The sequence below is a fragment of the Vibrio amylolyticus genome, assembly GCF_023145695.1.
Classification (GTDB): domain Bacteria; phylum Pseudomonadota; class Gammaproteobacteria; order Enterobacterales; family Vibrionaceae; genus Vibrio; species Vibrio amylolyticus.
This window is the reverse complement of record NZ_JAJHVV010000005.1, coordinates 57,672-173,014: the sequence shown is the minus strand read 5'-3', so window position 1 is coordinate 173,014 and position 115,343 is coordinate 57,672. Positions and strand designations below refer to the sequence as shown.

Below are 115,343 nucleotides of genomic sequence, written 5' to 3'. Positions count from 1 at the left end.
TCGACCCTTTTCTTCAATTAACAGTTCTACTGTTCTATCGACACTCCAGGGCTGTTTATAAGGACGCTCAGAAGTAAGCGCATCAAATACATCAGCAACAGCCCCAATTCTCGCGACCAAAGGAATCTGTTCCCCAATTAGTCCTTGTGGGTACCCTGAACCATCCCACTTTTCATGATGGGACTGTGCTACTTGTGCGGCCATTTTCAACAGCTTTGAACCCGAGGTGTCACCCAATATATCAACGCCAATATCAACATGAGTCTTCATCACCTCCCATTCTTCTGCATCTAATTTCCCAGGCTTAAGTAATACCGCATCAGGAATCCCAATTTTACCAATATCATGCATGGGCGCAGCTTCCCTTAGCACGTCTGAATCCTCAAGGGACATACCACATGCCAGTGCCAAAACATGACAATAATGGCTCATTCTTAGTACATGCATTCCCGTTTCGTTATCTTTATATTCCGCGGCCCTACCCAAGCGTTTAACCATTTCAATCTTACTGTGATTTATTTCGCTAGTTTGCTCTTTAACTTTTAAATAAAGCGCTTGTTTTTGGTTGTACAACGCAAGTTGGGTCTGCACTCTCTGCATCGCGACGGCTGGTGTGATTGGCTTAGTAATGTAATCAACAGCACCTAAAGATAGCCCTTTAATTTCATCTTCTGGTGATATTTTTGCAGTGACAAATATAATCGGGATATGAGCGGTATTAGGTTGTGACTTAAGGATTTCACAAACTTGATAACCATCGAGCTCAGGCATCATTATGTCGAGCAATATGAGATTAGGCTGCGGTACCATCTGAGCAAGTTTGATCGCTATTTTTCCACTCTTAGCCGCTTTTACCTGATAATCGGTTTTAAAAAGCCCAGTTAGAACGTCCAAATTCTCAGCCGTATCATCGACAATCAACAACGTCGCTCTTTCTGTCATTTGCTTTCCTCACGCTCAATAACTTTATGAAATTATGAATAATTCTAAGAAAGTGTAGAAGTGAAAGCATTTTTTAGCGAATCGATGATTAGGCCTCTTTACAAACCTGTTAGCCGTGTCATAGTTTGAAACATTATCTCGAATACCGCTATGGGTGCCGTTCAAATGACTAAGATAAATCAATCGACAAACTCGGCAATTTCTCTGGTTCGACGTGAAGATGTCGAGTTTTTTATATCTCTATTTAGAGAGTTCGATGACGACTACTACCCGTTTTTGAGACAGGCCCAAATACCCAATGATATATTAGATCCCAAAGCCTCTTATAAATACCTTCCAGAAACAACACTAAAGAACCTGATCCTAGTGCTAGGTAGCCGATTATCTACTTCTGACTTTGGACACCTAATCGCAACAAGTTGTAGCCTAAATTACGTCCCTAAGTTTATCTCACAGCTTACGTGTGAAGGCTCACTAAAAGAGGTGCTTGAAGAGTTCTCACTCATATTAAAAACCGCCTCTTCTGATGCAAATGTTTACCCAGTTAATGCGGGAGGAAAGTGGTGGCTAATTAGAGATAAAAATAATTCTGATGAACTATGGTTTAAATATGGTGAAATGTTCGCGATTACCTTTCTTTGCGAACTACTCAAAGTACTAACGAAAGGCGCATGGAAACCAATAGAAATTGGTATACAAACCGACCGAGATGATGAATTTTCTCTATTGCCAGAGCTTGCTCAAACGCAATTCTATTGTTGTCGTCCAACTACAGCGCTCCACATTCCTGATGAGATAATGGCAATGCCTATTACATTCGCGCGCGCCTCAAATTTTGATAACCCTCCGCCAATCCCATCTTGCGATACATTTTTGGACTCTTTTAAGTTAGCTATGATCCCCTATATTTCGATGGGCAAACTTCCTATCAAGATTGCTTCTGAGATCTTGAACATGAATGTTAGAACGATACAAAGAAGGTTTAGCGATCAGGGGTCTACGTACAGCGAAGTCATTGAGTCTATGGTCTTAACGCAGATTCTAGATCTTTTAAAATGTGATCAATTACCCATAACCGATATTGCGAGTAAAATGGGGTATTCCGACTCTGCTCACTTTACTCGAGCCTTTAAACGCTTAATGCATATGACGCCAAGAGAATATAAGAAAAAGCTTAAAAATAAGACTCTCTAAGTCACCGTCACTTTCAATACCGCCTGTCACCTAATGGCAATTATCACGCATTGATTAATGCGAATATTCCTACTAAGTTATTGAATGTTAATCTTTCGTTATTTTTTGTTTTTTTGCACAACAGTATCGGAAGTAAACTTCGTAACAAGAATTTCAATCAGGAATGTTACGCGATGTAGTTAATCTACGCGCATGGATAACCTTAAAGGTGCTTCAATGAAACATAAAACTCTTAAGCTGTCAGCTATTGCTGCTTCTTGCACACTAGCATTTTCTGTAAACGCAGCCTCTACCCTATTTACTAATGTCGATATCTTTAATGGTACCGAAGATAAGCTATACGAAGACCACCACGTCCTAGTAGTTGATAACAAAATTGCAAAGATTTCCAAAGAAGCCATCGACAGTGGTGATGCGACAGTTATTAATGGTCAAGGTATGACATTAATGCCAGGGTTGATCGAAGGGCACGGTCACTTACAAATGAATGGTTCATCTTTACCAGATATTGAAAATAACCGTAACTGGGAAGAACTAGCTGTTCGTTCAGCGGCTAGAGCAGAATCTGCATTAATGTCGGGCTTTACTACTTGGCGTGATGCTGGTGGCATGGGCGCAGGTCTAAAGAAAACCATTGATAGCGGAGAGCTAAAAGGCCCAAGGATCTACCCATCTGGCGCATTTATCGGCCCTACTGGTTCACACGCCGATTTTCGTAACTTCACAACGCCAAACGAAACTTTCAATGGACCTCAATCAGCTGGTGGACGCCTAGGCATGAGTTGTACTGCCGATAGTATTGGCGATATTAAAACATGTGCACGTCAAAACTACATGCAAGGCGCAACCCAGATTAAGTTGATGTCTAGTGGTGGTGTCGCTTCTTCATTTGACCCATGGCAACTCAATGCGTATTCACTCGAAGAGCTCAAAGCAGCGGTTGAAGTTGCGGATGCTTACGGTTCGTATGCTATGTCACACGCCTACAGTAAAGTCTCTTTATTGCGAAACGTCGAAGCTGGTGTAAAAACTCTTGAGCATGCGTTTATGTTTGATAAAGACGTAGCAAAAGCGATGAAGAAAAACGGCACATATATGACAACGAATATGACTGCCTTCTCTCCTTACTTGGGTGAAATCGAAGCGATTAACTCTAATCCGGCTTCAGCTCGCAAAGCAAAAACAGCCCAAGCGGCTTTTAGTGACTACATCGACAACGTTAATGAGTACAAACCAAAACTTGGTTTTCATGTTGACTGTGTTGGTGGTGTAGCGGCTTGTGAGCAACAGGCGGATCATTCCATATTCTTAAGTGGTAAGTTCTTTGGGAATTTCTACACGTTAATTTCAATGACCTCAGTAAATGGTGAGATTGTTAAACTATCGGGGGAAACCTTAGACCCATATTTTGAAGGATCTTTGGGGGTCATCGAGGTAGGTGCATACGCTGATATCTTACTTGTTGAAGGTAACCCTCTTGAGGACTTGTCCGTCATTGGTGCAAATGAGAAATGGTTCGATGCTCCTGCGCGTGATGGTATTGAAACGATGAAGCTCATCATGAAAAACGGCAAGATTTACAAAAATACTCTGTAATCAATAACGCCAATCAAAGTAGTAAAGGTAGCCTTACGAGGCTACCTTAATGAGGGTTCATCATGAAAAAATTGTTCATTCTCCTGTCTGTATTTTCGTTCTCTGTAATGGCCGATATACAAGAAGTCACATGGCAGACCTTGAAACCGTCTGTTTCAGAAGAAACTATTCAATTACCAGAGATCACGGAGGATCAAAAACAATTACTCGCATCAGTCTTACACCTTCAATTTCAGGTTGATGACCAGTCTAAAATTGAATTAAAAAAAGCAGTGCGAGCCTTAGAAAGTCAGGGAATTAATGTAGACAAGACGCTTAAAGCTCGTGAAGACTACATGGCTTTAGAAAAACAAAAAGCAGAATCTCTAAACACCGAAATTACAGGCAACAATGTAAGAATGCCTGGTTTTGTTGTTCCAATAGAATTTAATGGTATCAAGGCAGTCGAGTTTTTATTAGTACCCTATGCAGGGGCTTGCATCCATCTCCCTCCCCCGCCTGCCAATCAAATTGTTAGACTCTCTTATCCTGAAGGGTTTGAGATTGAAAATATCCAATATCCAGTTTGGGTTGAAGGCGTTATTCAAGCCGATATACAAACTGATGAAGTGTACCTAGTCGACGGTAAAACACAGCTGACGATGGGTTACTCAATGAATGGGACTAAAATAGAGCGTTATTACGAACAATAAATAACACCTTATATTTTCACTGACTAATGACTATTTTTAACCCTTTGCTCTTAACCGATATTCGAAGGGTTAAAATATATACTGGACTACTATGAACAAGATGACACATTCTCATTTGCTAACGTTATTAATAGCAAATTCTTTAATCACACTCCCTGCATTTTCAGGTGCGAATTTTGAAAGCGCAGATTCTGTAGAAAATACCATTGCAGAAAACACTCGTCCAAAACAGAGTTGGAGAGAATCTCTCACATCCGACGGATTTACTTTTGGCGCAGACTACTTTGCATTGGGAGTTAGTTCACCTAATGGATTAGGTGGAGAAAGTGTAGATGCCTCATCCGGTGTCGCCCGTATTTACGGATCGTGGAGCTTAGTAGGTAAAGACACCAAGAATACGGGTAGCTTAGTGTGGAAAATTGAACATAGACACTCTTATACCGATACGGCACCTAAAGAGTTTGCATGGCTTGGCAATGACCAAATCGGATACGTAGGAATGATCGCTCCAGCCTATAGTGATCAAGGTTTCCGCGTTACTGATTTAAACTGGAAACAAAGATTTAACGACGGCCGAGGTACCGTTAGTATTGGCTGGCAAGACGTCACTAACTATGTTGATACATACGCACTAGCAAGCCCTTGGGCCGGTTTTACCAACCTAGCCTTTAGTACCGGAGCAGGCGTGATGGGCCTGCCAGACGATGGTATCTTGGCTTTATCTGCTGGACATATGATTGGTGAAAACTTCTATGTGGTCGGTGGTATTGCAGATGCTAAAGGTAAATCCGACGACATCTTTAACGGCTTCGATACGTTATTCAATGACACTACACTATTTACGACATTGGAACTCGGTTGGACGGCTTCTCAAGAGCAAATCTACACCGACAATTTCCATGTTACTTTTTGGCATATGGACGAAGGTTCACGACACAGCTTGTCATCGAGGGTATTAAAGGACGGTACGGTAATTGGCGGCGAATCAGGTCAAGGTGTTAACTTCTCATGGAGCAAGTTTGTGACACCACAAATCATGCCATTCGTTCGTGGTGGCGTTTCTGAAGGTGATGTCGCCATCTACGATAAGTCGATCAGTGCTGGTTTCGGATACTTCGGTTTAGGCTCTCCTACAAATAACCTTGGCTTCGCGGTTAACTGGTCGGAAACCAATAGCGATACACTTCAGACATATATGGGCGCAGAAAAGAACCAAGCCACGCTAGAGCTTTATTACAACATGCAGCTAACCGAATATTTACAGATAACCCCAGACATTCAATATATTAAAGATCCAGCCCTCTCAACAGAAAGTAGCGCATGGGTATTTGGTGTACGAGCTAGAGTGTTTATTTAAAACGACAACGATTATCACTTACTACTATTGTTAAAGCGCCTCTTCGTTCAGTTAAAAAGCGCTTTTTCATCTCATCAGTTAATTAGTTTTCATCACTTGGTAGTTTGAATGGCGCAACATGGTAATTATTTATGATGGTGATCTTTTAAAATACCTTCATCAAACATTACCGAGGAAGCCATCATGATCTATAACCAATTTAAACACTCAGACACCTACCAATGCCTAGCCGTCGCCAGCCAACTCTGTATCGTCATCATCAAAATAATCTTCAAACTTGCTAAATCAACATTATTATCAATGAGTTGGCTAATTTTAAAAACCTATCAATATGTTGCAAAATAGACACGCTTTTCGCTAATAAATACTCCCCTTATCACCGACTCGAGTTAATCATCACACTTACTACTAAATAACCGCCTTGAAGGTTCGCCTGCTCTGCCATTTCCATTAGGTAATGGTGGAAAGTGATATTGCACCCTGCTATTCCACTCATTTCAAATGACTTATAAAACCAATCCAGTCACTCAAACGGCTCAGGAATCGGTGACAGCGCCGAATAATTAGCTATTTTCCTGAGATTATGACGGGTAAAAAACCATGGGGATACGGAGTAGAAGCGAATTGCTCCATTAAAAAGGATGAGAAAACCAAACCTGACTTCATGATTGGTTCTAATATATCACCCGTTGTTAACAAGGTCTTGGCGGGCTTGTTTTTATCATGAACAGCTACGCTGCCTACTTAAATTCCTTACTGTAACGCCTTACTTTTCATAAAGGTTTTTTGCATATAAATACACATAAAAGGATTTATTACATAGAAGAGGTGAATGGTTTTGTATTGCAGTGGCGCATAATGGTAAGTCTAAGATTCTACGAAAGGACATAATAGCGTCATCAAAACAAACACACGAACTCAACAAACTCTGGAACTCATTATGAAAAACATCGTAACTAAAACAATTGGTCTTACTCTTATAGCTACTGCATTAACTGGTTGTGTTGGTAGTAACGCAGTAACAGAAAAGGTAGTTACCTTTAACGTAGAAGTCGTTGATAACCGTTATGCTCGAGCTGGCGTCAACTTATTACTTGCTCCTGTCTATGGTGTAACAACAGCGGTCGATTACGTAGTATTTAACTCATTAGAGTTCTGGACTGGTAAAAACCCGTTAAACGGTAAACCACACTTATTTGATACGAAAGTAGATACGCAATTTAAGATTAACGATGAGCTAGACCCATCATTAACGGATGCTCCAATCGCGCCTATCTCAAACAACAGAACCATTGAGTCTGGTGTGCTTAAAAGTGTTGATGAAAATACTATCCAGATGGATATTACTTACAACAATGGTGACACAGGCGTATTAACCGGTGTTCGTAATGGTGAAGACGTCAGTTACTTTATTGACGGACAACTCGTTTCTCAAACTACGATGGGTCAACTAGAAGCATTACAAGCTGAAAAAGCGTAGTTATTTTAACGCTTGATAATTGAATAAAGGCTCTTATGGTGCCTTTATTCTATCTAGTGCTTAGAAACCCTTCCTAAACTGGTACTTCAATCCCGTAGATTCAAGTACATAATATAGTTCTTTTTGATTATTCTTCGTCACTCCTTTCATACCACCTGTCTTTAAATAACTGACATATCCCTAAGCAAACATTTATCCCTTAAATATCATTAAGGTTTCCTGGTTTGATTTAGTCGACTGCTAACTAAAGTAGCGACCATAATGGCTAAGTAAAAGCTGCCTAATATCGACTCAATAAACACAAAAAATCGTGGAATCGGGAGTGCAGGTGAAATATCACCATAGCCGACAGTCGTTAGCGTAATAAAACTAAAATAGATAACTTCAAACAAATTATCGAGCCATGGCTTTTGCTCAATGCCATTAAACGCACTAGGAAATAGCTCTATCAGAATGAGATAGATAATTGACCAACTCACACCAACCAGAAGATAAACGCAAATTGAACCGACTATCTGGTTCTTGCTTACATACTCATTAAGCATCACCTGCTTGAGCGCATCAAACGTGTGAGACAACAGAAAGAAAAGCAGAGCGAAAAGCGTCACTAACGACAAGTCATACTCTTCTAAAAACGTAAAGCTTCCAGAAATAGCGGCAACACTAAGTAATACACCATACCAACTACGATAAATCGTCTTATCTCTCTGAACTCCGACAATCGATACCGCTAAACAAATGATGATGAGAGCCAAAATCATCTTTTGGCCCTCTGCGAACAATTGCTGCATAAAAGCACTAACGAAGAGTAAACCTAACAGCGCGAACAGCAAAAAAAAGAAGTTGTCATCCTTTGACACTTTCTTCATGCCTAACCCTCTTCTTTTGCTTCGCTATCTAACCAGGCCACGAACAATTGGTATGTTACACTCAATACTACAGCCCCAACGAATAGCCCTACAATACCCGACATCGCCATACCACCTAGTGCCCCAAGTAATATCACGAGCATTGGAATATTAGTACCTCGACTCAATAGGATCGGTTTTAATATCGCATCACTGCCACTCACCAGAATACACCAAATTAGGAATAGTACTGCGGTAGTGGTGGTATCCACTGAAAAAACATAAATAATCAAAGGGAGTAACGCTAAAATAGGCGGCAGTTGAATAATCGCGACAAGCATAACGAGTAACATCCAAAGACCGATCGCTGGTATATCAGCGAAGAACATCCCTACCCCCGCCATTATCGACTGAATAACGGCAACCCCTATAACCCCTTGAACAACACTTCGAACGGTATTTTTAGATAACGTCGTTAAGCTTTCGCCTTGCTCTCCAGTTAATCGTCTAGCGACTAAAACAAACGCTCTTTCGCACTTGTCCGCATTCGCCATAAATGCACCCGCAATTATCGTCGAGATTATGAATTGGATAAACCCACCACCCAGAGACCCCACAAAAGACGCGATGTTAGATGCAACGATTTTCAATTCATCACCATATTTTAAAACAACACTTTCTATGTTGGAGGATGCATGAGAAACAAATGCATAGGCTCTTTCTCCAATAACCGGCCAGTCTTTCATGCTTATATCAGGCTTTGGAATGGCAATGGAACCATCCTGGTAGCCAGCAAGAAGCTCTGAACCACTAGTATAAAGCCCCGTTGAAATGGCAATTAATGGAATGAGTAACAGAAGAACGCCGATAAAGGCGAGTATGCCACTGATTTTTCCTTTGCCTATCTTGAACTTTACATGTGCCCATGAAACGACAGGATACAGTGCTGTCGCGATGATTCCGCCCCATACGACGAGTAATATGAATGGGCGTAAAATAGAAAAGCACCAAAAGACCAATACAGCAATAGCGGCTATTTTTATAAACGCATCAATCGCTTGATTTGAGAAATTACCTTCGAGTTTCATAAACATTCCCTGTTATGACGCGCAGACTATGGCTGCATAGTTAAGAACTTCCAATTTCGAGTCTCTAAAAAGAACGAGACAGTAATCATGTAAATACCAATGAGAAACAACTGAATCAGGCGCACGATCATATTACTATCGATATCGCCTGAGCTCATTAAAGTGCTGCCTAGCAGAACGAGAACCGTACTAAACGCCGTCGCGTAAATAGGCGCTTTTTCTGGTTTCGTGTATATCTGTGTCGCAATTAGCAAAGCGACTAACGTGATGAAAATAGTGTAAAAAAATATACTCGGAACCAGCGATAACACCCCAAACACCGCAATTGCCATCAACCCACCAATGGTGTTAGTGATGATCAAAAACGCGCTAAGTTTGACCGATTTTTCGGAGGTAATCATCAACGAGAAGAGAGCGATAAACATCATGGTTAATAACGCTTCTGAGATCTGAAAAATAAAAAAGAAACAGACAACGGGAAACGAAATCAACATTGCTCTAAATGCCGCATACCAGCGCTGTTGCTTGGTTAGTGGAGACGGTTGATATCCTTTAAACTGTTTCCTATCTTCAGGCAAGTAAATATGCACCAAAGCAAAGATTGCTACAGCAACTACCCCAGAACTGGCTAACCCGGTCGCAAGAAACACCGATATGCCAGGATTTGAAATCGCCATAAATGGCAGCATCAACACAGCGATGATCAATATTGTCGCAAACAAGTTCCACTTAGGATCGGTGAAGAGGTAATACCCCCACAGCATCATCAACCCCACCAACACAAGTAACGGCATTGGGTATTGAGTGATACCATTAGATAAAAACAGACCGAGTGCCATGGTCGCAAGCATGGCAATCAATAACTCATAAATGGTTTCTCTATTAAGCTCTGCTTTATCGATTAAAAACTTAGCGACAAATACTGGTGCAACAAACGCCAAAGGCCAATCGATCAATGCCGCAAGAAATACTGCCACCCCAACGCCAATGGTATAGCGTAGGATCTTGGTTTGGACTTGAGGTTGCTCGATTAAGTTATCGGACATAAGACATCACACTGATGAAACGTATCCAAAGCTTACCGATGGAGTTGAAAACAAAGTTATCGTCGCTGTAAACAATCACATCGGCTTGTCCACCAACACGCAATAAGCCTTGCGCATCTTCATGATTAAACTCAATGGAAATTGGCAGCATTTGAGTCTGACGTAACCACCCTGTTTGATTGTTGGCTTGAGCTAATTTACCCGCTTGATTGTTTTGTCCCCAATCAACCCCCCAATCGACACTCGTCACTTTACCTTTAATCACTTTACCTGGCGCAAAATCTAGCGCGACTTCCACGTCATCACCCGCTTCGATATTACCTAGACTGTTTTCTCTAAAATACGCTTCAATCCAAATACTTTCAGTTGATACAAAAGTCATCAAAGGTTGACCCGCAGAGGCGTAAAAACCTTCGGACAGGCTAAAGTTAGATACTCCCCCCTCCGTTGGCGCTCTTATTACGGTTCTTTCTAAGTTAATTTGTGCTTGTTCTAGAGCAAGTAATGCCGCTTTTATCTGGCTATTATCCTCCCCATCAGCACCAAGCTGCTGCTTAGATTTATCCAGATCTGCTTGAGCATTAATCACATTTGCACGAGCGGTAGCTAAATTTGCTCTCGCCTGATCGGCTTCCGATTTTGACACAACACCACGTTCAGCCATCGCTAAAATTCGATTACTCTGAAGTTTTACATTTTCTAGTTCGACATTCGCACTGGTTAAGCGAGCTTGAGATGCTGCGATTGCGGCCGTTTGAGCACCCACATTTTGACCTGCAATTTCTAGATTCTGCTCTGCCTGTTGAACCGCGATGTCGTAATCAGCAGGGTTAAGTTTGACGAGAACGTCACCTTCTTTAACGGGTTGGTTAGATTGAACCAAGATATCAAGAACTTGCCCGGAGACTTGAGGCTTTATAGGGACGACATACCCTTTTACTCGTGCATTATCCGTAGAGGGAATGATACGATCAGAAACAATGCTAAAAAGAAGAATCGAAGCGACACCAACCAGTAAATAGTTCGTAATTTTCCTTACTCGGTTCCCTTTACCGTCCGGATTTGGGTTTTCAGTTTCTTCTGATTTTTGAGTTTCCAATTCATTATTTTCAGACATACCTTTCCTTACTACATTCAGATTCCATTTCTACTCTATTTATAGCTCGAACCATTAACTATTTAAATAACAAACCAGTAAAACATCTTATTATTTAGTGATTTATTATAATTATTACCCATTACCGCTAAGACTTCACATTATTGATAAACAAATATGACACAAGTATGCAACAACATAGAATCTGTAATGTAGGCACGCTTTGTTTTCTGTCCATATCTCTGGATACACCATTTTCAATATTTGAGGAATTTAATTTGCGAAAGAAGCCTTCAGACACTCTACCGATGATACGGACGGGGTATACAAAAATACTCCTGGAGGTCTTCTCAAAACACAACATTGATATTCATGAAATTCTAAGGGAATCCGGATTACCTCCAGATCTTTTTGACACCAACAACGATTTTCTTCCCGTTGAGCCTGTGAGACGATTGGTTTATCTACTCTCATCCCAAGTCGGTGTTAATAGTTTTAGTGAAATGTTGAGGATTGCTTTTAGGCAACGAATTATTCCTCAAATACTCGGGCTATTCAAAAATGTTGAGACGGTAAGAGATGCGTTGTCGAAATCCTATGAGATTTTTTCATACGACACGCCCGGAAGTAACGTCACCTTAAAATCTGAACATGAGCAATGTTGGTTTTGCCGTGATGCTCCTTACGAAGATACCCCTAGTTTTATTTGGGGCGAACTATTTGCCATACTTTATATCGAAGAATTACTCCAGTCCTTAACCAAGTCGAATTGGAAAATAACAAAAGTAAAAATTCAACATACTGATTCTGATGTCGTTCAAGCCGCCTTAGGAAAATCCGTACAGCTCTATATTGGTCACCCTAATACCGCCGTATATATCGATGAAGAAACACTGAATAGCAAGGGACAGGTACATGAATCAGACTTACTGTTTAATAAACCATTAGTAGAGTGGCATACGAGTTTTAGTGACAGTGTTTTCACGGCTTTACTGCCCTATGTCAAAGAGCACTCGCTGACGGTAGAGCAAGCCGCAAAATTACTCAAATTGACACCACGCACCTTCCAACGTCGACTAAAAGAGGAGCGTACTAGTTTTCGAAAAGTAAAAGAGAGTCTTATGCTATCTGTCTCGTGTGAGTTAATGGAAGAAGGCCACTCGTTAACCCACATTTCAAGCCAACTCGGCTATAACAATATCTCTCATTATTCACGCGCGTTTAAACGAGTAACAGGCCTGACCCCTAAGTCATATAGAAAATCGATACTGGGATTATGCTAACGTAAATGAAGAACTAAACACTTATTAAGATTGAGGCATCAATAAACTAATCTTCACAAATCTCTACAATCTGATAAACGGAATGGTACACGCGTGTTCTGTAAAGGGTTAAATAGTAATTTTTTTTTCGTGACCAGTTTAATTTCGCTTCGACAAAGACACAGATCACGATTTATTTTACAAGATAAATAAATTAAACAACATCAGTCACAATTACTTCTCGTCGGATCTACCCACCTCTAAAATATGTATATAGAACATAGTACTAACGTTTTTATTACGGTATCAATAGTCATATCTTTTACTCGTAACAATCTTTTCAAAGGAAGTTAATTATGCATAGAAAGAGCGTCGTTATCACAGCACCAAGTGGCTTACATACTCGCCCTGCAGCACAGTTTGTTAAAGAAGCAAAAAAGTACTCAGATGACGTTGAAATTGTCTCAAATGGCAAAACAGCTACAGCGAAAAACCTTTTTAAGCTTCAAACATTACAGCTTGTGCAAGGTACAGAAGTTACTGTTCAATCAGCTAACTCTCAGGCGGTAAGCGAGCTTGCTCAATTCCTAGAAAGTGTGAAAGGTTAAATTAAGACTAAGCCTTAATACAAAGTGCCTCAATGGCACTTTGTCATCTATCGAAATAGCTTCAAACGCCAGACACACGAAAACACGCCACTAAGCGCTAGAATTACATTCTAAATTGTGACCAGTTTTTTCAAAAGATAATTTCGCTCGGATTGAGCTATATGGAGCGTGCAGCGGGAATCGAACCCGCATCATCAGCTTGGAAGGCTGAGGTAATAGCCATTATACGATGCACGCATAGAACGATGAGAGATTGGAGCGTACAGTGGGAATCGAACCCACATCATCAGCTTGGAAGGCTGAGGTAATAGCCATTATACGATGTACGCTTTGCTTATGTATCTCTCGAAAGCGAATTCATCATGCCACACTTTATGAAAAATAAAAGGACTAAATTGAAGTTAAGTGTTTGTTTGCGCGCTTTTTGTTCTTTGTGGCCGTTGTTTACGCTTTTGCGGTGTTATTTTCACCTATCACCCTTAAGCTCGCGACTTATTTTAGAGCCATGACTCATCGTTAATTCGTTTACATAAAGCCCAAAAAAGCCACGATAGATAGGACTATCATGGCTTAGGTGCTTTTATTTATTTTACATTAATACCACTATGCTCGGGTAAATTGTGCCATCTCTTGGTTTAACTCTGTCACTTGCTCTTTAACGGTTTCAGACGTCGTGTAGGAGCTTTGTGCGATATCAGCCACACCATTAATCGATTCAGATACATCTGTCATCAGAGAATTAATGGCTTGAGTTGAGTCTGATTGTAGCTCTGCTGCATTTGCCAGTACGCTCATCTCTTGGTTAAGCATCTCAATTTGCTCGACCGTCGAGGTTAACTTCTCTACGGCTAACTCTGTATGCTGAGAACCTTGCTCGGCAAGCTGTTTACTCGCTTCAATTTCTTCTACAACTGATGAGGTAGATGATTGAATAGCATCAACAATTTGATTAATCTCTGTGGTTGACTCTGTGGTGCGAGTGGCAAGCAATCTTACTTCGTCGGCAACAACAGCAAAACCGCGTCCCTGCTCTCCTGCCCTTGCCGCTTCAATCGCAGCATTCAAGGCAAGTAGATTCGTTTGTTCTGCTAACCCTTCAATCACCTCAGTTACTCGACCTATGGCTTCACTCTCTTTGCTGAGAGTGGCAACTTCTCTACTTGCTTGTTCAATGGTTGAATAGAGTTTTTCAACCGTTTGTTTATTAGCCCCTAACGCAGAAGAGCCTTGGTTAATAAGTTCGCTCGATTGTTCGAGTGTCGTCACCGATTGCTTAGCATGATGCGCCGTTGTTTGGGCAGACTCAGCAACATCATTAAGCTGTTGGCCAATTTGCTGAATATCATTTTTCTGACCGGATATTTTGTTCAGTGTTTGCTGATTCGCATTCAATAGACCACGAATACTGTCCTCAACACGCTCCGCTTTATCAGTGACACCCTGAACAATATTTGCTAGTGATTCGTTCATGCGATTAACCGAGTCCATCAAGCTCGCTAGTTCATCGGTCCCTTCTACTTTAAGTGGCTCTTGAGAAACGTCCCCACTGGCAATGAGCTGTGCGCGCTTAGAAATTCGGCTCACTCTATTACCAATGCTTTTACCCATATAGTTTGAAATAATAAATGCAGCAACTAGAGAAGTGATCGCGGCAAAAATCAGAATTACAACCACGTTTGAGATTGCATTAAAAATCTCGCTGCCCGTGGCATCAGCTTGTTGTTGCTGAGTGATGATCAAGCGTTCTAAGACCTGCTCTAATGCATTCGCTGCTGGAATGAGTTCATCTGCCATTTTTTGATTCGCTAAATTCCACCCAGCGGACTGTCTAAGTGACACGACTTGCTCGACCAAAGGAAAATACAGCTCCTGCATGTCTTTAAAGAGATTCCACAAAACAATATCATTGCTCGATATTAGGCTCTTCATTGACTCAATTTCAGCGACTGATTTTTCATGGACTTGAATAAAGTCCGCGTACTTATTTAGGAAGTCTTGCTTGCCGTACAGCAAAAAGTCCCGCATTGAAGCAAGTGCATTCGAGAGTGATGTATAACTGTCTGCATACAGTTTAAACAAGCGCTTTCGGTCTTCTCCTTCTTTGTTTGAAGACTCTTCATTAATTAACCCTTGAATTTGATCTAGGGCCACTTCAGCAATAGGGGCAGCTTCATTAATAAATAGGCTGTGGGCTGGAAGATTTTCTTCGCTATGGCTTAACTCTGTGATCTCTGTGACCAGTGATTTTACCTGCCCCCACTGCTCACTAATAACCTGAAATTCTTCGGCCGAGATCAAGACTTCTAAGGTGGGCAGCCGTTCATCTGTTATCGCAGTGATCCTATTTAAGGTTTCAAGCTGCGCTAAACCAACAGACTCATCGGCTCCCAATAGCATATATGCCCGCACAGTAGAAAGGCTTGATTGAACGGATTGCTGTAACGATCGACTGGTATCGACAGTAGGTAAATCAGATTCCAACAAAGACTGAGTGTGAGCCTCTACTGTGATTACGCTGCGATATGCAAATAATGCGGATGCGATAAAAAGTACTGCAAGTAACAGAAAACTTAACTGTAACTTCCCTGATATCGAGAGTTTCATCCTTTAACTCCTATATTAAACTGGTGGGATAATATAGCCCTATTGAGTGGATTGTTAAATAGATGTAAGTGGTTTTTCTAAGATGGTGCTGCAAATAACATGGCTTTTTCATTAAATTGAGAAGAAAGAAAGCAATAAGCATCGATAAGCTAAATACCAGAGGCTAACACCTCTGGAATTTTCAATACATTAAGCGCACTTAAATAAATCGAGTGTTTTTTCCTCAAAGCCACCTTCTACTAACGCAGGGAAGATGTTATCTATCTCATTAGGATCCATTCCTAACCACACAAGCAAAGACGCATGAACTTGATCGGTTGATGTCGTCGGCACAACGCGTCCACGTGAAAGTAGTAGTGTAGACCCTTCATCTAATATCGGATAAGTACCGATGGTTTTTGAGCCATCCACAGCACCACCAATGACAAAAGAATGACTGCCCCATCCGTGATCTGTACCGCCTGTTCCATTTGGAATTAACGTTCGACCAAATTCTGAATGAGTGAACGATGTGACAGAGTCTGCCAAGTTGTGCAGACGCAAAGCTTGATGAAAAGCAGCAATTGCCTCTGCATACTCGCCAAGTAATCGTTCATGCGTCGCCAATTGATTTGAATGAGTATCAAAACCACCAAGCTTACAGCTAAAGTACTGCCTTTGATGCCCAAAATTACCATCATTATTAACAATCAGTTGCAATACAGCTTGAAGTTGTCGACCAATGTGCGTATCTGGAAATTCTCCATGAGTATCTGTAGCGAAGATCCCACTCATTCGTTCATGGGTTTCTTGTGCACCTTCAGCTATTTTTGCATAGTGTTTTTCAAACTTATGCTGATAGTACTCCGGCTTTTGAATAGCATTGAACAGTGCGCGATCTCGACGAATTTCTTCAGGGTTATCGGTTTTAAGGAAAATATCACCGGGAGCAGAGCTACCAACGGAATTTGACTGCATCCCTAGGCTATTTGTCCACACCTGACCACCACCAATATCGAACAACGAAGAGTAATTATCAAATCCTCTAGACACACCTTCAAATGTCTGTTCGCCAAGCGCTCCAAACCCGTTTTTAGCAAGCTTTAGACGAGCTGAAGATTGTACCATGGTAGACTGATGATTATGACTAAATAGGTGACCTGGCATCACTTTCTCATTTGTAACAGCTTCCATAGCGGGAGCCATCATAGGACCAACGTTCAAGACAGGAAGTAACTCTTTTTCTTTAATTAATTCGTTTAATTTTGCCATTGCGGGATGTAAATGGAATTCGGAACTAAACTTAATTCCATCCCCTTTTTCAAAAGCCAACCCACCTCTCAGTCTTTTATAGTCATCAAAACCTAAAGCCTGTGGAATGACCATGTTAAATCCATCATTACCTCCCGCGAAATCGATGCCAACAATGGCTCGATACCCTGTGGAGTTACAACCTCCAAATAGCTGGGCGAAAGCAGGCATTGAAGTTAGATTGAGTACCGATACTCCTGCAGCAGCCGCGGTTCCTTGTAAAAAACGTCTTCTTGAAATTGACATACGACTACCTCTGGATAATAAATTCAGGTGAAATGATTAGGTTCATGATAAGAGCGCGGATATCTGCATAGTAACTCTTGTTATTTCGAGGGCAGTGCGCCAAAAATTCAATACAGGCTTGTTTAGTCGTTGATTTCATTTGGCCAGAGAAAAGTTTTTGGTTATATAATTCTACAAGCTCTTCATCTGTTTCCGAAGTGTCGGCCCAATGCAACCTTTCCAGTTCATCATCGATACCCCACCCCTCCCCTAAGTGATGGAAGCGTCCTAATAGCTCTTTGGCCTCCTTTCCATATTGGTAAATATCGCTCCAGTTATAAATGTTAAATTCCGGCGCGAACAGGCCTTCGAGATCAGGATCCGAGGGCGCATCATCATGCTGATAATAATAAAAAACTGACGGAGCGCTCATCGGAAGCATTCGATCATACCAGTTGAACTTGTGTGACCATACCTCTACACCGGGTGATAACTGCGCGTCCAACGCTCTCATAGCATGAGTGAAAACAATCAGCGGATCTCGTACTTTACCCACATCGTTGCCGCTATTGTCTGCAACTTGATCTGTTAGAATTGCAGTGATCAAAGCCTGCACATTGCCTCCACTGTTTAAGAATGCATTACGAACTCGGCGTACATGCCCAGGCATTGGATTACTGGTAATCATTTTACTGATAAAAAAGTAGGTAATATAAGTATATAAATTGGCTTGATTCATTAGGTGGCGAATAACGTCATCAAGTTCTTCTTCTGCATCAATCTCTTTTTGAAATGTCTTCCCCAGAATCACCTTTGTGTCTCTATTGTGATCTGACTCGTCAACTCTTAAAGGACTCATATAACGATCATGGCCACTTGTTCCCTCTGCGAATTTCCAACCAGTGAATACTTTCGCTAGTTGCTCTATATCTTCTTGAGTGTAAGCAGGGAGTTGGTTTCCTTCTCCATCAACTGATGGTACTCCGCTCCCCTCTAGCTTCACAGGGCCAAGCGTAAATAACTGAAGTAATTCTCGAGCGTAGTTTTCATCCGCATCGGTGGCTTCGTTAGATGTATTATTGATGAAAGTGAGGTATTCACCCATAACCGGTGAAGTGGAGACAAACTTAATTATCTCATCAAAGTTGCCAAAGGCTCGCTCTGAAAGCCCATCATAAAACTTACAAAAGGCAGAACGCCTTCCTGATTGTGATAAAGCAGGATCTCGAGTACTTACAACAAAAAGCTGAGTGAGAATGTACGCAACTCTTTGACGTAATATGTCCTTATTTTCTTCATCTAAAGTAACCCCAGTCCAACTTGTGGCGAAGACTGGCCCATCTCCAAGGCTACTATTCATCTTATCTTGGTGGTATCGCTCGTCCCAACTTGTTCGCGGAATACGAGTTTGATGCTCAACCCAATTCTCAATGGACCCTTGCTTTAAAAAGTCCTCAATATCCGTTTTGTTAGGCCCTAACGTACACTGACATAGTGTGCGATACGCAGATACATGATCGGTATTCATTGTTACTCCTATTGGTTTTATTCAATAGGAATCCTACCTAACGGCACCTTACGTATGTCATAGAAGTATTTTTATACGTCAAGATATGTCAAAAATGATATTTTGATTCAGGATATTATAAAACCTTGCGACATCTGTTATTTCAATGAGGACTTTGGTCGTGATGTCGTTCAAGGTACTCTTTTCCTGCTAATAACCCTTGCTGGTAATCACTCAATATTTCATCTTTTCCACTGAGTAAACCTTTACTTAGTAGCGGAGAAAGTGGCGCAATTTCATGTATTGTCACGCCTACTGGAGGCTCCCTCATAAACTCTTTTACTGACTCATGATTAAGATAATGAGAAACTAACATTTCCATTTTTTTTGTGTGTTCTCCTGAGAAATTTCGCTTTTCACTCTGAACTTTGATGAGATTCGCGAGCTTTTCTGCTTCCTGAGCCCAGCTCTTATCATTACTGCCAACTAGTGAAGGATAACGTTGCTTCACTTTACCAATCGCTTGTGTGAATTGCTGTTCAAACTCATTTAAACGTTCCACGTGGCCCACTAACCCATAACGCTGAATCAGCAAATCTAAGCCAATTTCAACTTCAAGAGAGAGTTTAGAGAAAGTATTTTCCATCGGTGTTGGCGCGACTTCGTGCCGAGTTAAAATTGGATCGGTCGTGATGACCACTAATTCTTTTGCACCTCTTTTATAGGCCTCTTGGACAGGGATCGTTGAAGTCACGCCGCCATCAACCCACGTGGCACCATCAAACTCAATATCATCAAAGTAAAGAACTGGAATTGCACTGGTCGCACGGAGGATATCAAACCAATTGTCTTCAAAGATTGGGTAATAGTAATCTTTGAGCTCTTCAACGTGTGTCACGCACGCTAAGGCTTCTCGTTTTCTTCCTAGGTGAAGCTTTTCCAACTGAGCTTTACCTTTTTGGATATCTAAAGGAAACTCGCCTTGCTCAACAAACTGAAAAGCCCAATCAAGATCCATGGGTTGCTGTTTATTAACAAACTTATTGAAATCAAAAAAACGTTGATTAGTCGTATAATTGATAATGAAGTCGAGCGCTAACCCTGTTTGCCCTGCAATGAAAGCGGCAATATTAAGCGCGCCCGCGGAAGTGCCTAAATAGAGAGAAAACGGGTCAAATTGATGACGCTTAAACTGGTCAAGAACACCCGCAGAAAATGCACCTTTTTGGCCGCCACCTTGAACTATAAGAGCACTGATATTTGGGTTAGTCATTAAAAACTCCATTTGATATTTATGTACAGCAGTGTAGCCGGAGTTTATAAGTAAAAGCTACTTCCTCGCTCACGAGTCACGGCATCCCTAAATAAAATTGCGGCAGTGATTGACTCGATATTCAATGAAAAAATAGTAACCACCCTTCAAATACCTTTTAAGAAGGCCATAATTCCAATGAATCAATATCAATAAAATTGATTGTTACTTTAACTTTAATCAAAAATAGCACTACCCTATATCTCACGAGTGATCGTAACCGCTTAGCCATCCATTATTACACTATCCCACAACACCAAACCCAAACATAAAAACAACAACAATCACAGCAATTTAACATCCAGGGATTATTTGAATGCATATGTCAAAAAGAGATTCCAATCACATTTATATTGGTTATAATCCGCGCTCATTGCGTCATATGTTGAAAAACGCAAACTTATTTTGAAAGAAAATTTATCAACCTATCCTCTTTAATTAGAGGCAACACTGGAAATAACAATGAGCAAGATCGATAAAGCTATGCGCATCCTGTTAGCAGGATTCTGTATCAACCTTTGTCTTGGCATCCTGTATGCTTGGAGTGTATTTAACAAAGCGCTAGTAACAGATTTTGGTTGGAGTGCCGCTGATGCATCTTCTCCATACGCGACAGCAACTATCACCTTCTCTATTTGTCTTCTTGTTGCTGGTATTCTTCAAGACCGCATGGGCCCACGTAAGATCCTTATTTTAGGTACGCTTCTTACAGGTCTTGGCATGATTGCTTCTGGCTTCGTTGACTCTGTATTAATGCTCAACATTACTTTCGGTGTAATTACTGGTGCTGGTATCGGTTTCGGTTATGCGTGTCTGTCTCCTTCTGCAATGAAATGGTTCCACCCTTCAAAAAAAGGTATGGTAAATGGCCTTATCGCAGCAGGCTTTGGCTTAGCGGCTATTTATTTGGCTCCTCTAACTTCTATGCTGATTACTGATTTAGGCATCAATACAGCATTTATGATTCTTGGTGTTGGTGTATTAGTTATTGCAGTGCCACTTGCGTGTACAATTAACAACCCGCCAGAAGACTACACGCCAGAAGCACCTAAAGTAAAAGAAGGTCAAGCGCCTGTTGTCGTTAAGAAATCAGCTGACGTTAGCTGGAAAGCAATGCTTAAGACACCTCAGTTTTACTCTCTTTGGGTAATGTATGCTTTTGCTGCCTCTGTTGGTCTAATGATTATTGGTAACATCACAAACATTGCGAGTGTTCAAGCAAGCCTACCAAATGCGGTATACCTAGCATCGATTCTTGCGGTATTTAACTCGGCTGGCCGTGTTGGCGCTGGTATCCTGTCTGACAAAATCGGCGGTGTTCGTACTCTACTTCTTGCGTTCATCTTGCAAGGCGTAAACATGGTTCTATTCGCAACGTTTGATTCAGAATTCACATTAATCATCGGTACTGCTATCGCGGCTGTTGGTTACGGTACATTGCTGGCTGTATTCCCGTCATTAACAGCGGAATACTACGGACTTAAAAACTACGGTACTAACTACGGCGTTCTATACACGGCATGGGGTATTGGTGGTGCACTAGGTGTTGCGGTTGTTGGTTACTCTATGGCGCACAATGGTGGTTACGGTCTTGCTTACACGATCTCAGCAGCAATGATGGGGGTATGTGTCGTTCTTGCCTTCATTACTAAGCCAGTATCTGCAACTAGTGCTGCTCAGGCACACGCTGTAAAAGCATAGTATTAAGCGAATCTAACAATTCAAAGTAAAGGCTCAATGACTCTCCATTGAGCCTTTTTTATTTCATATCTTTTTTCTATCAATCGCTTATAGCGTTCACGCCCTCTCTTTAACCCACACTTTATGAATAAAATCTAGGGTTAATTCGAAATAAAGCTTATTACCAAACGAAATGATTCGTTGTGCTACAGTTTGAAAAGAATAATTCATTTCATTTCATTGTTTGCAGTTTCTGTAACGAGGCTTTATGTACACGAAATCACTTTCAACTCTGGCTATTGCCCTACTTTGCTCCCACAGCGCCCTGGCTGATATCGCAAAGCCCGATCTTGTTTTACAAATTACCGTTGATGGCCTTCGTGGCGATCTATTAGATCGGTATAAACACAACTTTGGTGATAATGGATTCCGTTATCTCATGGATCAAGGTATCCACTACACCAATGCGCATTTTCAACATGGCAATACCGAGACGATTGTCGGCCATGTTTCTTTAGCGACAGGTGCGCCACCGAGTGTTCATGGGATGGTGGGTAACGTCTGGTTTGATCGCCAGTTAGACCGTATTGTTTATAACGTTGAAGACGCCAATTATTCAATGCTTTCAAGCGGCGCAGGTGTCGATAAAGCCACTGAAATTGACCCAACCCAAAGAACGGCGCAAGGTGATGGGCGCTCGCCAGAGCCTATCTTGTCGACGACGTTTGCCGATGAACTGACCGTGGCAAGCTCGGGTCAATCGAAAGTGTTCTCTGTCTCAATTAAAGATAGAGGAGCAATATCGTTAGGTGGGCATACTGGCAAGGCCTTTTGGTTCTCTAAAGCCCAATCTGAGTTTGTCACCAGTAACTATTATTATGATGCTTACCCTTTGTGGGTTGACCGTTGGAATGAAAAAGCAATTCCGGAACAATATTCTGGTGGTAGATGGGAGCTATCTTTGCCAAAAGAAGACTATACATTAGTTGAAACTGAGCCAGAGAATAAAATCGATCTTGCCGGCTTTAAACGTACTTTCCCTCATCCATACGGCCCATCAAGCTTCCAGTATTTCAGTACTATGCTGACACTGAGCCCTGCAGGTGATGAGATCACCGAAAATTTCGCCAGTACATTGGTTAAGCAAGAAAAATTGGGATCTGGACGATTTACTGACTATTTAGCAGTGAGTTTCTCATCAAACGATTACGTTATTCATATGTACGGCCCTGATAGCTTAGAAACCGAAGATAATTTGGTTCGTTTAGATCGAACCATCGCTAAACTTTTGAAAACAGTCGATGATCAAATTGGATTGGAAAATACGCTTATTGTTCTCTCATCGGATCATGGCGTGCCAGAAGTCTCACCAACCGCAAATGGGTTGGGGTTCAACCAAGCGCAGTACTTTAAACAAGACACCTTGATCAATGAAAGTGTCCTCGCTGCACTGAAATCGAATTTTGGACTGGGTAAAGAAGCCATTCGCATCTACTCTCATCCGTACGTTTATCTTAATCAAGAGGTCATCGCCAATAAAAAGCTAAACTTGGCAGATGTTCAACGTGTGGTTGCTGATGAACTTATGAAGGTGCAAGGCGTTCATAATGCAGTCACAAGTAATGATATCGCGAGAAATAATGTACCAAATACTCCGTTAATGGACATGATCAAAAACAACTACCACCCCGCTCGTTCAGGTGATGTTTATGTCGTATTTGCACCTCGTACCTATATCAACGATTTCGACGGTATATCTGTTGCGTCCACTCACGGCTCACCATGGCGTTATGACACACACGTACCAATCATTTTCGCTGGCATGAACATCAAACAAAAACGCGTCAGCCGTTTAGTGACGCCTTATGACGTTGCTCCTACTTTATCCAACAAGCTAGGGATTACCCATCCGAGTGGCGCAACGGGTGACGTTCTTAAGGAAGTTATCGGACATTAATAGTTAGTTTCAAAGTAATAGTCAGTAGGAGGGGGCCATCACCCCTCCTACTTATACATATTACTGATAGAAGTAATTACATTGATTAGCCGTTAATTAATTTTGTTGTATACTAAGTAAAGTTTGTATGTTTTCTTGGTAACGTGATGAATTTAAGACGGTTATTTTCTATTCTCCTGGTTGTCATCTTCTCTGGTTGTGCAACCTATGCAGGGCTTAACTACGATGAGCTTTTCGGCAAAGAGGAAGTTCAGCAGCGAACGGTCGAACTCGATAGTCCTCCATCAGATTTCTTCGTAAACCAAGTCAAACCCATCATTGATAATCGCTGTGTCGTTTGTCACGCGTGCTACGATGCGCCTTGCCAACTCAAAATGTCTTCAGTTGAAGGTATTGATCGAGGGGCAAGTAAAGCGCTTGTTTATCAAGGAACAAGATTAACGGCCGCAACACAAACACGTTTATTTGAAGATGCTCAAACCACTACTGAATGGCGTAATTTATCCTTCCACCCTATTTTAAATGAACGAATTCAAACGCCAACAGCCAATGTTCAAGCGGGTTTAATTGCTAGAATGCTACAGCAAAAAGAAAACCACCCTTTACCCGACCAAAAACAGCTAGAAGGATTCGATTTTTCAACCGACCGACAGCAAGAGTGCCCTTCTATTGAAGAGGTCGATAAGTATGAGCAAGACTACCCGACATGGGGAATGCCCTATGGGATGCCAAATCTTGATAAGTATGAGTACAGTACACTCATGACTTGGCTTCAAAACGGCGCGACGATGAATGAACCGCTACCCATCTCTTATGAACAACAACAATTGATCGATAAGTACGAAACCTTCTTAAACAAAAACTCTTTAAAGAGTCAGCTTTCAGCACGTTATATCTATGAGCACCTGTTTCTTTCACACCTCTATTTTTCTGATTTAGGTGATGATGAAAGCACACATAGCCCAAGGTTTTTTAATTTGGTTCGCTCAGCCACACCACCCGGTGAGCCCCTTGAACGAATTGCAACACGACGCCCCTATGGAGACCCTGGTGTTGAAAGAGTGTATTACCGAATCATTCCTGAGCAAGGTACGACTGTCAGCAAAACACACCTCCCTTTTGCGTTGAATAATGAAAGAATCGATAATTGGACAACCTGGTTTGTCGATGCTGATTATCAAGTGAATGCGCTACCAAGTTATCGTATTAACGTTGCCGCTAACCCTTTGACTGCCTTTACCGATCTTCCTGTACATTCACGTTATCGATTTATGCTCGATAATGCTCAGAACACCATTGGTGGATTTATAAAAGGCCCTGTTTGTCGAGGTCAACTTGCACTTAACGTTATCAATGATCGTTTCTGGGTATTCTTTATTGATCCAGAAAAATCTGACATTCCTGAAATCAACGAATTTTATCAGTCGCAGGCTGTTAACTTAAAACTCCCTTCAGAGCTAGACAGTAATACCGTACCAGTTTTGAATTGGGTCAAGTATTCACGTCAGCAGGCTCGTTACCTTGAGGCCAAGTCTAATTTCGTCAATGATTTCTTTGAAAAAGGTGAGTATTTGAATTCCAATATCATATGGCAAGGTGATGGAACCAACGACAATGCAGCATTAACGATATTCAGACATTTCGATAGTGCATCAGTTGTTCAAGGACTGGTAGGACAGCCACCCAAAACGGCTTGGATACTCGATTATGCACTTCTAGAGCGTATCCATTACTTGTTAGTCGCGGGCTTTGATATTTACGGAAACTTTGGCCACCAACTGATTACTCGTATGTTTATGGATTTTCTGCGCCTTGAAGGAGAAACCAACTTTATCTCATTACTTCCTCATGAAATGCGTCATATAGAACACTCTAGTTGGTATAAAAATCAAAGTAGTCAAATGAGTGATTACCTACAGCGTAATGTTAGGCCTTTCGCACAACAAAGTCAGATCCCTTATCAGACAAACAATTATAAGAATGAACTATATGACATTTTAACAACGATGCTTAAACCTGTATTAAACGCTCGCTATGAAATTGAACAGACTGAACTTACATTAGAAAGCGAAATACACCTACAGAAGATCGACCTCATTAAAGGCCGCGGGCTCGCCTATTTACCAGAGACCATAATGATGCTCATCGAGTCTGAATCGGGCAAAGATGAAGTATTTACGCTTATGCATAATAGCGCGCACACGAACATCTCAAGTTTATTTGATGAAGCAAGTAATCGAGACCCAGAAAATGATGATTTGACGCTAGTAAAAGGTGTACTTGGAAGCTATCCCGAAGCCTTCCTTCTCGTGAATGAGAAACAGATACCAAAACTTGTAAATATGTTGTCTTCACTTTCAACAGAAGAGGATTACATTAAGTTATTGGATCAATTTGGAATTAGAAGAAGCGACGAGCGTTTTTGGCCATTTAGCGATAGATTGCATGCATGGTATCAGCAAGATCAACCTATCGAATTTGGATTGCTCGACTACAATAGATTTGAGAACAGGTAAATTCGTTCCTTGAGCATATCTAGGAGGTGGATCATGGCACTAAAAGATAGTATCGAAGCACTAGAGCAGCAAATATACATTGCCTGTTCTGAGGCTGATTACGATACCGTTAATATGCTTGAACATCAGCTAGAGGTGTTACGAGACCGAGCTGAGCATCCATTAGAGGATGATTCTATTATCCTAAATGATGTTCAAACACCGAACCAAAAATAACGAGCTTGATGACACCTTTATAACTGAATAATTACAGCTAAACGAACAACACCCTGGCAATCAGGGTGTTATTCTTCTTAATATCAAACTCTTATACTATTCATTAATCTGTTGATACATCGCTTCGACTAACTCACCAGAAGGGTCACCAGAGAGTTCCCATGTAAAGATCCCCCCCAGTTTAGCGGCTTTAGCCCAATCAGCCTTAGCACGAATAGAACGTTGATCCTCAAATGAAATGAACACTTTCTCTTGCTCATTCCACAAATAAGGCGCTTGCGCTTGTTCATCGTATAAATAGCTATAGCCCTGTTTAGCACTGTAGTTCTTCATCAGATCCCAGAACATAAAATAGCCGTTTTCTCCAGTACCAAACTCAGCACCTTTATCCGAAACAAGTTCACCGGTCGGTAGCTCTCCTTGGTAGTCTTTAGTTCCTTGCCAGCCTCGACCGTAAAAAGCGGCACCGAGAACGAGCTTTTCACTCGGAATCCCCTGTTCAATCATCTGATTGATAAAGACATCGGCCCCCATTCCCCACCAACTTCTTTCGGTAGCGTGCAGATTGGTTAAATGACCAGTTTGAGGCCCCCAACCACCAAGGAAGTCATAAGTCATTGCAAACATATTGGTTAAATATGGCTGAGCGCTGTTCCAATCGATCTGAGCCGTTTTAGGCCCGACACCTACCGCAGTCGAGAGCTCATAGTCTCGCTTAGTGGCTTTTGTTAAAGCATCAAGATCATGACGTAATGTTTTTACCAAATAGGTGAAAGCATCACGCTCTTGTGCTTTCTGCTCATCGGTGAGTTTTGTGTCTGGATTCCACGGAGAAGTGGTCAAGCCGCCCCCACCAGGGTATTCCCAATCAAGATCAATGCCATCGAAAAACGAGTATTCATTGATCAACTCTACAGCAGTGCGAGAGAACTGCTCAATGGCCTGTGGATCTTTTGCCATTGCATGAAAGGGTTCAGACATTGTCCAACCACCAAAAGAAGGCAGTATTTTTATAGATGGGTTGTCTTTCTTTAGCTGTGCTAGCTGAGCAAAATGGCCTTTATAGTTAACATCTACTGATACATCCCCAAAGTCATGTTGTAGTGCTGCCTTTTGATCCACGATTATCGCACTAAAAGGCGCTTTTCCTTCACAAGCCTCTGCCACTTGAATCTGAACGGCCTTTGATGCTGATTCGTGTGGGCCACACATACTCAAAAATGCGTAAATGATATGCGTTAGATTATCGGCTGGAATATCTTTTACCGTGTATCCATTATCTTCATTATCGTATTGCCAGTCTGCGAAATACCCGGCGACAACGGGTGTAGAGTCACCCATTTCTTCAGCATGTAAACCTAGCGAACAAGTAGAAAATATAGCGAGCGTTGTCAGTGTTTTTTTCATTATGACCTCCATGATAGTTACTAACAAATTAGTAGACATGGATTATTTCGACGGCCAAACATAATCGCGTTTCGAGCCATATCATACAAACAGCGGGTATGTTGCAATCAATTTCAAAACTGACACAAAATCAGACACATAACTTACAAATCAATAAGGTAAAACGACCCCTACTGCGTAATTCTTCATTCTTGTTGAAAAGGCATTATTGTATTGATTCAGTGAAAGGAGACCCTCGCCACTAATATCTCGATGAGTCGCTTGCAGATAGATGGAGAGATCGCTCTTAGTTAGTGGGACGGAAAATTGATGGACAAAAGTTACATCTACTATATCAATATTGACGCCCTTCATCGCCTTACCCACGCTAAGTTGTATGCCACTATAACTTTTCTCACTCCAACGCGTTCGAGTAAAAATATTGGCGGTGGCTAGGTGACTATCTTTCACGCTTATTTGATTGCCAATATTGTGGAGGTTAGATGATGACGCTGAAAATGTCTGACCTTGGCATGAATTTTCTGATGTAATGAACGAACAGGCAACCTCCTTATCATCCGGTTCATGAAAGTTAATGTAGGCGTACCCCAAAGTAGAAACTATTGCGATTTTAGTTGATTTGGGCAACGACGTTAGTATCACTCCCCCAGCGAACATTTCTCCTTTCAAAACCGGTTGCTGTTCAATCAATAAGCCCCCTGATTCTTCATCAAATAACGCTATGCTAGTTCTCATATTGGTCAAAGGCTCAAAATAGTTATGAATCTCCAATACCTCTAGACTATTTAGCCCTAATACATCGCTAGTAGGGTAATCAAATTCGATAAATGACCCGCGGTGAGCGATGATATTTAGGTTAGGCATATTTATCGACTCGTCAGCGAGTGTCGAACCGAACACGTGCAAAGTATTCGCCTGAACACATATTGACAGAAGCAATAACATCCCGCTTATTAACCATCTTACCAGTTTCATAATATTGCCAGATTAACGACTTGAGCCCATACTTTTGTATGTTTTCGAAATAAGCATCGAAAACAATTTAATAATAATCAATGTAATAATCACAATAATCTCCCCCGAAAAGCGTAACAAAGCAGCAAGGCAATCACTCACCCCGCTGCATCGTTCGACTTTAGTACTTAATTAGAAACGCCAGTCGAAACCAATCGATACTTTGGTCTCTTCACCTCGTAAGTAGTCTTTACCTCCTGTGGGGTCGTTCACATCATTAACTTTGATATTGGTGTATTTGCCTTCTAAGTAGATATTAAAGACGGCATCGCCGATTTGAGTGCGTGTACCTTGTAATAGCATTAGATCGACCATTTGCACATCTGCCCCACCGTAAGATGAACCACCAAACGCTTGGAAAACAGTGTAGAAAGTATCATTCCACGGCTGAAGACCGTATAAATTAACCGATGCCATGTGTGCATCGTCCCCACCTAATATATCTTTCACCTGACCACCAGTAACACCCTGTAAGGCGTTAAGTGCGGACATTTGACCAGTGCCCGTCGAGTAGCCATTAAACCCTGCAATCTCTTGGTTAATGCCTTTCGCGATTTCATTAGTATCAATATCAATGTACGAATAATTCACTGATGGGAAGAACTGAGTGGTACCGTTGGTCGCTGTTAACGGAAGCATGTAACCCGCTGTGTAGAAATTTGCAGCATCCGTAAGGTTAGTATCAACGTATACACCACCCCAACGCTCATCAAAATTGGCTAAACGGAAACGAAAGTTTTCTGATTGAGTAAAGTATTCGCCAATCATAATGGTTTGTGTTTGGTACTCATCACCACCATAAAGGTTGTTAAATCCACCACCAGCAACAAGTTTTATCTCGCCATTATCGTCCGTTGCAATACCACCGCGCCAAGCAGTATTACGTGGATCTGCATCGTGAACTTCATTATCAGAAGCGGCTACAAAGCCAGAAAATGACAGAGCGGCAATTACACCAAGTGCAATAAGTGATTTTTTATTTTTCATGATATGTGCCTTTATTAAATGTGTTTGTGTTTAAAGGCACATCCGTGTGCAAAAAATGTCCGTGAGATTGGTCGAGCTAGAATCTCAATCAGCTTGAGATAACGTAGTTCGCCAAATTTATGTGGTTTAAGTTGTCAGAATTTAAAACTGGTAGTTCACTTCAATACGGTGGTCGCCGTTTGCGTAATTTGTGTTCTCGCTCCAGTTTGCGAAGTAGCGAACATTGGTACGATCATCGATTTGGTAGCTGAGTGCAGCCTCATGAGTCAGCACACTGTCATCCCCTTCCAAACTCGTATTCTTGAATGGGTCGGAACCAGATAGGGTTCCCATGTACATTGGGTTATAGTTAAACCAAATGTTGTTGGTCAATTCGAGTTTGCTGTATAGGCCAATAACATAAAATGTGCCATGAAGATCCCAACGATCCTGTGCTTGCTGTTCACCTTGATTTGTCTCATCAAACGATTCACCAAATGCGACGCCGGCACCGGCTAGTGGGTAAAAGTTGATTGGTCCCATTTTCGGTAGCGCTTGAATTAAGCTGTAAGACGCTGTGCCTTGTGTAGTGTTTGTTAAATTCAAATTAACATCAACTTGTGCACCACGGCCATTTTCCATGTCTACATTGAAATTTCTGTAACGAAGCGAGTCGATGCTGTCGTCTGAAGTACGGTTACTCCAGCCAAGTTTGTCACCAAAAAATCCCTTAACCTCGAGCACATTCATACCCATCGTTGTTTCGCTACCCGTATCGTAACTTTGGCCAATTTTTAGGTTAAGCCCCTTATCTGTGTATCCAATACCCGCTTGGGTGTACACCGCTAATGGATTTGACATATCTTGGAGTTCAGATTCTGCCTGAACGAATGAAGAGGTAAGAGCCATTGTTAGGCTTGCTGCGATTACTGCTTTGTTCATTTTCATAATATTGTCTTCTTAAGTTGAGTTAATTTGCTCATCGTCCTAGAAGCGCATCCATTTGCTTTTGTTAACTGTTCATAACTGGCCGTCATTAAACTGTTGTCAATATTCATCGGCATCCTCGACCACTCATCCAGCCGACCCATCCCTTGACGCCGATAAATATAGGCAATTTATTGTTGTAACCAAATGGAATTATGATATTTTCAATTATTCCAAATATTCATCACCTGAAATTATGGATATAGAGAAAAATGAAAGATGAAGACCTATTTAGGATCGACTTAAACACTCTAAAAGTGCTCAAAGTCCTAGGGCATGAAAAAAGCACCAAGAAAACGGCAGAGCGTTTGGATATCGGTCAACCTGCCGTAAGTAAAGCGTTAAAGAAACTTAGGGAGCAATTTGGTGACCCTTTGTTTAATCGTACAAATAAAGGAATTGAACCGACGCCCAAATGCGAGGCCATCTTAGGCTTACTACCCAAAGTAATGGAACAGATTGGTGATCTCTTTGAAGACCAGACTATTTTTGAAGCGAAAAAATACGAGGGTGAAATAACTATTCATATCAACCCTTCTCTATGCCATCCATTATCGATAATGCTAATCAACACATTTAACCAAGCTGCCCAAGACGCCTCCGTCATTATCGAGGATTGGAATGAAAACACCGATGCACAGATTAAAAATGGGCTCATCGATCTCGGAATTAATTTTTTTCCTTTGCGCACGGTACCTGGGTTATCTCATCAAATTGTCTGTCGTCCAAAATTTCGTTTTTGCTGCCGACAAGACCACCCGCTCACACGGAAACAAGGTATCACTATCGAAGATATCGCCAACTCACCCCTCGTTCTAGTGTCGATGGCTAACTACACAGGAAGTGAGTCCATTACTGAATCTTATCTAAAAAGGCACGGTTACTTACCCAACGTAATCTTTCGCTCTGACAAACTTGATGCGTGCGCCGATGTGCTAAGAATCACTGATGCTATCGCTCCAGTAAGTGAGGTTATTAGACCTGTCGTAAGTGGTGAAGGGCTTGCATTGCTCGAACTTGATGGGTTTGACGACATACAAAATCATTCCATCGCCTACTACGTTTCATCACAAACTGAACAATCGCCATATTTATCTTGGCTTGTGGCAACAGTGGGCGAACAAATCAACGCTTTGGTGAAGATGTATTCTGACCCTAATCACCAGTATTTATATGACTTACTCTCAGACAATCCACCCCCCCATAACAATGATGGTAACGGAGTGTTCAATGACAGATAGTGAACTTGAGGGGATTGATTTTAATAGCTTGAAGCTACTCAAAATCCTCGGAGAAGAACTCAACACCAAGCGGGCAGCAGAACGACTATATATCACTCAATCTGGAGTTAGCAAAGCGTTAAAAAAGTTGAGAATACAGGTTAATGATCCACTGTTTGTGCGCGAGGGAAATAAGCTCCTTACCACTGATAAGTGTTTAAGATTAATGCAAAAAATCCCCGACATCATGGAGTCCCTTGATCAACTATATAATCGTAACGATACCTTTGACCCGAGTACTTATAATGGAAACATTACCGTTCATATTAACGCAGCGATAGCTCGGCCATTAATGTCACACTTATTTTCCCGCTTATACAGCGAAGCCCCAAACGCCACAATCATACTGCACAGCTGGACACCAGATAGCGAAGCTGATCTAAAACAAGGCATAGTGGATCTTGGTGTCAACTATTATCCATTAGAGCTCTCTAAAGAGATCATTCAAACTCAAATTGCTAATCCAAAACTATTTCTATGCTGTCACATATCCAACCCCTTACTAACAAAAGAGGACGTCACACTCCAGGAGATAACGAATTACCCATTTGTGCTTACGCAAATGCCCGACTTTAACCGACAACAAAATCAGCTCATTAAATTCATCCGAGAAAGCGGCTATCAACCAAAAGTAGCGGTCCGATCTGATAAAATCGACGTTTGCTTGGATACCACAAGACAAATACCTTCCTTTTATATCATGAACGAACTCGCGACTCACTCTCTCACCAAAGACCTACAACTTATCGATATCAGCCATATAGAAGGTATAGTGCCTAACCCCGTGGGGCTCTTTTGCTCATACCGTACTGCCGATACTCCTTATCAGAAATGGCTAAATAAACGAGTCGAACAATGCGTACAACAACTCTTACAGACTAAGTCGTGATAGGTTTGGTCAATCTGCCCCACAAGAGTGACATAGACATAAAGCCCTCATGATTTACGACGGGCTTTACCACTTTCCTAGATCGGCTTCTTTTTCTTAATATTCCAGAACGGAATACCTAACGGAATTACATTCAGTATTCAAAGCAACTCAACTCACTATCATATGCGGTAAGACAATTTTCGTAGATTATATTTAATTGAGGCAAAAATGAAAAAAACCGCATTAACACTTGCACTTTGTATTGCAACATCCGCGACTTCACTTACGCTTGCTCACGCTGAACCAACAGTTTCGACGCAAACCAAAGCAGCATCATTTTCAGAACAAAGGTTTGAACGCCGAGCACTAGAAGCCGGAACCTGGTTCATCCCGCAAGTGTTATACGAAACACTTGCTTCAGAAACCATCAACAAGTTTGGTGGTGATAGAAACAGCACTGTTTATTTCTTTGAACGTCCAGTCACATGGCATACACAAATGATGACTGGCAACAACAATACGCCGTACGTACATACTTACCACAGTATTGAAGATGGACCTGTGGTGCTCGAAATTCCCGCCGCAACTCAAGACAATGCTTTTTTTGGTACTTTACTTGATTCTTGGCATAAGCCTTTAATTGATGTGGGCCCCGATGGCGCCGACAAAGGTAAAGGAGGCAAGTACCTTATTGTCCAACCTGGTTATACAGGCGACACAACAGGTTACATTGTTGTTGAACAAGAGACGTTCCAAGGTTACACCACAATTCGTTCAATGACCAAAACAACCTCAGAAGGGGATATGAAAGGACATGTTGATTACGTAAAGCAAGGTGTAAAGATATACCCATTAGGCGCAAAGAACACGACGACGACATTTAAAGAGATGGACAATGTCGTTGTAGATACTCATCTGCAGTGGCAAGATCATTTTTCAACCTCATTCTGGGAGCGTGCCCACCGAGCACTGCAAAATGAGGTAGTGAAAAAAGATGAGAAAGCGATGTACGGTATGCTGCGCCATCTTGGCTTAGAAAAAGGAGAAAAGTTCGCCCCCACTCCTAAACAACAGGTAATGCTGAATGAAGCACTGGTAAAACTGCATGCTGAAATGAAAGATAGCTTCACACACTATGCGCCTAGGCTATGGGGTGAACAATCTCAGTGGACGATTCCTGTCAACAGAGAAATGATGCTCACCGATGCAACCTATACCAGTGACAATTGGCATGATTACGCAGGCCGAGGAACCACCTTCGCCTATTATATTGCACCACCTAAATCTCTAGCAGAGTCTCGTTCTACGACTTACATAAAAGGGATTTTAGACGCAGATGGTAACCCTATGTATGGCGATTATGATTATACGATCCACGTTCCATCTAATGTTCCTGCTGAGCGTTTTTGGTCGTTCTTAACGTATTCAATGGAAACAGGCAGCTTTATCTATGAAGCCGATCGCCTCGGTTGGGCATCAAATGAGCCTGAAATGACGTTTAATAGCGATGGCAGCGCAGACATCTACTGGTCATCAGAATGCGATAGCCGAAATTACGCTAACTGTATGCCAATTACTAAAGGAGAGCAGTTCTTCACACTATTTAGGCTCTATGGCCCACAAGCTGATTTCTTTAACGGTAATTTTGTACTCAGTGACATTCAAAAAGTAGAACACAATTAATAACGGTTGTTCCTGCATATTATTAAAGCCATCGATCTAAATGATTGATGGCTTTTTAGTTTGTGTATATGGTAAGGGTCATCAGATCTTTTAAATAAGGCTATATTTGGGCCTTGTTTAGCACTTGATATAAGTAGGGACACTTTCAAGTTATGGGACATTTCGTCAATCGTTCAGCCTTTACATTAAGCCTAAATAGTTTACGCCTCATCCAAGTGTTGGGGCATGAAAAAAGCACCGCACGAGCGGCAGAAAAGCTCTATGTTACCCAATCTGCAATTAGTAAATCTTTAAAAAAATTACGTGAGCAATTACAAGATGAGCTGTTTATACGTCACCCCCACGGCCTTGCACCAACCCCATATTGCGAAAGAATCCTTCTGCGTATTCCTGATTTACAACTAAGGTTTGAAGAGGCGTTAGAGATCGAACACTCATTTAATGCGCATAACTACAACGGCTTAATTCGTATTGCAATAAGCCCTGTACTGTACCAACCAATTGTCACAACGCTCTTTGATGCTCTTCATCAACAAGCTCCTAATGCTCAACTACATTTTGAAAACTGGTCTTGGGATACCGATAGTAAGATCAAAAGTCGCCAGTTGGATCTTGGCATCAATTTCTCTCCCATTGACATCTCAAAAGGAATACACCGAACCAATATCGGCCAGTCAGAATTCAAAATATGCTGTAAAAGCGGCCATCCGATTGTGGAACAAGGTGCGTCTATCGCCACAATGGCATCATATCCTTTAACCATGATGATTTTACCTCATCAATATACGACTAAACACTATTTGGAACAGTACTTAGAAGAGCATGGCTACGAGGCGAATATTTTAACTAAAGTTGATCAAATGAACATCTGCTTCGAGATACTTAAAAAGACGGACAGCATAATGGCGGTAAGTGATCTTGCGAAAAATTCTATTCCAGAAGGGCTAACTCTCGTTACCCCACAACAAGAAGTTGAAATCCCTTTGTTATCGATCGCCACATACAGCTCAAGTAACAGCAATAATGCCTTTCATCGCTGGTTAGTTGATATGTCTAAACAGTGTGTCAGTGAACTGAAAGCATAAACACATCCGTTGGTCGGTCGCCTTCACCATCCCTTGACTGATGATGCGTTGTTTCAATAAGGCATCTCCCTAAATAACTAGGGTTTGCTGCTCAAGGCGCCTATATAAAAGAAATGACAGTGAATAAATAGCAGTCACTGTCATTTTTTATTGGTTACGATTACTTAAGCCTTCCATCTGCTCATCTAAGTTAAGCACAGTTAGTGCATTGCTCACACTAGTCGCAATTACATCGACAACCCCCGTACGCAGCGCACCTAACAATGCTAATGGCTTAGAGTTTTCGGCTGCAATGGCGATCACCTCGGCGATAGGACGGAACTCGTCAATACCCAGTCCAATAACTCGGTCACTCATCACTGTATTGGAGACGTTCCCATGTACATCAAAAAAGTCGTAACCGGCAAAGTCACCAACAACACCTTGAGTTAATCGGGATTGAACCACTTCATCAGTACTAAACCAGCCAAGATCAACCATATAACTGTTTTCACTCATATCGCCAATACCCACTAACGCCACATCTGCTTTACGGGCAAGGTCAAGTGTCTGTTTAACCGTCGCATTTTGCATGAATGCTTTTTTTTGCTCTGGATTTTCTGCATAGGCTGGCGCATAAAGAGACTCAGACGTTCCGCCATACTTTTTCGCTAACTGGCGACAGATATGATCGGCATTAAACATCCCTCCTCTTGGGTGAATCCCACCAATCCCACACACGAACTTGCACTCTCGGGGAGTTATTACTCCAATATGATGCGCCACCGAGGAGACGTTTCTTCCTTGGCCAACCGCGACGACCATTCCGTTTTTAAGAGAGCTATTCAAATAATTGGAAACCAACCCTGCCACTTGAGTTCGCTGCGAATCTTCACTTGGCTGGTCCAGTGCGATGAGGGCGCGACTGATACCAAAACGCTCGATTAACCTTTGTTCAATCTTGGCGCTAAAAACAGGGTGATATTTTACGGTAATATCAACAATACCCTCTTCTCTTGCTTGTTTAAGCATACGACCAACTTTTGCTCGGGAAATAGCAAATTTTCGTGATATCTCTTCCTGAGTTGCTCCGTCCTGATAATACGCTACTGAAATCTCAGTCAGTAGGTTTGTCGCTTCAATTGAAATGTCTTGTGAGTTTGGCAAAGCAGTACCTATGGGCAAATACATTTACATCATTTTAAGATAATTCCTCATAAATCGCCATACATCCGCTCACTGACAACACAAATGCCCATCACATTATTGAGCCTTAAATAACAATCCTCACGAATAGCAAACGTTTAGATAAAGGACCCTGTAGTGAAAATGCAAAAATATCATGACAAAGCTCACTCTATCTGTTGTTGCTAGATTGACTATTATTTTTGAATACGATAAATATGAATACATCAATTACTCATGTAATGAGCAACCGCTCAAGCGCAGTTGTTCACGACAATGGGATACCGAACAGATATTGAGAAATGACTTCTCATGGTCTATTTGCTTGCAAAACTCTTTCAATCGCCAATTGGCGTGTGAAGCCCCAAAATAGGATGAATTATTATGAGCAATAAGTTAGAGCAACTTCGTAAACTAACAACAGTAGTAGCGGATACGGGTGATATTGAAGCTATCGCTAAGTATACGCCAGAAGATGCGACTACTAACCCATCTCTCATTCTTAAAGCTGCTCAAATTGCTGAGTATGCTCCTCTAATTGATGCGTCTGTTGAGTACGCAAAAGCACAAAGCGATAACAAAGCACAACAGGTGCAAGACACTTGTGACATGCTTAATGTCAACATCGGTAAAGAAATCCTGAAAGTGGTACCTGGTCGTATCTCAACTGAAGTTGATGCTCGTCTTTCTTACGACATGGAAGGCAGCGTCGCTAAAGCACGTCAGCTAATCAAAATGTACAACGACGCTGGCATCACGAACGATCGCATTCTTATTAAACTGGCTTCAACTTGGGAAGGTATCCGCGCGGCTGAAATCCTAGAAAAAGAAGGCATCAACTGTAACCTAACCCTTCTTTTCTCTTTCGCTCAAGCTCGTGCTTGTGCTGAAGCTGGCGTATTCCTAATCTCTCCTTTCGTCGGTCGCATCATGGACTGGTACAAAGCGAAAGAAGGTCGTGATTTCGACGCTCAAGAAGATCCAGGTGTTGTTTCTGTTTCTAACATCTACAACTACTACAAAGAGCACGGCTACAAAACTGTTGTTATGGGCGCAAGCTTCCGTAACATCGGCGAGATCCTAGAACTTGCTGGTTGTGACCGTCTAACTATCGCTCCTCAACTTCTTGCTGAACTTGAAGCCGCTGAAGGCGACGTTGTAGAAAAACTTATCGATTCTAACGGTACGAATGAGCGCCCTGCTGCAATGACTCACGCAGAATTCCTATGGGATCACAACCAAGACCCAATGGCAGTAGAGAAGCTTGCTGAAGGTATCCGTAACTTCGCGGTTGACCAAGGTAAACTTGAAGACATGATCGCAGCTAAGCTATAAGCACAAACACAATAAAAAGAGGAACGAATGTCGTTCCTCTTTCATTTCAAATTATAATTTTCTCATTTTTCGGAAGCAATTATGACGCAATCTAGAAAGCAACTCGCTAATGCGATTCGTGCGCTAAGCATGGATGGTGTACAACAAGCAAACTCTGGTCACCCAGGTGCTCCTATGGGCATGGCTGACATCGCTGAAGTTCTTTGGCGTTCTCACTTGAACCATAACCCAACAAACCCTGAGTGGGCTGACCGAGACCGTTTCGTATTGTCTAACGGCCACGGTTCAATGCTGATTTACTCTCTACTGCATCTTGCGGGTTACGAGCTTTCAATCGACGATCTGAAAAATTTCCGTCAACTGCACTCTAAAACGCCAGGTCACCCAGAATATGGTTACGCACCGGGTATCGAAACAACAACAGGCCCACTAGGTCAAGGCATCACAAACGCTGTAGGTATGGCGCTCGCTGAGAAATCACTTGCAGCGCAATTCAATAAAGAAGGCCACGACATCGTTGACCACTTCACTTATGCATTCATGGGTGATGGTTGTCTGATGGAAGGTATTTCTCACGAAGCATGTTCACTAGCGGGCACATTAGGTCTTGGTAAGCTAATCGCATTCTGGGATGACAACGGCATCTCTATCGATGGTGAAGTCGAAGGTTGGTTCTCTGACGATACTCCAAAACGTTTTGAAGCGTACGGTTGGCACGTAATTCCTGCTGTTGATGGCCACGATCCTGAAGCGATCAATGCAGCGATTGAAGCGGCAAAAGCAGATTCACGCCCTACCCTGATTTGTACTAAAACAGTGATCGGTTTTGGTTCTCCAAATAAAGCAGGAACGCACGACTGTCACGGTGCACCACTAGGCGCTGACGAAATTGCAGCAACACGTAAACAATTAGGTTGGGAGCACGGTCCTTTTGAAATTCCGTCGGAAATTTACGCAGAATGGAATGCGAAAGAAGCAGGCACAGCTAAGGAAGCTGCGTGGAACGAGAAACTTGCAGCTTATGAAGCAGCATACCCAGAGCTTGCCGCAGAATTTAAACGCCGCGTAAATGGCGACCTTCCTGCTGAATGGGAAGAAAAAACAAGCAAAATCATTGCTGACCTTCAAGCAAACCCAGCGAATATCGCATCACGTAAAGCGTCGCAAAATGCTCTAGAAGCATTTGGCCAAATGCTTCCTGAGTTTATGGGCGGCTCTGCTGACCTTGCACCATCTAACCTAACAATGTGGTCTGGTTCTAAATCAGTTTCTGCTGATGATGCGTCTGGCAACTACATTCACTACGGTGTACGTGAGTTTGGTATGACGGCAATCATGAACGGTATGGCGCTACACGGTGGTTTCGTACCATACGGTGCAACCTTCCTAATGTTCATGGAATACGCTCGTAACGCGATGCGCATGGCAGCTCTGATGAAAGTTCAGAACATCCAAGTGTACACACACGACTCTATCGGTCTTGGTGAAGATGGTCCAACGCACCAACCTGTTGAGCAGATCGCTTCTCTACGTCTGACTCCAAACATGAGCACATGGCGTCCATGTGACCAAGTTGAATCAGCAGTCGCTTGGAAACTAGCAGTAGAGCGTAAAGATGGTCCTTCTGCACTTATCTTCTCTCGTCAAAACCTAGCACAGCAAGATCGTAATGCTGAGCAAGTAGCAAACATCGCTAAGGGTGGGTACATCCTGAAAGATTGTGAAGGCAAACCAGAGCTTATTCTTATCGCAACCGGTTCTGAAGTTGAGCTAGCGGTGAACGCAGCTGGTGAACTAACCGCTGAAGGTAAGAAAGTACGCGTAGTCTCTATGCCTGCGACTGACGCATTCGACAAGCAAGATGCTGAGTACCGTGAATCTGTACTTCCATCTGACGTAACAGCTCGTATCGCAGTAGAAGCTGGCATCGCTGACTTCTGGTACAAGTACGTTGGCTTTGGTGGCAAGATCATCGGTATGACTACATTCGGCGAATCTGCACCTGCGGGCGAGCTATTCAAAATGTTCGGCTTTACGACTGAAAACGTAGTAAACACAGCAAAAGAGCTGCTAGCTTAATCTTTTAAGCAATAGCTTTTCTCTGAAAACCCAAAAGCCCCTGCATGCCTGATGCAGGGGCTTTTTATTTCAGGCGACTTATCAGTCCTGACTTTTAAAATTGATGGACACCTCCGATAATCTTTCCTAGATTTATTAATAAGATAACAACTGAAATATTGTTCACTCCTAGAGAAGGGTGTAAATGTCTAGATCAAGTCTTCGACTAATAAACCTACTTAATATTTTGCTGTTATTTATGTTGATTGGAGTTGCAGTACTTCAATGGTTTAGGCACGCAGTTCATGCAGAACCACTAGGTTCAGCGATAATGTTTTGCCTCTGCTTAATGTGGGCAACTATTTTCTTCATTCACAAAAACCAGCAAGCTCGATTCCTCACTTCTACGTCTCTTCTATTCGCTATCGTCGCCATATACGCATACAGCAAGTTTTTTGTCTCTGGTTTAGAAGTTAGTTCTGCTTTTGCAATCGCTATAGTTCACTTATTGGCGCTGATGCTTCTTCTTTATTCCGCCAGTCACTCTCTCACTATTATTCGGTTTATCGTATCTACCTTTGTCATTTTTACATGGCTTTTAACGTTTATCATGGTTGTCAGCTATAAGACCTATGGTTCAATTGATCAGGAATTTGTGTTTGCCCTAATGCAGAGCAACCCTAGTGAAATGTACGAATATGTTGTTGATACCGTACTTACCATAACATTTTTTGTCTTTCTCGCAGGTTTCACTTTTGTCGCCGTCATTTATATTCAAACCAGTTCAAAGAATCTTTTACCTATCACAGCCACTCCGATGTTCACGATTATTACGTGTCTATTTTTCGTTATTTCTGTTCAATCAAACGATCTATTCAAAGGAATTAAAACTGCGTACGGATACACCGAGATATATCGTCATGAGATAGCGAAGCTTCAACTGGTGATCAATAAAAGAGCAGAAAACCAATCCAGAAACGAAGCAACAGTAGGATCTACTGGGAAATTACATGTCCTCGTTATCGGTGAGTCTCTTTCTAAGCATCACCTTTCAAGTTATGGCTACCGTCGAGATACAACCCCATGGATAAACTCTTCCAAGCCGATTCAGTTCGAACAAACCTACTCTAGCCATACTCACACCATGGAAACCCTGTCTCTGGCTCTTACGCAAAGTAATCAATACAACCAATTAAACTACTACGAGAGTGCTTCACTCATTGACGTGCTGAACCAAGCAGACTTCGAAACAGCGTGGATCAGTAACCAAGTGTCGGCTGGGATTTGGGACAACTTGGTGTCAGCGCTCGCGCATGAAAGTGATTACGTACGATTTATTAATTCCAACGTTGGAAAGTCGGATAATACACGCAAGTTAGACGATGCGTTAGTCAGTGAATTAGAACAGTATCTGAAGACAATTGATAACTCAAAAAACCATTTTATCGTATTACATATGATGGGTAGTCACATTCGTTATTGCGATCGAACCAAAGGAAAAAATATTACTTTTGAACCTTTGCCCTACTACTTCTATTTAGAACAAAGCAGCCTCTGTTATGACCAAAGCGTCGCCTTGGCAGACTCAATGTTAAAAAAGGTCCATAAGCTTATTTTAAACCAGCCCACCTTTTCGACGTTATTTTTCATACCAGACCATGGAGAAGATGTTGTGGCAGGCCTAGGTCATGATGCCAAGCGCTTTACTGAGCCTATGGTTGAAATCCCCTTCTTAATATGGACTGGTCATACTTTTGATGACAACAAACGTTCGATACTTGAAGAGAACACGAACAAGGTATTTACCAACGATCTGCTTTACGACTCTATCTTAGGAATAGTAGATGTCTCCACCAATACCACGCAGAACACCTTTGATATTAGCTCATCAAGTTACTCGTTACCCCTTGAGCAAGCATTAACCATGCACGGGGAAGTCCCCATACAAGCACTAGAAACTCAAATGGCGCGTTCAAACCTTACAGAAAATCCATCGTTGATGGCACACAGAGTGAATACTATTGGGATGCTAGATAGCGTATCTAGAGTGGGGTTTAAACGTATTGAAGTCGATATCTGGATTAATGAAACGACGCAACGGCTCATGGTTGGGCACGACCCCGGTACCTTATCGGGTCAATCGCTAGCGAGATTTTTAGAATTTGAAAGCGGTAAATTTGAAGTGCTTTGGTTTGATATAAAAAACTTATCAACGAGTAACTTACCTAGCGTCATCCACCAACTAGAAAGCTTGGAACAACTTTACGATCTAAGATCTCGAACGTTACTGGAAACCCCGTTACGTTCCAATGAAGTTCATCAATTATCCAAGTTAGGTTGGAAGACAAGTTACTATCTCCCAACAAAAAAACTGACTGGTATGATGAATACGGCCAACAAACAAGAAATAGAGAGCTATACAAATCAATTACTTATGCAACTAACTCAACAGAATATGGCGTCGATTAGTTTTGATTCATCACTACTGACATTTGTAGAAAAGCATTTAACCCAAAAGATCATTACCCCTCTTCAGCTTGAGCTCAACACCTGGACTCAGTTAAATATCAATGAGCATAACTTAAGTACCCAGCTAACCAACGCAGGTGTTAATCATCCGGCATTAAGAATGTTATTGTCATCTATAACTCACCTTTCAAGCTATAAAATCATCTTCCCGTGAAGGTTAGCGCCAGAACCTTCTATTAAAACTGGTCACCTTCTAACTTCTTACGCTACACCAGAAACTTGGCTCTTCTTAACGTCCCATGCAAACAAGCCGATAACCATCAATACAAATGGGAGAACGTAAATATTAAGATTCTGCCAACCTACGGTTGATTCCAACCAACCTGACAACAAAGCGGTAATCGTTACACAGCTAAAGACCACACATTCATTAAAGGCTTGAGCCTTTGGTTTATTAGACTCTTTATAGGATTGACTGAACAGTCCTGTTGCCGCGATGAACATGAAGTTCCAACCAACACCCAATAACACTAGCGCAGCCCTAAAGTGCCAAATTGACTGCCCATGAATATTGATCGCGATGCAAGCAACAAATAGTAACCCACCAAGCAAGATCATCATTCTAGCCCCAAACAGCTCAATCAGCCGCCCTGTAAAGAAGGCCGGAGCAAACATTCCTAATACGTGCCATTCAATGACACCAGCCGCCTTAGTAAAGTTGAAACCGCACCCAATCATCGCGAGTGGTGTTGCAGTCATGAGTATATTCATCACTGCGTATGCCACCATTGCGGCAAAGACTGCCACTATAAAGTTCGGAGCCTTAATAATCGTACTTAGCTTGTCCGCTTTAGTCGTATTTGTACTAGATGAAACAGTAGGGAATGAAATGGTTTGTAGAATAACTAACGCAAGAATATTCAATACGATGAGTGAACCGAACGCACCAATATACAGTCCATCTTGAGACCATTGCTGCGACATAATCGCTAAGTTTGGCCCTAAGATCGCGGCTAAGACACCACCCGCCATTGACATCGAAATCGCGCGGTGACGCGCATTGGCATCACAGACTTCAATAGCAGCGAACCGATATAATGTCCCAAAGCCGATACCAATTCCGAGTAGAAATGTCGCAAAACAAAATAAATAAAAATTCTGCTGAGTTAATGAAAAAGTGGCAAGACTAGCCCCTGTAATTCCGACCACATTACCTATACTGAATCCTTTTTTTCGCCCTAGTTTTCCTGAGATTAAAGACGCTGGAATCGTCGCTGACATCAGTCCTAAAAACTGAAGCGCTACTGGTAGGGTTATCATGCTAGTGCTTGGCGCAATCTTTTTCCCTATTAAAGCGATAACAGATATCAACAGTATATTACCCGTCATTAATAGAGCCTGACAGAGCGACAGCAACCAAACATTCCTATTCATTGATCATCCTTAATGCATTCACTTCGGCTACAAAAACGCCATGACCGTCGCAACATAACACTACCGTGACGAACATAGAAGATAAGGACAATACAAGTTATGGGAATAGGAAGGAATTTGGTAAAACTAATACAAAAAATGGCCAACAATTATGTTTGGCCATTTTCTTGAATAGATGAAGGAGGTAATAACAATTAGAAGGCGTAGATTACACCACCTTTAAAGTTACTTTGGCCTAAGTTTTTACTGAAGACGTATTCATAGCTCGCCTGAATACCAAAACCACCCCGGATATTAAACGTGTTATGAATTTTGGCTTTGTGTATCCCATTATCAAAAACATCGCTATAGCTATACGCAGGGTTAACTGACCAGACACTATTTACATCAATATGTACGCCAGCTTCCGCGACAGCACCATGGTCATAAGGCTTATGATAACCAAAGTTCCCTTCACCATCGACGTTTGAAGTTCTTCTAATAGGACGCACCCAATCAACTCCACCGGTTAAATAGCCTTCAATATTGGCAGCTAAGGGTAATGCAACGCCTAGTTGTACATCCATACTTTCAAGCGAAGTCGAGCTGCGGGTTACGCCTTCCATACTCGCGGATATAAATAGAGGGTTATCGAAGGAATATTGACCATTAACATACGCACCAAACATGGATTTTGATAAGTCTTCATTATTGTAAAGATCACCAAAATAATCTTCAAACCCACCAGAACCTACTTCTGTGAATACAAACCCGGCCGCAATGCTAGATTGTGACTTGTTTGCCATTGCGGGCATACTAAGAGAAGCGAGAAGTGCAGTAGTTAAGATTGCAGCAGGTTTCATATTGAGCGAGTCTCAGTTGTCAAAAGCGTCGCGCATAATATCATCAACTGAAATAAACGTAAGGAATAACGCTCATTCCCATATTGCTATATCACATCTAAATTGTAACAATTTTTAATGTAAAAGATCGTTAAGCCCTAATTATTCGATACGACAAACAGCACTTCAACCCTACGATTACACGCTTTACCCGCCTTGGTTTTGTTTGTGCACGCCGGGACATATTCACCATAACCACGCGTAAAAATAGAGTCCATTGCCACATTATTTTTTAGTAGCGTTTGCTTTACTTGCTTCGCTCTTTGTAAAGACAAGCCATCATTGAAGTTTGGGGTTCCGGTGCTATCTGCATGACCATCAATAACAATATCAATGCCCGGTTGTTGAGCTAAATATCCCCCCATCATGCCAAGCCAATAAGATGAATCAGAAGAAACTTGAGCAGAGCCCGTTTCAAACTTAATGGTGTCTTTTAGTTTTACCATTACATGGTTGCCAGGTAACACTTCGTAATCCACACCATTTCTAATCAAAAAGCTCTGTAATGAATCATAGCTTGAAGTTCTTTGCTGCCCCATTGGACCCTCAACCTCTGCCGTTGAGATCTGTGGCGCTTTTCTCCACTCTGGATAACGCAACTCAACGTCTCCTTTCGGAGCAACATCCAGCATGTTACCACCCATCGACATTTCGGACAGGTTTCCACATCCTGCTAAGACTAACAAAATAGGTAAGGTGAAATACTTCATAACGGTGCCATCTCATCTCAGTTTAATATCATCATCCAACTATAAGTATATCGGCAGCACACTTTAAACTTTAGCCTCCAATACAAATTTTCTTTTAGTCATCGCGTTAGAGACAAACTCTTTAAAAGTCGACAAATATCCGCTATTTATTAAAAACCAACCGTTAACATCAAAATTTCGTTTTCGTCAGCGATGGATACAGTTAGAATCTTGATACTTAAAAAGAATGGGCCTTTCCATGAAAAAACTATCTTCCCTAATAATTACTGCTCTAATTTCCATCACTTTTTTGGCGGGCTGCTCTGAGAGCTCTCACCCTGAAGAAGGCAAACAATTTGTTCGGTTACCTGCTGATCTATCAAACTATGGCTTGGCGCCTGTCACCGAAGTTTTCTCTTTGACTTGTGGGCATTGCCGTAAAATGGAACAGATTATCCCAGAACTAGAAAAAGCGACCAATCAACGTATCGGTAAGGTACACGTTACGTTTAACGAAAGCGCTCAAATTAGTGCGATGATTTACTACGCTGCGCAAATTCAACTAAAAGCGACACCAGATCATGAAATGATGGACGAGTTGTTCGCAGCTGTTCAAATGGGTGAAGGCGCTACACAAGCAGAGCGTAAGCAGGCGATAGATAACGCGTTTGAATCTCGCGGATTGATCAGCCCATATTACTTAGGTGAAGAGATGCAACAAGCGCTTTTCAAGCAACTTGATTTAGCTCAAGACGTTTCTGTAAAAGCAAAAATCAACTCAGTACCAACATTTATCGTTAGCGGTAAGTATATGATTTTGACTCAGGGCCATAGCGACGTAGAAAGCTTTGCTCGCACAATCAATTATCTGGTTGAGCAATAATTAGTTGAGAAATAAACGGCTTTCACCCGCTGTTATTAATATAGAAATAATAGGATTAATATGAACAAATTTATCATCCCTGCGGTTATCATTGTTTTGGCGATTTTTTTCATCTATCGTAGCTGGAATAATGGCAAGCTAGCAGAAGTAAACCAAGTTCAAGGTGATGCTTTCCTAGCGGAAAATGGAGCAAAAGAAGACGTAACCACTACCGAGAGCGGATTACAATATCAGGTGCTGAACAAAGGTACAGGTGAAACTCACCCAACCGCAACGAGCCGTGTGAAAGTTCATTACCACGGTACACTTATTGATGGCACGGTGTTCGATAGTTCGGTAGAACGCAATGAACCGATTGCATTTGGCCTTAATCAAGTTATTAAAGGTTGGACTGAAGGTGTTCAGTTAATGGTAGAAGGTGACAAATTCCGTTTATTCGTACCTAGTAACCTAGGCTATGGTAAAGGCGGTACGGGGCCAATTCCACCAGCTTCGGTTCTAATTTTTGACGTTGAACTTCTAGAAATTCAATAATTTCAGCACGCCGAATTTCAAACTAAAAAGAGTCGAACGTTCGACTCTTTTTTTTATTCTGTTTGTTTACTTAGTCACATATAAACTATGAATTTAACGGATAAAACACCAACTCACCCCCTTCAACCATAATACAATCCATTCCTGCGGCATGCGCTGCAGTTTTACCTAGATTCGTATCTTCAAAAACAACACAATTCTTAGCCGTTAAGCCTAGCTTTTCTGCAGCTTGTAAAAACGTGTCCGGTGATGGTTTATGCTGAGTAACGTCTGAAGCTGACACCACAGCATCCAGTTTCGACAATAAATCTGCTTTCTCTAACAGCCTTAGAGCGCTATCACGCTGACTCCCCGTCCCAACCGCAAGTTTTTTCTTTCCATAAAATTGCTCTAATATCTCTACAGTACATGGAATAGTATCACCTTGGTCGGGGATCTCTGCAAACGTCTTCATTTTGTATTCTGAGATTTCCGTGGCATCTAGGTTCAGCTTAAACTCTCGATTAATCTCGGCGACAATCTTGTAACTCGGCATCCCACCTAAACTATTTAGCCACCCTCTGGTAAAAGGAAAATCAAAATGGAATGACGTTTTCTCCCAGGCGTCAAGGTGTGCAGGCATCGTATCAATCAGTGTGCCATCCATATCAAAAATAAGACCTTGATACTTAGCAAAATCAATGTACATTCTCGTTATTCCACTTTCTGTCATTAAGCAATGATAAAACCGTTAGTAAAATAGTATGCTCAAAATATCAAACAGTGTCACTCTGCAATCCTGGGAGATTCAGTTAACCGCCATTCGAGCTCAAGGCGCCGGTGGGCAAAACGTAAATAAGGTTTCGTCTGCCATCCATCTTCAATTTGATGTAAAGCGCTCTACCCTACCTGATTTTTATAAAGAGAGACTATTAGCACTTTCTGATAGCCGTTTAACTAAAGATGGGGTCATTGTCATTAAGGCGCAGTCTTTTCGAACTCAAGAGATGAATAAGGAAGATGCGTTAAACCGTCTCAAGGAGCTCATCCTATCCGCCACGATAGTTCAGAAAACAAGAAGACCAACAAAGCCAACAAGAAACTCACAAAAGCGCAGAGTTGATGCTAAAAAGCGTAAAAGTAATACTAAAGCACTAAGAGGCAGAGTGAATTAGTGTTAACACCCTGTTAGTGCAGTTGAATACACTCTTCTTTCATATTATGAAACAATTCTTACCGAAAGTTATCTAAAGAATAATAACCAACATAAAAACAATAATTTACATTAATGAAAGCCCTTTCAACAAGCACGAACGATACGTGTTAACAGCAGAATGATAACATTTCGCAAGTTTGTCTCACCTTTAAGACCTGAAGCAATGTCACATTTCGAAATGATTTATATCACACTTCCGTTTAGATTCTTTCTATAAACTCCCTCACTGTTAACCAATAGAGAATTCCATCAATAGCACTTTTAGTTGGTTATCGGCTAGATATTAATAATGCAACAACGATTGAGGCTTACATGAATACAGCAATAGGCACGGATGCCAAATGTAGCGAAACAAGGTCCTATCTTGGCACCACCAAAGGGCTTATTTTTTTTATTTTCATACTCTCCGCTGTTGTTAACATTCTTTTCCTAGCAATACCTTTGTTTTCAATGCAGGTTTTTGATCGCGTGCTCTCATCAGAAAGTAAAGAAACGCTCGCCATGCTCGTTATCATTGCTCTTTTTCTTATTACTGTACAAGCGAGTTTAGACTGGGTTAGAGGACAACTCATGTTGCGCTACGGATATAGTGTTGAGCAAAAAGCATCCGAATTTGCCTTTAATATGTCAATTATGTCGTCACAGCATGGAAGCTCAATTAACAGCCAACATTTAAGTGATTTAAAGCGTGTGAAGCAGGTCATTACCTCCCCAAGTATTTTTGCCCTTTTTGATGCGCCTTTTACGCCAATTTTTATTTTGGTGATGTTTCTCATGCACCCTCAGCTTGGCTATTTCGCCCTTGGTGGAGCAGGTGTACTTCTCGTTATTTCGTTAGCAAGTATGTTCATTACTCGTAAGCTGCAAAACAAATCTAGCCAAAATGTGGTGACTTTCAATACATTGACTAACGACTGGTTGAAAAACTCCGAAATGATTCAAGTGCTTGGGATGAACAATAACCTATCTCGAAAATGGCAGCAGGAATCGATAAACCCAACCGTCGATCGTGGTAATGCCGACAATATCACCCGAGGCATTCATGTTTTTAGTAAATACATTCGAATGCTGCTGCAAATTGGCGTTCTATGTATTTCAGTATTATTAGTGCTAGAAAATGAAGTAGGTGCTGGCGTACTCATCGCAGCTTCCATGATTATGGCACGTGTGCTTGCTCCGATTGAACAAGCGATCAGCAACTGGTTAGGTTGGCATGAAGGTTGGAAATCACACCAGCGATTAAATCAATCCAAAATAGCCCAAGAGGAAGAGTTAATCAGCCTTCCTAAAATAAAAGGAAAGATTCAGTTTAACGATGTTTCCCTTGGGTATAATAAAGACGAGAAACCTCTACTAAGCGCGCTTTCCTTTACGTTACCTGCAGGTGAAACATTATGTATTGTCGGAGGGAGTGGTGTTGGTAAGTCTTCAATAGGAAAAGCCATCTTAGGTCTAATGGAACCATTAAGCGGTGAAATACGAATTGATGGAGCCACCGCTAACCAATGGCAACATAGTGAGTTTGGACGACAAGTCGGTTATGTGTCCCAAAATAGCCAACTGCTTTCAGGAACCATTGCACAAAACATCTGTCGGTTCGAAGACAACATTGACCCTCAAGACATCATTCAAGCCTCGATACTTGCCGGTGTTCATGAGGTAATTCTTGCTCTTCCGAATGGCTACCAAACTTTAGTGGGCAGTTTAGGGGTTCAATTATCAGGTGGTCAACAACAAAGAATTGCGTTAGCAAGGGCGCTTTATAGCAAACCCGCCCTTCTTATACTTGATGAACCAGATTCTAACCTTGACCACAGTGGTCAAGCCGCTCTTAACGACTTCTTACTCCAAACACGGAAAACAGACACAACCGTTATTACGATTTCTCATCGCATGTCGATATTACAAAACTCAAGTTTTTGTATGGTGATCGGCGACGGTGGCATTCAACAGTTTGGAAAAACCGATGAGGTTCTTAACCTGTCTAGTGAGCGAAAAAGCGCACGTGGGGAGCTCGCATAATGAAGATTCAACATACCCAAAGTTCAAGTTCCTTTGATTTATCTTTGTCTCGTTATTTTGTCATTGGCTGGCTGATACTTTTGTTTGGTGCACTAGGCGTTAGTATTTGGGCCTACTCAGCCAAACTCAACTCTGCATCACTCGCACCAGGAAAACTGGTCACAGAACTGAAAAACCAAGAAGTAAAACATCAAAAAGGCGGTGTGGTTGAGCGTTTGTTAGCCAAAGAAGGACAGCGAGTTGAGAAAGGAGACTTACTGTTACTACTTTCAGATCCTGAACTTCACAGCCAAGTTTCACAACTCGATCAAAAACGCTTCATCATTCAATCTCGCTTGGCCCGTGTTGAAGCTGAACTTTCTGGAAAAGACATTGTTTGGCTAGGCGATGAGGCTTCTCTCACTCCTATACAAATTCAGATCCGAAATGATCAATACACCCTACTTCAACAAAATAGATTGCTGCATAAAGAGCAGCAATCGTCACTGAAACAACGGATTGCTCAATCTCAAGGCGATGTAGACAGCTATCAGGCTTGGAAGGTTAGTGATGAGCAATCACTTGTTCTTCTCGATGAAGAGTTAGAAGCCAACTCTGCATTGCTCAAAAAGGGCTATGTCTCCAAAGTCGCTTTCCTTGAATTGAAGCGCGAATACACAAGCCTTGGCGCGAAGATCGCCGAACACACAACCCGTATCGCTCAAAGTAAAAGTAAGATCATCGAACTAGAATCTGAGCGGGATGCCTTGAGCATTTCCTTCAAAAGAACTGCACAAGAACAAAAACAAGAGCTAATGGCACAAATTCAAGCGGTTAACGAGCAGCTAGAAGCGTCAAGCACACTCAATAATCGAATTGAGGTGCGCGCCCCCGTGTCTGGCGATGTCATCAATCTAACTATTCATACACAAGGCGGCGTTGTGGCTCCAGCAAGTACGATTCTAGAAATCGTACCTAAGGATAGCCGCGTCGTCGCCAGTGTAAATATTCAACCAAAAGATATTGAATCGGTGTATGAGGGGCTGTCTGCCAATATCAGACTCACCTCATACAGTTTTCGACAGGTCCCAGCGGTATCAGGTGAGCTTATACACCTCTCTGCGGACAGCATCGTTGATGAGCGGCTAGGTGGTCATTTCTATCAAGGAAAGATAGCACTCGATGCAAGTGAGCTTCTCGATCTTGGCTTAGATCTAAAACCGGGCATGCCGGTAGAAGCACAAATTGTACTAGAGGAACGAACCGTTCTCGATTACCTCCTCTCTCCGCTCATACAGAGCATGGAGAAAGGGATGAGAGAGATTTAGGACATGAAGGAATTGAATTGAGCAACGAAGCTCTGCTGTATCAATGACACAGTTGAAACTAGGAAAAATGGAAGGCTGAAAATGGATAATCAACAATACAACACAATCACTCTTGACCACAGAAACAACTTTAAAACAGGTGGCACAAGTGATGACCATATTTTGGGTAAAAAAGGAAACGACACGGTAAATGGTGGTGCAGGAAACGATATTCTTGAAGGTAATGCCGGTGACGACAAAGTAAACGGTGGAAACGGCAATGATACTATATTCGGTGGCGTTGGTAATGACAGCGTATCCGGAGGTACCGGTGAAGATACGTTTTCGATGCGAGTTTGGCGGGGCGGTGATAATACGATCAAAGACTTTACCCTTGGGGAGGATGCTTTAGAACTTGTCTTTAATCGCAAACACTTTGTATTAGAGCATGACCTTGTAGAAAGCAAACTTTCAACCCGATTCGAAGGTGATACACTAACAGAGAAAGTGACCATTCGTGAAAATAAGATTGAAGATAAATTAGATGCCCAAGTCTCAAAAGCTGCTGATAAACTCGGGCTTGAAGAGGATATCGAAGACGCAGATGCGTTTGTACAGCACTCGGTCGATAACGTCGTCATTACTCATAACGAATCAGGGCAACTTATACTCACTTTCTTAGGAGGGGGTAAACTTGGTACTTCGATTAAACTCGATGGCTTAGCCCATGATCCTGCCATTGCACCACTACTTAATTCTGTAGATGGAGGTCCTGACACCATTGCCATCATGGCGAAGCTGACCAAGCCCGACGTAATTGTTGGCAGCAGCAACGACGACCCTTCACTATCAGGAACCAATGCGGATGATAAAATTGAAGCACTAGCGGGAAATGATACTATCACGGGTGGTCAAGGTAACGATCATATCGACGGCGGTGCTGGGGTAGATACTGCGGTTTTCTCTGGTTCTGTTCTTGATTACCACTTCCAAAATCGCCTCACCGTGACAGATACTGTGTCAGACAGGGACGGTAAAGATCAATTAACCAGCATAGAAAAAGCAACCTTCGACGGTGAAACTTATACGCTTAAAGTTGGCCACAATGGTTACGATAAATTAACTGCCGAAGATGGTGTTGATACCCTTCTAATTGGTGCCCATGGTCATGATGACTTAACTGGTGGTACAGGAAACGATGTTCTACTTGGTGATAATGGCGTTGGATTTACTTACAAAGGCGGTAATGACACCTTAGATGGAGGCGATGGTGACGATACATTGGTTGGTGGTGGTGGAAACGACACACTAATTGGTGGTGAAGGTGTAGACACCGCAGTATTCACTGGATCGGTATCGGAATACCAATTTTCAAATGGGCTGACTGTAGCTGATTTAGTATCTGGTCGTGACGGTACAGACCAACTTAGTGGCGTAGAGAAAGCGACATTTTCTGAAGGCACGTACACCATCTTGCGCGGTCATAACGGATACGATAATAAAACGGCTCAGGATGGCGTCGATACCCTACTCATTGGTGCTGATGGTCATGATGATTTAACTGGTGGTACCGGTGACGATGTACTATTTGGTGATAATAGTATTAGTGACACATGGAATGCAGGCGATGACACGCTCGATGGGGGTGCCGGCAATGATATGATCTTCGCTGGTGGTGGTAACGATACTATATACGGTGACGAAAAACGCCCAGCTCATTTAGCTACCAATGCTGAAAACGACATTATTGATGGAGGCGAAGGTATTGATACCTTAAAATACAATGAAACCTATAAAAATGCAGACGCATTAAAAGTAATGGCAGTTGATAGCGATACGTTCAATGTCGATTCAATACTTAGTGGCCAAATAACATCAACAGACACGGTTTCAAACGTTGAGATTTTACAGACTACCCGAGGAGATGACGTCATTGATTTTAGTGCTTTAGGGCATGGAATGACGCTTCAGACACTAACAGGGAACGATACTGTTACTGGTTCAGGTCATGATGATGTCATTAACGTAGGTATCGGCAATGACACTATCATCGGCAGTGGCGGGAATGATGTGATTAATGGCGGAAGTGGGAATGATGAAATCATTTACGCTGCTGGCACTAATATTTCGATTGAAGCGAATGGGGCGGCATATAAAAAAGAGTATAAGATCACAAATCTTGACGACGACTCATTCGATATTGTCTCTAGTATAGAATCAATCAGCGTTGAAAACGGCGTATCATATTCGCTTTCTGATGGTGAGTACTCGTCGCTAGGCTAATTTCTCGCAAGCTATAACAATAAACCACACTGAATTTAATTCAGTGTGGTTTTTTTCTATATATACAATAAACAAAAATTACTCATAATTAGATGTAAAAAGACCTTTCTATACCTAATAAATCCAATCTATATCCCCTCTTTCCGAACTGAATTGATCATTCCCTAATTCACAACTAAGTTTATTAAGAATAATGCAACCATTGCGTATAGGCATTTAGATGAATATAAAACAAAAATTATACTCACTTGGTGGTGTGGCCATCCTTGGTGTCGTGGCGTTACTTGGTATCACCACACACTTTGCAACCACTACTTTGGAATTGAGTAATGCAAGCATGTTGGTTTCTGAATTGGAAACTCGCCTACTCCATTTACGACGTAATGAAAAAGACTTCTTACTAAGAAAAGATGCAAAGTACCTCAGTAAATTTGATGCCAATATGGATATATTTCTAGGTAAAGAAGCGGAACTTTCGAGCATTCTCATCTCCCATGAATTCGCTTCTACCGAACAACTTAGGGTTGATATTTTAAAATACCAAACTGGGTTTCAAAATCTTGTCGCCGCTTACAGTAAATTCGGATTAAAAGAAACAGAACAAATGCTTGGCCGTTACAATATGAGCCTTCAAAAGTTGGAGCAACGCCTTAATAGTGATGATCTAGTGAAACTGTTTGAATTTGATAAAAAATTACTAAAAGGTGAATGGGACGATTCGCTACTGGCCAATATTCAAGACACAGATTACCTTCGTGACGCTAAAGCGCTTTTAGCACAAGAAGTGGTTATTGGTGTTGCGTATAATAAAGGGTTACTCGGAGAAACTCGGGGGTTATCTCACACAGTCGAAGAGCAATTTAAACAATTCTCTACCACGTTAGAAACGGAAGTTGGAGGGTTACAAGACCAACTGTTTTTTGTTAAGCAGGCCGTGACGTTTGGCGTTATTTTATTTATCGCAGGATTTATTTACCAGATCGCTCGGTCCATCAATTTACAAGTATCCCAATTGCTTGTCGTCATCCAAGAGATCGCTCGGTCAAACAACGTGTCAATGAGAGCAAACCTAACGGGTAATAACGAACTTGTTTCAATAGGTACCTACTTCAACCGTCTACTTGATAAGCTTGAAGTTCTGATTTCGGGTACTCAAAGTAAAGCGGGTCAGCTATCTCAAACCACGAATAATATGCATAATGAACTTCAGAACGTTATCACCCAATTCCACACCCAGGCGGATCATACCTCCACAATGGCAACAGCCGTCCAAGAAATGGTCGCGACCATTAATGAAATTTCAGAAAGTACCGCAGTGGCTGTTGAGGGTGTACAACAAGCGTCTGTCAATGCACAGCATGGTCGTGAAGTCGTGAGTTCTACGGTAGATAACATTGGTTCGTTATCCAATATCCTCGGTGAAAGCCAAACCTCTATCTCCTCTCTTAACGAGCATGTCGAAAAAATTGGTGGTGCGGTACATATTATTCAAGGAATAGCTGAACAAACCAACCTACTTGCGCTCAATGCCGCGATCGAAGCGGCAAGGGCCGGTGAACAAGGACGGGGATTTGCAGTGGTTGCCGACGAAGTAAGAGCACTTGCGAGCAGAACGCATCAATCGACGGAAGAGATCACGAAAGTGGTGGATGCGATTCAGAAACAGATGTCGACAGTTGTCGTCAACATTGACCAGTGTAACGAGCAAGGTGAACAAACGTTAACTGCCTCTCAAACACTAGATGAGAGCTTGAGCCAAATCTTAACTGATATGGATAACATCCAATCCAATTCTGAACGTATCGCTTCCGCGATTGAAGAACAAGGTATTGTGATGAATCAAGTCAGTGAATCAATTACGGAGTTGAATTCGATTTCAGATAGCAATATGCAGTCGGCAAAACAGTGTTTATCTGAAGTTGATGTTGTCTCAAGCCAAGCCCAAGATATGGATAACGCCGTCGCCGAATTCACAACTGAACAAAAAGCATAGTCAAATACGCCATTTATTTAAAACTTGGGCTCTATCAGAGCCCATTTATTTTCCGTAAAATCAAATATGTATCTACATTTGGTCCATACTTAGCTTATTCCTTAACTATAAAGTGGATCAGTTGATTGAAGATCGTGATTTGGCTACTTTTACTCGCCCCTGCCGTTATATTCAGTACTTTCTCACAGATTAAACCTAGTTGGTGGTTAGAGAATATTTTTGCCTACCCTGCCTTATTTATCTTCTATTACGGTGTGCTACTGATATTTTCCCTGATTATTCGAGATAAGAAATCGGCCGTTGCTAGTTTAATCTTCATGATGTTCTGCTTCTCATTGGCTCCACGTCATAACGTCAGTACAGCGACATGCGAAAACGCATCAAAATTTGAAATCGTGCAATTTAATCTTTACTACGACAACCCAGACATCAATAGCTATGTAAACGAGCTAATCCAAAACCCAGCTGATCTTGTCATAATGCAAGAGGTGTCACCCGAGATGGGCGAAATGTTTTACATGCTCGATGATATCTTCCCCTATCGCTATGGAGGGCAACCTGCAATTGGCTACCCTTCTAGCCAACTGATTCTCAGTAAATATCCTTTACATGGATTTTCGGTTTTCCATACACCTGACGCACAAAACGTGATTAGTGGGGAATGGCAAGTAACACCAGAGAACACCATTCACCTTATTACTGCGCATCCTCCTTCCCCGAGAAATAAACAGTTGTGGTATAGGAGAGACGCATTAATCAGAACGATAGAAGCGATGGTAGAGACCTACCCTTACCCTGACACGCTTATCGTTGGAGACTTCAACCTTTCAGCAAACAGCCTGTTGTTTAATCGGATTTTTTCTGAATTCCAAACGTATCCAGTGGCGTCATGGCCAAATTGGAATCCTTACTTTCAAACGCCCGCACTTTCTATGATTGCCATCGATCACCTTTGGCTAAAATCCGACACAGATAGTTGGTCCATTTGTTCAAGAAAGGCGATTACGGATGTGAAAGGTTCCGACCACTTAATGATTCGAACGAAAATTAGCACAAAAAAAGGTTAGACATAGATAATTATGTCTAACCTTTTTGTTTTTTAATCTAAGCTACCACGTTTAAAAAGTAATGGTTTTACTCTTTTCCTTACAAAAGGAAATTGCTTCTTCAAGTAGTTCAAGTGCGGTTTTATCCGTCTCTTCGAGACAAGCCTCGCTCGTTGACAGTGGCGTAACTCGTTCGCCCCATTTTACATGCGCGGCACCCCAAGTTAAACCCGCCCCGAACGCCGCCAATAATAGGTTATTATTTGGTTGTATTTTACCTTGTTCTACCGCTTCGCAAAGTGCAATCGGCACGGTCGCAGCTGAAGTGTTTCCATACTTATTAATGTTGATAAAGGCCTTATCCTGCTCAATGCCGGAAATGTCACACAATGTCTGAATGATACGAATATTCGCTTGATGGGGAATGACCACATCGATATCGTCAGTTGAAAGCTTAGATTGAGTTAACACTTCGTTTGACGCAGCACCCATGCCTTTTACTGCACGTTTGAAAATGTCTTTTCCGATGAAGTTAAAGTCCCAATAGCCATTGTCTGCAGCGAATCTGTCCATCGAGGTACCAAATTTAGGTACCGCAAGAATATCGCGTCCTTTGGCATCACAGCCAATGCTGGCTTTTTGTAAACCAACTTGTTGTTCCGTTTTAGAAAGTACAACCGCACCAGCACCGTCTCCAAAAAGAACCGCCGTATCGCGTTTAGTCCAATCAATAAAAAACGATAATCGCTCGGCACCTATCACTAACGCATGTTTATAGTTACCCGCTTGAATTAAGCGGGTTGCGGTTTCTAACCCGTAGACAAACCCAGTACAAGCCGCGTTTAAATCAAACGCTGCGGCCGCTTTAATCCCAAGATTTTGTGACACCTTGGACGCCGTGTTTGGCAGTAGAGAGTCAGGAGAGCAAGTAGAGACAATAACAACATCAATATCGTTTACGTCGATATTTGCACAAGCAATAGCGTGCCTAGCCGCCACAGTCGCCATATCAGACGTGTTAACGTGGCTTATTCGGCGCTCTTCAATCCCGGTACGAGTACGAATCCACTCGTCTGAAGTTTCCATGAAGGTACTTAAGTCATTATTGGTAAGAACAGAAGGTGGAAGACACTTTCCCCACCCTGTTATCTCTGCATATACGTTGTTCATAGGTAGACCTTTAAATATATTTTTTAAGCACAGTTTGAACGACTTTCTTCGACTATTTATTCTTTAACTGGCGATGATGACGATTTGAATTCTTTGGTAATGGTTTTTCAGGTACTGGTTTTCTTTCGTGGATCAAATGGCGTATTGCAAGTATAGGATGCGGGAGCAACATTCTTGGCCCCGAGTAACGCATAATTAAGCGCATTTGTTCTTTTGGTTGAGGCTTATAACAGTGGATTGGGCAACGATTACACGTCGGCTTTGCATCTCCATACGGACAACGATCTAATTTAGTCTCTGCGTAAGTAAGAAGAGACTGACATTCTGCACATAATTCATCGCCACTATGGTGGTCACGACAGTATATAGCCATCATAGATGCCACTGTTTTAAACTCTGTCAGTAACGCGCCCTTTAAGATATTGCTTTGTTTAGTGGCCATGACTACCCTTAATGAGCAGGATACAAACTTGCTGTCTCACGTGAAAAACTCTATTATCCTCTTCCAAATAACACCATATGGCATTATCTATGAATCGCAAAAAGAAAATTAATGAAATCTTGAAGAAAAAACAGAAAAAGCACAATGCCAAACTACACAGCAGCAATAAGCCTCGTTACATCTCTAAAGCAGAACGTGCAAAAATCGAAGCTGAAGAAGCGAATAAAGCCGCTGATACCACTAGCACTGAAGAAGTGAACTCTGATTTAGAGCAGTAGATCGTCATCGATAGGTATGAATTTGCTCGCTGATTCAATCAAATCTTGAGATGTTAAGCCCGGTACACCGTAAACTTCAACTGGCTTACCAAAACGAGATTTGATTCGGTCCACAAGAATAGAAAAGTCTCCATCCCCTGAGACCAAAATAACCTTATCGACATTCGGAGCAAGTTCAAAGGCATCTAAAGCTATACCCACATCCCAGTCCCCTTTCGCGCTTCCATCTTTTCGTTGAATAAACGGTTTCAAACAAACAGTAAATCCAATGCCACGCAGAATGTGGTGAAATTGACGCTGCTTAGGGTCGGTACTAGAGATCGCATAAGCGTTAGCATGAGCAACATTGAACCCTTGAGTCGCGACATACCAGAATTGGTTATAATCGAAATTACGGCGATACTTATCACGCGTGGTGTAATACACATTCTGTACATCAACAAAGACAGCAATATTTTTCATGAACAATCCTATTTCATTGGGCTGAGATTATTCTATACCCTTGTCGCAACGAAATAAAAGGATAACCAGGATCACGAGTAAATTAAGACCTTAGTTACCAATTTCTCCGTAGATTTCAGTTTTTTTACAATTTAAACTCTTTTCCTAGGCTTGGAGGTCGTTCGAGCCATAGTGTTTCACTTTTCATATGCCAGTAGCCATAATCAAAAACAGCGTTCATATACTCGAGACCCAGAGGGTCTAAGTCATCATCAATAAAGTCATCGTCGATGTGCGCCAAATTGAAATCCAGATCATGACTTAAAGAATAGTGATAAATATACTCAACATCACCAACACCTTGCCTTCTCGTTAGTGTCGATACCGATCTCGCTGATACTGATGAAATACTATTATCAACTTCACTAAACCTCGGTTTTAAACTCCCATTTCTTATCACATAAACGGTTTGCTTAAACGGCGATACCTCCGTTCTATTTTGCATCCACTGAGGAATTAGAAACACTTGTCTTGATACGCCACCATCAACATGTAGCTCATCATAATTACCGACATCTGAATCAAGGTTAATAATCTTAGCAGGAAACGCTCCAGGGATAGAGCTACTTGCAATCACAATATCTTGTACAAGTTTCTGAGCTTCTGCACTTCTTAATTCCGCTATTCGACCGACATCCCACACCGCCATTTTCTCATTATCTAAATTGGTCGTCGCAATGAGTAGGAGTCGCCCTTTCTCTCTTTCAACCGCAATTTTTTCAATCATATCGGTATTTATTGCGTTGCGGACCTTTTCCTCAAACCCCGTAGTATCAACGATTGCGCGACGTGATATCAACTGGATGATTGAGTTCCTTTTAAACATTTCATCTAGCGTTGTTTCGGTGTAATAGTGCTTTAGCTGCTCATCGTATTCACTGCCTAAAAAGGCGAAGACGGATACAAGTGCCCCCGTAGAGACCCCAGTAACGACATCAAAATCAGGTCTTGTTCCCTGCTCTGTCCATGCGTTTAAAATGCCAGCGGAAAAAGCACCATTAACGCCACCACCTGACAAAGCTAAGTGATTTACCATATCGGTGTCCGCTTTATTCTTAATCAACGCATCTATCTCAGCTAGTACATCATAATTTTCCGTTTTAGAGATATGATCATCCCAAAACCTGAGCCCTGACACGTTAAGTGGGTTCATAGACTCAGAATTTATCGATGCATTTCTTTCCGGCGTAGTACTGCATGCTGATGTTAGCGTCAGCAATATAAGAACATAACATTGACGCAGAGTTCGCCTTGTCGTTTTAAAAATTCGATGGTTCATTAACAGTCACTGCCTTATTTTCATGACGCTTTCGCGCACGACTATCTATGACTGATTAGAGCCAACATTGTGAGTTCTCTTCGATATGTTTGGCTTAGGTAAGGTCCTATCGAACACATACTGAATACATAGCATCACTAACACACTTAATATCACCGCGATAAAGATAGAACTAAAACGATAAAGAATTGAGAACACCGCATCAGACTCACCAGGGGCCAGAGCGGAGGTTAATGGAACACAAAGCGCCGCCATTGCAGAGAGTGAAAGCGCCGCTTTGGCAATACCTTGCGTTTGCCAGTAACAAAATGGCCCCATAGCAATGGTAAAGAGCAACCAATAAAGGAAAGGATTTTCAAACCATAGTCCTAGTGTTAACTGAACAGCAAGCCCAGCGACACACCCCAATGCTGTGCCAATTATCCGTATCTTAGCCATTTGAAGAATACCAATGCATGTCATCGGTGCCAATATGATAAGAATCGAAGCATTCGCTGCTGCTGAGTCATACAAATCAAAGACCTGAAAAACTACAAATGCAAACATTGCGATCGACCAAACCATTGCAACTTGTGTCATCCCTTCTATTCGACTTATAGCAGAATCTGACTCAGGGGCCGCCTGCTTTGGCTCTTCAGTGGATGGTTTTCCTTCCGGTTCAGGAAAGAGCCAGTGTGCAATACTACAAATGACGATGTTTGCTATACACGCAACAATAATGGTGATTGAAAGCTCTTCGATATCCATGAAGGTGTAACTAGAAAAGTTCAAAAGAATCGACCCTAGTAACAACCCCATATACCCTATTAAGAACGTTTTCTGATTGGTCATAGCGATGCTATTAATTAAAAAGGCAACGCCGACCAATATGAACAGAATCACAGGGTAGATATTAAAGAATTCCCACAACAATGTAATTTGTAGCGAGGTCCAGACCGCTGCTGCGAATATCATTATCATTGCAGGCAGGTGGAAATGGTCAATTTTACCTAGCACGAACAGTGGCATCAGAATAGTAAGAAAGCCAAAGTCCCAGCCTAATACCATACTGATTGCCAATCCAAGCGAACAGCCAAACCATATACGAAGCGCTTTCATCAATCCCCCTTAATAAATAAAGTGAAACAGACTAACCATGCGAATTCTTAGTTTTGCAACCGCTTGCCAAAATGCATTGTTTCCTGAATGCAGAACCATGGTTGCTCTAGAACCAACAAATAGTGAGCTCGGTAAAGTCTCATCGTTATCTAGGTTGATACGAGTACGTTGAGCATCTCGTACCCAGCGATTGTTTACTTGTATCTCTGTTAATGTACCGTTCGGTGTTTGCTGCCCTGAAGAGACACCATGATCTCGGCTGTCAACGTCGTATTGAAACACTCGGCCAGGGTATGCATCAAATGTAACCAACGCTTTATAGTCATCATTAACTCTGGTTACTGATTTCTCTCGAAAATCAGCCGCTACCCATAATGAACCTGAAGAAACGAATGTTAATAGAGGCATATTTGCACTCGCAGCCGTTCCAACCTCTAAACGTAGATTCGTCACAACACCATCGCTTGGCGAGCGTACATATGTCTTTTCTAAATCAAGCTTCGCTTTCTCTACCTGATTCTTCGCAAGGCGAACATCCGTTGTTGTACCTTCACCACGGCCCAACTGTGCTTGTAGCACTTTTAAATTCTGACGTTCTATCTCTAACGCTGCGGTTGCAACTTGATAGTGCTTAGTCACTTCATCAAGTGTTGAGCGAGAAACGGCTTGTTGCTTCGAAAGTGTAACAATTCGATTGTATTCCGAAAGTGCATTGTCTAGTGAGGCTTTCGCTCTTGTTATGTTTGCAATTGCGGCACTTTTTTGTGCATGTAAAGCAATCTCTTTTTCTTTCGCTGATTTCAATGAAAGCTCAGCTTTATCAAGTGCTATTTCAAATTGGCGAGGGTCCAGCTTGAAAAGAATGTCTCCTTTTCCAACGTGGTCATTATTTCGAATCATAACTTCTGTTACGCGACTTGAGACTTCTGGCGCAATTTGTACTACATGCCCGTGCACACGACCTTCGGTGGTCAAAGGTGCATTACGGTCAGCAATTATAATATACAAAAACAAGACAATAAAAGTGAGGCTCAGCACTTTCATCCATTGTTTGAATTTTTTACTTTCAGTCATTGTATTAAACCCTTAGTTACGCAATTCGACCTTATTATAGGGTTTTGCATGTGAGTCTGGTAGAATAAAAAAACATACACGACCGACCTAAAAGTAGGACAATGAATACAAGCATTGATGATTTGAGATTGTTTACACAAACGGTACTTCACGGAGGGATAAGCGCAGCAGCAAAAGCCAATAACCTGCAACGTTCTAAAGTTAGCCGGCGCCTGCAAGTACTTGAAAGCTCATTAGGTTGTGAGTTGCTAATTAGAACAACAAAGACGATTGAATTAACGGAACATGGTAAATATTTGTATGATCTTGTCTCTCAACAGGTTCATCATATAGAGCATGGGATCATTGCAATGAAAGAGTCCCAGCAGGACTTTACTGGCACACTCCGCCTTGCTTTGCCCTCTGCACTGATGACTTCTCAAGCCTTCACTTCCGCTATTACCGAGTACTCTTCTCGTTTTCCAAACATTCAAATAGAAGTCGAGAACCATCAAGACAGTGTCGATTTAAAAAGGCAGGCTTTCGATCTGCAAGTGTTACCTAACGTGGTTTCTATTACCGATGATAGCTATATTCAATTCAGTTTGATCCCTTATCGTTGTCATCTTGTCGCATCAAGAGAGTATTTAAACTCCCATTCTCCATTAACATCTGTAAATGATCTAAGATCGCATCGCGTTTTTACGAACCGTTATAACGCAGACTTGCTGGAACACGATTTACACATATCCCTTAAATCTGATGACCTAAACTTGCTCCAGTCTTTGGCTTTAAACAGTCAAGGTATCGCTTTTTTGCCGACGGTGCACTCTAGAAAGGCCATTGAAGACGGACGATTAGTTCAAGTATTACCAAACATTACTTACCCAAGCTTACATTTAACTATGATTTACCCATCTGCCCAGTTTCTTTCTAAAAAAACGAGAGCATTTATTGATCTCTTTAAAGAGCTGATTAGTTAAGAGAGGGGATATAAAGGCTAAGTTATATAGATTCCTCAACAAGCAGGCTCATTATTCGAAGACTATGGTAAAAAGTGTAGAGCTTTATGTCATATTTTTACAATGGTACAGGTTGCGATACGTCTCAAAGACTTTCGATGTATACCTGAATAACGGCCTGTTAGTGATATATAGTATTTATTTGTCAGCAGTAACTTTAGCGCTTCTTCTTTTGTTTCTACGTAAACTTTATTACAAAGGCTTTGTGGTCTCGTTCCGGTTTTTCGCCCGACGATCTTTGACAGTTCAAAAAGTCCATCTTTATTCGGTTCACAACGAAATGTCGTGGTATTTCCATAAATGCTACCCTTAGCAACAATATCTACAATCATGTTCACTCCTATCGAATCTGCAGGTAGAGAATAGAAAAAGCCACACTAGAAAATAACTGAGTGTGGCCAAATCCAAATATGTGGTGAGCATATTTAGGGGAGGTAAAAGGCAGGGATAGCCAGTTAACGACTAATTAACTGGCCGATTTTTCTAATGATTAAAAACTGTAGTAAACACCAGTCACTACCGTCATTGAGTCTTCAGAAGCCCAATCAGCATCAGCTTGTTGGTATTCTGCAAAAGCAGTAATGTTACTTGCAACAGCGTAGTCAGCACCTATTACCCAGTTTGTGGTATCGCCAGACTCTGTCGCTGACTCAATATCAGCGATAGCATATGTTGAGTAAACACGGATGTTATTTAGCGAGTAAGAAGCCGCTAGACCCAGAGTCTCACCATCCGCTAGCGATGAAGTATTGTAGAAACCAAAGCTGTCAGCGCCTTTAAACTCAGCGTATGTTGCTGCTAAGTAAACGCCTTTAAATTCTGCCGATGCCGATACACCGTATAGCTCGTAATCTTCGTCAGAATCGGTTTCACCTTGAATGAATGAAGCACCAATTGAGAAGACATCATGTGCGTAATCTGCAGACACACCATAAGTTGAATCTAGGTTCTTTTCGTTAGTAGTATTGATATCAGCTACAAATGTCATTGGGCCGACGATAGTCTTCGCTACAATGCCATTACCTTTTGACTCACGGTGGTTACCACCAGCAGAGCCCATGTAGTTGCCTTCATTTGTGATGTCGTCTTTTTGAATCGCATCAGCAGACTCAGCTAGGTCGCCCACTTCACCCACAGCTAGACCCCATGTATCAGTCTTAATACCAATATGAATATCATCAAAGTTAGCGGCTGTGTCTGTGTTGCGGTAGTTTGAACCCGCTTCAATTTCAAAAGAAGCAAAGCCTGTTAGTTGTTCACTCAGTTTCTGCTCAGCGTCCATTTGTACTTTCGCCCAAACGTTCACATCAGCATCGGTAGAAACACCTTGGATATCCGTTGTCGCAAGGTAAGCATCAACCTCACCTTTCATCGACACGTTCGTTGTATCTGTTGAGTAGATTTCGCCAGCAAATGCAGATGTTGCAGCTGAAGCAACTAAAAGTGCTAAGATTGTCTTTTTCATAATGAACCACTACTTTCTTTTGGTTGTTTTAATGTCATCGCTAGTGCGACTTCGAATGTGTGGTCATTTTTGCTAAATTACTTTGCGGAAAATACCGAAATATTACTGCATTTATTTCGGTGGCTACTTAAAAATGAGAGAATATATTAAAAACTAATACTTTTTGGTTGTTAAACTTATCCATATTTTTATTCTAGTAAATCGACTTAGCTTTGATTTCCCCTTTCGATTATGCCGTTCATGAACAACTTTTAAATCATCATAAGTAGTTCCTTTTGAATGGCTAGCGTGACTCAACAATCTATATTGGCCAAATTTCACTAACTTAATCTCATATAAAATAGTTTCAAATTTTGATTCCGATTTATTATTTAACGTTAAGAGCGCCCGAAACCATCGAGGTAAAGGGTGTTCCTTATAGTATTTTCCGACACGGTAAAATAGGTAACAACACAAACCAAGAAATAAGGTTGCCATTAATATCGTATGTTTATACGAATCTATTAACGATAAATAAGTATGGCTAACTAGCCAAACTGACTTTTGTATTGTCATTTTTTTATTATTACTGCTGTTAGGGTTCCACCAATAAATATCCACTGAAGGCAGAGTGATCTCTCCTGCTTGATCGACGATATACGTTGCTGACTCGACTTTCTTAGAATAACGTTCACCACGTATTTCACGGTCTTCATGTTGGGTGGCATGCCGATAAAACGTTAATCTATCGTCCATACCCTTAGGCATGTTCAATAGATCAGGTAACAACATGGTGCTCGTATCCGTTGCTGTCGTAGTCACTACCCGCTTTAACGAATCGCCTACACTAAGGGTAACCTCCTTATCTAACGCACGCTTAAGCAGCCCGGTATCGGTCGATTCACCTTGATTCGCGTGGATCACTTGCCACTCTTCCGTGATCTCTAGCTCACTCGCCGTAATCCAATGGTGACTTTCTACCATGTAGGGAATGGGCTTATGAGCTTCAAACGTTAACGGGATTGTAGTTAGCAATCCGCTCACATTCTGGCGGTCATTCTTAACTTCTAGCTCGACCGTGATTGGCGGAACCCGATATTCTCCACTTTCGAGTGGGTATAGGACAATTTCCCACAATTGTTTTGAGTAAGTTTTACCGTTTATACGTTCCGTAGAGTTAATGGCAAAAGCGCTTCGATTAACCACCAAAGCATTATCGACCTCGATACGGTGAACTCTCGTTCCTTTGGTAAACCAAGTATCCGTCGCCACTTCGATGTTTATGACCACTTGCTCGTGAAGAGCAACTGACTCTACACCATTACTTAACCACGCTGTCAGTTTTACCCGACCTTCCGCGTTAAGCTCATTTATCGTACTAGCCTGAACAGGTCCTATACATAAAAACAGACAAACGATAAAGAGTAGCCACGTTTTTATCTTGTTTAGATTAATCATTACGCCACTCCGTCTCTCGCCCTTTTCCCTGTTCAAGCTGCAGAGAAAACTTGGTTGAAATGAACATCGATAAATCACTCTCCACCCGTTTCATCCACTTTTCATTAACGGAAGGATCATTGAGAATCGCTTCTGCTGATAGCGTCTCTTTTATAAGTTGCTTCCTATCTATTTCTTGCAATACGCCTTCCGAGCTTTTCGGCTTGTCACCACGCTCTTTACTACTTTGTTGCTCATTACTGTTCGATTGGCTCTTTGTGAAGGTATCGATGTGCTTAATAATTGAGTTCACGATAAAAAGATTACTCGTTGCGACTTCAATACTTGGATCGTTTTCAAGTATTTCGTCATACAGTTGTTTAGCTGCAATGTACTCTTTCATATGAGCGAGCGCCGCGGCTGCACCCAACTTTGATTCAATATCATCACTTCGCATATAAAATTGTTGGGCGATGTCGTACTCACCAGCTCTATAATACGAATCGGCTTTCCAACGTTCATTTTCAAACAGCTCAGCCGCTCTATTGTAATTTTCTTTATTATATTCAAGTGCGCCCTGCTGATCGTTCGTTAACCAAACATCACGCCAAGTAAATTCGCTTGCATAGACTGGGCTTGTCAATAATTGAGCGTTACACACAACAAGCACTAGCCCCCACTTAACAAGCCACCCCTTACGAAACCAGAGTAAGTATGGAAGTATGATGAGCCAAATCAACGCATGCCCTGAGTCGTACCATGGTTCAGCCTCCCCACCAGAAAGCACAGCAAAAGCCTCTATTTTGCTCTCTAACGTCTCTATATCAGCACTGTCTTGAGTGAACGGGACAAACTGTCCACCAGATGCTTTCGCCAGTGAGCTTAGTGCTTTCTTCTCCATTGGGTACGGGGTTGTCATCGCTTCATTACCGATACCATAAACCAGTAGCTGATATGGCTTTTCAGAAAAGTAATCTCGGTAAGCTTTGGATGCCTTAGTATTAACGGCATCTGTCACAAGCAATATCGAAGCCGCAGGGTTAACTTCTGTCAAAACCTGTTCAATGATAGGTAATGTATATTCTGCAAACTTTCCTTTTCTAGGCATCACTTCAGGGCTAATGGACTCAAGCAAAGGACGGTAGATCTCGATATCTTGCGTCAACGGCATTGCCGTATGCGCACTTCCAGAATATACAATCAGCGCCGTTGATCCGCCGCTTCTTAGCTCTAACAATTCGAGTATTTTCTGCTTTGCTCGAAACAGTCGACTTGGGGCTAAATCTTGCTGTTGCATCGAACTGGATGCATCCAATACCACAACCAGAGGGGTTGTATTCTCTCCAAAAGGCATAGGAGAACGATGCCAACTCGGCCCAGAAGCCACTAAAACCGCAACAAACACAATAAACGATAGCGTTTTAATTGGAACTCGGCTCGTCCAACTCGGTTGTTCTACTAAAAGTGCCTTCAACAAATGCTTAGGAAGTTTTTCAGTCCAAGCGTTCTGCTTAGCATCTCGATGCCAATTGAATGCGATTAATGCAAAAATTGGCATCAACACAAGTAACCAAATCGGTCTTAAAAAGTGAAAATTTTCTAATGCTGTCATCAGTGTCATTTTATGCTCACTCCTTTCCCGGCAATGAGCTGCTTTCGAAAAGAACGTATTGGAAAGTTCAGCGTTCGAAAAAGCATAAATACAAGTTGATGCAGTAAAGCGATGATCACAGGAAGATGGTGATAACTCGTTTTTGGCCGATACGTAAAGCTCTCAAAAACTTGAGGCTCTATTTCATGTATCGCTTGGTAGATTTCACTCAGATCGGTTGGAGACATCGCCAAAAAACTCTCTCCGCCCGTCATGCTTGCGATTTTTTCGATGACACCCATGTCGATAGCTTGTTCACCTGCCGTATTAGGGTTGCCCATCGTAACGACATGGATCCTTATATTGTATTCAGCGGCCACTTTTGCCGCATCAATGGGGGGAACTAAACTATCAGTATCGTTACCATCGGTTAGCACAATCATGACTCTTTGCTGTTGGCGCACTTTCACAGCCGCTTGTTGGCCTTCAAGATCAGCTTGAATACTTACCTCTGAAAGGAATGTTTTAATCCCTAGCCCAATGGCATCACCTAAATGGGTACTTGGTCCCGCCATCGACGGCTCTGTTTCATTTAAAAGCGTTAGCCATGCATTATGGTCGAGCGTAAACGGAGATTGGACATACGCGGCTTCGCCAAATACGATAAGCCCTAAACGATCACCTTCTCTTTGCTGACTAAATGCATTCAATACTTCTTTTGAAGCCGCTAGACGAGTCGTCTGCTCCCCTTTTATATTAGTAAAATCTCGGGTTGCCATAGAGCCTGATAAATCAACCAGCATCATTAGATCTCGCCCAGATAAATGCCGAGTCTCTTCCGCCCCTAACCACATTGGTTTCGCCGCGGCGACAATGATCAGCACCCAACCAGACACCAAAGAAAAACGTTGCCAAGTCGTTGCCTTTAAATCACCCGCCCCTCTCGTCGCATTCAAATTTAAGCTTGAGACAAGTTGGTTAAAAAATGGGACTTTTATGGCGTGCTCTCGAGTTTGATAGCGTGGGGCAAAGTAATAAATAAGGATAGGCATGGGTAACAACAAAAATAGCCAACTGTATTCAAACTCAATCATAGGCTCTCCTATCATGAGTTTTGATCCACGTAATGCACAATAGCTTTAGCCGGTTGAGATCAGTCATTTTCCATGAGTGCTCAAGCTCTGGTTTATAAAGGTCTCTCTGCCATCGGCTCAATAATTGGTTATCCATACCATAGGTCGCTGTCGTGTCATTGAGAAACGACACCCATTGTTGACCGTATAACATTGCTACCTGTGTGTTTGGATATGCGAAACATGCCACATGTTTAACAACACTATTAATCCGCCTCAGCTCTAGCTGTAACTCTTTTGTGGTTGGATGAGTATATGACGCTTGTTTTATCGTTTTGATCGCTTTTCGACGATAGGACTCTGATTTTAATTGGCGGTAAAAACGAAGAGTGACCCAAATGACGATGGCGACCAATGCGACCATCGCCACCTTCCACCCAATAGTGCTTGGTAACCAGCTGATGCTCTGAGGTAGCGAGGGATCGATGAGGTCTTTTAATAGAATGTTATTGCTAGACACGGCCACCTCCACTTGTTTGTTGGTTAAATTGAGCGATGTGCGTGCCAGATGTATCCAGTTTGATGACATCAATGCCACCAGCTTGAATAAGTTGTCGAATTCGTTCGTCCTTCAGCGAATTATCTTTGTTGTATTGAACTAATTTTGAATTCAAAGAAGGGCCAACTGGAAGCTGTAACTCTCCATCGCTAATGTTAGCCGAATCGACGAACTCGAGGTTTGCTTCCATTGGATCACTAATCGAAACGCCTAAAATATCGTTGTGCTGCTTTAACCACTTTATTTGAGAAAAATCGTTTTCGGTCAAATCATTAAAGTCACTGACCATAATCACTAAGCTTCCTTTTAGCTTTTGCTTAGTTAGCTTGGCCAGGCCGCGACTAAAGCCCGACTCCAGACCAGATTGACTGCCTATGCGTTGCTTAGACGATAGTCCTTTGTTCATATCGGTGAGTGTTCGTAAAATTCTTGAAACGTGCGCAGAATTACGCTGTGGCTTGTACCAACTGATCTCATGATCGTTAAATAATAACGCCCCAATTCGGTCACTGTTTTTAGTGACCTTCCAAGCACAGCAAGCACTTATATGAGCAGCAACGACCGATTTCATCGTATCGATGGATGAAAAAAACATACTGCTGCGTTGATCTACAAATAAAATAACCGATTGATCTTTCTCTTCGCTGTAAACTCGAATGTGTGGTTCGCCAGTACGTTGCGTTACGCTCCAATCCAAGCTTCGAATATCATCGCCCATTTGATACTGGCGATACTCTTCAAAATTTACGCCACGACCTCGATACCTTGAACGATTCGAACCTGATAACTGACTTGCCAGCTTGGTCGATGGTGGTAATCGAAAGCCTCGAGTTTTCAACTTCATCGCCATCAAAGAATCAAACTTCACCACGACTCTAGGATCAATATCTGTGTTCATCACGGTCTCCTATGTCAGAGGAACGCTGAGTAACAGTTCATCAACGATTTGTTTCGATGTAACCGAGTTCGACAGCGCTTCAAAACTAGGGGTAATTCGATGGCCCAATACGGAATTGACCACACTTCTCACATCGTCTGGCGTTACATGGTCACGCCCTTCTATCCAAGCGTGTGCACGGCTACATTTATCTAGCGAGATTGAGGCTCTAGGGCTCACACCCACTTCTATCCACGCCGCTAGGTTTGATTGAGGGTATAGATGTGGAAAACGGGTCGCCATCACCAAGTCAACAATATACTGCTTCATTGGTTGGGACGTATAGATATGTTTAATTTCTTCTTTTCCCTGCGCGATTCCTTCCGCGGCTCCTACTAATTCGATGGGTTCTTTATTACCAGCTTTGACTTCACCTAGTTCCTCTTTGCGAACTAAATCGATAATCTGCATTTCTGCACTGGCATCTGGGTAGTTCACATCCACCTTCATGATAAATCTGTCCATTTGAGCTTCTGGTAACGGGTATGTTCCTTCTTGTTCAATTGGGTTTTGTGTTGCAATGACAAGAAAAGGCTCTGGCAGCTTCATCGTGTTTCCACCTACCGTCACCGTTCCTTCTGCCATCGCTTCTAATAATGCGGCTTGTACTTTTGCCGGGGCACGATTGATTTCATCGGCGAGGACCATCGAGTGAAATATAGGACCAGGTTGAAAGGATAATGACGATTCTTCCTTGTGGTAAATCTGAGTTCCGGTCACATCTGAAGGCAATAAGTCCGGTGTAAACTGAACTCGACTAAACTCTAGCGTTAAGAGTTCGGACAAAGTTTTTGCAGCCCTTGTTTTGGCGGTGCCAGGCAAGCCTTCTAAAAGAATATGTCCGCCCGTTAGCAATGCAATCACCATCGATTTGGTGACATTTTCTTGTCCTACTATCGATTGATTTACCTTGTCGATTAAGGTTGAAATCACCCCGTTTGAATGAACTGTATTTGAATTGACAAAGCTAGAGTGATTAGTGGTAGAGGGAGTCTGCATTTTACTTTCCATCACGATATAAAAAGAAGAAATCAATAACGTTGCTTGAGTTCAACAACAACATCTTTAGGGGCTACTTTCTCAAGATTTTGTAAACAAGATTCGGCATTCTGCTCAGCGCTTAAGAGTGCGTTACACCATGCGTATAAGTAAGTAGGCTGCTGATTACGTGCATAAATGTCTTTAAAAACATTCACGGCTTCAATGGGCTTAGCAACGCCGAGCAAAGATGCATAAGCATAGCCAAATTTGGTATTTGAGGGTTCGATCTCGTAGGAGCGCCTGAGCTGAGTTATCGCTTCTTCTGAGCGACTTGCACGATAGTATGCAAGCCCAAGGCTGTAATAGGTTGCAGCGTAGTTTGGATATTCAATTAAACTCGTTTCTAACAACGATATCGCTTGCTGGTTTTTGTCTCTGTCTTTTAAATACTCAGCATTTACTAACGATACGCGCGGATCACTATAGCGGGCGTGCATCTTCGTATACAGTGGCTCACTATTGCTGTCGTTACCTTGAAGACGGTATATCCACGCTCTTTCAAGATCGCCCTCTAGGTCAGTTGGCAAGTTAGTTAAGTGGTAGTCAACCGCAGGCCCTAATACATCAATATACGCTTGAGATAACTGCGGCCATAACACCACGAGTGTGCGTACGGCTTCCTGCTTAACCAAATAATTAGAATCGTTAAGTAGAGGCGAAACAACATCCCACTTCGCTTTTCCTTGCCATTTCGAAGCAGCTTGAATGGCTGCACGACGCAACTCTTTGTGGCTTGAACGGGAGGCTCTTCCCACTGCGATGACAGCATTGGCGCCATAGAACTCGCCCAACGCGGCCGTTGCCAGTACTCTTTGGTCAAGGCTCAATGCTTCATTTTGAGAATACTCCGCGAGCGTTAGCTCTTGAGGCGATTGGCTACTCTTCGTTTTCTCGTTATTCTGAGGTGATCCCGCAAAGCTCATGGCCGAAAAAGTAAGCACCATGATAATGGCAATAACCGCCCGACTAAGTTGATGAACTTGATTGCTCATAATCGCTATCCTCGATTATCTAACTGTTGAGAAAGCTCTTGAGCTCTAACTAAAAGGGCGTGCATGAAGTAGATCTCAGTTGTCTGATCAAACCCATTTAAATCAAGCCATTGGTTTAATGCCGCTAATACTTGCTCTTGCTTCAGTTTCTCTTGCTCTTGCTCTTCAGAGAGGTACCCCAAAGCAGTGAGCGAGCCGACAAATTCTGGGTAGTTCACAGGTGGCATAAACAGTGAGCGAAACTCCGGTGTATTCACCATCACCAACGCCCCATGATTCGATTTCGCAATTTCATAGTGGGATTTTTTCAATTTATACTCTTCACCACAGCGTTCATCTACAGGGTGTTTCTGACAAAGATTGAATAGCTGAGCAAACTCCGAGTATCGAGTACTTTTCGTTTGATACGCCACGGAAATTACCGCATCGACAGACGTTTGATTGAATAACGTTGAAACACTCTCATCACTGCTTGTTTGTGAAAGAGCCGCAGGGGCAATTGAGAGTGAAATTATTGATACAACGGACAGAATGAATGCTGAACATATTCTTTTCATGTTACGCCCTTACTTAAAGTTTATTTTCATTGCATCAGCATTAATGCCTTTGCGAACCGGATACCCCATAGTCGCAACAACCATCGATATATAAGGGTCAATATGAGTGAAAAACTGCTTCCAGCCCGCGCATAAGTAGTTCAGGCCTAACTCTCCATCGAGCGTTTTAATAAAACGGTTTTTAGGGCATTCACCAAAGCAGGCAAATTGGTAAGGACATTCACGGCACTGTTTAGGTAAGGTCGATTCTTTAGCGCGCCCAAACTCTTCTTGCCCTTGAGAGAACTGCATGTCATCTAAGGAGCTGTCGTTAATGTTACCGAGCTTGTAGTCTGGGTAGACATAATGGTCACAAGCGAATACATCGCCATTGTGCTCTATCGCTAAACCTTTTCCGCACATAGGTGCAAGTGTACAAAGTGGGTTAACACGCCCCATCCACGTTTCCACACACGATTCGAAATAAGGGACGTTAATCTGCCCAGTATCGTTCTCTAGCCACTCATCGAAGATGGTGCATAGAAAGGAGCCCCATTGCGAAGGTGATACGCACCAAGCTTCTACAATAGAGTTGGGATGGCTTGGCTCGGTTTCTGGCATGCCTTGGAATAGGATCTCATCTTCAGACCACTTTTGAGGTGCGGTATCTCGAAACGACTTAGGTTCAACAATCGGGATAAACTGCATCTGTGGCGAGCGGATCACATCGCGTAGAAAGCGATATACTTCAAGAGGGTTTGCGCCCGTCAGATTATTAACACACGTTAACGTTGCAAAGCTCACCTTATGCTTATGGAGTATTTCGACGCCTTTCATCGTTTGTTTGAACGTTCCTCGGCCGGAACGGTTAGTACGATACGCATTGTGGATCATCTCTGGGCCATCAATACTCAAACCAACCAAGAATTTGTTCTTACTTAAAAACTTTCCCCACTCATCATTAAGTAATGTGCCGTTAGTTTGTAAGTTGTTTTCTATCTTTACGCCTTTCGAGCAGTATTTTTTTTGTAGCCGTACCACATCACGAAAAAAGTTAACTCCTAATAGGGTCGGCTCACCACCTTGCCAGTGGAAAACGATTTCTGGAAAATTGTGTTGCTCGATGTAGGTTTTGATATAGTTTTCAAGCATGTCAGGAGACATCGTCGTTTCACAACCACGTTCATGACCTAACAATTCTTCTTTACTTAAATAGTAACAGTAGGTGCAATCAATATTACAAGCAGAGCCAATTGGCTTGGTCATAATATTCATTCGCTTCGCCGGCGCGTCTTTTGGCAACATTATGTTTTTTCGTTGAGCTTTATTGTTCATGATGCTTTCTCTTCTCATTCGCTCACATTCACTGTGCTGTTACTTCCCTAAAGATTGATAGGTACTGCTTGTTAACCGTGTTTATTATTCACCAGCTGCCCTGTTGGGTAATCAGTAGTATTACTGCTTTGCGTTTTTGTTGAGTTTCACAATTTGGGCTAGATCGACAGGCACAAAAAAGCGGACATAATGTCCGCTTTAAAATACTTATCTCGGTATTCTTACTTAAGTACTATTGGTATTGAGCGCGTTCCCAAATGCTCATTTTCTCAACGATTTGGTCAATTGAGAACGAACCAGGAACTTGGCGTGGTGGGAACTCTTGGAACGTTTGTAGGAACTGGAACGTTTGAGCTGCCGCCATGTACATGTACGGTAAGTGCTCTACACGCCAGTTTTGGTAACCAGTACTTTCGTGTAGTGCAGATTCATACGGGTCTTGACGCAAGTTGAAGATGTATGGGAAGCGTAGCTCTTCAAAAGAACATGTCCAAGTTTCAATACCATGACAGTTGTTCACAGAGTACATTACTTTCCAATCGCCAAAACGAATTGCCGAAATGTCACCGTTGTCCGTTGCGTAAATAAAGTTCTTACGTGGCCAGTTAGGGTTGTTGTCAGCCGTTGTATTCTTGCCTTCTTTTAGCGCAGGCATAAGGTTGTAACCATCTAGGTGAACCTTATATTCTTTGCCATTTAGCTTAGTGCCTTTCTTCAGCTTCTCAGCAAGCTTAGGTTCGCCCGCTGCAGCAACAAATGTTGGTGCCCAATCAAGGTGAGATGCGATCTCGTTCGCTACACTACCCGCTGGAATTTTATCAGGCCAACGCATCATAGCTGGAACACGGAAACCACCTTCCCATGTCGAGTTTTTCTCACCGTAGAAGCGAGATGTACCACCATCAGGCCAGCCCCATTTCTCCACACCATTATCCGTGGTGTAAGAGACGATTGTATTGTCAGCGATTTTAAGTTCGTCTAGCTTATCAAGTAGTTGGCCGACCATGTTATCGTGTTCAACCATACCGTCACCGTATAGTCCACCACGCTTAGAGATGCCTTTTGACTCCTCTTTTAGGTGAGTCCATACGTGCATACGAGTCGAGTTGTACCACAAGAAGAATGGTTTATTTTCCTTATGAGCACGATCAATAAAGTCTAGCGCCGCTTCCAGTGTTTCTTCATCTACTGTTTCCATGCGCTTAACGGTTAAAGCGCCAGTATCTTCAATGCGACCATCAGCAAAAGAGTGAATTACGCCACGAGGACCAAATTTTTTCTTAAAGCCCGGCGCCTTAGGGTAATCTGGATGTTCTGGCTCTTCTTCTGCATTCAAGTGATATAAGTTACCAAAGAACTCATCAAAACCGTGCTCGGTTGGTAATTGCGAGTCAAGATCGCCAAGGTGGTTCTTACCAAACTGACCTGTCGTGTAGCCTTTTTCTTTTAGCATGGTTGCCAAAGTAGGATCTTCTGGCTTCATACCTTGCTTAGCGCCTGGCATACCTACTTTCGTCAAACCCGTACGAATTGGATGCTGAGCAGTAATGAATGATGAACGTCCTGCAGTACAAGATTGATCGCCATAGAAATCGGTGAATAGCACACCTTCATTAGCGATACGATCAATGTTTGGTGTCCAGTGACCTGCCTGTCCACGTGTGTAGGCACTGATGTTATCAATACCAATATCATCACCCCAGATGGCTAGAATATTAGGACGGCTTGTGTCAGTTGTGGCATAACTTGCCATTGCAGTCGATGCTAACGCAGCACCCATTGCTAACTGTAGGAAGGTTTTCTTTTTGAACATAGCTCAAGACCTTTAATGTTTGTTAAATAGATTTTGATTTCTGAGCTATTATTTATGATTGCTTAAAAACGGTAATCAGTAGTATTACTGCTTTGGTATTTTTCTATATTTATATGCTCACCCTTTATGGCATAGAGTGAGCAAAGTAATGTTCTTGGAACATTGACACTTACCCTCGAATAACGTTAGCTTAATATATACCCCCAATAAATGAGGCTCTAATTGATGATTGACGATGCCAATAACATTTCTTTTGAAGAACTTGTAATTCAGCAATCAACAACATTGATTACCTGTCAACCAAGGCATTTTGATGCAACCTTTCGTGAAGTAGCGAAGCAAGCTCTTGCGTGGTTTAACATCGACCGACTCACTCTGTACCCCAACTCAATGATACTACTCAATGATGGTAAAACGGTGTCGGTTTCTCGTGATGGCGTCCCTGAGTTAGACAAACAGATGTTTCTACCGGGCAACTATCAAGATTATATGAAGCTACTGCGCTCTAAATCGCCTTGGCATAGTTTTACTGCTGATGAAATGGTCAATCATAAAATCGACACGCTGAAAATTTTGCATTCTGAAGGCGGTCGCTGGCATGGGATTATTCGATTAGAGCTGTTTGGGCAGAACTGGGGAGCACTTTCTTTTTCTAAGTTTAACAGTGGTATAACGCCACTTACTGATAATGAAATGACCCGATTAAAACTGTTATGTGATATCTGGCTTTGTTATTGGCAACACTCGACAATGACAAGAAATCTTAAGCAAGACCAGTCTGACAACGCCAATGAAGGCGAGAAGTTATTATTACTGTCCAAGAAGCAATGCTCTGTTCTTACACTACTCGCACAGGGTTATACCGCAAAACAGTGTGCCGAAAAGCTATTCCTTAGCCCTCGTACCATTGAGTCTCATAAGTACCGTATGTTAGATCTACTAGAGCTAGAAAACCATACTGAATTGGTACAGTTTGCTTTAAGAAATGGATTAGGAATAGAGCAATAACCCTGCCTATCTTTATATTGCCTTTAGTCATTAAATTAATTACCGCATTATTTTTAATGCGGTAATTTTACTCTATATACATCAACTCACTCCCTATATGTTTAACCTTAATAAAACAATGTATTTTATTAGAATACAATCCTATCGTTATTAGGTTTTCATAAGACGTTCAATAGTGGAGAGCCACTTATATCTCTTAGGAAAACGATCATATGGAGTGCAATAATGTCTCAAAAAAATATACTTCTTATTGGTGCGTCATCAGGAATTGGGCATGATTTAGCCATTAAGCTTTTAGATCAGAACCACACTGTGTTTTGTGCCTCTAGAAGATTAGAGAAGATGCGTAACCTTGAAGTTCTTGGGGCCAAGATATTCAGCGTTGATGTAACCGATGAAGAACAAGTAAACCGCCTTGTTGAGAACATGATTGAGCAAGTGGGTCATATCGATATCGTGTATGCGAACGCGGGATTTGCGATTGCAGGTCCCGTAGAAGAAACCTCTATTGAAAAAGTTCACAGCCAATTTGATACCAATGTATATGGGGCAGCGAGAATTGCTAGAGCGGTATTGCCTTATATGAGAGAGAAAGAACAGGGCCGTATTATCTTTACAACCTCTATTGCAGGTCGTGTTTCAACCAGTATGAATGCGTGGTATTCGGCTTCAAAGCACGCGTTAAATGGTATGGTTAAGGCGCTTGCTCAAGAAGTACAGGGATTCGGCATCCATGTCTCGACTATAGAACCTGGCTGTGTTCAAACGGAATTTGATTCCATTCAATTGGCCGATATGAAGACAACAACAGAACTAGAAGCCTACGATAGCATCGTCAAAAAATCTCACCATTTTCTTCAGAACGCTTATAACTCAGGCTCAACCCCAGAATCTACCGTAAATAATATGCTAAAAGCGGGTTTCGATAACAAACCAAAATTAAGCTACCAAACAACCCTCGATTCCAAACTCATGTTCTGGGTACAAAAGCTTATTGGGGAGCAAACCTTTGGAAGGCTCATCCTAAAAATCATACAACGAAACCCTGCCTAAATTAAGGCAACGCAACGCTCTTTAATAAGCCAAGACTCTATGCTCTTGGCTTATTAGTCGATGTGTCTAAACAAGTCATCAATTGATCGACAGAGAGCGGCTTATAAAAATAGTACCCTTGCATTAAATCACACCCTAGCTCGCTAAGTTTTTCAGCCTGCTCTTTCGTTTCTACCCCTTCCGCAACCGTTTTTAGTTTCAAGTTCTTCGCTAGCATTATTGACGAGCTCACCGCAGCCATGTGCTTTTCACTGGTTAGCATCTCTTTGACAAAACTTAAGTCTATTTTTAACTCTGTAAATGGGCTCGATATAAGCTGACTTAAGGATGAGTTTCCCGTTCCAAAGTCGTCAATGGCGAGTTCTATTCCATTTATTCTAAGTTTGCTCACGATATAAAGTAGCTTGGCTTCTTCTTTCGTAACCTGAGTTTCCGTGATTTCAATAGTTAATAATCGCGTTGGAAAGTCATGTTCCTTGAGAAGTTCAACGACAAAAGGCAAAAAGCCTTCTTGAAGTAAGTCACTGGGTGTTGCATTAACTGAGATATTCAGCGCTCGACCTTGTTTTCGAAGTGATGATGCGACAACAACGCTCTGTGAGAGCATGCATTTAAACAACTCATAATCTAAATTGTACTCAGATAGCTGCTCAATAAAATGAAAGGGGGATAACAAACCGTGCTTAGGATGAACCCACCGCGCTAACGCTTCCAAGCTAACGATAGACTCCGTTTGGCTGCTGATTTGTGGTTGAAAAAAAGGCTGGACCTCACCCTGCTCTATCGCTGACTTAAGCTCAGCTGAAGAAAATTGTAACGGTGACTTATCTACCTTCACTTTTGACTTTACCAGTCCCCTCTCAATAAGGGACAACGCATGTTCAATTTTCGACACTGATAATGGTTTATTTACCGAAATGACATTGTCGATGCCGTATTTATTTGCCATTTCTAATACAGAACGTTGTATTTCGACCTCAACACTTGAAAGAATACACACTGGGGGCGTTTCAATTTGTTTTGATAATTCATACAAAAAATCGACTCCATCCATAACAGGCATATGAAGATCACAAACAACAAGCCTAGGCATCGCCTGTTTGAGTTCCTGCAACGCAAGCAAACCGTTGGAAACAGACTTCACTGGTATTGAATCGCATTTTTTAATCATCGATTCAATAACCATTTGCTGAAAGGGATCGTCCTCAATTACCAAGATATAGCTTAGATCACTCATACACTCCCTCAGAACATTGATATATTGTTAAAATAACGACAGATATAAATACGATAACTATAGATTAAATTGATCTAACATCTTTTTCATCAAGCTCTTATATTCAGCTGTTTGTACAAAGTCACACCCAATGACAGCGTCTCGATTTGCATTAAATATAGCCAGCACTTCTTTTTTTGACATTCCAATGGGCCAAGCTTTTGAAAGGCACCTTAGCGTATGAATGCTCCCTTCAACATTACCAACCGGACTCACTTTCATTGCTTCTATCGCTCGCAAAATCGCTTCTTCATAATCTCGACCCGTAAAATATTCTCGGCTAAGTTCCATATTAGTGTCGTACTGTTCAAGAAGGGAGGTCACCTCTGTTGTCCACTTTGCGAGATATAGCAACAACGCTGAAGAGCGAATGTTGTTGTCCTTATCTCTATTAAGAGAGACTTTTACTTTTTCATATTCCAATTCAAATTGTTCAGTATTTCTCAACAATAAGGATATTTTTACGCTCTCTATTTGCTCCATTAATGAAATGGGCTCTTCTCTTTGGGCTAGTAACGCTTGGTATTTTTCATAGACTGTCGTCGCTTTATTATTGTTACTTTGGATAAGGTGGGCCCTAGCAACACACAGCAATTCAAAATATTGGTAAGAAGTGCGGGGAAAGTTGTCTCGCCACTCTCCTAGCCATGTTGGAAGCTCATTTAATAAAGGGGGATTGATAGTTGTTTGTGTAAGAGAGCTATGATCAAGATATAAAGAAGAACCTAACTGAATCATCTCAATATCATATCGAAACGAGCGTTTCGCGCGCTTGACCAGCTTTTTCTGCGCCTCAACTGCGTCACTAAGATCAAGTCGTGCAATATAACAAAAAGTAAGAAGTGCGTATCGCACAACTGACTTTGGTGACATTGAAATAGCCAGTTCCAAAAATTCTATACTTTGTCCATAGTCACCTTTTGCAAATGCGAGCTTTGCTTTAAGATCTAATGGACTGGCAAACTTAGTTCCAGAAAAAGTTTCTAATAGGTATTCACATAATGAGTAATTACGTTGCTGAAACGCTAATTCAGCAAGCTCTAACTGTATTACTGAGGGCTTATTTGGGCTTTTTAAGGAAACTAACAAGTTTCTCGCTAAGTCTAACTGTCCACTAAGCATATAGGCTTTGGCTTTAAGTAATTGGGCGTTAAAACCAATATCTCCACCTTCAAACATGATGACATCGGCTTCCTCAACCGCTTCCTCATATTTCCCTTGATTGATCAAATCCAGGGGAGTGCGAAGTTTAAACTTTCTGCTGATAAGCTTGGGTAGACGCTCTTTTAATATATCGAAGCTAATTGGCTTTAATAGATATCCATCAGGCTCTAATTCTGAAAACCCTCTAACCACTTCTGAGCTACCATCACCAGTTATAATGACTAACACACAGCTAGGGGGTAACAAACACTCCTCTTTGAGCTGATCCAACAGATCATACCCATCAGGAGCAACGCCAAGGTTGTAGTCACATAGCACTAAATCAAACGACTGCTCTCGGCAATGCGAGACGGCCTGTTTTCCATCTTGGGCGAATACAATATCAGACGCGGTAAAGCCAAGTTTTATTAGCATTTCACGAGCGGATACTCGGTACATTGAGCTGTCATCAATCACCAGTGTTTTTATCGACTTGAGTAGAAACGTTGATGGCTGCACTACCAAACTCCTTAAACTTTGCTTATGTTTATGATAGTACGTCAAATTCAAACGAGTGAAACCGTAAAAATACCGTTTAGTGAGATTGGTAATAGTTTTAAAATAAGCGATTAAAAATGGATTTAGGTATTACAGAATGAAGTGGCTCTTCTTATTAACGCTGTTTTTGGTTAGCAATACGTATGCAGATACATTGAAAATTACGAACTCTGATGGCGTTTCTTATACAGTCAATGAAGAAACCTTCTCAGAATTGCCACTATCAACCATCACCACATGGCTGCCTTGGGACGATAAAATCAACGTTTATTCTGGTGTTACTATTAAAGATTTAGTGACTGAATTTGATGTTAATAAGATCTCAACACTGACCATTGAAGCCAAAAATGGCTATCAAATAAATGCAAATTATAGAATGTTGACTCTCCATGAGGCAATATTGGTTAACAAAGTAAACGAACAGTTTCTCCCTATAGAAAAAGGCGCGTACTGGCTCATTTTTAATGTGTCAAAGTACCCAATTACGGCCAACCAACATTTTAGAGATCAAATGGTGTGGCAAATTAGAGAAATTACGATTCACCAATAGAAAGTGAACCTTATGCGTAATGGATTAATTTTGTGTCTATGTTTTAGTTTCTTTAGCTCTTTCACTTTAGCATCAGAGAGCAGTAATAACTCCCCCACAATAACCATCGGTGTGCCAGAAGTCTTATCAGGAAAGATCCCTGAAAAAGAAGAAGTTCTTGGTTTTATGCTGAACTACTGGACAAATTGGGCTTACAAAAACAACTATCAGCCCATTATTGTAGAAGGCACTTTTGAAGAGTTAAGTATTAAACTCAAAAGTGGTGAGGTGGATTTCATTACTACTGCAACCAGCTCATCTCTGTCATCAAGCAACTATCTAGTGAGTTTACCTTACATTAGCTTAGTGGGTGCTCTGTACGAAAATATTGGTGTGAAAACGCACGGTAAAGTCGCACTCAATCTTCCACCCAATGTTTTACCTTCTTATTTCGACCGCGGTAACGATGTCATTTTGCACAGTTATGACGTCAAAGATATCGGTAATGTATTGAGTGATGTCGACTATGTTTATACGATTAAAACTGAAGAGATTAAAGTTGAACTCGAGCGCCATGGCTTACTTGAAAAATTCGTCCTAAGTAACGAGATCGATCCTGGTATAAAAATTTCCGCTTTAGCTAGAAAAGATAACACTTCACTTATACGAAAAATTAACCACTCGATTATTAATGATGAATTCACCACTCAACTTGATGATTGGTATAAATTTTTTAAGCAAGGCAGTTCCTATTATTCACTACTCATCGGCACCTACGACAAAAACCTATCTCCTCAAAAGCTTAATACCTTAGCTCAGCTACCCACTCTTTCTTTTTCTTATATTATTAAAGGTAGTGAGCCTGACTTTACTTCTGATGGTTTCTTCGTGGATGGTTATTTAATTAACATTTTGAAAAAAATATCGAGGCACATTGGAATAAACTTTGAACCTGTGGGCTACGAAGATTTCGATAGCGCCTTTGCTGCGCTTGAACGAAAAGAAGTCGACCTCTTCCCTGGGTTATTTAAAACAAACGAGCGATCATTTCTCGCTTTCACGCAATCAATTGGAAACAATATAGCCGCAATAGCCAGTAAAGAAAATTATAGCTCTAGCTCTTCTCTAGAAGGGCTTCGTATCGCTCTCGTTGAAGGGTATGCTGAAAATAAAATCCTTAAATCGACCATCGACTTCACCCCCGTTATCTATTCGAGCATGCAAGAAGCTGTGCTCTCTGTTTCTGAAGGTAATACCGATGCTTTTGTGGGGAATATTTTTAATGTGTCTTATCAAGTATCGGCGCAGAATCTTCACAATCTCAAAGTGTTAAGAGCAGAAAACTTCAACTTTGATCTCCCTGTAAGAATCGGACTTCAGAAAAAGCACCAAAACGCGGTGAGTTTATTTAACTACGCGCTTTTCTCGTTAGGCAGTGACTTACAAACCGAAGCCCAAGATCGCTGGAAAAGACAAGCTAACTCAATCAACATATCTAGTGAACTCGATAGGGTAACCAAAAAATACACAATCTATGTTGTTGTAGGCATGCTGGTATTGCTTATTGCGTTTATGGTCTACCGTCGAAATGTTAGAAGTAAACTTCAGCTTGCTTTGGCCCTCAAGAGTGCATTAGCCAACGCTGAGGCTCAGCAAAAGAAAGCAGAACAATTAGCCACGGCTAAAACTGACTTTTTGGCCCGAATGAGTCACGAGATTAGAACGCCGATGAACGGTGTTTTAGGAATGGCAGAAGCCCTTACATTTACTGAACTTAATAAAGAGCAAAAAGGGCTACTCAACTCTCTAAATGGTGCTGCCAACAGCTTGCTTGCACTTCTCAATGACGTCCTCGACTTTTCCAAAATGGAAGCAGGTAAACTGACCATTGAAGAAGTCAACTGCAATATAAAAGAATTACTGGGTTTAGTGAGAGACAACTTCATTATCACAGCTAATGACAAAGGCTTGGCTATTGATATCATCGTATCCGATTCTCTTAGTTCACATTATCTGTGCGATACGACGCGCTTGATGCAAGTTCTCAATAATCTGGTTTCTAACGCCATTAAGTTTACTGAAAAAGGCGCGATCACCATCGAAGCGTCTCTGGTAGCCAATCAAACAAATTCAGATACATTAGTATTCTACGTTAAGGATACAGGTATCGGTATACCAGACAAGGCTATCGCTGATCTCTTTAACCCATTTACGCAGGCGGAAAATAGCATTACGCGTAAGTTCGGAGGAACCGGATTAGGTTTAAGTATCTGTAAAGAAATCGTTGATGCGATGAAGGGTGATATTTCTGTCGCTTCAATTCATGGTGTAGGTACCCAGTTCAAAATTCAATTGGAGCTAAAAAGATCAACACTTACGGCTGAAAAACTGACAGACTTTTCTCCCGAACAGACTCTATCAAGTAGTGAGTTAACGACACTCCACCTACTTCTCGTTGAAGATAATGAGCTTAATAGGCAAGTTATTTCAGGGCAATTAAACAAGCTTGGAGTCTCGCATGATTACGCAGTTAACGGGCAAGAAGGCTATCAACTTTGTCAAACAAATCACTATGATATTGTCTTATCTGACTGCCATATGCCGATAATGGATGGATTTGCTCTCGCTAGAAAATTAAGTGCACAGGAAGTGCGCCCTTACTTAATTGCTTTAACAGCGGATGTTGTCAGTGGTACATCTCAAAAGTGCTTAGAAGCCGGTTTTAATGATTATTTATCTAAGCCATGCCCTATAGATATCCTTAAGCATAAACTTTTGAGTTCTCTTAGTGAGCTAAAAGCAATCGAGCATGTTAGTACATTAAAAAATGTTTCAGAAATATCAGATCCTCTCAATGAGTCGCCGCCCCACGAGACTGAACATGTTCTAGACGAGTTAGATTACTTGGTGAATGACTTTTTACCAAACTCGCAAGAGAGCCATCATCTCTCCCCTACAACAGCCGTATCTCTTACTGACGAGCTTTTTGAAGGATTGCTCATAACTATCCAATCCAATCCACCATTCTCTCCCAACCATGTTATTGAAATCTGTGGTGATGATGAGAGTATGGCCAAAACCATCCTGAGCTCCTTTCTCGACAACGTCGATCAAACTCCACCTAACAAAGGTGAAGAGCTTAATACAAAGCAGCAGTATAAAGATCAATTCCACAAACTTAAGGGGAGTTTCTTATACTTAGGGTTAGAAACAGCTGGAGAGCTATCTCAACGATTGGAGATATATGCTTTGGATATAAATCTTGTCGAGTTAAAAGAAGGACTCAACATTTTAAGCCGTTATATGGATTTCGTAACCGAACAGATTGAGTTATATCTTGATGAAAATTAAAAAGGCTTCACGGCTGAACTCATCCATTGAATTTCGTTTAACCGCCATTTTCATCGGCTTGTTTATTGTTATTAGCATTATCTTTTCGTCTATGTCTACGATATTGGCAAATAAGATAACCAAAGGGAAAGACCTCAACCATACTCAACAACTCAGTGAACTAGCACTGAATGTCATTTCATTAAAGTATGATACCAGCATCCAATTTACCTTGGACTATTCATATTGGAGCGAGTTAGCGTCCTATACTAATCGTAGCCATAGAGACACTGCCACCTACAAACGGCTATTGCATCACCTTCTCGATTATGGATTTGAATCAATTTCTGTTTATTCAAAAAATGAAGATTTACTCTTTCTCACCGCTCAACCAGACACAGTTCTTGAGATCCATCAGCACATCAATAACTTTGCGAACTTGAACAACTATGGAGATTTAGATTTTCAAATCGTCGTAGAAAGTGAAAAGATGTATGTAATCGCTACACGTGCAATATTTAATGAAGAAAATCTATTTCAGCCAACCGGATTTATTGCTTTCACCAAGCATATAGACAACTTTTTCATCGATGATGTGAGCAGCATAATTGGCTCTAAATTGGAACTAATACCCGAAGACAACTCTGCTGCGGTATCCTTTACTGAGTTACCTTCCATAAAAGGCATATTTGAAGATATCGACGATTCCAATAACGCTACTTTTCGACTAATCGCCAATAATGAAAAAACCATCCCATTTAAATTACAGCTGCAGCGGCCACATTCTGATTTTATTACCAAGGAGCTGCTTACCTTAATCGTTTTTGAAATTGCTATTGTTATTATTTTGGTCCTGTTCTTTTTTCTTATTTTGAAGAACTACGTCACTAAGCCAATCGTACAAATGAACCAATGGTTATCAAATGACCCATCTAATCTTGAACCGTTTCAATACCCTTATGACGATGAACTTTCGAGTTTAGCCCAGAATATTGAAAGTAATCACGTAAGCCTAATGGATTCATTACAGTTCAACCAAGATCTTTTAAACGCTATCAGTGATATTATTATTACCACGGATGAACACCTGAATATTACCTACTGTAATCCAGCCGCACACAATTGGTTAGGAAAAACACCACACTATATTACAGGGCAACCCATTGATTTCCTGTTACAAGTAATTAAAGGAGATACTCCTAGCTATTGGTTTGCCAAAGTCTTTAATGAAAATCAAAGCTATAGTTCCGTGTGCACGATCAAGTCGGTTTTATCAGAAAGTGACAGTACCATCACAGCCAACATTACGGTTAAACCCATCGAACATGGCAAGCGAGCCGTCGCCATTATTAAACCAACTGTAAAGTCTGAAACCCTTTAGCAGTAATACTCACCTTTTCTTGCTAAACAGTTATTCAACGCCCTCTGCGTGAGATAGAGAGTTATCTTTATTCTCGCTTTCCACTCTTAATCCCCCTAATAAATACTACGCCAGATCAAGGTTTTTTAACTCTCTACTTCATAGCAGTAAATTTACTGATTCGTTTCCCCTCCCCCCTACGTAACATTTATTTACACGTTAGATTTCTAGCGACTCTAGCTCTTTTTTTACACCATTTTTAGGACGCTTTATGAGTTTAATTAGCATGCCTTTTGTCGACACAGGTTTCGACACTGGATTACACGTAGTTGCAGGGGTTGCCCTCGCTTTTGCTATTTTTGGCGCTTTATACGGTTTTTGGAAATTTCACGAACTACCAATTCATCATGCAGACAAAAAGCAGCATGGCCAAATGGCACTCGTGACCATACTCACCTGGATAGGGTTTATTTGGCACTGGGTATGGGTACTTGCTGTCATCATTGCGTTTGTAGACGCTGAACAGAGTATTCGCCGAGTTCGTCAGATATGGACCGATTCTACACCATCTGCACCACAAGTAAGCGAGGAATAATCATGTTAGAAGGTTTAGCTGTATGGGTTTTATTTATTTACCTATTACGTTTAGTTGGTATTCCTTGGAACAAGCCTTTTAAGATATTTGCTTACGGCGGTGGTTCAGCATGGTTAATATTTGTATGGATAGGATTAATCACATGGGCGCCAATGGATCTTTCAGGAGGCTCTGTTGTTCAATCTCCACACATTCAATTAAGACCTGGGTCTAATCGCGTCACTGGCGACATTGAACACTTATATATCAAGCCAAATGCTAAAATTAAAAAAGGCCAGTTAGTCTATGAAATTGCCGATGACTCTTACGTTATCGCTGTAGAAAAAGCACAAGCTCAACTCTCTATTGCAGAAATGGCGTATAAGTCAGCAGTGCAAGATATCAATATCGCTAATACGAATTACCAAGCGTCTCTTGAAGATATTGAAATCATTAAGAACCAGATCTCGGCCTCTCAACAAGATCTGACTCTGAAGCAGAGAACGTTAAAACGTTTTGTTGACCAAAACTCTAAAGTTAAAAACACCATTACTGAAAGTAGCCTAGATCAACAACGAACTATTGTAGAAGTAGCTAAGAGCCAGATATTAATTCTTGAATCTCAATACGATAAGTCACTGATCACGGCTAACAAAAATAAAAACCTTATGGAGAAGTCTCAACTTACGGTTGTAAGCAAAGAGTCTGATCTGAAAAACAAGGCCGCTTCGCTGAAACAAGCTGAATGGGATCTTTCTCAAACCAAAGTTTTTGCCCCTGTCGATGGCTATGTGACTAACTTCATGGCTCGTGAAGGACAATTTGTTGGCTTGATACCCCGCTTGAAAATGTACAGTAATGAAAAGTTCGTTCTGATGCGAATCAATCACCAAGCATTTAGAAATATCAAAGTGGGACAAGAAGCTGAATTTGCTACCGCAATTTACCCTGGCAAAGTCTTTTCTGCAAAGGTTGAAGGCGTTATTGAAGCAACAGGTGAATCACAAGGGTCTTTAGTTGCACGAGAAGTGAATGTACGTAGCACAACAGGAAAGAACGTGATGAACAAGCACCACTTTGTTCGTCTACGTATTACAGAACCTGATGGATACGATATTCCAGTGGGTGCTGTTGGCCTTGCATGGGTCAACGCAGAAAAGCCGATTCCATTTTTAAACTTCTTGAATGTCATTCGAGGAATCATTATTCGAATGAAAGCTCAGATCTACTTCATCTATAGCATGTAGCCTCTAGGCAACATAAAGCTGTTTACCGGAAACCTAGCACATCAAGGATGATGTTCTAGAGCCATTTCGCTAGGTTTCCACCTTTAACTACCCTCAATAAATATCAGCAAGGGATGAAAGTATCCCCTCATATTTATTCATTCTGTAAGTTATTACTATGAAAAAAACACTATTAGCACTACTTATCTGCTCATCGTACGCCAACGCGAGTGGTTTATTACTTCAAGAAGCGGTGACAGCAAATGCCGGTACTGCAGGCGCTGGTGACGGAGTTTATACTGAAACAGCAACAGCAAACTGGACGAACCCAGCGACCATGAGCCACATGGGAGAGCAAAAAACAACCATCAACACAATGGCACTCTACCTTCAGATGGATTACACGGACTACGGTACAGACGAGAACCTTCTGCGGACCCCTGAAGGAAATGCCTCAGCTGAAACCATCATGCCTTCTATCGGTGTTTTCCATGTACGACAATTAAACGAAAAGCTGCATCTTGGGCTCAATTTTGGCGCTGTTGGTGGATCTTCAATTGAGTACGGTTCGGATTGGGATGGTGCTAATCACCTAGATAAAGCCTTTATGTCCGCATTACAGCTCAACCCAAGCCTGAGTTATCAAATCGACCAGAACTGGTCGGTAGGCCTTGGTGCTCAAATCAATTACGGAATGATCGAAGTCAGCACCACCGGCTTTGAGTCTGACATGGGAACCGACTGGGCTTATGGATTTAATGCCGGTGCCATGTATCAAGCCGAACGTTGGGCATTAGGCCTAAGCTACCGTTCTAAACTAGTGCATGAATTCGATGACATTACCGCAACTTTAACCAATGAATTTGAACAAATAAACGGTACTCAGGCGACAGTAGGTACAAAATTAATCGTACCTGCAATTGTAGATCTAAGTGGTAATTACGATCTGACTGAACAACTAACGATCCTTTCCTCTGTCCAATTTCATCAATGGAGCGAGTTCTCAGAAACGCCAGTTTACAACGATGCTTTAAACCTATCCGGTATATACCCTGCCATCGATAGAGACTGGGATGATGTATGGAAATTCGCCATTGGTGCCGATTACCAGCTTAACTCTGACTGGGCGCTGAAAGCAGGCTTCTCTTACGAAACCTCACCACAAGATGACCCAACAAAACAATGGGTCGATCTGCCTGTCGGTGAACAGTACCGCTATTCACTTGGCGCAAGTACCTATTGGGGCACAACGCGTATCGACATTTTCTACGAATACGCTGACTTTGGCACAATGGAAATAGAACGCACCGGAGAACCTTATACTCAAATTAATGGTGAATTCGAAGGCAGTATTCACTTCGTTGGTGCCAACTTTACATTCTAAGAAAAGACAGGAGGCACTTAATCAAGTGCCTCTAACCTTTAGAATCGATAGTCAATGCCGACCGATGCAGTCACTTCTTCGGAATCAAGACTGCCAATGACTGTCTTATCGAGTTTGATATAGTCGTACTTAAATTCAAACATAATATTGATTGTTTTATCCGCTACTTTGGTTTTTATTCCTTGTAGCCACATAAGGTTAGCGACATTCATGTCGACACCTCCATAAGACGATCCAAGGTTAACATTAAAGACTGAAAAATGGGTGTCATTCCAAGGATGAAGTGCATACAGATTAACAGAACCTAGTTGTGCTTCTTCTCCACCAAGAGCCAAAGACACTTGATTGGATGTAATGGCAGGAATTGGAGAGCCAGCGAGCCCGTTAGCGAAGTCAGCAATATCATTTGTTTTGAAATCCACATAGGTATAATTCAATGAAGGAAAAAATAGTGTTCCATCGTTGTTTGATAACGGCAACATATAACCTGTGGTATACATACCTGCCACACTGTCTAAGTGGTATACATCAACATACACTCCGCCAAAAGAATCAAAGTGTGCGGCTCGAAGCCTCGCGTTGTTTGTCTGCGTATAATATTCCGCAAAGCCTACCGTTTGAGAGATGTCGCTGGTTAGCCCGCCTGCTCCACCACCTGCTAGTAATTTTAATTCGCCTTGGTCATCTGAAAAAACAGCAGCCCTTAATGAGCTATTCCTTGGATCTGCATCGTGGTAGTCCTGTTCTTCACTCTTATCGTTTGCGTAGCAGGTGGCAGATATGCTCGTTGACAGCATAAGTAAGGTAGTGATGAGGGTATATGATTGATTCATTGCTTTGCCTTTAGTTTCTTTTACTCAGTTCTTGCAAGCACTCTAAATAAACTCAGTTTCATACACTACTTATTCAAACTATTAGTAAATCTAATTCACCTAACGAATTGCAATAAAGCACAGCTAATTAATGTCATGGAATAGGAGGCAATATGTACCAAAAATATAATCAACAGCTTAACTTGAATTACCTACGAACATTTAACGCGATATACAGCCATAGAAGTATTAAAAAGGCAGCCAATGCACTGGGCATTACTCAGTCGGCAGTCAGTCAAACATTGGCCAAGTTACGAGAGTTCACTAACGATAAGTTGTTTTATACGGCAGGTAATGAATTACACGCTACTTATCGCGCTGATGAAATTGGTCAAGGATTAAACGAGCATATTGAACTATTAGATAACCGTCTGTCATCAAGGCTATTCTCCGATCCGCATCAGTTTGATGGTGAGCTCACCATTGCTGTCTCTAGCGTGTTCTTAGAAGCGATCGCGACCGAGTTAACGAGTTCTGTCGTCTTTGATATGTTTCCCAATGCAAAGCTTAATGTCACCACTTGGAATGATAAAACCTTTAACGCTATTCAAAATGGTGAGGTACACATTGGGCTTAACTTCTACCCCATTGAAACACCTAAATCTATTCGTTCTGTCGCCCTAACAACCAGCGATCCGGTGGTAATCGCAAGAAAAGAACATCCGTGGGAACATTCAGGTTTCAGCCAGCGCGAATTTTCAACATACCCAACCGGCGGGATTTTAGTACCCGGCCTCACTGATTTTAGCGCGATACTAGAACGGCAATATCCAGGAAAGTTTGATTTTCAATATCGTTCCGCAAGCATGTCTGTACTTAGCTGTTTGGCCGAGCACTCTGATATTCTCGCAATAACAGAAACCCTTTCGGCATCTATGTGTCCTAAGTCAATTCAATGCTTCAAACCTCGTTGGCTAAGTGAGCTATTACCTAACAAGATCAGCCACGCCATGTACTACTTAGAGCGTAATCACCATCATCCTCTTTACCAATACAGTAGCGAGTTAATTAAAAAGTCGCTTCAGCACAAGCTGGATGAACTCTCACCGAATGTTATTGAATGCTAACGTCTTTGCAGTAAATCTACTGATGTATATTGCCGTCATTATTTTTAGTCTATCCCCTGAGTTTTTTTAATCCAGTTTTGCTCTTTCGTCACGAGTACATGGGCATAACAATAAATATATTCGAGTATTAATCACGATGAATAAAACAATTCTAGCGCTTTCATTAATAACAATGATCACTGGCTGCCAAGCGACCCAAAGACAGAATGCAATGACGGGAGAGGCAGAGACTAATTCTGCAACTAAAGGCGCGTTAATTGGTGTGCTAGCTGGGGCAGCATTGGGGGCAGCGACGGGCGATAGTTCTGATGAACGCAAGAAAAGAGCCCTACGCGGTGCTGCTGCGGGTGGTGTGATAGGTGGTGGTGTTGGCCACTATATGGATAAACAAGAAGAAGCATTAAGAAAGCAGCTGGCTCAATCAGGTGTGCAAGTCAAACGAGTTGGAGAAAATGAACTTCAACTTGTAATGGAAAATGGTATTGGCTTTGATTCTGGCTCCTATCACCTTGCTTCCAGTATCTACCCAACGCTAAATAGCGTCGCAATAGTTCTGGCTGAGTATCCAGATACCCGACTTCAAGTAAAAGGGCATACCGACAGCGCAGGTAGCGATGCCAGTAACCAAACATTATCAGAGAAACGCGCAGAATCAGTTGGAGACTATCTCATCAGTCAGGCCGTAGCGTCAGGAAGAGTAACAACGGAAGGCGCAGGAGAACGTTATCCGATTTGTAGCAACGAGGATAAGCAAGGTAGAGCATGCAATCGCCGCGTTGAAATAAACATCTTAGCCTTAAACTAGTCCACTCACATTAAAGGTAAACATTATGTTCTTTAATCGCTTTCTAAAACCGTTCCTTATTATCGGCGGCCTTATCACTATGTATGCTGGTATTTATGCAATAAACCCTGAAACCGCACTACGTGATATGAACAATCTTCCCTATGACTCGAATTATGTGTTTCTGTTTAGGCACTGGGGAGTCATGGTCGGTCTAATGGGTTTCTTTATAGCGGCGTCGGCTTATGTTGTACGTTGGAGAGAATCGATCATCCTTTATTCGTTTCTAGAAAAGTTATTCATGGTTTACTTGTTTACTTCAAACTTCTTTAATCCAGAAACTGCCCACCTAAACAGTAGCTTTATTCCGTTTGCGATTACAGATATCACCATTGTTAGTTATACGCTTGGCTATTGGTATGAGAACTATCGAAATAGAACATCAGCGTAACGGCTAAGGTCTTTTATGCTTGGGGCTCTTTGGAGCCCTTTTTAGTGTTCGTCGAATGACGTTAACCGTAGAATGGAAAGCGGGCTAAGCCCTGAAGGTATGAGTGACCTACGTTGTTACCTTCTTTGCATGCCTCATCAAACAAGAGCTGAATCGAGAACACATCAACACTTAGGCTCTGAAAAACAAAAAAAGCCCTAACATTTCTGTTAGGGCTTTCTTATATTTGGAGCGATACATCGGGTTCGAACCGATGACCTCAACCTTGGCAAGGTTGCGCTCTACCAACTGAGCTAGTATCGCGTTGCTATTACTTTTAAAAGTAAAAGACTTAATAGATGGTGCCCCGGGCCGGACTTGAACCGGCACAGCGCGAACGCCGAGGGATTTTAAATCCCTTGTGTCTACCAATTCCACCACCAGGGCACGCAAAACTTGTTGCGATGCTTCTAATAAATGCACTCTGTCGAGTGAGTTAGACACCATCTTGACCTTGTAATACTACAAAATCATAAAATTTGGAGCGATACATCGGGTTCGAACCGATGACCTCAACCTTGGCAAGGTTGCGCTCTACCAACTGAGCTAGTATCGCTTTACATTCCCATTTCACAAGAAATGGAGGCGCGTCCCGGAGTCGAACCGAGGTCCACGGATTTGCAATCCGCTGCATAGCCACTCTGCCAACACGCCTTTACTTTCTTACTTACCTGACGAACACACCAAAAAGTACGTTTATCAAATTAGATGGTGCCCCGGGCCGGACTTGAACCGGCACAGCGCGAACGCCGAGGGATTTTAAATCCCTTGTGTCTACCAATTCCACCACCAGGGCACGCAAAACTTGTTGCGATGCTTCTAATAAATGCACTCTGTCGAGTGAGTTAGACACCATCTTGATCTCGTAAACTACGAAATCTTAAAATTTGGAGCGATACATCGGGTTCGAACCGATGACCTCAACCTTGGCAAGGTTGCGCTCTACCAACTGAGCTAGTATCGCTTTACATTCCCATCTCAAAAGAGAAATGGAGGCGCGTCCCGGAGTCGAACCGAGGTCCACGGATTTGCAATCCGCTGCATAGCCACTCTGCCAACACGCCTTATTTTCTTACTCAAGCAACGTTTAACTTTCAACACCTTACCGCTCTTAACTAGAAGCGTTCAGTGCCGTTGCGTTGGATGCATACTTTACGGATTGAGCGAGGAGAGTCAAACAAAAAAGTAAAAAAAACATTCGTTTGCCCAGTTTTACAGCGATTCGACGAAGTATCACTCGGATTGATGATTTTTACCACTGCTTCATCAGGCGTCCCATTAAGCTTGGGTGATATGCCCAGCAGTGATCGAACATCTCCATTAGTTGGGGATTTCCATATTTCGAGACACTCACACCATGAAAACGGTTCTTCTTGGTCTTTAATAAATCTACTTTTTTCTGGAGTTCGTCAGATTGCTTTGGTGCAATGAAATCAGAGATGACAACAAGATCTGCATTTTTGTACTTACTGCGCTCCATTGTCTCTATAGAAGTCATAATGGCTTGCTCAAAGTCTGTACCACCATGGAAGCTATAAGCAAGAAAGTCACTCGCCTCACGAAGCCCATCTTGTCGTGTTAATTCATAGGTTATTTGTTCTGTTGAAAATAAGATAACAAAACAATCGCGTTCTTCAGCCAAGGCTATTTGCATTAAAGCGTAAGCCATCGCCTTCGCGGATTGTTCAGGTGCGCCTTTCATAGAGCCAGACGCGTCGACACAAATAACAAATGGACCTTTTTCAATATCGATCTCTTTATTATCTGGCACATGGGCTCTTACTTTACGAAGCGTGCGAGATTTTCCTGCAACTTTGTAGTTGAGTAAGCGTTTATCTACCAAGTGTTTATAGAAGACAACTTCCAGCTCAGGGTAAGCCAAAAACATGGTTTCGTTAGGTAACAGCTTGTTTAAATCATCACTTTCATGGATACCGACAATATCGTCAGTGGCTTCATCGGACTTTTCTTCCACCATTTGAAGCTCTTCAGCAGGCGTAACATGCAAATCCGGGTCATCTAACTCCCCTGCCATTCTGCCCAGCTTAGCTGCAATTTCTTGGAGACCTTTATTTTTGCTCAAATACTCAGCGTGTTTTTTCATAACCGTTAAGTCAGTTTTACTTAACTTCGCAGATGCCATATCCCACAAACGACCAACACTAATTTCACTGCCAGTTTCTGTTACGCGGTCCATGTTCTTTATCGTTTCCATTCTTTGATAAAGATCTTTCAACGCTTTTTCTTTATTTGCTTCTAATTCAGATATTTGAGCTTTCTTCAGTGTATCAGACAAGCTTTTATACCACTGGTCACAGAAGTAATGCGGGAACATCGGATTGTTAATTCCTTTGTTCTTTTCAATGAGTCGGCGAGCTTGCAGGTAAAATGCAGAGTGCCACTCTAATTGCTTTACCACATCATTTAGGTTTTCAAAAAAAGTCTCTTCATCCCAATGAATCACTTTTTGGTACAGTGCGAGTTCATGTTTAAAACGATCGGTTTCACATACCTTTGTTAGACGACGCTTAACATTGCCTCGCCATTTCATTATATGACCTTTAACCGATGATTTGACGCCTTTATTTTCAGCCATCATCATCACCTGTGAACGCGCCATTAAGTCATTCACAGCCGTGTCTACGATTCCTGACTCGGCAATCGCCACAATTAGATTGAGTCCATCAGCCCCTAACATCTGATACTCCTACGCAAAAAACTCATTAAGGTGTTTCACGCGGAATACCGTTTTCTCGCACTCCACCTTCGTCGCTTCCAACTTGCTGAGTAACTCTTGTAACCCACCTTCCATCGTTCTTGGTAGTTCATTGTCAATAAAGCTATGAGGTAAAGCGCCATGAAAATCTGAGCGCACTTTCCTTAGGTGAAAATCTGCAGATTGTAGTTGTCCCATCGCTTCGTCCGCTTTATTGCTCCATTCCTGAAAAAGCACTTCATCTAACCCCTCTTTATCAGCAACGGCCAGCAATACGCCACGGTTAGCGATATCCTTAATGACAAGATGATTTTCTGCATCAACATCAAACGTTAATCGGCAAATATTGGTGTTTTGATTGACGTAACCATAGACTTCGCCCCCACCCTCTTTTATTACTTTACTTAAATCATTCTTAGGTAGGTAAACCCAGCGGCTATCGCCCTTATCCGATTCTGATACCGACATGTTTGATTGCAATAGAACCAGTTTAACCAACCCTTTCGTCGTACCAACCTGATAGCTGCTTGCATTAGAAATATCGTACTGCTGGACATGTTTTTTTAGTAAACCGGACGGTGCATCTTGAGAAAGTACCACACTGTATTTCGATTCTAACTCAAGTTGAATATCCTCAAGCTCCTCGCGGCACATGGAGATTTGATGCTCTACCTCTTGCTGATCAAAGGCATGGTTTAATGCGAATTCTCGGACAATGCTACGAACCTTGTCCCTAGATTCAGGGCTATTCCATAAGCAGTCTTGCAATAACAATAAGTCCAGTGGATTAATAGAGCTGCGACCATTAAAGAACGCGCTCGCTTTTAATAATCTCACGGCTTTTTTCCAACGACGGTCAGAAACATAGCTATCACTGTCTGAATGGTGGGCTGCTACATTGTTATCTGAAAGTTCGTCTTTGCCTTCAAGCATAGATTTCAGCTGAAACAGTTTCTCAAAAACGGAATCGCTTAGCTCTAACTTATCTAACTCCGATTGCCATTTATGGTATTCCTCATCTGTGATCGCGAGTCCTTCAGGGATCTTAGCTTCTTGTGTGGTTCCCACCGTAAGCATGGATTTAAAGTTTTCTTTATTTTGTATACGGTTTATGAATACACGCACCAACATTCTGTCGTACAGCGCATCAAGACCGCTATCTTCGTCAGGCAACTCATTTGATGCTGAAATAAGCAGTCGCATTGGTACACGTTCAATATCACTACCATTCTTAAAGGTTTTTTCGTTTACCACTGTCAACAGTGTATTTAGAATCGCAGGTCCCGCTTTCCAAATTTCATCAAGAAAAACGATCTGTGAGGTAGGTAGGTAACCATCGGTTAAACGAACATAGCGTCCATTGTCTTTGAGTTCTTGAATACTTAACGGCCCAAACACCTCTTCTGGCGTTGAGAAGCGCGTCATTAAATACTCAAAGTAACTTGAATTATCAAATGCTTGAATCAGACGTTTTGCAATCAAGCTTTTCGCTATACCAGGAGGACCAAGCAGGAAAACACTTTCACCAGAGAGTGCCGCTAACAAACAAAGTTTGATGGTATCTTCTCTCTCATAGACACCATCTGAAAGAGCATGAGCAAGCTTATTAATTCTCTCAGAGAGCAAGGCTTTTTGTGAGTGAGATGCTGGGGTTGGGCTTATCATTTCTCGGCTCCTAGAGAGGGACACATTTTGTGTGTATGTATATGTTTATACATTTGTTACCACTTTGTTACAAGTGTATTTTAATTAAGATCGCTTAGTTATAGCAGAATACATTTCCTGTTTATCATTGCAATCTATGTTTGCACTTATGTGATTCACCATATCGATTAAAGATCCCTCTATTCATAACGCTTTGGGGGTTTATTTAGATCAAGAATGTCGCTATTGTGACGCTATCTTAATTTTTATATAAGTCGTTAATTGGCATGAGCAAGCTCATTCACAAATGGAAGCAAATATCCCTCATTGAAGAGGACATTCACTTGCCAAATGGGCAGAACATTTCACACACTACCATCTCTCATCCCGGAGCGGCTGTCATACTCCCTATCAGCTCAAACGGTGAGTTAGTGTTAATCAACCAATTTCGCCCCTCGCTAAAAAAATGGTTGCTCGAATTGCCTGCTGGCACGATAGAAGCGGATGAGCAGCCACTACAGTGCGCACAACGCGAATTAGAAGAAGAAACAGGGTACAGCGCCAAAGAGTGGATAGCCTTAGGGCAAGTCACCCCACTCGCTGGTTTTTGTGATGAGATTCAGCACCTCTATGTTGCGAAAAACTTAGAGAAAACCTCACGCTTTGATTGCGACCTCGATGAAGTAATCGAAGTGGTTACCATGCCAATAGAGCAGGTAAATCAATTTATTATCAATGACACCATTACGGATGCCAAAACCATCGCTTGCTTAAGTAAAGCAACGCTTTGCGGCTATTTATAGGAGAATTTCATGGACTTTAGATCCGATACCGTTACCCGCCCTACCGCTCAGATGAAAGAAGTAATGATGAATGCCGATGTTGGCGATGACGTTTATGGTGATGATCCGACAGTAAACGAATTAGAAGCATGGGCCGCGGAACGTCATGGATTCGAAGCTGGACTATTTACCTCATCAGGTACTCAAGCAAACTTACTCGGCCTAATGGCACATTGTGAGCGTGGAGATGAATACTTATGTGGTCAACAAGCGCACAACTATAAGTTTGAAGCAGGAGGCGCGGCAGTATTAGGGTCAATCCAGCCTCAACCAATTGAAAATAACCCTGATGGAACACTCGATTTAGCAAAGTTAGCGGCAGCGATAAAACCCGATGATAGCCACTTTGCAAGAACTAAGCTATTGAGCCTAGAAAACACCATCAACGGTAAAGTGTTGCCTTTAAGTTATTTAGCACAGGCTCGAGAATTCGTTGATCAACACAACTTGTCATTGCATCTAGATGGCGCACGAGTTTACAACGCATCGACTGCGCTCAATATTGATGTAAAAGAGATTGCGCAGTACTTCGATTCGATGACGATATGTTTGTCAAAAGGGCTTGGTGCCCCGATAGGCTCTCTTCTTCTTGGAGATAAAGCATACATTAGTAAAGCCAGACGCCTTCGAAAAATGGTGGGAGGAGGAATGCGTCAAGCTGGAATCCTCGCTGCGGCGGGTAAACTTGCGTTAACCGAACATGTTGCTCAACTATCAACAGATCATGCAAACGCAAAGTATCTTGCAAATAAGATTAGTCAACTTGAAGGGTTTAACGTAAACGTTGATCACGTGCAAACCAACATCGTCTTTGCAAAACTTGATAATACTGTTGATATCTCATCGATTACTAAACAACTATCCGAAGATGGAATCTTGATTTCTGCTGGTAACCCTGCTCGATTTGTGACGCACCGTGATGTTAATCAATCGGACATTGATACATTAGTCTCTAAAATTTCGACACTATTATCACAATGAACTCTTTGATTAAATTAATCTAGTTTTACTATTGAGCTTCCCCCTAGGGGAAGCTTTAAGCTGTACCTTTCCAATGAAAGCTAAAGACCTCATGAAAACGACAACCGTTACCTTACTAATACTGTTTGGCTGGTCAGCCAATATTGCAGACTCAAACGCCACTCCATTTGGTGACCCTGAATTAGGTAAATTAAAAGCCCCTAGTTGTGTCTTTTGCCATGGTAAAACGGGGATCAGTACCAACCCTTCCTACCCAAATATACAGGGGCAAAACGAACTCTATCTCTATAACGCGATGAAAGCGTATCAAAATGGAGAACGAACCGGGCCCCTTTCTGAAATGATGGGGCAGCAGTTACAAAGACTCAATGACCAAGATTTAAAAGACGTCGCAAGTTATTTTTCTCAAGCAGAATAATATCTGCACATTCAGCACATGCTAGCCGAACATATCCTATTTTAGTGCTCTATGAACTGCACTCTCTACATGGATTTGAGTCGTATCGAGCAATTTCACTCGCGTATCTTCAGGTTTAACCAACAAGCCTATTTCGGTGCAGCCTAAAATAACGGCTTCTGCTCCAGCCTCGTACAGATCCCCGATGATCGTTAAGAAATCTGATTTTGAACGACTGATCAATTTGCCCTGACACAGCTCTTGATAGATAACGTCATGAACGAGTCGTCGCTGAACACCATTTGGAACAATCACTTCCACACCATACTCACGCTCTAGATACTCTTTATAAAACGCTTCTTCCATAGTGAACGCTGTGCCTAATAGTCCTACTTTTTTAACGTCTCGAATTTTGAGCTTTTGCCCTGTTGCATCAGCAATATGCAGTAAAGGGATATTTACCTGTGATTGAACCTCGTTGGCGACCTTATGCATGGTGTTGGTACAGATAATAAAAAAGTCTGCGCCAGCTTTCTCTACCGCTTGAGCTGCTTGAATTAATAGCTGTGCCGCTTTTTTCCATTCACCGCTTGCCTGATAGTGTTCTACCTCTGAAAAGTCGACACTAACTAATACGATTTTTGCAGAGTGAAGGCCACCAAGTGCACGGTTTACCCCTTGGTTAATCTCTTGATAGTAAGTCAATGTTGATTCCCAGCTCATACCGCCGATCATACCAATAGTTTTCATCTAACATCCTTTAATTCAAGTCATTACGCTCACTAATAAATCAGATTAGAGAGCCACATACAATTTCAATGTAGCAAAGCGCCCTCTTCCCACCACTGCGCCCCTTACAATATAGACGGATTAAAAGCCCAAGATAAATTAAATGACGGGTTCTAAACAACGAAATACTTTAGCAATGTCGTTGATTCTAACGTCACTATTCCTCTTTCATTCCAATTAAACGTTTGCGTAATCGCTAACCTTCAACTTGCTTAATTTTGCGCCTTTCATCACACTTTTTCATTTGCTATATTTGCGCTCAATTAGTCAACACCATTCGAGGCAGGGAGCTTCCTCATATATCTCATGATGAGAAGAATTGGTACCGAGTTATATCGGCAACATTGAGAGGAATAAAAATGGAAATGAATATAGTAGAAATCTTAGGTTACGCAGCATCAATTATGGTCGCGATTTCATTAACAATGAAAGATATCGTTCGCCTGCGTGTACTAAACTTTATTGGTTGCGGTTTGTTTACCGCGTATGGATTAATGATCGACTCAATGCCTGTTGTTATCACTAACGGTTTCATCGCCTGTGTTAACGTCTATTTCCTTTTCAAAATGCAACAAGAGAAGAAAGCGCAGCCTATCGAAAACCCTGCCTAAATTGATTCAAATATAAAAATCCCCAGCAATTGCTGGGGATTTTTATTTAAAGGTAATAGTTAATCATCATCAAGTGGGATTAACTTAGTACTGCCACCGTGAATCTTCTCGCGCTTACGTTGCACCATTGCGTAGAAACCAGGAATCAATAACGTACCCGCTAATAACACACATAGCAGACCACCAACTAATGATACCCCTAGAGAGTTTTGGCTAACGTGGCCGGCACCTGATGCAAATATCAGAGGGAATATACCCAAGATGAACGACCATGACGTCATGTTCACCGCACGGAAACGTAACTTACCACCTTTCACTGAAGCATCATCGATAGACAGCTCTTTCTCTTCTCTTTCTTGCTTGGCAAATTCCACAATCAAGATAGCATTCTTCGCGGCGAGCGCTATCAAGAGTACCAGACCTATCTGAGCATAAAGGTTAAGCGGAGTCCCGGTAATCGTCAGAGCAATAAACGACCCTAGTGTAGCAATTGGCACCACCAAGATAATCGCTAATGGGATGCTCCAACTCTCATACTGTGCAACCATGAAGAGGTAGATGAAAATCAATGCCAATGCAAACGCATAGATCGCTTGGTTACCCGCTATCTTCTCTTGATACGCCATACCTGTCCACTCGTACTGGTAACCTTGAGGTAGCATTTCTGCTGCCACACGTTCCATCGCGGCAATCGCATCACCACTAGAATACCCAGGAGCAGGCTGACCTTGAATAACAGCACTACGATACATGTTATATCGCCATGCCACATCTGGCTCAAACACCTGCTCAGCGGTCACTAATGTACTTAGTGGAATCATATCACCTTGTGCGGAACGAACATGAAAACGGTCTAAGTCATCAATGCCCTTTCGGTACTCACTGTCGGCCTGCATGGTCACTTGATAGTTTTTACCAAACATAGTGAAGTCATTGACATAGATTGAGCCTAAGTTCCCTTGTAGAGTTTGGAATACCGAACTTAATGGAATCCCAAGCTGCTGAACTTTCTCTCGATCAATCTCAATGCTGTAGTGAGGCACGTTAGCTCTGAAAGTACTGAATGTGAACGCAATCTCAGGCTGTTTATTCGCTTCTTGTATCAGATCGCCCATCAAGATCGCTAAATCAGTCCGGCTACGCCCTAACGCATCTTCAAGGACAAATTCAAAACCAGACGCCGCGCCCATACCAGGAACCGCTGGAGGCCCCATGGCAAAAACAGAAGCATGTGGTAATGTCATCGCCGCTGCGCCGTTAATTCGGTTCGATATTGCGGTCGCTGAGTGATCACCGTCTAAGTTGTTACGGGTCTCCCAATCATGGAGCTTGATAAACATCGACGCACCGTTTGATGCCGCTGCACCGGTCATAAAGGCAAAACCATTTGCCACGGTTACGCCATCAATGCCTGGTTCGCTTTCTACAATTTTGATTAAGCTTTCAGTGACTTCTTCCGTTCTCGAAAGAGACGCAGAATCAGGTAACTGAACGTTAACGAGTAAAATGCCTTTATCTTCTTGCGGTACAAACGCAGTTGACGTTGTTTTAGAGAGGTAGGTTACCGAGCCGACTGCGACTAAGAAAATAGCCACAACGATTACGGCACGCTTCACTAAAAAACCAGCTACATTACCGTAACCTTCTGTCACTCTGTCTAAGCCACGGTTGAAGGCTTTAAACCAGCTCGCAGTGTTACCGCCACCTTGTTTCAATACCAAAGAACAAAGTGCAGGTGACAGTGTTAGTGCGTTAATGGAAGAGATAACAACCGAAATACAGATGGTTAGAGCAAACTGTCGATACATGATGCCGGTAATCCCTGGAAGCATCGCGACAGGAATGAACACGGCAAGAAGGACTAACGTAGACGTTAAGATTGGCCCTGTAACTTCCTTCATCGCTAGAAGTGTGGCTTTTCTTGGTGTAATAGAAGGATCTTTTGCCATCGTCGTATCGACGTTCTCGATAACTAAGATGGCATCATCTACCACGATACCGATGGCGAGAATAAGGCCAAACAAGGTTACCGTATTAATGGTAAAGCCTGTCATTTGCATTATTGCAAACGTACCAATCAAAGAGACGGGAATAGCAACAACCGGTATTAACGTCGCTCGAGCACTGCCTAAGAATAAGTAAGTCACCGCAATTACTAATAGAATCGCTTCGATTAACGTTTTCACTACACCTTTAATAGATTCAGATACAAATAATGTTGTGTCGTAACTGGTTTCATATTCTAGGCCTTCAGGGAAATTAACGCTCAAGCGATCAAGTAGATCCATTACCGCTTTGCCACTTTCTAATGCGTTAGCATCAGACTGAAGTGACAATGTAACTATCGAGGCATCTTGACCTCGGAATTTTCCTGAACCATCATAGAACTTCTTACCTAGTTCAACACGCGCTACGTCTTTTAAATAAATCGTAGAGCCATCAGGATTTGCTCGTAACACTACGTTCTCGAACTCCTCAACCGTCTCTAAGCGACCTTTCGTTACTAAGTTAAATTGAACTTCTTGTGATTGGCTATAAGGCGCTGCGCCTACCCGACCAGCCGCAACTTGAACGTTTTGCTCCGCTAATGCCGATTGCACATCAGGCGTGGTTAAGTTTAAGTTCGCAAGCTTCTCTGGATCTAACCAGACTCGCATTGCGTATTCACCGCCACCAATAACCGCCACATCACTGATACCCGTGACACGTGTTAATTGATCTTTTACATTCAAGTTAATGTAGTTAATCAAAAATTGGTCGTCATAACGGCCATCTGGAGAATAGAAGTTCAACACCATCAATAGGTCAGGCGAGCGTTTCTTTACCGTCACACCCGTCATTCGTACTTGTTGTGGTAATTTCGCTTCAATCTGAGATACACGGTTTTGGACGTTGACCTGAGCCATGTCAGGGTCAGTGCCTACTTCAAATGTCACGTTCAAACTGTATGAGCCATCGTTTGCACTTTTGGAAGACATGTAAAGCATGTTTTCTACGCCATTGACCGATGTTTCTATAGGGTCTGCAATGGCTTGCTCAACTACTTCTGCACTTGCTCCTGTGTAGTAGGCCGTAACACTAACAGATGGCGGGCTAATCTTAGGGTATTCGGCAACAGGCAAAACCATTAAAGCTATGGCGCCTGCTAACGACAAGATAATTGAAATAACCAACGCAAACTTGGGGCGCTGGATGAAAAACCGACTTAACATATTAAGGTTTCCTATTCAGCGGCTGTCATTGATTCTGGAGATTTGTCTTGAACTTGTACTGGCATACCGTTACGAATACGCTGTAAACCTTGTACGACAAACACATCGTTTACACTTAAGCCAAATGGAATAAGCACTCCTTCAGGTGTTTGAGCGCCCAATTCTACATTTCTACGTTCAATGATATTTCCTTCAGTAACAACCATCACAAAGTCGCCTTCCAAATCAGACTGAACAGCTTTTCTTGGGATCGCAATGACAGGAACAGTTTTATCAGCATGAAGCTCGACACGAACATGTTGACCCGGTAACAGCTTGTGCTCTGGGTTAGGAACGATCGCACGCATGTCTATTGTGCCTGTATTAACATTAATTCGGTTGCCTAGGTAATCCAATGCTCCGGTGTGCTCAAAACGTTTTCCGTTTTCCAATGTAATAGACACGTCAATATTTTTCGCATTCGAGCTAGCATTGCCACTCGCTGTTTCCAAAGCGATACCAAGCCTGTCACGCTCACTCACATTGAATGAAGCATGAATTGGGTCAAGGCTAACCAGTGTCGTTAGGACACCCGATGAAGGAGAGATCAGATCACCTTTACTTGCTTTGCTGTCACTGATTCGGCCAGAAAATGGAGCAACAATTTGTGTATAAGAAAGGTTTACTTCTGCTAGTCGAACATTTGCTTTAGCCGCTTCAACCATTGCTTCAGCGCCACCTAGGCTTGCTGTCAACGCGTCAAAGTCAGCTTTTGAGATACTGCCTTTTGGTAATAGTCGCTTTCCACGCTCGTAATCCAACGTCGATTTATTTAAGTCAGACTTTGCTCGTGCTAATTCTGCTTTCGAGGTCGCTAAACGAGCTTCATATTGAGATGGTTCTATCGTAAATAAAAGGTCTCCCTTTTCTACCATTTGCCCCTCTTCAAAATGACGCCCCTCTAAATAACCGGTCACTTGGGCAGTAATATCCGTGTCATCTACCGCTTCTGCACGACCAATGAAAGTGATGCTCCCTCTATAATCGATCGTTTCGGCCGTTTCAGTCACGACTAAAGGCAGTGGTGCTTGTCCTGGTCCTGACGTATTTTTGTTACAGCCAACAAGTACCGAGGATGATAACAACATAGTCACCATTAGCTTTTTGTTCATAATTATTATCACTATTACCAATGAAATTTAGTTATGTCGAACATAACCATCAGGAATGATGTTTATGTCCGAGGAATGTCAGAAGAGAGGAGCTATGTATGTCATTCTGTAACAATACAATCCTTAATTAATTTAATGGTGTTTTCATTTAACTGTGATGGGGTCTTCCAGCTATATACTTGCTCGGGTACTTTGTGCCCGCAAGGCGCGTTCCATAAGCGCTCATCTATCTTAAACCCGTCAAGAGAGTCATAAAAATCAATGGCTTGCTGATTATCCCTCATAACCTCAAGGTAAATAGAACTTTCACTAAAATACTGTTCACACCATTTAGCAGTTTCATTTAGTAACGTTAAACCTAACCCACGATGACGATAACTTTCATCTACATGTAATGAGTCGATCATGGTGCCTTTTTCAAAGTCATGGTTACCAAATACGCAGATAAAACCACACAGCAACCCTCCTTCCTCCAATAATACGACATGCTGGTTGAACGGAGGATTAATCAAACGAGCTTGCCAAATAGCCATTCGTTCATCGAGGACATCATTTTGAAGGTAGTCTTCACCCAAAATTCCATGGTAAAAACGTCGCCAGCTTTGGGCGTGTAGAGTTGCGATGCGCTCATAGTCGCTATATTCCGCTATTTTTAAATCCATTTTTAGTACCTTATTACTTCCTGTAAGCATATTAGCTTTATTCATACTATTCATTTCACCGTTAAAAAGCCAAACATTCTGTTCACAATATTTACAATGACGGGTTTGACTTACACGTGTGCGCTGATATTCTAGCGTACAGTTGTTAGCCCAAAGGATTTATTACATATGTCTCAGTCACCAAAGAGTTCTATTAAGGAAAAGCCGCCTTTAATTTGGCTAAATATTTTCATCTTCACTTCCAGTCTTGCGCTCGCACTGATAGCCGCGCCTTGGTACGCGTTTAACTATGGTTTTGGTGGGGAACATTTCGTTTGGCTTTTGATCTGCTTTAGCTTCTGCAGTCTATCCATTACCGCAGGCTACCATCGATTGTGGTCGCACAAAGCCTATCAAGCGCATTGGTCATTACGCTTCATTTTCGCCATTGGTGGCGCTTTCGCACTGCAAAATAGTATTTTGCACTGGAGCTCTGATCATAGAGTGCACCACAAACATGTCGATAATAATGATAAAGACCCCTATTCCGCCAAAAGAGGGTTTTGGTTTTCCCATATCGGTTGGATGATTCGTGATTATCACGGTGACGCGTACGACAATTACAGTAACTGTCGAGATCTACAAAAAGACAAGATCGTCTTATGGCAGCATAAATACTATGGAGCTCTCGCACTTCTCATGAACGTCGGCTTTCCAATACTGTTGGGGATTATTCATGGCGACGTCATTGGTATGTTCTTAATGATAGGCGCGGTTCGCTTGGTATTAAACCACCACACCACCTTCTTTATTAACTCATTAGCTCATATCTGGGGGACTCAGCCTTATACCGATAAGAACACAGCACGCGATAGCGCTACATTGGCGTTCTTTACCTTTGGTGAGGGCTACCACAATTACCACCATATTTTCGAGAACGATTACCGAAATGGTATTGAATGGTGGCATTACGACCCAACGAAATGGCTAATTAAATCGTGTTCATGGCTCGGGTTAACCGGACAACTTCGCAAAGCGCCGCAACTGAAAATTGAAAAAGCGAAAGCGGCAATGTCACTACGCAATGCTCAAAAAGCTATTGAGACCTGGCCAAACAAACAAGACATCAACACCAAACTTCAACATGAGTTTGAAGTGCTGATGAGCAGTATGAACGATTACTATGAACTCAAGAAACAACTTCTAGAAAGTAAAAAAGATGACATGGTAAAAAAGTACGAATACTCAGTATTGACGCTACGCTATAAAGACATTAAAAAGAATCTAGCTCAACAAACAAGTGCTTGGAATTACATGTTGATGAGTGTGACGAAAAAAGCACGAGCACATTAGAAACCGAAAATAGCCCCTTTAAGTTTCCTTAAAGGGGCTATTTTTCAATGGCGATTAACAAGGTTACTTAGAAACTAGCACTACAATAGGCTTTCCAATACTCTGTTGCTTCATTTAAAGCTTGTTTGCGGTCCATATTATTTGCAAACAAGATAGACGCCATCGTTGTCACTATCGTGTTGGCCATCATCACGTTGTCTTCTTCTGGAGTATCAAACACGCATACTTTTGGCATAGGCAGTGATTCTAATAGATCCGCTTCCCAATAAAACGATTCAACGCCTTCGGGGGTACTTAACCAAACATTTTGACTTACTTTCGGGTTATATTCAGACTCCCCTGATTGGCCTTTAAATGAAATAACACGATGATTTGGCTCATCAACAACATGTTCAATTTCAGCGTGTAACTGTTGGAAACCAGGGTGGAAACTACCACGAATACCAATCTTTCCACCGCCTGGATTCAACGCGCGAACCACAGTATTAATTGGCGTACGTAATCCGTATCGTTTACGCCAATCAAGCATTTTCTCCACTTGGGGCGCGAAATTAAACAAGGGTAAATAGCAAATCTCGCCAGAGTCTAACAAAGATTTTGCATGTTCAGCGTCAGAGGCACGAGGGATATTCAGCGCTTCAAGATAATCTTGTGCATGCTCTCTATCTTTCACTTTATCAGTATAACCATGGACTAGTACTTTATAGCCATTGTCAGCTAATATTTTCGCCGCCAAAATATGCCACGGTTTACCCGCCGTTTTACGTTTCCCTGCGTAACAAGGCCAATCGATATCAGCGCCAATATTTGGTACACGTGACTGAAAGGCTTTAACAAAACCGGCAATCTCTTGTTTAGTCTCATTTTGAACACGTATCAGCATCAATAACATGGCCATTTGATCATCGCCAATTTGACCGTCAAGATACTCATCCATTACCTGATAGGCTTGTTCTAATGTGAGAGGTTTTCTTCCACGCTCTCCTCGACCCACCGTTCGGATGCAATCCAATATACTGCTCATAGATTTCCTTTCCTTAAAACAAACTCAAAGACTAATTCTGCAATAGACGCAGTGTGACGTCTTCAAACTGATATTTCAATAAACGAAAGCTATATGAAGAAAAATACAAACACTGATGGCTAATCGGTGCTGATACTTGGAATAATTCTTAGCAAAAGTGAGTAATTTGATTGCTCTATAACACTTTTTCAAAGCGGTCTTTATCTTCACCTTGCTGTTCAAAACCGACTTGCAATAGATAGTCTCGGTGCTCAGTTGTCAATGCACTCGCTTGTAGTCGGTTGATGCCGCGACTTTTTATCAGTTCAGGGTTAATTTCATAGAAGTAGTGCGCGAGTTTTAAATCTCGATATTCGGGAGTCACGTAGTCGAGAGACACAGTAAAAATACCATCGTCCTGCTTGTTACCAACAAGAAGGCCTGCAATGGCGTTGTTTCTGAGCATATAGAAGGCGGTATTTTGAGCTCGAAGATCACTCGCTGTCGTTTGCCTTTCAATATCTTTAATATTGGTAGAGACAAAGTGATCAAAATATTCAGAATCGATCGTTGCAGAAACAAGTTTGAATTGATCTTTTGACCCAGCGAGCTGATAAAGATAGTAAACATTAATACAGGCAATACCTAAATTCATAAGCATTGTAGGGTAAGAATCTATAAAATAGGCAAATGCTGCAAACAGCAAACAACCAATAAAGTTAATCACTCGAAGTTTGACAATCGATGTCATTGTCAAAGAAACCAGCACCACTAACGACGCTAAATATCCGAACCACTCCACCCAATCAAATACCATTACACGTTCCTATGTGTTTATTTTCCATAAACATAGCATAAGAATTATTTGGTCACTTAGACTCAGCTAACAGATACATAAACCAGACCTATCTTTTAAATGCGAAACATTTCATAGGACACAAAACAGTGCCAAATAGAGCAATGCTCTAGAATTAGGGTTCAGATTAATGGACGTTATGTATTCACAAACTTCGAAATATGTAGATGCCAGTGTGCCAGTACACCACGTTTATCCATAAACTCGAGAAAACCAGCCTTATGCAGATCACGATGAACAACCGCTGCTATAAATTGTATTGCTTGCGTATAGCTAAATTCGTTGATTCTACACACATATTCATCGACGCCCCCTTCTAGCAGTACGTTATTCTCTATAATCCCACTGCATTTTGAGAGCAGTTGATGTCGGTAGATATCAAAATAGAGTTCAGGGACGATCGGAGATTCCCCTTTGGATATAAAGCGTTCTGATCTTGCGACAATGTCAACGAGTTGAGCAGACGGAGGAGTCCATATCAATAAATCACTAAGCCGGTTAATCTCAACGATATCCGTCATTGCACGGCACCACTCTTGTGGAAGTTCAGAAGCCCCATAAAAAGCGCCGGCAATCTGGCCATAAATAGTACTCGTGCTGGATAACTCATTATCACTATTGGCTGCAAGCAAAGCCCCTTTCGCAAAATTATCACTATGATAAAAACACCATAATGCTGCCTCTAGCGAACCTAAAGCCGTTTCACTGGTTAGCTCATGACGATGTTTATTTTGATAATCACCTCGAATGATCTCCTCTGCTATTGTGCAAGGTACTTCAATATTCTGGACAATATTTCGGCTATGGAGACTAGCTAAAAATTCAGCCTTACTTTGCGTTGATAATCTGAGTCGTTGGTAGAGCAACCCCGCTACCATTTGACTGGCAATCACCGCTTGATGGCTTTGATGAGTCACTTCACAAGAGATTTTGATGGTTTGCATTATATTCGCAAGACTCTCGCCTTTATAAGGAGAAAAGAACACACAAATAGGCGCGATACGCGCCAAACACGCATCTTCATCAGGAAAGGTTTGATATATTGGTAAGCTCTCTTCCTTCCAAGACTCATAGCGGTTAAGCGATCGATTAAGGTTATTTCCTATTTGAAAGTGTTCTACGGTTGAAATAGCGGCATTTTCTTTACGCCAATTACTGTACCGACATTTTAGATCGTTGCTATCAAGCCTACCATTAGCCAGTAAGCTATCGGACAATGCAACAGCAAGAGACAAATCTCTCCATAGACCTCGCTTTTCAGTGTAAAGCGAACTAGAAACATCTGTAGATGGGCGTTCAATGACTGGCAAATAAGCCCCTGTACGAAGAGCTTCACCTAGCGCTAAGCCTATCATGGCACCTTTTGCAGTCGATACTTGTGGACTATCTATTATGCTATCAAACTCTTTCAAATGTATATCCCCGAACACTTCAATTGCTCTTTCGTTACTCTATGCTAGGTCGATAATATTCATTGAGATCGTTAATCTGCACCTAGGATTAAAGCATTTTATGTTTGAACACAGCGTTTGTCGGAATATCAAATATTCCATATACGAGTTTGCAAACTCGCTCGTTTAAGCGAGTCCTATAGACGGGCTATCTAGACAGCTAATTCAATCCGGTTACGACCAAGCCGCTTCGCTTGGTACAAGGCTTTGTCTGCTCTCTCAATTGTAAGCTCAATTTTCTCGTTACTTAATAGTTCCGCAACGCCAATAGAACAGGTGATTTGTTCACTGTAAGGCCATTTTTGATTCGTCATTTTCTGCTGAATACCTTTTGCGACCTGTATGCCTTCATCGAGCCGTATATCTTCACAAATCAATAAGAACTCTTCCCCGCCCCACCGAATGAAATGCTGCCCTTCTCCTTTAATATGGCGAACACAACGACTAAAAAGCTGTAACACAGAGTCACCACATTGGTGTCCATGTCTGTCATTGATTGACTTGAATCGATCTAAATCGAGATAGATGATCACAAGGCTAGCGCACGAATTCATCAAGTCATCAATGACCACCTCACTCCCGCCACGATTGAGTGCACCCGTTAAACTGTCGTAGCTCGCTTTTACAATATATTCATGATTGGAAACACGTAGCATGGCATTTTCATTTTTGAGTCTTCGGTTTTGTCGAATTGCATAGACAAAACTAATCACAAGATAAAGGGAAGCAGACAGTAACCAGAACGCTAACAATAATCGGTAAAACGTTTCATCAGATATCCATTTTCCACTCACCTCCATTGTCTCTACCGTAAATCGATACACGCCTTCAGGCGCCTCAGAGGCCGTGGCGATGCTAATGTAATGGATGTTACTAATATCCGCATACCCATACTCGACACTGATGTTATTTTCTCGACGCCACCAATCTGCGACTTGTAAAGAGCCAAGAGGAAGTTCAATACCCTCTTTGAAATCACTCATATCAAACTCAATTTGATTCGTCTTCAGCCCTGATGTTTCGACAATCTCAGGTTCATAGTGTTTCAAGTAGATTCTAATCGGTGTTTCTGATGTTGGTCGCCCATTGAATAGAACGTTCATCTTAATATTCAGTGTACTCATACTACTTAGATCAAAACCGATGGCATGCTCATTTGTTTTAAACTCATATTCACAAAAAGGCCATTGATAAGCTTTGCGTAAATCACATTCATAAATAAGCTGCTGAGCATCACTCGATAGGATTGTTGATGATGACAAGCCTTGGTGAAACTCACTATCTGAAAAAGTGATACCAGGGTAATCTAAGATATTTATCGTACGTTGAGATGAACTTTGGATTAGAACTAATAATAACGATAGTAAAAGTAACGTAAAAACGTGGACTTGTATCTTTTTCATCATTTAACTACCACTGACTGCGTTCTGCTAAAGATTTTAATTTGACTCAAAAGTCACCAACAACCTTAATAACAAAAGGGAGATATTATAGTAGTAGGTTATACACCTTCTTTACGATTCATAGAGATCTGAGTTCAAGCGAAGGTATAAATGTCATGAAACTCATGAAACTTCACCTGCTTCTCCTCCACTCGTCTTAAGTTGAAATCAAATCGACCGCACTTCATTCGTTAAATTCAAATATGGCTCTCTCAATAACCAGCGTTAGTCATGGTTAGTTTTATGGCAACAATCTTCAATTAAATCGCAAACGCATTGCTAGTCACTGCATCATTTTAGGGCTAACTAAGTATTCCTCGTTTTCACGTAACATCACAATCAAACGCTAATCTTGTCAAATACAGTGTAAGTTGCCATTTGTTAACACACTGGTCGATCTATCCTAGAGTTTTTACCTAGTTTCATAAACTGTAAGCCTAAGTTTACTCGGTTTCGTTTTGTTAACTTATGCATATTTTAACAATTTGGTTACACTTAAGAAATCTGGTCATATCGAGATTTATCACTAAATTGGTTGCTCTAGATAGCGAATTAAGGTGCGCTACTCAACTTATTCAGGACAGCCTTTTGCTGATGTCAGCCTAAATTGAATAACAGTATTTAGACGGCTCTCGACATGCACAAATAAGGAGCTTGAGATGAACGTTCAATCGTTACCCATGCATCGTTTTATCGACCACAATGGACAACTCGTTACCCCTCTTCCTCACTGGGCTGATGATGCCTTGCTTACTCGTTTCTATTGCGACATGGTGCTGACTCGAACTTATGACAACAAGGCCGTCGCACTACAACGAACAGGAAAACTGGGGACCTATCCTTCACATCTCGGCGCAGAAGCGATTGGCATAGCGATTGGCCGAGCATTAAAACCTGAAGATGTCTTTGTCCCCTATTATCGAGATCTACCCGCTATGTGGGCGCGTGGTATCCCTATGGAAAAAAACCTTCAGTATTGGGGGGGAGACGAACGTGGTAGTGATTTCTCTCCCGTTAGTGGCTCTAATAGACCTTGTCGTGACTTACCTTTTTGTGTACCCATCGCAACCCAATGTACTCATGCTGTTGGTGTCGCCTCTGCATTAAAAATTGAAGGTGACCATAATGCCGCATTAGTGACCTGCGGAGATGGTGCCACTTCCAAAGGCGATTTCCTTGAGTCGATCAATTGTGCAGGCGCCTGGAATTTACCCTTGGTCTTTGTGGTTAACAATAATCAATGGGCTATCTCTGTGCCCCGTCGGCTTCAATGTGCTGCTGACTTTCTTTCAGAGAAAGCGAAGGGAGCTGGAATCCCTGGCGTGACCGTTGATGGTAACGATATTATTGCGGTTTATGATGCCACTATGAATGCGTTAGACGCCGCTAGAAAAGGCAAAGGCGCGACCCTAATTGAAGCCATCAGCTACCGTTTAAGTGATCACACCACCGCAGACGATGCGAGTCGATACCGTTGTGACGATGAACTTCAAAAAGCCTGGGAATTTGAACCTATTGCTCGGCTAAAAACATACCTCGTCAATCAACATCTATGGTCTGAACGTAAAGAAGAAGAATGGTTAGAGCGTTGCAAACAAACCATTGAGGAGGTCGTTGCGCACTACCTCAATTTGTCCACTCAGGCACCAGAAAGTGCTTTTGATTACCTCTACGAATCTCTCACACCCGAACTTAATCAACAAAGAGATGAACTGATCAACAAGGCGATGCGTATGCAAGGAGGTCACCATGGCTGAGATGACTTTACTTGAAGCTGTCAACCTCGCGCTGCACCACGAAATGGAACACGATGAACATGTGGTCGTGTTAGGTGAAGATGTAGGTGATAATGGCGGCGTCTTTAGAGCCACTGTTGGCTTAAAAGAGAAGTATGGACTAAAGCGGGTTATCGACTCTCCTTTAGCTGAAGCCTTAATTGCAGGTGTCACCGTTGGCATGGCCTCTCAAGGATTAAGGCCGGTTGCTGAGTTTCAATTCCAAGGCTTTGTTTTCCCGGCAATGGAACACCTAATGTGTCACGCTGCACGTATGAGAAATAGAACACGGGGACGCTTGACCTGTCCTGCCGTATTCAGAGCACCATTCGGTGGCGGCATCCATGCTCCAGAGCATCACTCTGAAAGTGTCGAAGCGTTATTTGCTCATATCCCTGGCTTTCGTGTTGTCATCCCCTCCTCGCCACAACGAGCATACGGACTACTATTAGCATCAATTCGCAGCAATGACCCCATTATGTTTTTCGAACCTAAGCGAATTTACCGTACCGTTCGTTCCGATGTTATTGACGATGGCAAAGCACTACCACTCGATACCTGTTTCACACTTCGCAAGGGGCGAGATCTCACCATGGTCACTTGGGGAGCCTGTGTCGTGGAATCCCTTCAAGCCGCACAGACTCTATCAAAACAAGGTATTGAGGTTGAAGTTATCGATTTAGCCAGTATTAAGCCGATTGATATGGCGACAATACTTCGTTCCTTGGAGAAAACTGGCCGACTTCTCGTTGTCCATGAAGCAAGTAAAAGCGGTGGTGTTGGTGGAGAAATTATCGCTCGCGCCGCTGAAGATGCGATGTGTTTGCTAAAGGCACCACCTAAGCGCGTAACAGGTTTAGACACGATTATGCCATATTACCGAAACGAAGATTACTTCCTGATTAAAGAGGAAGACATTGTAATCGCCGCGAAAGAGTTAGTGGAGGGGTGGAAATGAAATCATTTACATTACCAGATCTTGGTGAAGGCCTCGCCGAGTCAGAGATTGTTCAATGGCATGTTAGTGTCGGAGACAAAGTAGAACTTGATCAGGTCATCCTGACCGTTGAAACAGCAAAAGCTGTCGTTGAGGTTCCCGCCCCGTACAGTGGTAAAATTGTCAGCCGTCATGGCGATGAAGGT

The 115,343-nt window shown here is 41.9% G+C and carries 95 protein-coding genes, 9 tRNA genes and 1 pseudogene (2 of these 105 cut by a window edge); 47 read left to right on the top strand and 58 right to left on the bottom strand.

Annotation, left to right across the window (positions count from 1 at the left end):
- Positions 1 to 942 carry the 5' portion of a response regulator gene (locus KP803_RS09630; protein WP_248008612.1) on the bottom strand. It extends 81 nt beyond the left edge of the window, so only the first 942 of its 1,023 coding nucleotides appear in the window; the start codon lies at positions 940 to 942; its stop codon lies beyond the left edge, outside the window.
- 165 nt (positions 943 to 1,107) lie between these two features.
- Between KP803_RS09630 and KP803_RS09625 the strand changes: the two genes are divergently transcribed.
- The 5 genes from KP803_RS09625 to KP803_RS09605 all read left to right on the top strand — a co-directional run bounded on the left by KP803_RS09625 (position 1,108) and on the right by KP803_RS09605 (position 7,261).
- Positions 1,108 to 2,136 carry a helix-turn-helix domain-containing protein gene (locus tag KP803_RS09625; RefSeq protein WP_248008611.1) on the top strand — a complete coding sequence of 343 codons (1,029 nt, stop codon included), beginning with the start codon at positions 1,108 to 1,110 and terminating at the stop codon, positions 2,134 to 2,136.
- Between the two features lie 216 nt (positions 2,137 to 2,352).
- A complete protein-coding gene (locus KP803_RS09620; protein ID WP_248008610.1) occupies positions 2,353 to 3,732 on the top strand; it encodes a metal-dependent hydrolase family protein in 1,380 nt (459 codons plus the stop codon).
- 62 nt (positions 3,733 to 3,794) lie between these two features.
- The gene (locus tag KP803_RS09615) at positions 3,795 to 4,424 is read left to right on the top strand and encodes a DUF3299 domain-containing protein (protein ID WP_248008609.1); all 630 of its coding nucleotides are present in this window, start codon (positions 3,795 to 3,797) and stop codon (positions 4,422 to 4,424) included.
- A 100-nt stretch (positions 4,425 to 4,524) separates the two neighbouring features.
- Positions 4,525 to 5,781 (top strand): carbohydrate porin, encoded by a 1,257-nt coding sequence (locus tag KP803_RS09610; RefSeq protein ID WP_248008758.1) that lies wholly within the window; start codon positions 4,525 to 4,527, stop codon positions 5,779 to 5,781.
- A gap of 940 nt (positions 5,782 to 6,721) precedes the next feature.
- Positions 6,722 to 7,261 (top strand): DUF3332 family protein, encoded by a 540-nt coding sequence (locus tag KP803_RS09605; RefSeq protein ID WP_248008608.1) that lies wholly within the window; start codon positions 6,722 to 6,724, stop codon positions 7,259 to 7,261.
- 209 nt (positions 7,262 to 7,470) lie between these two features.
- Here the strand turns inward: KP803_RS09605 and KP803_RS09600 are convergent, their stop codons facing one another.
- From KP803_RS09600 to KP803_RS09585, 4 genes are read right to left on the bottom strand one after another with little or no spacing between them, the layout of a single operon-like run.
- The gene (locus KP803_RS09600) at positions 7,471 to 8,130 is read right to left on the bottom strand and encodes a potassium channel family protein (protein WP_248008607.1); all 660 of its coding nucleotides are present in this window, start codon (positions 8,128 to 8,130) and stop codon (positions 7,471 to 7,473) included.
- A 2-nt stretch (positions 8,131 to 8,132) separates the two neighbouring features.
- Complete coding sequence (locus KP803_RS09595; RefSeq protein WP_248008606.1) at positions 8,133 to 9,197, bottom strand: AI-2E family transporter; 1,065 nt, start codon at positions 9,195 to 9,197, stop codon at positions 8,133 to 8,135.
- A 26-nt stretch (positions 9,198 to 9,223) separates the two neighbouring features.
- Positions 9,224 to 10,243, bottom strand: coding sequence for a DUF2955 domain-containing protein (locus tag KP803_RS09590; protein WP_248008605.1), 1,020 nt, complete (start codon positions 10,241 to 10,243; stop codon positions 9,224 to 9,226).
- Positions 10,233 to 11,360, bottom strand: a complete 1,128-nt coding sequence (locus tag KP803_RS09585; protein ID WP_248008604.1) for an HlyD family secretion protein — start codon at positions 11,358 to 11,360, stop codon at positions 10,233 to 10,235. The genes KP803_RS09590 and KP803_RS09585 overlap by 11 nt, the downstream gene beginning before the upstream one ends.
- A gap of 287 nt (positions 11,361 to 11,647) precedes the next feature.
- On the opposite strand from KP803_RS09585, the gene KP803_RS09580 reads away from it, so the two are divergent.
- Together KP803_RS09580 and KP803_RS09575 are read left to right on the top strand one after the other, a co-directional pair.
- Positions 11,648 to 12,622: an AraC family transcriptional regulator gene (locus KP803_RS09580; RefSeq protein WP_248008757.1), complete on the top strand. Its 975-nt coding sequence runs from the start codon at positions 11,648 to 11,650 to the stop codon at positions 12,620 to 12,622.
- Positions 12,623 to 12,957: 335 nt separating this feature from the next.
- Positions 12,958 to 13,209: an HPr family phosphocarrier protein gene (locus KP803_RS09575; protein ID WP_248008603.1), complete on the top strand. Its 252-nt coding sequence runs from the start codon at positions 12,958 to 12,960 to the stop codon at positions 13,207 to 13,209.
- A gap of 162 nt (positions 13,210 to 13,371) precedes the next feature.
- Here the strand turns inward: KP803_RS09575 and KP803_RS09570 are convergent.
- From KP803_RS09570 to KP803_RS09545, 6 genes are all read right to left on the bottom strand, one after another.
- Positions 13,372 to 13,446 (bottom strand) — tRNA-Gly (locus KP803_RS09570).
- A 17-nt stretch (positions 13,447 to 13,463) separates the two neighbouring features.
- Positions 13,464 to 13,538 (bottom strand) — tRNA-Gly (locus KP803_RS09565).
- A gap of 274 nt (positions 13,539 to 13,812) precedes the next feature.
- Positions 13,813 to 15,813 carry a HAMP domain-containing methyl-accepting chemotaxis protein gene (locus KP803_RS09560; RefSeq protein ID WP_248008602.1) on the bottom strand — a complete coding sequence of 667 codons (2,001 nt, stop codon included), beginning with the start codon at positions 15,811 to 15,813 and terminating at the stop codon, positions 13,813 to 13,815.
- A 189-nt stretch (positions 15,814 to 16,002) separates the two neighbouring features.
- Positions 16,003 to 17,349, bottom strand: coding sequence for a DUF1501 domain-containing protein (locus tag KP803_RS09555; RefSeq protein ID WP_248008601.1), 1,347 nt, complete (start codon positions 17,347 to 17,349; stop codon positions 16,003 to 16,005).
- A 4-nt stretch (positions 17,350 to 17,353) separates the two neighbouring features.
- Positions 17,354 to 18,856: a DUF1800 family protein gene (locus KP803_RS09550; protein ID WP_248008600.1), complete on the bottom strand. Its 1,503-nt coding sequence runs from the start codon at positions 18,854 to 18,856 to the stop codon at positions 17,354 to 17,356.
- A 142-nt stretch (positions 18,857 to 18,998) separates the two neighbouring features.
- Positions 18,999 to 20,108, bottom strand: a complete 1,110-nt coding sequence (locus KP803_RS09545; protein WP_248008599.1) for a patatin family protein — start codon at positions 20,106 to 20,108, stop codon at positions 18,999 to 19,001.
- Between the two features lie 501 nt (positions 20,109 to 20,609).
- Here KP803_RS09545 and KP803_RS09540 point away from each other — a divergent pair.
- The 4 genes from KP803_RS09540 to KP803_RS09525 all read left to right on the top strand — a co-directional run bounded on the left by KP803_RS09540 (position 20,610) and on the right by KP803_RS09525 (position 26,516).
- The gene (locus KP803_RS09540; RefSeq protein WP_248008598.1) at positions 20,610 to 21,848 is read left to right on the top strand and encodes an L-lactate MFS transporter; all 1,239 of its coding nucleotides are present in this window, start codon (positions 20,610 to 20,612) and stop codon (positions 21,846 to 21,848) included.
- Between the two features lie 247 nt (positions 21,849 to 22,095).
- A complete protein-coding gene (locus KP803_RS09535; protein ID WP_248008597.1) occupies positions 22,096 to 23,784 on the top strand; it encodes an alkaline phosphatase family protein in 1,689 nt (562 codons plus the stop codon).
- Positions 23,785 to 23,930: 146 nt separating this feature from the next.
- A complete protein-coding gene (locus KP803_RS09530) occupies positions 23,931 to 26,300 on the top strand; it encodes a fatty acid cis/trans isomerase (RefSeq protein ID WP_248008596.1) in 2,370 nt (789 codons plus the stop codon).
- 33 nt (positions 26,301 to 26,333) lie between these two features.
- Positions 26,334 to 26,516 carry a hypothetical protein gene (locus tag KP803_RS09525; RefSeq protein ID WP_248008595.1) on the top strand — a complete coding sequence of 61 codons (183 nt, stop codon included), beginning with the start codon at positions 26,334 to 26,336 and terminating at the stop codon, positions 26,514 to 26,516.
- Between the two features lie 96 nt (positions 26,517 to 26,612).
- Here the strand turns inward: KP803_RS09525 and KP803_RS09520 are convergent, their stop codons facing one another.
- The 4 genes from KP803_RS09520 to KP803_RS09505 all read right to left on the bottom strand — a co-directional run bounded on the left by KP803_RS09520 (position 26,613) and on the right by KP803_RS09505 (position 30,851).
- Positions 26,613 to 27,923, bottom strand: coding sequence for a glycoside hydrolase family 18 protein (locus tag KP803_RS09520; protein ID WP_248008594.1), 1,311 nt, complete (start codon positions 27,921 to 27,923; stop codon positions 26,613 to 26,615).
- A gap of 150 nt (positions 27,924 to 28,073) precedes the next feature.
- Complete coding sequence (locus KP803_RS09515) at positions 28,074 to 28,787, bottom strand: hypothetical protein (RefSeq protein WP_248008593.1); 714 nt, start codon at positions 28,785 to 28,787, stop codon at positions 28,074 to 28,076.
- A gap of 282 nt (positions 28,788 to 29,069) precedes the next feature.
- On the bottom strand, positions 29,070 to 29,924 hold the full coding sequence (locus KP803_RS09510) for a hypothetical protein (protein ID WP_248008592.1): 855 nt from the start codon (positions 29,922 to 29,924) through the stop codon (positions 29,070 to 29,072).
- A gap of 141 nt (positions 29,925 to 30,065) precedes the next feature.
- Positions 30,066 to 30,851, bottom strand: coding sequence for a hypothetical protein (locus KP803_RS09505; protein ID WP_248008591.1), 786 nt, complete (start codon positions 30,849 to 30,851; stop codon positions 30,066 to 30,068).
- 251 nt (positions 30,852 to 31,102) lie between these two features.
- Here KP803_RS09505 and KP803_RS09500 point away from each other — a divergent pair, with 251 nt between their 5' ends.
- From KP803_RS09500 to KP803_RS09485, 4 genes are all read left to right on the top strand, one after another.
- Entirely contained in the window at positions 31,103 to 32,131 is a 1,029-nt protein-coding gene (locus tag KP803_RS09500) for a LysR family transcriptional regulator (RefSeq protein ID WP_248008590.1), read from the top strand.
- On the top strand, positions 32,121 to 33,059 hold the full coding sequence (locus tag KP803_RS09495; RefSeq protein ID WP_248008589.1) for a LysR family transcriptional regulator: 939 nt from the start codon (positions 32,121 to 32,123) through the stop codon (positions 33,057 to 33,059). The genes KP803_RS09500 and KP803_RS09495 overlap by 11 nt, the downstream gene beginning before the upstream one ends.
- Before the next feature lie 210 nt (positions 33,060 to 33,269).
- Positions 33,270 to 34,724: a DUF1214 domain-containing protein gene (locus KP803_RS09490; RefSeq protein WP_248008588.1), complete on the top strand. Its 1,455-nt coding sequence runs from the start codon at positions 33,270 to 33,272 to the stop codon at positions 34,722 to 34,724.
- Positions 34,725 to 34,876: 152 nt separating this feature from the next.
- Positions 34,877 to 35,809: a LysR family transcriptional regulator gene (locus tag KP803_RS09485; RefSeq protein ID WP_248008587.1), complete on the top strand. Its 933-nt coding sequence runs from the start codon at positions 34,877 to 34,879 to the stop codon at positions 35,807 to 35,809.
- Positions 35,810 to 35,956: 147 nt separating this feature from the next.
- Here the strand turns inward: KP803_RS09485 and KP803_RS09480 are convergent, their stop codons facing one another.
- Positions 35,957 to 36,955: a sugar-binding transcriptional regulator gene (locus KP803_RS09480; protein WP_248008586.1), complete on the bottom strand. Its 999-nt coding sequence runs from the start codon at positions 36,953 to 36,955 to the stop codon at positions 35,957 to 35,959.
- 402 nt (positions 36,956 to 37,357) lie between these two features.
- Between KP803_RS09480 and tal the strand changes: the two genes are divergently transcribed.
- The 3 genes from tal to KP803_RS09465 all read left to right on the top strand — a co-directional run bounded on the left by tal (position 37,358) and on the right by KP803_RS09465 (position 43,049).
- Entirely contained in the window at positions 37,358 to 38,308 is a 951-nt protein-coding gene (tal, locus tag KP803_RS09475; RefSeq protein ID WP_248008585.1) for a transaldolase, read from the top strand.
- 81 nt (positions 38,309 to 38,389) lie between these two features.
- Positions 38,390 to 40,387, top strand: a complete 1,998-nt coding sequence (gene tkt, locus KP803_RS09470; RefSeq protein ID WP_248008584.1) for a transketolase — start codon at positions 38,390 to 38,392, stop codon at positions 40,385 to 40,387.
- Between the two features lie 184 nt (positions 40,388 to 40,571).
- Positions 40,572 to 43,049, top strand: a complete 2,478-nt coding sequence (locus KP803_RS09465; RefSeq protein WP_248008583.1) for a phosphoethanolamine transferase — start codon at positions 40,572 to 40,574, stop codon at positions 43,047 to 43,049.
- Positions 43,050 to 43,096: 47 nt separating this feature from the next.
- On the opposite strand, the gene KP803_RS09460 is transcribed toward KP803_RS09465, so the two are convergent.
- The 3 genes from KP803_RS09460 to KP803_RS09450 all read right to left on the bottom strand — a co-directional run bounded on the left by KP803_RS09460 (position 43,097) and on the right by KP803_RS09450 (position 45,860).
- On the bottom strand, positions 43,097 to 44,269 hold the full coding sequence (locus KP803_RS09460) for an MFS transporter (RefSeq protein WP_248008582.1): 1,173 nt from the start codon (positions 44,267 to 44,269) through the stop codon (positions 43,097 to 43,099).
- Positions 44,270 to 44,463: 194 nt separating this feature from the next.
- Positions 44,464 to 45,111 (bottom strand): porin family protein, encoded by a 648-nt coding sequence (locus tag KP803_RS09455; protein WP_248008581.1) that lies wholly within the window; start codon positions 45,109 to 45,111, stop codon positions 44,464 to 44,466.
- 137 nt (positions 45,112 to 45,248) lie between these two features.
- Positions 45,249 to 45,860 (bottom strand): OmpA family protein, encoded by a 612-nt coding sequence (locus KP803_RS09450; RefSeq protein WP_248008580.1) that lies wholly within the window; start codon positions 45,858 to 45,860, stop codon positions 45,249 to 45,251.
- A 238-nt stretch (positions 45,861 to 46,098) separates the two neighbouring features.
- Between KP803_RS09450 and KP803_RS09445 the strand changes: the two genes are divergently transcribed.
- Entirely contained in the window at positions 46,099 to 46,722 is a 624-nt protein-coding gene (locus KP803_RS09445; protein WP_248008579.1) for a thiol:disulfide interchange protein DsbA/DsbL, read from the top strand.
- A 60-nt stretch (positions 46,723 to 46,782) separates the two neighbouring features.
- Positions 46,783 to 47,256, top strand: a complete 474-nt coding sequence (gene bamJ / locus KP803_RS09440) for a BamJ family beta-barrel-assembly machinery protein (protein WP_248008578.1) — start codon at positions 46,783 to 46,785, stop codon at positions 47,254 to 47,256.
- Between the two features lie 85 nt (positions 47,257 to 47,341).
- On the opposite strand, the gene KP803_RS09435 is transcribed toward bamJ, so the two are convergent.
- Complete coding sequence (locus tag KP803_RS09435) at positions 47,342 to 47,944, bottom strand: beta-phosphoglucomutase family hydrolase (protein WP_248008577.1); 603 nt, start codon at positions 47,942 to 47,944, stop codon at positions 47,342 to 47,344.
- A 55-nt stretch (positions 47,945 to 47,999) separates the two neighbouring features.
- Between KP803_RS09435 and arfB the strand changes: the two genes are divergently transcribed.
- The 6 genes from arfB to KP803_RS09395 all read left to right on the top strand — a co-directional run bounded on the left by arfB (position 48,000) and on the right by KP803_RS09395 (position 57,102).
- Positions 48,000 to 48,410 carry an alternative ribosome rescue aminoacyl-tRNA hydrolase ArfB gene (gene arfB, locus KP803_RS09430; protein ID WP_248008576.1) on the top strand — a complete coding sequence of 137 codons (411 nt, stop codon included), beginning with the start codon at positions 48,000 to 48,002 and terminating at the stop codon, positions 48,408 to 48,410.
- A 353-nt stretch (positions 48,411 to 48,763) separates the two neighbouring features.
- Positions 48,764 to 50,473, top strand: a complete 1,710-nt coding sequence (locus KP803_RS09425; protein ID WP_248008575.1) for a type I secretion system permease/ATPase — start codon at positions 48,764 to 48,766, stop codon at positions 50,471 to 50,473.
- Positions 50,473 to 51,780 (top strand): HlyD family type I secretion periplasmic adaptor subunit, encoded by a 1,308-nt coding sequence (locus KP803_RS09420; RefSeq protein WP_248008574.1) that lies wholly within the window; start codon positions 50,473 to 50,475, stop codon positions 51,778 to 51,780. The genes KP803_RS09425 and KP803_RS09420 overlap by 1 nt, the downstream gene beginning before the upstream one ends.
- Positions 51,781 to 51,861: 81 nt before the next feature.
- Entirely contained in the window at positions 51,862 to 54,042 is a 2,181-nt protein-coding gene (locus KP803_RS21900) for a hypothetical protein (RefSeq protein WP_282437240.1), read from the top strand.
- A gap of 220 nt (positions 54,043 to 54,262) precedes the next feature.
- The gene (locus KP803_RS09400) at positions 54,263 to 56,035 is read left to right on the top strand and encodes a methyl-accepting chemotaxis protein (protein WP_248008573.1); all 1,773 of its coding nucleotides are present in this window, start codon (positions 54,263 to 54,265) and stop codon (positions 56,033 to 56,035) included.
- A gap of 134 nt (positions 56,036 to 56,169) precedes the next feature.
- Positions 56,170 to 57,102, top strand: a complete 933-nt coding sequence (locus KP803_RS09395) for an endonuclease/exonuclease/phosphatase family protein (protein WP_248008755.1) — start codon at positions 56,170 to 56,172, stop codon at positions 57,100 to 57,102.
- A 51-nt stretch (positions 57,103 to 57,153) separates the two neighbouring features.
- On the opposite strand, the gene KP803_RS09390 is transcribed toward KP803_RS09395, so the two are convergent.
- Entirely contained in the window at positions 57,154 to 58,251 is a 1,098-nt protein-coding gene (locus KP803_RS09390; RefSeq protein ID WP_248008572.1) for a ketoacyl-ACP synthase III, read from the bottom strand.
- A 52-nt stretch (positions 58,252 to 58,303) separates the two neighbouring features.
- Positions 58,304 to 58,693, bottom strand: a complete 390-nt coding sequence (locus KP803_RS09385; protein ID WP_248008571.1) for a nitrous oxide-stimulated promoter family protein — start codon at positions 58,691 to 58,693, stop codon at positions 58,304 to 58,306.
- 89 nt (positions 58,694 to 58,782) lie between these two features.
- On the opposite strand from KP803_RS09385, the gene KP803_RS09380 reads away from it, so the two are divergent.
- A complete protein-coding gene (locus KP803_RS09380; RefSeq protein ID WP_248008570.1) occupies positions 58,783 to 58,971 on the top strand; it encodes a DUF2986 domain-containing protein in 189 nt (62 codons plus the stop codon).
- Here KP803_RS09380 and KP803_RS09375 read toward each other — a convergent pair.
- From KP803_RS09375 to KP803_RS09360, 4 genes are all read right to left on the bottom strand, one after another.
- On the bottom strand, positions 58,960 to 59,433 hold the full coding sequence (locus tag KP803_RS09375) for a LabA-like NYN domain-containing protein (RefSeq protein ID WP_248008569.1): 474 nt from the start codon (positions 59,431 to 59,433) through the stop codon (positions 58,960 to 58,962). The genes KP803_RS09380 and KP803_RS09375 overlap by 12 nt on opposite strands.
- 124 nt (positions 59,434 to 59,557) lie before the next feature.
- Positions 59,558 to 60,751 (bottom strand): patatin-like phospholipase family protein, encoded by a 1,194-nt coding sequence (locus tag KP803_RS09370; protein ID WP_248008568.1) that lies wholly within the window; start codon positions 60,749 to 60,751, stop codon positions 59,558 to 59,560.
- Between the two features lie 45 nt (positions 60,752 to 60,796).
- Positions 60,797 to 61,849: a DUF2955 domain-containing protein gene (locus KP803_RS09365; RefSeq protein WP_248008567.1), complete on the bottom strand. Its 1,053-nt coding sequence runs from the start codon at positions 61,847 to 61,849 to the stop codon at positions 60,797 to 60,799.
- A gap of 9 nt (positions 61,850 to 61,858) precedes the next feature.
- A complete protein-coding gene (locus KP803_RS09360) occupies positions 61,859 to 62,923 on the bottom strand; it encodes an HlyD family secretion protein (RefSeq protein ID WP_248008566.1) in 1,065 nt (354 codons plus the stop codon).
- 101 nt (positions 62,924 to 63,024) lie between these two features.
- On the opposite strand from KP803_RS09360, the gene KP803_RS09355 reads away from it, so the two are divergent.
- The gene (locus KP803_RS09355; RefSeq protein ID WP_248008565.1) at positions 63,025 to 63,885 is read left to right on the top strand and encodes a LysR family transcriptional regulator; all 861 of its coding nucleotides are present in this window, start codon (positions 63,025 to 63,027) and stop codon (positions 63,883 to 63,885) included.
- An 89-nt stretch (positions 63,886 to 63,974) separates the two neighbouring features.
- On the opposite strand, the gene KP803_RS09350 is transcribed toward KP803_RS09355, so the two are convergent.
- The 12 genes from KP803_RS09350 to KP803_RS09295 form a co-directional block, all read right to left on the bottom strand.
- Positions 63,975 to 64,256, bottom strand: coding sequence for a hypothetical protein (locus KP803_RS09350; protein WP_248008564.1), 282 nt, complete (start codon positions 64,254 to 64,256; stop codon positions 63,975 to 63,977).
- Positions 64,257 to 64,414: 158 nt separating this feature from the next.
- The gene (locus KP803_RS09345) at positions 64,415 to 65,389 is read right to left on the bottom strand and encodes a porin (RefSeq protein WP_248008563.1); all 975 of its coding nucleotides are present in this window, start codon (positions 65,387 to 65,389) and stop codon (positions 64,415 to 64,417) included.
- A gap of 153 nt (positions 65,390 to 65,542) precedes the next feature.
- Positions 65,543 to 66,826, bottom strand: a complete 1,284-nt coding sequence (locus tag KP803_RS09340; protein WP_248008562.1) for a BatD family protein — start codon at positions 66,824 to 66,826, stop codon at positions 65,543 to 65,545.
- Positions 66,819 to 68,426, bottom strand: a complete 1,608-nt coding sequence (locus KP803_RS09335; protein ID WP_248008561.1) for a VWA domain-containing protein — start codon at positions 68,424 to 68,426, stop codon at positions 66,819 to 66,821. The genes KP803_RS09340 and KP803_RS09335 overlap by 8 nt, the downstream gene beginning before the upstream one ends.
- Positions 68,423 to 69,490: a VWA domain-containing protein gene (locus tag KP803_RS09330; protein ID WP_248008560.1), complete on the bottom strand. Its 1,068-nt coding sequence runs from the start codon at positions 69,488 to 69,490 to the stop codon at positions 68,423 to 68,425. The genes KP803_RS09335 and KP803_RS09330 overlap by 4 nt, the downstream gene beginning before the upstream one ends.
- Entirely contained in the window at positions 69,483 to 69,989 is a 507-nt protein-coding gene (locus KP803_RS09325; RefSeq protein ID WP_248008559.1) for a DUF4381 domain-containing protein, read from the bottom strand. Before KP803_RS09325 ends, KP803_RS09330 begins: the two co-directional genes overlap by 8 nt.
- On the bottom strand, positions 69,982 to 70,926 hold the full coding sequence (locus KP803_RS09320; RefSeq protein ID WP_248008558.1) for a DUF58 domain-containing protein: 945 nt from the start codon (positions 70,924 to 70,926) through the stop codon (positions 69,982 to 69,984). The genes KP803_RS09325 and KP803_RS09320 overlap by 8 nt, the downstream gene beginning before the upstream one ends.
- A 9-nt stretch (positions 70,927 to 70,935) precedes the next feature.
- On the bottom strand, positions 70,936 to 71,964 hold the full coding sequence (locus tag KP803_RS09315; RefSeq protein WP_248008557.1) for an AAA family ATPase: 1,029 nt from the start codon (positions 71,962 to 71,964) through the stop codon (positions 70,936 to 70,938).
- A 32-nt stretch (positions 71,965 to 71,996) separates the two neighbouring features.
- Positions 71,997 to 72,998, bottom strand: a complete 1,002-nt coding sequence (locus tag KP803_RS09310; RefSeq protein WP_248008556.1) for a tetratricopeptide repeat protein — start codon at positions 72,996 to 72,998, stop codon at positions 71,997 to 71,999.
- Between the two features lie 5 nt (positions 72,999 to 73,003).
- On the bottom strand, positions 73,004 to 73,555 hold the full coding sequence (locus tag KP803_RS09305; RefSeq protein WP_248008555.1) for a hypothetical protein: 552 nt from the start codon (positions 73,553 to 73,555) through the stop codon (positions 73,004 to 73,006).
- A gap of 9 nt (positions 73,556 to 73,564) precedes the next feature.
- Positions 73,565 to 74,869: an anaerobic sulfatase maturase gene (locus KP803_RS09300; RefSeq protein WP_248008554.1), complete on the bottom strand. Its 1,305-nt coding sequence runs from the start codon at positions 74,867 to 74,869 to the stop codon at positions 73,565 to 73,567.
- A gap of 232 nt (positions 74,870 to 75,101) precedes the next feature.
- Entirely contained in the window at positions 75,102 to 76,682 is a 1,581-nt protein-coding gene (locus KP803_RS09295; protein WP_427916939.1) for an arylsulfatase, read from the bottom strand.
- A 225-nt stretch (positions 76,683 to 76,907) separates the two neighbouring features.
- Between KP803_RS09295 and KP803_RS09290 the strand changes: the two genes are divergently transcribed.
- Both KP803_RS09290 and KP803_RS09285 read left to right on the top strand, forming a co-directional pair.
- A complete protein-coding gene (locus tag KP803_RS09290; protein WP_248008553.1) occupies positions 76,908 to 77,690 on the top strand; it encodes a response regulator transcription factor in 783 nt (260 codons plus the stop codon).
- Between the two features lie 225 nt (positions 77,691 to 77,915).
- The gene (locus KP803_RS09285; protein ID WP_248008552.1) at positions 77,916 to 78,743 is read left to right on the top strand and encodes an SDR family oxidoreductase; all 828 of its coding nucleotides are present in this window, start codon (positions 77,916 to 77,918) and stop codon (positions 78,741 to 78,743) included.
- 37 nt (positions 78,744 to 78,780) lie between these two features.
- Here the strand turns inward: KP803_RS09285 and KP803_RS09280 are convergent, their stop codons facing one another.
- Both KP803_RS09280 and KP803_RS09275 read right to left on the bottom strand, forming a co-directional pair.
- Complete coding sequence (locus tag KP803_RS09280; RefSeq protein ID WP_248008551.1) at positions 78,781 to 79,980, bottom strand: EAL domain-containing response regulator; 1,200 nt, start codon at positions 79,978 to 79,980, stop codon at positions 78,781 to 78,783.
- 57 nt (positions 79,981 to 80,037) lie between these two features.
- Positions 80,038 to 81,681, bottom strand: coding sequence for a response regulator (locus KP803_RS09275; protein WP_248008550.1), 1,644 nt, complete (start codon positions 81,679 to 81,681; stop codon positions 80,038 to 80,040).
- Positions 81,682 to 81,817: 136 nt separating this feature from the next.
- Here KP803_RS09275 and KP803_RS09270 point away from each other — a divergent pair, with 136 nt between their 5' ends.
- The 6 genes from KP803_RS09270 (at position 81,818) to KP803_RS09245 (ending at position 90,123) form a co-directional block, all read left to right on the top strand.
- Complete coding sequence (locus KP803_RS09270) at positions 81,818 to 82,270, top strand: hypothetical protein (protein WP_248008549.1); 453 nt, start codon at positions 81,818 to 81,820, stop codon at positions 82,268 to 82,270.
- Between the two features lie 12 nt (positions 82,271 to 82,282).
- Positions 82,283 to 85,600: an ATP-binding protein gene (locus tag KP803_RS09265; RefSeq protein ID WP_248008548.1), complete on the top strand. Its 3,318-nt coding sequence runs from the start codon at positions 82,283 to 82,285 to the stop codon at positions 85,598 to 85,600.
- The gene (locus KP803_RS09260) at positions 85,590 to 86,960 is read left to right on the top strand and encodes a CHASE4 domain-containing protein (RefSeq protein ID WP_248008547.1); all 1,371 of its coding nucleotides are present in this window, start codon (positions 85,590 to 85,592) and stop codon (positions 86,958 to 86,960) included. The genes KP803_RS09265 and KP803_RS09260 overlap by 11 nt, the downstream gene beginning before the upstream one ends.
- Positions 86,961 to 87,210: 250 nt before the next feature.
- On the top strand, positions 87,211 to 87,534 hold the full coding sequence (locus KP803_RS09255; protein WP_248008546.1) for an MFS transporter: 324 nt from the start codon (positions 87,211 to 87,213) through the stop codon (positions 87,532 to 87,534).
- A 2-nt stretch (positions 87,535 to 87,536) separates the two neighbouring features.
- Complete coding sequence (locus tag KP803_RS09250; RefSeq protein WP_248008545.1) at positions 87,537 to 88,760, top strand: HlyD family secretion protein; 1,224 nt, start codon at positions 87,537 to 87,539, stop codon at positions 88,758 to 88,760.
- 157 nt (positions 88,761 to 88,917) lie between these two features.
- The gene (locus KP803_RS09245; protein ID WP_248008544.1) at positions 88,918 to 90,123 is read left to right on the top strand and encodes an OmpP1/FadL family transporter; all 1,206 of its coding nucleotides are present in this window, start codon (positions 88,918 to 88,920) and stop codon (positions 90,121 to 90,123) included.
- Between the two features lie 38 nt (positions 90,124 to 90,161).
- Here KP803_RS09245 and KP803_RS09240 read toward each other — a convergent pair whose 3' ends face one another.
- Positions 90,162 to 90,956: a hypothetical protein gene (locus tag KP803_RS09240; protein WP_248008543.1), complete on the bottom strand. Its 795-nt coding sequence runs from the start codon at positions 90,954 to 90,956 to the stop codon at positions 90,162 to 90,164.
- Positions 90,957 to 91,108: 152 nt separating this feature from the next.
- Between KP803_RS09240 and KP803_RS09235 the strand changes: the two genes are divergently transcribed.
- The 3 genes from KP803_RS09235 to KP803_RS09225 all read left to right on the top strand — a co-directional run bounded on the left by KP803_RS09235 (position 91,109) and on the right by KP803_RS09225 (position 93,297).
- Positions 91,109 to 92,062 carry a LysR family transcriptional regulator gene (locus KP803_RS09235; RefSeq protein WP_248008542.1) on the top strand — a complete coding sequence of 318 codons (954 nt, stop codon included), beginning with the start codon at positions 91,109 to 91,111 and terminating at the stop codon, positions 92,060 to 92,062.
- Positions 92,063 to 92,198: 136 nt separating this feature from the next.
- Entirely contained in the window at positions 92,199 to 92,867 is a 669-nt protein-coding gene (locus KP803_RS09230; protein WP_248008541.1) for a YiaD family glycine zipper/OmpA-like lipoprotein, read from the top strand.
- A gap of 25 nt (positions 92,868 to 92,892) precedes the next feature.
- Entirely contained in the window at positions 92,893 to 93,297 is a 405-nt protein-coding gene (locus tag KP803_RS09225) for a hypothetical protein (protein WP_248008540.1), read from the top strand.
- 227 nt (positions 93,298 to 93,524) lie between these two features.
- Here KP803_RS09225 and KP803_RS09220 read toward each other — a convergent pair.
- The 9 genes from KP803_RS09220 to KP803_RS09180 all read right to left on the bottom strand — a co-directional run bounded on the left by KP803_RS09220 (position 93,525) and on the right by KP803_RS09180 (position 97,717).
- Positions 93,525 to 93,600: transfer RNA gene (locus tag KP803_RS09220), tRNA-Gly, on the bottom strand.
- A gap of 36 nt (positions 93,601 to 93,636) precedes the next feature.
- Positions 93,637 to 93,723: transfer RNA gene (locus tag KP803_RS09215), tRNA-Leu, on the bottom strand.
- 93 nt (positions 93,724 to 93,816) lie between these two features.
- A tRNA-Gly gene (locus KP803_RS09210) sits at positions 93,817 to 93,892 on the bottom strand.
- A gap of 24 nt (positions 93,893 to 93,916) precedes the next feature.
- Positions 93,917 to 93,990: transfer RNA gene (locus tag KP803_RS09205), tRNA-Cys, on the bottom strand.
- Between the two features lie 55 nt (positions 93,991 to 94,045).
- Positions 94,046 to 94,132, bottom strand: a tRNA-Leu gene (locus tag KP803_RS09200).
- Positions 94,133 to 94,224: 92 nt separating this feature from the next.
- Positions 94,225 to 94,300 (bottom strand) — tRNA-Gly (locus KP803_RS09195).
- Positions 94,301 to 94,326: 26 nt separating this feature from the next.
- Positions 94,327 to 94,400, bottom strand: a tRNA-Cys gene (locus tag KP803_RS09190).
- A 188-nt stretch (positions 94,401 to 94,588) separates the two neighbouring features.
- Positions 94,589 to 96,034, bottom strand: a complete 1,446-nt coding sequence (viaA, locus tag KP803_RS09185; protein ID WP_248008539.1) for an ATPase RavA stimulator ViaA — start codon at positions 96,032 to 96,034, stop codon at positions 94,589 to 94,591.
- 9 nt (positions 96,035 to 96,043) lie between these two features.
- Positions 96,044 to 97,717 carry an ATPase RavA domain-containing protein gene (locus tag KP803_RS09180; protein ID WP_248008538.1) on the bottom strand — a complete coding sequence of 558 codons (1,674 nt, stop codon included), beginning with the start codon at positions 97,715 to 97,717 and terminating at the stop codon, positions 96,044 to 96,046.
- A gap of 266 nt (positions 97,718 to 97,983) precedes the next feature.
- Between KP803_RS09180 and KP803_RS09175 the strand changes: the two genes are divergently transcribed.
- From KP803_RS09175 to KP803_RS09165, 3 genes are all read left to right on the top strand, one after another.
- On the top strand, positions 97,984 to 98,499 hold the full coding sequence (locus KP803_RS09175; protein ID WP_248008537.1) for an NUDIX hydrolase: 516 nt from the start codon (positions 97,984 to 97,986) through the stop codon (positions 98,497 to 98,499).
- A 9-nt stretch (positions 98,500 to 98,508) separates the two neighbouring features.
- The gene (gene ltaE / locus KP803_RS09170; protein WP_248008536.1) at positions 98,509 to 99,519 is read left to right on the top strand and encodes a low-specificity L-threonine aldolase; all 1,011 of its coding nucleotides are present in this window, start codon (positions 98,509 to 98,511) and stop codon (positions 99,517 to 99,519) included.
- 91 nt (positions 99,520 to 99,610) lie between these two features.
- Positions 99,611 to 99,937, top strand: a complete 327-nt coding sequence (locus KP803_RS09165) for a c-type cytochrome (RefSeq protein WP_248008535.1) — start codon at positions 99,611 to 99,613, stop codon at positions 99,935 to 99,937.
- Between the two features lie 36 nt (positions 99,938 to 99,973).
- On the opposite strand, the gene KP803_RS09160 is transcribed toward KP803_RS09165, so the two are convergent.
- Entirely contained in the window at positions 99,974 to 100,666 is a 693-nt protein-coding gene (locus KP803_RS09160; protein ID WP_248008534.1) for an aspartate/glutamate racemase family protein, read from the bottom strand.
- Positions 100,667 to 101,004: 338 nt separating this feature from the next.
- On the opposite strand from KP803_RS09160, the gene KP803_RS21895 reads away from it, so the two are divergent.
- Complete coding sequence (locus tag KP803_RS21895; RefSeq protein WP_345791555.1) at positions 101,005 to 101,316, top strand: YgjV family protein; 312 nt, start codon at positions 101,005 to 101,007, stop codon at positions 101,314 to 101,316.
- Positions 101,317 to 101,375: 59 nt separating this feature from the next.
- Here the strand turns inward: KP803_RS21895 and KP803_RS09150 are convergent, their stop codons facing one another.
- The 3 genes from KP803_RS09150 to KP803_RS09140 form a co-directional block, all read right to left on the bottom strand.
- Positions 101,376 to 104,528 (bottom strand): efflux RND transporter permease subunit, encoded by a 3,153-nt coding sequence (locus tag KP803_RS09150; protein ID WP_248008532.1) that lies wholly within the window; start codon positions 104,526 to 104,528, stop codon positions 101,376 to 101,378.
- A gap of 11 nt (positions 104,529 to 104,539) precedes the next feature.
- Positions 104,540 to 105,679 (bottom strand): efflux RND transporter periplasmic adaptor subunit, encoded by a 1,140-nt coding sequence (locus KP803_RS09145; protein WP_248008531.1) that lies wholly within the window; start codon positions 105,677 to 105,679, stop codon positions 104,540 to 104,542.
- A gap of 101 nt (positions 105,680 to 105,780) precedes the next feature.
- Positions 105,781 to 106,341: a GNAT family N-acetyltransferase gene (locus KP803_RS09140; RefSeq protein ID WP_248008753.1), complete on the bottom strand. Its 561-nt coding sequence runs from the start codon at positions 106,339 to 106,341 to the stop codon at positions 105,781 to 105,783.
- Positions 106,342 to 106,509: 168 nt separating this feature from the next.
- On the opposite strand from KP803_RS09140, the gene KP803_RS09135 reads away from it, so the two are divergent.
- A complete protein-coding gene (locus KP803_RS09135) occupies positions 106,510 to 107,673 on the top strand; it encodes a fatty acid desaturase (protein WP_248008530.1) in 1,164 nt (387 codons plus the stop codon).
- Between the two features lie 67 nt (positions 107,674 to 107,740).
- On the opposite strand, the pseudogene KP803_RS09130 reads toward KP803_RS09135, so the two are convergent.
- The 4 genes and pseudogenes from KP803_RS09130 to KP803_RS09115 form a co-directional block, all read right to left on the bottom strand.
- A pseudogene (locus KP803_RS09130) lies at positions 107,741 to 108,700 on the bottom strand (glycosyl transferase family protein); the annotation flags it as partial.
- Positions 108,701 to 108,872: 172 nt separating this feature from the next.
- A complete protein-coding gene (locus KP803_RS09125) occupies positions 108,873 to 109,493 on the bottom strand; it encodes a hypothetical protein (RefSeq protein ID WP_248008528.1) in 621 nt (206 codons plus the stop codon).
- 176 nt (positions 109,494 to 109,669) lie between these two features.
- The gene (locus tag KP803_RS09120; RefSeq protein WP_248008527.1) at positions 109,670 to 110,944 is read right to left on the bottom strand and encodes an ADP-ribosylglycohydrolase family protein; all 1,275 of its coding nucleotides are present in this window, start codon (positions 110,942 to 110,944) and stop codon (positions 109,670 to 109,672) included.
- A 191-nt stretch (positions 110,945 to 111,135) separates the two neighbouring features.
- Positions 111,136 to 112,389, bottom strand: a complete 1,254-nt coding sequence (locus tag KP803_RS09115; RefSeq protein WP_248008526.1) for a GGDEF domain-containing protein — start codon at positions 112,387 to 112,389, stop codon at positions 111,136 to 111,138.
- Positions 112,390 to 113,084: 695 nt separating this feature from the next.
- On the opposite strand from KP803_RS09115, the gene pdhA reads away from it, so the two are divergent.
- The 3 genes in view from pdhA to KP803_RS09100 are tightly spaced (each overlapping or abutting the next) and all read left to right on the top strand, a layout consistent with a single transcriptional unit that may run on beyond the window.
- Positions 113,085 to 114,182 carry a pyruvate dehydrogenase (acetyl-transferring) E1 component subunit alpha gene (gene pdhA / locus KP803_RS09110; RefSeq protein WP_248008525.1) on the top strand — a complete coding sequence of 366 codons (1,098 nt, stop codon included), beginning with the start codon at positions 113,085 to 113,087 and terminating at the stop codon, positions 114,180 to 114,182.
- Positions 114,175 to 115,158, top strand: a complete 984-nt coding sequence (locus KP803_RS09105; RefSeq protein ID WP_248008524.1) for an alpha-ketoacid dehydrogenase subunit beta — start codon at positions 114,175 to 114,177, stop codon at positions 115,156 to 115,158. The genes pdhA and KP803_RS09105 overlap by 8 nt, the downstream gene beginning before the upstream one ends.
- Positions 115,155 to 115,343, top strand: the 5' portion of a protein-coding gene (locus KP803_RS09100) for a dihydrolipoamide acetyltransferase family protein (RefSeq protein ID WP_248008523.1). Its footprint extends 969 nt past the window's final position; 189 of the gene's 1,158 nt are visible here — the first part of the coding sequence; it begins with the start codon at positions 115,155 to 115,157; the stop codon falls past the right edge of the window. Before KP803_RS09105 ends, KP803_RS09100 begins: the two co-directional genes overlap by 4 nt.

Bases quoted from the DNA above. Each gene is read 5' to 3' on its own strand.
- KP803_RS09180 (WP_248008538.1), bottom strand. From the start codon at position 97,717: ATGATAAGCCCAACCCCAGCATCTCACTCACAAAAAGCCTTGCTCTCT.
- KP803_RS09545 (WP_248008599.1), bottom strand. From the start codon at position 20,108: ATGACTAACCCAAATATCAGTGCTCTTATAGTTCAAGGTGGCGGCCAA.
- KP803_RS09445 (WP_248008579.1), top strand. From the start codon at position 46,099: ATGAAAAAACTATCTTCCCTAATAATTACTGCTCTAATTTCCATCACT.
- KP803_RS09590 (WP_248008605.1), bottom strand. From the start codon at position 10,243: ATGTCCGATAACTTAATCGAGCAACCTCAAGTCCAAACCAAGATCCTA.
- KP803_RS09265 (WP_248008548.1), top strand. From the start codon at position 82,283: ATGCGTAATGGATTAATTTTGTGTCTATGTTTTAGTTTCTTTAGCTCT.
- KP803_RS09530 (WP_248008596.1), top strand. From the start codon at position 23,931: ATGAATTTAAGACGGTTATTTTCTATTCTCCTGGTTGTCATCTTCTCT.
- KP803_RS09280 (WP_248008551.1), bottom strand. From the start codon at position 79,980: ATGAGTGATCTAAGCTATATCTTGGTAATTGAGGACGATCCCTTTCAG.
- KP803_RS09315 (WP_248008557.1), bottom strand. From the start codon at position 71,964: ATGCAGACTCCCTCTACCACTAATCACTCTAGCTTTGTCAATTCAAAT.
- viaA (WP_248008539.1), bottom strand. From the start codon at position 96,034: ATGTTAGGGGCTGATGGACTCAATCTAATTGTGGCGATTGCCGAGTCA.
- KP803_RS09140 (WP_248008753.1), bottom strand. From the start codon at position 106,341: ATGGATTTAAAAATAGCGGAATATAGCGACTATGAGCGCATCGCAACT.
- KP803_RS09585 (WP_248008604.1), bottom strand. From the start codon at position 11,360: ATGTCTGAAAATAATGAATTGGAAACTCAAAAATCAGAAGAAACTGAA.
- KP803_RS09525 (WP_248008595.1), top strand. From the start codon at position 26,334: ATGGCACTAAAAGATAGTATCGAAGCACTAGAGCAGCAAATATACATT.
- KP803_RS09550 (WP_248008600.1), bottom strand. From the start codon at position 18,856: ATGAATACCGATCATGTATCTGCGTATCGCACACTATGTCAGTGTACG.
- KP803_RS09145 (WP_248008531.1), bottom strand. From the start codon at position 105,679: ATGAACAAAAAGCTAATGGTGACTATGTTGTTATCATCCTCGGTACTT.
- KP803_RS09555 (WP_248008601.1), bottom strand. From the start codon at position 17,349: ATGTCAATTTCAAGAAGACGTTTTTTACAAGGAACCGCGGCTGCTGCA.
- KP803_RS09290 (WP_248008553.1), top strand. From the start codon at position 76,908: ATGATTGACGATGCCAATAACATTTCTTTTGAAGAACTTGTAATTCAG.
- KP803_RS09535 (WP_248008597.1), top strand. From the start codon at position 22,096: ATGTACACGAAATCACTTTCAACTCTGGCTATTGCCCTACTTTGCTCC.
- KP803_RS09575 (WP_248008603.1), top strand. From the start codon at position 12,958: ATGCATAGAAAGAGCGTCGTTATCACAGCACCAAGTGGCTTACATACT.
- KP803_RS09510 (WP_248008592.1), bottom strand. From the start codon at position 29,924: ATGAAAAATAAAAAATCACTTATTGCACTTGGTGTAATTGCCGCTCTG.
- KP803_RS09465 (WP_248008583.1), top strand. From the start codon at position 40,572: ATGTCTAGATCAAGTCTTCGACTAATAAACCTACTTAATATTTTGCTG.
- KP803_RS09105 (WP_248008524.1), top strand. From the start codon at position 114,175: ATGGCTGAGATGACTTTACTTGAAGCTGTCAACCTCGCGCTGCACCAC.
- KP803_RS09320 (WP_248008558.1), bottom strand. From the start codon at position 70,926: ATGAACACAGATATTGATCCTAGAGTCGTGGTGAAGTTTGATTCTTTG.
- KP803_RS09625 (WP_248008611.1), top strand. From the start codon at position 1,108: ATGACTAAGATAAATCAATCGACAAACTCGGCAATTTCTCTGGTTCGA.
- KP803_RS09595 (WP_248008606.1), bottom strand. From the start codon at position 9,197: ATGAAACTCGAAGGTAATTTCTCAAATCAAGCGATTGATGCGTTTATA.
- KP803_RS09225 (WP_248008540.1), top strand. From the start codon at position 92,893: ATGTTCTTTAATCGCTTTCTAAAACCGTTCCTTATTATCGGCGGCCTT.
- KP803_RS09515 (WP_248008593.1), bottom strand. From the start codon at position 28,787: ATGCCTAACCTAAATATCATCGCTCACCGCGGGTCATTTATCGAATTT.
- KP803_RS09605 (WP_248008608.1), top strand. From the start codon at position 6,722: ATGAAAAACATCGTAACTAAAACAATTGGTCTTACTCTTATAGCTACT.
- KP803_RS09270 (WP_248008549.1), top strand. From the start codon at position 81,818: ATGAAGTGGCTCTTCTTATTAACGCTGTTTTTGGTTAGCAATACGTAT.
- KP803_RS09250 (WP_248008545.1), top strand. From the start codon at position 87,537: ATGTTAGAAGGTTTAGCTGTATGGGTTTTATTTATTTACCTATTACGT.
- KP803_RS09560 (WP_248008602.1), bottom strand. From the start codon at position 15,813: ATGAAACTCTCGATATCAGGGAAGTTACAGTTAAGTTTTCTGTTACTT.
- KP803_RS09365 (WP_248008567.1), bottom strand. From the start codon at position 61,849: ATGAAAGCGCTTCGTATATGGTTTGGCTGTTCGCTTGGATTGGCAATC.
- KP803_RS09295 (WP_427916939.1), bottom strand. From the start codon at position 76,682: ATGTTCAAAAAGAAAACCTTCCTACAGTTAGCAATGGGTGCTGCGTTA.
- KP803_RS09350 (WP_248008564.1), bottom strand. From the start codon at position 64,256: ATGATTGTAGATATTGTTGCTAAGGGTAGCATTTATGGAAATACCACG.
- KP803_RS09165 (WP_248008535.1), top strand. From the start codon at position 99,611: ATGAAAACGACAACCGTTACCTTACTAATACTGTTTGGCTGGTCAGCC.
- KP803_RS09615 (WP_248008609.1), top strand. From the start codon at position 3,795: ATGAAAAAATTGTTCATTCTCCTGTCTGTATTTTCGTTCTCTGTAATG.
- KP803_RS09310 (WP_248008556.1), bottom strand. From the start codon at position 72,998: ATGAGCAATCAAGTTCATCAACTTAGTCGGGCGGTTATTGCCATTATC.
- KP803_RS21900 (WP_282437240.1), top strand. From the start codon at position 51,862: ATGGATAATCAACAATACAACACAATCACTCTTGACCACAGAAACAAC.
- tkt (WP_248008584.1), top strand. From the start codon at position 38,390: ATGACGCAATCTAGAAAGCAACTCGCTAATGCGATTCGTGCGCTAAGC.
- KP803_RS09125 (WP_248008528.1), bottom strand. From the start codon at position 109,493: ATGGTATTTGATTGGGTGGAGTGGTTCGGATATTTAGCGTCGTTAGTG.
- KP803_RS09485 (WP_248008587.1), top strand. From the start codon at position 34,877: ATGGGACATTTCGTCAATCGTTCAGCCTTTACATTAAGCCTAAATAGT.
- KP803_RS09115 (WP_248008526.1), bottom strand. From the start codon at position 112,389: ATGATGAAAAAGATACAAGTCCACGTTTTTACGTTACTTTTACTATCG.
- KP803_RS09255 (WP_248008546.1), top strand. From the start codon at position 87,211: ATGAGTTTAATTAGCATGCCTTTTGTCGACACAGGTTTCGACACTGGA.
- KP803_RS09495 (WP_248008589.1), top strand. From the start codon at position 32,121: ATGACAGATAGTGAACTTGAGGGGATTGATTTTAATAGCTTGAAGCTA.
- KP803_RS09245 (WP_248008544.1), top strand. From the start codon at position 88,918: ATGAAAAAAACACTATTAGCACTACTTATCTGCTCATCGTACGCCAAC.
- KP803_RS09425 (WP_248008575.1), top strand. From the start codon at position 48,764: ATGAATACAGCAATAGGCACGGATGCCAAATGTAGCGAAACAAGGTCC.
- KP803_RS09520 (WP_248008594.1), bottom strand. From the start codon at position 27,923: ATGAAAAAAACACTGACAACGCTCGCTATATTTTCTACTTGTTCGCTA.
- KP803_RS09610 (WP_248008758.1), top strand. From the start codon at position 4,525: ATGACACATTCTCATTTGCTAACGTTATTAATAGCAAATTCTTTAATC.
- KP803_RS09260 (WP_248008547.1), top strand. From the start codon at position 85,590: ATGAAAATTAAAAAGGCTTCACGGCTGAACTCATCCATTGAATTTCGT.
- KP803_RS09370 (WP_248008568.1), bottom strand. From the start codon at position 60,751: ATGAACCATCGAATTTTTAAAACGACAAGGCGAACTCTGCGTCAATGT.
- KP803_RS09240 (WP_248008543.1), bottom strand. From the start codon at position 90,956: ATGAATCAATCATATACCCTCATCACTACCTTACTTATGCTGTCAACG.
- arfB (WP_248008576.1), top strand. From the start codon at position 48,000: ATGCTCAAAATATCAAACAGTGTCACTCTGCAATCCTGGGAGATTCAG.
- KP803_RS09340 (WP_248008562.1), bottom strand. From the start codon at position 66,826: ATGATTAATCTAAACAAGATAAAAACGTGGCTACTCTTTATCGTTTGT.
- KP803_RS09620 (WP_248008610.1), top strand. From the start codon at position 2,353: ATGAAACATAAAACTCTTAAGCTGTCAGCTATTGCTGCTTCTTGCACA.
- KP803_RS09455 (WP_248008581.1), bottom strand. From the start codon at position 45,111: ATGAAACCTGCTGCAATCTTAACTACTGCACTTCTCGCTTCTCTTAGT.
- KP803_RS09450 (WP_248008580.1), bottom strand. From the start codon at position 45,860: ATGAAGTATTTCACCTTACCTATTTTGTTAGTCTTAGCAGGATGTGGA.
- KP803_RS09160 (WP_248008534.1), bottom strand. From the start codon at position 100,666: ATGAAAACTATTGGTATGATCGGCGGTATGAGCTGGGAATCAACATTG.
- KP803_RS09150 (WP_248008532.1), bottom strand. From the start codon at position 104,528: ATGTTAAGTCGGTTTTTCATCCAGCGCCCCAAGTTTGCGTTGGTTATT.
- KP803_RS09385 (WP_248008571.1), bottom strand. From the start codon at position 58,693: ATGGCCACTAAACAAAGCAATATCTTAAAGGGCGCGTTACTGACAGAG.
- KP803_RS09435 (WP_248008577.1), bottom strand. From the start codon at position 47,944: ATGTACATTGATTTTGCTAAGTATCAAGGTCTTATTTTTGATATGGAT.
- KP803_RS09600 (WP_248008607.1), bottom strand. From the start codon at position 8,130: ATGAAGAAAGTGTCAAAGGATGACAACTTCTTTTTTTTGCTGTTCGCG.
- bamJ (WP_248008578.1), top strand. From the start codon at position 46,783: ATGAACAAATTTATCATCCCTGCGGTTATCATTGTTTTGGCGATTTTT.
- KP803_RS09380 (WP_248008570.1), top strand. From the start codon at position 58,783: ATGAATCGCAAAAAGAAAATTAATGAAATCTTGAAGAAAAAACAGAAA.
- pdhA (WP_248008525.1), top strand. From the start codon at position 113,085: ATGAACGTTCAATCGTTACCCATGCATCGTTTTATCGACCACAATGGA.
- KP803_RS09500 (WP_248008590.1), top strand. From the start codon at position 31,103: ATGAAAGATGAAGACCTATTTAGGATCGACTTAAACACTCTAAAAGTG.
- KP803_RS09300 (WP_248008554.1), bottom strand. From the start codon at position 74,869: ATGAACAATAAAGCTCAACGAAAAAACATAATGTTGCCAAAAGACGCG.
- tal (WP_248008585.1), top strand. From the start codon at position 37,358: ATGAGCAATAAGTTAGAGCAACTTCGTAAACTAACAACAGTAGTAGCG.
- KP803_RS09285 (WP_248008552.1), top strand. From the start codon at position 77,916: ATGTCTCAAAAAAATATACTTCTTATTGGTGCGTCATCAGGAATTGGG.
- KP803_RS09580 (WP_248008757.1), top strand. From the start codon at position 11,648: ATGATACGGACGGGGTATACAAAAATACTCCTGGAGGTCTTCTCAAAA.
- KP803_RS09400 (WP_248008573.1), top strand. From the start codon at position 54,263: ATGAATATAAAACAAAAATTATACTCACTTGGTGGTGTGGCCATCCTT.
- KP803_RS09420 (WP_248008574.1), top strand. From the start codon at position 50,473: ATGAAGATTCAACATACCCAAAGTTCAAGTTCCTTTGATTTATCTTTG.
- KP803_RS09390 (WP_248008572.1), bottom strand. From the start codon at position 58,251: ATGAACAACGTATATGCAGAGATAACAGGGTGGGGAAAGTGTCTTCCA.
- KP803_RS09490 (WP_248008588.1), top strand. From the start codon at position 33,270: ATGAAAAAAACCGCATTAACACTTGCACTTTGTATTGCAACATCCGCG.
- KP803_RS09230 (WP_248008541.1), top strand. From the start codon at position 92,199: ATGAATAAAACAATTCTAGCGCTTTCATTAATAACAATGATCACTGGC.
- KP803_RS09375 (WP_248008569.1), bottom strand. From the start codon at position 59,433: ATGAAAAATATTGCTGTCTTTGTTGATGTACAGAATGTGTATTACACC.
- KP803_RS09330 (WP_248008560.1), bottom strand. From the start codon at position 69,490: ATGATTGAGTTTGAATACAGTTGGCTATTTTTGTTGTTACCCATGCCT.
- ltaE (WP_248008536.1), top strand. From the start codon at position 98,509: ATGGACTTTAGATCCGATACCGTTACCCGCCCTACCGCTCAGATGAAA.
- KP803_RS09345 (WP_248008563.1), bottom strand. From the start codon at position 65,389: ATGAAAAAGACAATCTTAGCACTTTTAGTTGCTTCAGCTGCAACATCT.
- KP803_RS09460 (WP_248008582.1), bottom strand. From the start codon at position 44,269: ATGAATAGGAATGTTTGGTTGCTGTCGCTCTGTCAGGCTCTATTAATG.
- KP803_RS09360 (WP_248008566.1), bottom strand. From the start codon at position 62,923: ATGACTGAAAGTAAAAAATTCAAACAATGGATGAAAGTGCTGAGCCTC.
- KP803_RS09540 (WP_248008598.1), top strand. From the start codon at position 20,610: ATGAGCAAGATCGATAAAGCTATGCGCATCCTGTTAGCAGGATTCTGT.
- KP803_RS09135 (WP_248008530.1), top strand. From the start codon at position 106,510: ATGTCTCAGTCACCAAAGAGTTCTATTAAGGAAAAGCCGCCTTTAATT.
- KP803_RS09335 (WP_248008561.1), bottom strand. From the start codon at position 68,426: ATGACACTGATGACAGCATTAGAAAATTTTCACTTTTTAAGACCGATT.
- KP803_RS09505 (WP_248008591.1), bottom strand. From the start codon at position 30,851: ATGAAAATGAACAAAGCAGTAATCGCAGCAAGCCTAACAATGGCTCTT.
- KP803_RS09235 (WP_248008542.1), top strand. From the start codon at position 91,109: ATGTACCAAAAATATAATCAACAGCTTAACTTGAATTACCTACGAACA.
- KP803_RS09305 (WP_248008555.1), bottom strand. From the start codon at position 73,555: ATGAAAAGAATATGTTCAGCATTCATTCTGTCCGTTGTATCAATAATT.
- KP803_RS09175 (WP_248008537.1), top strand. From the start codon at position 97,984: ATGAGCAAGCTCATTCACAAATGGAAGCAAATATCCCTCATTGAAGAG.
- KP803_RS09355 (WP_248008565.1), top strand. From the start codon at position 63,025: ATGAATACAAGCATTGATGATTTGAGATTGTTTACACAAACGGTACTT.